This is a genomic window from Leifsonia sp. RCC_180 (genome assembly GCF_058138205.1).
Genome location: NZ_CP200340.1, coordinates 840,448 through 955,440, shown reverse-complemented (window position 1 = coordinate 955,440; position 114,993 = coordinate 840,448). Strand labels below are relative to the sequence as shown.

The following is a 114,993-nucleotide window of genomic DNA, read 5'->3' as shown; positions in this document are numbered from 1 at the left end:
GGACGCGATGACCGTCGCGGCCTACCAGGGCGTCGGGTCGCTGAGCGACGCGATGGCGCTCGGCGAGCGGAACGGGAAGGGCCTGTTCGTCTTGGCCGCCACGTCCAACCCCGAGGCAGCGGCCATACAGCAGGCGACCGTACAGAGCGGCCCGTGGGCAGGACGGTCCGTCGCTCGTGCGATCATCGAAGACGTGCATGCATTCAATCAGGAGCAGGCCGGGCGAGCGCCGTTCGGGTCGGTCGGGCTGGTGCTCGGCGCGACCGTCGACCTCGCCGACTACGGCATCGACGTCTCGACGGCGGGGGAGCGGACTCCCGCCCTCCCGGTGCTTGCGCCCGGATTCGGGCACCAAGGCGCCCGCGTGGAGGACGCCGCGCGGCTGTTCGGGTCGCTGGCCACCGGTGTGATCGTCAGCGAGTCCCGTGGTCTGCTCGTCGCAGGCCCGCGCGGTCTCGCGGACGCCGTCGAGCGCCGAGCCGACGAGGTGCGGGCCGCGCATGTCTGACGCTGCGTCCGCATCCACCGGGTCTGCCTCCGCCGGGTCCGCATCCACCGGGTCCGTATCCACCCGGCCGGGCCCCCCAGAGGTCGACCGTCAGGCCGCCTCGCAGGCCGCCGTCGCCGCCCGCCGGGCGCGCGCCGCGGTGAAGGCGTCGATCGCCGGCCGCGAGGTTTCGCCGCTGACCGTGCTCGACCACGCCACCGCCGATCCAGACGGTGTGGAGGGCAGGCTGCGGGTGACCGAGTTCCTGCTCAGCGTGCCCGCGATCGGGACGACCAAGATGCAGGATGCGCTGGAGCGCCTGGCCATCTCACCCGCCAAGCGCCTGGGCGGGCTGGGCCGCCACCAGCGTCTTCGGCTCCGGCAGTTCCTCATCGAGCGGGAGAGCCGGAGCGAACGCCAGCGCAACCGTCTGCTCGTCCTCGCCGGCCCGACCGCCGTCGGCAAGGGCACTGTCTCCACCTACATCCGCGAGAACTACCCCGACGTGCTGCTGTCGGTGTCTGCGACGACCCGGGCGCCGCGCCCCGGCGAGGTCGACGGCGTCAACTACTACTTCGTGGACGACGCCGAGTTCGACCGGATGATCGCCGCGGGCGAGCTGCTGGAGCACGCGACCGTGCACAACGCCTACCGCTACGGGACGCCGCGCGCGCCGATCGAGCAGGCGTTGGCCGCCGGCCGCAGCGTCCTGCTCGAGATCGACCTCCAGGGCGCGCGCCAGGTGCGCGAGTCGATGCCGGAGGCGCGCCTGATCTTCCTGCTCCCGCCCACCTGGGAGGAGCTGGTGCGCCGCCTGATCGGTCGCGGCACCGAGGATGCGGCCGAACAGCAGCGCCGATTGGAGACGGCGAAGGTCGAACTGGCCGCCCAGGACGAGTTCGACTACAAGGTCGTCAACCACGACGTCGCCGAGGCGGCTCGCGAGGTCGTAGACTTGATGAAGGTCCGCGCGGCGCCGACGCGTCCGTGAGACCTCTCTCCGCGCCCTCGCCGGCGCGCCCACCGTCCCCGGTCGCGCGACGCGACCGTCCGATCCGGGTCACGCGCCCGATCGCCCAGAGCAAGGAGCACCTCGCATGGCCACCAGCAACAACGGCATCATCGACCCGCCCATCGACGAGCTGCTGTCGCGCGTCGAGTCCAAGTACGCGCTCGTGATCTTCGCCTCGAAGCGCGCACGCCAGATCAACGACTACTACGCCGACCTCCACGAGGGCAGCCTGTTCGACAACGTCGGCCCGCTGGTCGACTCCTCCGTCGACGACAAGCCGCTGTCGGTCGCGCTGCACGAGATCAACGAGGACAAGCTCGTCGTGAAGCCCATCGCCGCCTCCGAGTAGGAGCGCAGCAGTAGCAGCAACGCAGCAGTACACCCGCAGGACGACCGCAGCCGGGAGCGCCCGGCCGAGGAGAGGTGCCGCCGTTGAGCCCACGATTGACCATCGTCGTCGGAGTGACCGGCGGCATCGCCGCGTATAAGGCCGTCGGTGTCATCCGGTCCCTGGTCCTCGAGGGTCATTCGGTCCACGTCGTCGCCACAGAGAACGCCCTGCGCTTCGTCGGCCGGCCGACCCTGGAGGCGATCAGCCGCAACCCGGTCGCGACCGATCTGTACGAGGGTGTGGCCGAGGTGCGGCACGTCGCCATCGGGCAGTCCGCTGACCTCATCGTCATCGCCCCCGCGACGGCGAACACCATCGCGAAGCTCGCCGCGGGGCTTGCCGACGACCTCCTCGGCAACACGGTCCTCGCGTCCACCGCGCCGCTGGTGATCGCGCCCGCGATGCACACCGAGATGTGGCGCAACCCCGCCACGGTCGCGAACATCGCGACGCTCCGCAGCCGCGGGGTGACCGTCATCGGCCCGGCGAGCGGGCAGCTGACCGGTGCCGACTCCGGTCCCGGACGGATGGAGGAGCCGGAGGTCATCGTCCGTGCCGCGCTCCGTGCGGCCGGGGCGGCCCCTCGCGCTGTCGAACCGCCGGCGCCCGCCGCTCTCCCCGTGGGAGCATCCTCCCTCAACGACGTCGTGGTGCTCTCCGAGCGCCGTCGCGCCAACGAGGCCGCCCGCAGGCCGCGCGGGGGCGTCGACCTCGCAGGCAAGCGCGTCGTCGTGACCGCGGGCGGGACGCGCGAGCCGCTCGACCCCGTGCGGTACCTCGGCAACCGGTCCAGCGGCCGTCAGGGCGTCGCCATCGCGAGCGCCGCGCAGGCCCGCGGCGCCGACGTGGTACTGATCGCCGCGCACCTCGAAGTGGAGCCGCCGGAGGGCGTCGAGCTGATCGAGGTGCAGACCGCCCTGGAGCTGCAGGAGGCCGTGCAGGAGGCTGCCCGCGCCGCGGACATCGTGGTGATGACCGCAGCGGTCGCCGACTACCGTCCCGCGGAGACCCGCGACGCGAAGATCAAGAAGTCGGACCACGGCGAGACGCTCACGCTCGAGCTGGTCGTCAATCCCGACATCCTCGCCGGCCTCGCAGCCCACAAGCGCGACGACCAGGTGGTCGTCGGCTTCGCCGCGGAGACCGAGCCCGACCCACAGGCCCTCATCGAGCTCGGCCGCACGAAGCTCGCCGCCAAGGGCAGCGACTTCCTGGTGCTCAACCAGGTGGGCTGGACGCACGGCTTCGCAACGGAGAGCAATGAGGTCGTGGTCCTGCGGAAGGGCGGCGATATAGTGATGGAGGCCTCGGGCAGCAAGCTGTCGGTGGCCGACCGTATCCTCGACGTCATCGCTTAGCGCGGTGGAGCTCGGGGAAGCGTGAAGCGGTTCTGCGACCCCAGCGCCGAGGGAGCCCGCGACCGCGGTCACATCCACCACCCAGGGAGAACAATGGCAGATCTGCGTCTCTTCACGTCCGAGTCCGTCACCGAGGGTCACCCGGACAAGATCTGCGACCAGATCTCCGACAGCATCCTGGATGCTCTGCTCACCGTCGACCCGCACAGCCGGGCCGCGGTCGAGACGCTGGTGACCACAGGCCTCGTGCACGTCGCCGGCGAGGTGACGTCGAACGGGTACGTCGAGATCCCGGCCCTCGTGCGCAACAAGCTGGTCGAGATCGGATACGACTCGTCCGACGTCAGCTTCGACGGCACACAGTGCGGCGTCTCGGTGTCGATCGGTGCGCAGTCGCCCGACATCGCACAGGGCGTCGACAACGCCCTCGAGACGCGCGCCGAGCAGAGCCACGACGACCTCGACCGCCAGGGCGCGGGCGACCAGGGCATCATGTTCGGCTACGCCACGACCGAGACGCCGCAATACATGCCGCTACCGATCTGGCTGGCGCACCGGCTCGCCGAGCGTCTCGCGGAGGTCCGTAAGGACGGCACGCTCGACTACCTCCGTCCCGACGGCAAGACTCAGGTCACCATCGGCTACGAGGGTGCGGTGCCGAAGTCGGTGCAGACGGTGGTGCTGTCGACGCAGCATGCGCCGCACGTGAGCAACGAGCAGCTTCAGGCCGAGATCGTGGAAGAGGTCATCAACCCGGTGCTCCACACCGCGGGCCTCGAGACCTCGCACATCCGCACGCTCATCAACCCCACCGGGCGGTTCGAGATCGGCGGGCCGAAGGGCGACGCAGGGCTGACCGGCCGCAAGATCATCGTCGACACCTACGGCGGGGCATCCCGGCACGGCGGCGGCGCGTTCTCGGGCAAGGACCCGTCGAAGGTCGACCGCTCGGCCGCGTACGCCATGCGCTGGGTCGCGAAGAACGCCGTCGCGGCGGGCTTCGCCGACCGACTCGAGGTGCAGATCGCGTACGCGATCGGCAAGGCCGCGCCCGTCGGACTGTACGTCGAGACGTTCGGCACCGCGAAGGTGCCCGAGGAGCGCATCATCGGCGCGATCCGCGACGTCTTCGACCTGCGTCCGGCCGCGATCATCCGCGACCTCGACCTGCTGCGGCCGATCTACGCCAGCACCGCCACCTACGGTCACTTCGGCCGCGAGCTCCCCGACTTCACCTGGGAGCGGCTCGACCGCGTCGACGACCTGCGCTCGGCCGCGGGGATCTAGCGATGGCGGCGGCCGTTCGGGTCGCCCGGGTGGTCCTGGATTCACCGCTCCCGCAGCTCGATCACCTCTTCGACTACAGCATCCCGGAGCACTTGGCGGCGGAGGCCGTGCCGGGCGTGCGCGTGCGCGTGCCGCTCCGGTCGGCGGGCCGGGTGGCGGACGGCTACCTCATAGAGGTGGGCGAACCGGACGACGGGTACGAGGGCACGCTGAGCCCGTTGGAGTCAGTCGTCTCGCCCGCTCGGGTGCTCACCCCGGGGGTGTGGCGGCTCGCGCGGCGGCTTGCGGACCGCAGCGCCGGGACGGCCAGCGACATCGTGCGCCTGGCGGTGCCGGGACGGATGGTGCGCGTCGAGAAGGCGTGGCTGGCGGCGCGGGCCGCGGCGGCCGCTGCGCCGCCCGCGTCGGGTGGTGAGTCGTCGTCGGAATCTCCGGCGAGTGGCGACGAGATGTCGCAACTCGCCGGGACGCGCGCGTTCTCGGTCCGCGGGTACGGCGAGCGGGTGCTCGAGGATGCGGTCGCCCGCGATGAGCGGATCGCGCTGCGCGCCATCCCGAGGCTCGTCCCGCTGCCCGACGGAACCTGGGTCGGGGAGTGGGCCGTCACCCTGGCGACGCTCGCGGCGGAATGCTGGCGCGGCGGCCGCACCGCCATCGTCGCCGTGCCCGACCACCGCGACCTGGAGCAGCTGACGGCGGCCCTGGCATCCATCGCGCCCGCCGAAGCCGTGGTCCGCGCCGACGCCGGCCAGACCAATCCCGAGCGCTACCGCGGGTTCCTGGATGCGCTGTCCGGCCCGCGCATCGTCATCGGCAACCGGTCGGTCGTCTACGCGCCCGCCGAGCGACTGGGCCTCCTCGTCGTGTGGGAGGACAGCGACCCGCTGCACGCCGAGCCGCTGAGCCCGTATGTGCACACGCGGGATGCGGCGCTCGTCCGCCAGGAGCTCGAAGGCTGCGCGCTGGTGGTGAGCGGCAATATCCGGAGCGTGGAGGCGCAGCGCCTCGTCGAGCTGGGCTGGCTGCGCGACATCGGCCCGGAGCGGGTGCAGACGCCGAAGGTCGTGCTCACCGCCAACATGCAGGCACCCGAACCGATGGCGCGCGCCGCGCGCATCCCATCGACGGCGTGGCGGACCGCTCGGGAGGCACTCGACGGCACGAGCGGCCGGCCGCGCGGCCCGGTGCTGGTGCAGGTCGCCCGTCCGGGATACGCACCCGTGATCGCGTGCGCCAAGTGCGGGCAGGCGGCGCGGTGCACGACCTGCAAGGGGCCGCTGCATCAGTCGCGGGCCGGCGCTCCGCCCTCGTGCACGGTGTGCGGGCGCCTCGCGACGGACTGGCAGTGCGAGCACTGCGAGCACCGGCGCATCCGGCTGGTCACTGTCGGCTCGGGCCGCACCGCTGAGGAGCTGGGACGCGCCTTCCCGGGGACCCGCGTCATCCTCGCCGATGGCGACCATCCCGTCCAGCGTGTCGGGCCGGCCCCTGCGCTAGTCGTCGCGACGCGGGGCGCGGAGCCGATCGCCGAGGGCGGCTACCAGGGGGTGCTGCTGCTCGACGGTGAGCGGATGCTGGCCCGCGAGAGCCTGCACGTCGCCGAGGACTGCCTGCGCTGGTGGCAGAGCGCAGCGGGGCTCGCCGCCCCGGGCGCTCCGACGGTGCTCGTCGGCGTCGGGGGACCGCTCGCTCGCGACTTCGCGACCGGGCGGCTGGTGGACTTCGCCCACGAGGAGCTGGCCGATCGCCGCCAGCTGCGCTTCCCGCCGGCGGTGCGGCTCGCATCCGTCACCGGAGCCGAGGCGACCGTCGCCGAAGTGCTGGCGGCGGTCGATCCCGAGGCCCTGATCGACGTGCTGGGTCCTGCGCCCGTGGAGGTGGAGGCGAACGCGTCGCGCGGTGCAGCGGCCCGACCGGATCAGGTACGCGCCGTGCTCCGCTTCGAGTACGCGCAGGGTGCCGAGGTCGCGTCCGCCGTGCGTGCGGCGGTGGTGAAGAACGCGACCCGCCGCCGCCGCGCCCCGGCGGGCAAGGCGGGATACCGTCCGGCGCCGACGCTCCGCGTCCGCTTCGACGACCCCGAGATCCTCTGACCGGCGGGCCAGACCGGCGGAGTAGGCTTGATGGCCGTCCCCACCGAAAGAACCTTCACCCATGCGCATCGTCTTCGCAGGCACCCCCGCTGTGGCCATCCCGTCCCTTGAGGCGGTCGCCGCGCGCCACGAGGTGGTCGCCGTCGTCACCCGGGAGGATGCGCCGCTCGGCCGCAAGCGCATCCTCACGCCCTCGCCCGTCGCCGAGGCCGCCGACCGTCTCGGTCTGCAGGTCGTCAAGGCGAATCGTCTGGGGGAGGACGTCACCGCGCCGCTCGCTGCCCTGCAGCCGGACCTCGGCGTGGTCGTCGCCTACGGCGGCCTGGTGCGCGAGCCGCTGCTGTCGCTGCCCCGGCTCGGCTGGGTCAACCTCCACTTCTCGCTGCTGCCGCGCTGGCGTGGGGCCGCTCCCGTGCAGCGCGCGCTGATCGCGGGCGACGCCGAGACGGGCGCAGCCGTGTTCCACCTGGTGCCCGAGCTTGATGCGGGCGACGTGTACGCCGAGCTGCGGCGACCGATCGGGCCGGATGAGACGGCCGGCGACCTGCTCACCGCCCTCGCCGCCGACGGCGCGACGCTGCTGGCGGACACGACGGACGCGCTCGCGGCCGGCACCGCGGTCGCCACACCGCAGACCGGCGAGGTCGTCCTCGCGCCGAAACTGAGCCTCGACGACGCACGCCTCGACCTCGCACAGCCCCTCGAGGTGGTCTACGCCCGTCTGCGCGGAGTGACCCCCGAGCCCGGCGCCTTCGTGCTGCTGGGGGAGGAGCGGTTCAAGATCCACGAAGCACGTGCTGCGGTCGGCGAAGCGCCGCTTCCGGCGGGGGTGGTGGAGGCGCGCGACCGCCGAATCCTCGTCGGCACCGGTTCGCACCCGCTGGAGCTGCTCACCGTGCAGCCTGCCGGGAAGCGGGCCATGCCCGCCGCCGACTGGCTGCGCGGCGTAGCAGGATCAGCTTCCGACGCCACGGTGGTGTTCTCGTGAGCGGCGCACGCAACGGCGGCCGCGGAGGCGCCAACCGCGCCCAGGGCCGCTCGCAGGGACGACCCGCGGGCCGCTCCAACCGCCCGCCGGAGACCGCGGTGCAGCCCGCCCGCCAGGTGGCGCTGGATGTGCTCCTCGCGGTCCGCGAGTCCGACGCGTACGCCAACCTTCTCCTCCCGACCCGCATCTCGCGCGCCGCCCTGAGCCCGGCGGATGCCGCGCTCGCGACCGAACTCACCTACGGCACCCTGCGCATGCAGGGCTACTACGACCGGGTGATCGCGATCGCCGCCGGGCGCCCGGTCGACCAGATCGACGCCCCGCTGCTCGACGTGCTGCGGCTGGGCGCGCATCAGCTCCTGAACACCCGGGTCGCTCCGCACGCCGCGGTGAACGAGTCGGTGGGGCTCGCCCGGACGGTCGGAAGCCGGTCGGGCACGGGCTTCGTGAACGGCGTGCTCCGCGAGATCGGCCGGCACACCCCCGACGAGTGGCGCGAGGAGGTGGCATCGCGGGCGAAGAACGAGGACGACCGCCTCGGCGCGCTGTACTCGCATCCGGTCTGGGTGGTCCGCGCGTTCCGCCGGTCGCTGGATGCCGAGGGCCGCGTCGACGAACTGGAGGCGCTGCTGGAGGCCGACGACGTGGCCCCGCGCGTCAACCTGATCGCGCTCCCGGGTCTCGCCGACCTGCCCGACGACGCGCGTCCCGACAGGTTCTCGCCTCCCGGCTTCACGGCAGCGGGCGGCGATCCGCAGGCGATGGTCGAGGAGGCCGACGGGCGCATCCGCGTGCAGGACGAAGGATCGCAACTGGCCGCCCTCGCGCTGACCCGGGCGCAGCCGGTGATCGCGGGCGAGCGCTGGCTCGACCTGTGCGCGGGCCCCGGCGGCAAAGCCGCGTTGCTGGCGGCCGAGGCGCTCGCGGGCGGAGCGTCGCTCGTCGCGAACGAACTGGTGCCCGCGCGCGCCGAGCTGGTGCGCCGTGCGCTGGCACCCGTCCCGCTCGATGTGCCGGTCTGGGAGCAGGACGGCACGGTCATCGGCGACGAACACCCCGAAGCCTTCGACCGCATCCTGCTCGACGCTCCCTGCACGGGCCTCGGCGCCCTGCGCCGGCGTCCGGAGGCCCGCTGGCGAAAGACACCGCGCGACGTCGCCGAGCTCACCCGGCTGCAGACCGCCCTGCTCGACTCGGCGATCGCGGCGCTGAAGCCCGGCGGCGTGCTCGCGTACGTGACCTGCTCGCCGCACCTGGCCGAGACGAAGGGGATCGTCGTGGATGCGCTGGAGCGTCACGGGGACGTGCTGGAGGCGCAGCCGACGGCTGAGACGGTGCAGGCCTTCACCTCCGAGCGGCTCGATCTCGCCGGCAATCCGGACACGGTCCAGCTGTGGCCGCACCGCCACCTGACCGACGCCATGTTCATCGCGCTGCTGCGCAAGCGATCCGCCTAGGCTGGAACCATGGCATCGACCCCCTCCGCCGACCGGATCGACTCACGCGCCCGTATCAACCCGAGCATCCTGGCGGCCGACTTCGTCAACATGCAGAGCGAGTTGGAGCGCATCGCGACCGCCGACCTGGTCCACGTGGATGTGATGGACAACCACTTCGTGCCCAACCTGACCTTCGGGCCGCAGATGGTGGGCCGCATCCAGGATGTGAGTCCCATCCCGCTGGATGTGCACCTGATGATCGACGACCCCGACCGCTGGGCGCTGGGCTACGCCGAGCTGGGGGCGTACTCGGTGACCTTCCATGCCGAGGCCGCGCATGACCCGGTGTCGCTCGCGCGGCGCCTGCGGGCGATCGGCGCGCGGGCGGGCATCGCCCTGAAGCCGGGAACGGGCGTCGGGCGCTACCTGGAGCTCCTGGACGAGTTCGACCAGGTGCTCGTGATGACCGTCGAGCCCGGCTTCGGCGGCCAGTCGTTCATGGCCGAGATGATGCCGAAGCTGCAGCTGCTCCGCGAGGCGGTGGAGGCGCGCGGCCTCGACGTGTGGCTGCAGGTGGATGGCGGCGTCACCGAGGAGACGATCGTCACGGCGGCAGCGGCCGGCGCCGACACCTTCGTCGCCGGGTCGAGCGTCTTCCGCGGCGAACCTGCCGAGCGCATCGCCGCGCTGCGCGACGCCGCACTCGCCCACGCCCACTGACCCGGACCGCTACGCTAGAACGGTGAAAACCTTCGACGACCTCTTCGCCGAACTCCAGCAGAAGGCGGAGTCCCGTCCGGAGGGCTCCGGCACCGTCCGCGAGCTCGACGCCGGCGTGCACGCCATCGGCAAGAAGATCGTCGAGGAGGCCGCCGAGGTGTGGATGGCCGCCGAGTACGAGTCCGACGAGGCGATGGCCGAAGAGGTCTCGCAGCTGCTCTACCACCTCCAGGTGCTGCTGCTGGCGAAGGGTCTCACCCTGGCCGACGTGTACCGACATCTGTGATGGCTCGACCCCATCCACTTGTCCGATCACGTCACGAAAGACTCCTCCATGCTGAAGATCGCCGTTCCCAATAAGGGCTCCCTGTCCGAGACCGCGGCGCAGATGCTCCACGAGGCCGGCTACGTCGGTCGCCGCGACCCGAAGGAGCTGATCGTCACCGATCAGCGCAACGGGGTCGAGTTCTTCTACCTGCGCCCGCGCGACATCGCCACCTACGTCGGCTCGGGCGCGCTGGACGTCGGCATCACCGGCCGCGACCTGCTCCTCGACTCCGGCTCATCCGCCGCCGAAATCACCGCGCTCGACTTCGCCGCCTCCACGTTCCGGTTCGCCGGGCCCGCCGGGCTGTTCACCGACCTCGCAGAGCTCGAAGGGAAGCGCGTCGCGACGAGCTACCCGGGGCTCGTCGGCGCGTTCCTGGCCGACAAGGGTGTCAGCACCTCCCTGATCAAGCTGGATGGCGCGGTCGAGTCCGCGGTCCGGCTCGGCGTCGCGGACGCGGTCGCCGACGTCGTCGAGACCGGCTCGACGCTCCGCAAGCAGGGGCTGGAGATCTTCGGCCCGGTGATCCTGGAGTCGGAGGCCGTCCTCATCTCCTCCGCTTCGCCCGCCGCCGGGGTGGACACCCTGGTGCGGCGCCTGCAGGGCGTCATGGTCGCGCGGCAGTACGTGCTGATCGACTACAACCTGCCCGTCGCGCTGCTGGAGAAGGCGGTCGCGCTCACGCCGGGCGTCGAGTCGCCGACGGTGTCGCCGCTGGGCGAGCCGGACTGGGTGGCCGTCCGCGTGATGATCAAGCGCGAGCAGACCAACCACATCATGGACGACCTGTACGAGCTGGGCGCCCGCGCCATCCTGGTCACTTCCATTCACGCGGCGCGGATCTGATGGGCGTCGCGGTCCGGGTCATCCCCTGTCTCGACGTGGCCGCGGGCCGCGTCGTGAAGGGCGTGAACTTTCAGAACCTGCGCGACCAGGGCGACCCGGTCGAGCTTGCCCGACGGTACTTCGAGCAGGGCGCCGACGAATTGACTTTCCTGGATGTGACGGCAACGGTCGACGACCGCGCCACCACCTACGACGTGGTGCGAGCGACGGCCGAGCAGGTCTTCATCCCGCTGACGGTCGGCGGCGGCGTGCGCAGCCCGGAGGATGTGGCGAAGCTGCTCGGCCACGGCGCCGACAAGGTGGGCGTCAACTCCGCCGCGATCGCACGGCCCGAACTGATCGCCGAGATCGCCGCGCGTTTCGGCGCACAGGTGCTGGTGCTGTCGCTGGATGTGAAGCGGTCGGCGGCGACCTCGTCCGGCTTCGTCGTCACCACGCACGGCGGCCGCACCGAGACCGACCTCGACGCCCTGGAGTGGGCGACCCGCGCCATCGAGCTGGGCGCAGGGGAGCTGCTGGTGAATTCGATCGACGCCGACGGCACCAAGGAGGGCTTCGACCTGGAACTCATCCGCGAGATGCGCGCGCTCAGCAGCGTCCCGGTGATCGCCTCGGGAGGCGCCGGCGCGCTGGAGCACTTCGTGCCGGCGATCCAGGCGGGAGCGGATGCCGTGCTCGCGGCGAGCGTGTTCCACCAGGGTGAGCTGACGATCGAGCAGGTGAAGGACGAACTGGCTGCGGCCGGGATGGAGGTCCGCCGATGAACACGGCAGCGAGCGATGTGGTCCTGGAGCGCATCCGCTTCACCGATGCGGGCCTCGTGCCGGCGATCATCCAGCAGTGGGACACCCGCGAGGTGCTGATGATGGGCTGGATGGATGCGGAGGCGTTCCGCCGCACCATGAGCGAGGGCCGGGTCACCTTCTGGTCGCGCTCCCGCAAGGAGTACTGGCGCAAGGGCGACACCTCTGGTCACGTGCAGTACGTGAAGGGCGCAGCGCTCGACTGCGACGGCGACACGCTCCTGATCACGGTCGATCAGATCGGCGCGGCCTGCCACACCGGCACACGCACCTGCTTCGACGCGGATGTGCTGGAGCCGGCCGTCGGCGCGAGCCCGGAGATCGAGGCGGGCGACCTGTGATCGATACGGCCGCAGGCACGACCTCCCGTCCGGATTTCGACGCGCTGGTCGTCGACCACCGCGTGGTTCCGGTGATCCGGGAGCTGTTCGCCGACGGGGAGACGCCTGTGGGCATCTACCGGAAGCTCGCCGCGGGTCGCCCGGGAACCTTCCTTTTGGAGTCGGCGGAGCAGGGCGGCATCTGGTCGCGCTTCTCGTTCGTCGGCGCGGCCTCCTTCGGCGTGCTGACCCAGCAGGGCGACGAGGTGCGCTGGCTCGACTACGGCCTGCCGGCCGAGCGCGCGCTCGGCACCGCCGCATCCCTCCGCCCGCTGCAGGCCCTCGCGGCGCTGCACGCCCGCTGGCAGAGCCCACGCATCCCGGGCCTCCCGCCGCTGACCGGTGGTCTCGTCGGCTTCATCGGGTGGGAGGCGATCCGCCAGATCGAGCGGCTGCCCGACGCGCCACCGGCCGATGTGGATGTGCCCGGCCAGGCGCTGGCCTTCGCAGCCGACCTCGTGGTCATCGACCACCGGTCGGGCACGGTGAAGCTGATCGCGAACGCACTGGCCGACGGCACGGACGACGCGGACGCGCTGTGGGCGGATGCCCAGCAGCGCCTCGATGCGATGCAGGACCGCCTCGCACAGCCGTCCGAGGCCTGGCTTGAGGAGGTCGACCTCGCCACTCAGGCGGAGCCGGTCTCGCACACGCGCCGCGACGACTTCCTCGGCGCGGTGGTCACGGCGAAGGAACGCATCGTCGACGGCGACATCTTCCAGGTCGTCATCTCGCAGCGGTTCGAGCTCGAATGCACCGCGCCGGCGCTCGACGTCTACCGGGTGCTCCGCGCGCTCAACCCCAGCCCCTACATGTACCTGCTGTCGCTGGAGAAGCCGGACGGTGAGGCGTACCAGATCGTCGGCTCCTCGCCGGAGGCGCTGGTGAAGGTGCAGGAGGGACGCGCGTTCACGCATCCCATCGCCGGCTCCCGCCCGCGCGGGGCGAACCCGGAGCAGGACCTCGATCTGGAGGCGTCGCTGCTCGCCGACGACAAGGAGCGCGCCGAGCACCTGATGCTCGTCGACCTGGCCCGCAACGATCTGCTCAAGGTGTGCGAGGCGGGCACGGTCGAGGTGACGGAGTTCATGCGCATCGAGCGGTTCAGCCACATCATGCACATCGTCTCCTCGGTCGAGGGCGACCTGCTCCCGGACGCGACGGCGATCGACGTGTTCCGGGCGACGTTCCCGGCCGGGACGCTGTCGGGCGCGCCGAAGCCGATGGCGCTGCGGATCATCGACGAGCTGGAGCCGGTGCAGCGTGGCGTCTACGGAGGGGTGATCGGCTACTTCGACTTCGCCGGCGACGCCGATCTCGCCATCGCCATCCGCACCGCCACGATCATGGGCGGTGTCGCGCGCGTGCAGGCGGGCGGGGGACTGGTCGCCGACTCGGTGCCCGAGAGCGAGTTCCAGGAGTCTCAGAACAAGGCGGCGGCGCCGCTGCGGGCGGTCGCCGTCGCGAACGCGATGAAGCGGGTGCCCCGTGGCCGCTGAGAGCGGGATCGGCCGGAGGGTCAAGTACCTCACGATGCTGCTGCTCCTCGTGGGCAGCGGGCTCGCGCTCCTCGCCGCGACGCAGCCGTGGTTCGCCATCCGGCTGACCGACACGGCGAATCACGCCAGCACGATCACGGTCGCAGGCTCCGTGGCGGCACCAGCACTGACGGCGCTGTCGCTCGCCGGTCTCGCCTTGACGGCGGCGCTGGCGATCGCCGGTCCGGTGTTCCGCATCGTGCTCGCGCTGCTCGGCGTGCTGCTGGGCGTCTCGGTGATGATCTCGGCGATCACCGCGGTGTCGGATGCTGTGGGCGCGTCGTCCGCGGCGATCACCACGGCGACGGGTGTAGCCGGTGGGGCGTCGGTGCGGCGGCTCGTGCAGTCGGTCGAGACCGAGGTCTGGCCGTGGCTGGCGATCGTGGCTGCGGTGCTGATCATTCTCGCCAGCGCCGCTGTGGTGGTGTTCTCGCGCCTGTGGCCGGGCCCGTCGCGCAAGTACCAGACCCGCTTCGCGGGCGAGGACGGCCGCCCGGCTGACGAGGTACTGGGCGAGGCGACGGACGACGGGGCGGACGACACGCCCGACGACGGGCCCGACGCCGCTCCCGCGACGGACGACGACGAAGCGCGCGCCGCCGCGGAGTCGCCGGAGGCCGACCGCCCGGGTGGTCCCGATCGCGACACCGCGATCGACAGCTGGGACGAACTCACCCGCGGCGAAGACCCCACCCGCTGAGCGAGCCCCGGGACGCGACGACCTCCCACTAGACTGGATGCGTTCCAATTCCCGTGCGCGCAGGCAACGAGCGCGCACCCGACGTGCAGGAGTCCCATGAGCAGCGAGTCAGTCGAGCCAGGTCACGGTCACTCGCCGGCGGCGTGGACCGCCGTGATCATCATGCTGGTGGCGTTCACCATCGGTGCGATCGCGTTCTTCTACGACGCTCCCATCATCGTCTGGGCCGCCGCGGGACTCGCGGTGATCGGCCTCATCGTCGGCGGCGTCATGAAGCGCGCGGGCTACGGAGTGGGCGGGTCCAAGTACACCCCGAAGGGTCACTGATCCGTGCTGGCCGACCTCGTCGCCGGCGCGCTCGAGGACGCTGACCGGCGACGGAGCGAGCGTCCGCTCGCCCAGGTGGAGGCCGCAGCGCTGGCCCGCCCTGAGGCGCTGGACGCCCTCGCGGCGCTCGCTCCCGCCGAGCGCGTCAAGATCATCGCCGAGGTGAAGCGCGCGAGCCCGTCCCGCGGGTCGCTCGCCGCCATCCCGGACCCGGCCGCCCTCGCCGTCTCGTACGAGACCGGTGGTGCGAGCGCTATCAGCGTGCTGACCGAGGAGCGGAAGTTCCGCGGTTCGCTGGCCGACCTGGAGGCGGTGCGTGAGGCCGTGTCCATCCCGGTGCTGCGCAAGGAGTTCGTCAGCGATCCGTACCAGGTGTTCGAGGCCCGCGCGGCCGGGGCCGACCTGGTGCTGCTGATCGTGGCGGCGCTCGACCAGAAGCGCCTCGTCGAGTTGCACGAGCTGATCACCCAGCTGGGCATGACCTCGCTGGTGGAGGCGCACTCGGCCGACGAGCTGAGCCGGGCGCTTGACACCGGCGCCGGGCTCGTGGGCGTGAACGCCCGCGACCTCACGACGTTCGAGCTGGATCGGGATCTGTTCGGCCGCCTGGCCGGAAGCATCCCGTCCGGCGTGATCCGCGTGGCGGAGTCGGCCGTGAAGTCGGCCGACGATGTCGCGCACTACCGGGCGGCGGGCGCCGATGTGGTGCTCGTCGGCGAGGCGCTCGTGACGAGCGACCCCGTCGCCACGCTCGAAGAGTTCTTGGGAGTCTGATGTCCCTCCGCACTGAGCAGGGTCCGTATTTCGGCGACTTCGGCGGGCGGTTCGTCCCCGAGTCGCTGGTCGCAGCGCTCGACGAGCTGTCGGCGGCGTGGGAGGAGGCGAAGGCCGATCCCGCGTTCCACGCCGAGCTGGATGAGCTGCACCGCAGCTACACCGGCCGCCCGTCGATCATCACCGAGGTGCCGCGCTTCGCGGAGCACGCGGGCGGCGCGCGCATCATCCTGAAGCGCGAAGACCTCAACCACACCGGGTCGCACAAGATCAATAACGTGCTCGGCCAGGCCATCCTCACCAAGCGCATCGGCAAGACTCGCGTCATCGCCGAGACCGGCGCCGGTCAGCACGGCGTCGCCACCGCGACCGCAGCCGCGCTGTTCGGCCTGGAGTGCACCATCTACATGGGCGAGGTCGACACCGAGCGCCAGGCGCTGAACGTCGCCCGGATGCGCCTGCTCGGCGCCGAGGTCGTGGCCGTCAAGACTGGCTCGCGCACCCTCAAGGACGCGATCAACGACGCGATGCGCGACTGGGTGACCAACGTCGAGCACACCAACTACATCTTCGGCACCGTCGCGGGCCCGCACCCGTTCCCCGCGATGGTCCGCGACCTCCAGAAGATCATCGGCGAAGAGGCGCGCGAGCAGGTGCACGAGCTCACCGGCCGCCTGCCCGACGCCGTCGTCGCCTGCGTCGGCGGCGGGTCGAACGCGATGGGCATCTTCCACGCGTTCCTCGACGACGAAGACGTGCGCCTGATCGGCTACGAGGCCGGCGGCGAGGGGGCTGACACCCCGCGCCACGCGGCCACGATCACGAAGGGCCGCCCGGGCGTTCTGCACGGCGCCCGCTCGATGCTGCTGCAGGACGAGGACGGCCAGACGATCGAGTCGCATTCGATCTCCGCCGGGCTCGACTACCCCGGGGTCGGGCCGGAGCACGCCTGGCTCGCGAAGATCGGCCGCGCCGAGTACCTGCCGGTGTCGGACGCCGAGGCGATGGCGGCGCTGCGTCTGCTCAGCAGGACCGAGGGCATCATCCCGGCGATCGAGTCGTCGCACGCCCTCGCCGGCGCGCTGGCTCTCGGGCGCGAGCTGGGGCCGGAGGGTCTCATCCTGGTCAACCTCAGCGGCCGCGGCGACAAGGACATGGAGACCGCCGCCCACTACTTCGACCTCCTCGACGCTGGCGCGGTGCAGTCGTGAGCGCGGCAACGGCCAGCCGCGTTGCCGACACCATCGCCCGGCGGAACGCGGACGCTGCCGGCGCCCTCATCGGGTACCTGCCCGCGGGCTTCCCCGACCTCGTCACCAGTGTGGATGCGGCGGTCGCGCTCGCCCAGAACGGCGTGGACGTCATCGAGCTGGGCCTGCCGTACTCCGACCCGGTGATGGACGGCACCGTCATCCAGGCGGCCACGCAGCAGGCGTTGAGCACGGGCTTCCGCCTGCGCGACGGCTTCACCGCCGTGCGCGAGATCACCGCGCAGGTCGACATCCCCGTCCTCGTCATGACCTATTGGAACCCGGTGCTGCAGTACGGCGTCGAGCGCTTCGCCGACGACCTGGCGGAGGCCGGGGGAGCGGGCCTCATCACGCCCGACCTCATCCCGGACGAGGGCGCCGACTGGCTCGCCGCCTCCGACCGCGTGGGCCTCGACCGCGTGTTCCTCGCCGCTCCCAGCTCGACCGACGCCCGCCTGCGGCAGGCGGTCGAGGCAAGCCGAGGCTTCGTCTACGCCGTCTCGACCATGGGAATCACGGGTGCACGCACCGACGTGGATGCGGCAGCGCGCACCCTCGTCGGCCGCCTCCGCGAGGCGGGCGCCACGAGCGCCTGCGTCGGCCTCGGCATCTCCTCGGCGGCCCAGGTGGCCGAGGTGCTGGAGTATGCCGACGGAGCGATCGTCGGTTCTGCGCTCGTCAAGGCACTCGGCGACGGCGGCGTGGCGGAAGCGGGTCGAGTGGCGGCCGCCCTCGCCGGTGGCACGAGCAGGTCCTGACCGCGTCCTAAACTAAGGGGGCAGTTCGCGACTCACGCGTCGCCTCCCCATGATCGAAAGGTAGTCATCCGGTGGCCCTCACCATGAGCAGCTGGCTCACCAGCATCCCGAGCCCCGGGCCCGAGTGGCAGCAGATCCCGATCGATATCTTCGGTCTGCACTGGCGCATCCAGACGTACGCGATCATGATCCTGATCGGTATCGTCGTCGCCTCCCTCTGGACCTCGCGCCGTTTGACGAGGCGGGGCGCGGAGCCGGGCGTGCTGCTCGACGTGCTGATCCCGGTGATCGTCCTCGGCATCGTCGGCGCGCGGCTGTACCACGTCGTGACCCACCCGGGCGACTACTTCTACGACGGTGCGCCGCTGTGGAAAGTCTTCGCGATCTGGGAGGGCGGCAACGCCATCTTCGGCTCGCTCATCGGGGGTGCCGTCGGCGCCTGGATCGGCTGCCGCTGGACGGGCCTGCGCTTCTGGACCTTCGCCGACGCGCTGGCCCCCGCACTGCTGCTGGCGCAGGCGATCGGCCGCCTCGGCAACTGGTTCAACCAGGAGCTCTTCGGCCTGCCCACCGACGTTCCGTGGGGACTGCAGATCGACTCCACCAACAAGGCGATCCCGGTCGGGCTACCGGACAACACGCTCTTCCAGCCGCTGTTCCTGTACGAGATCATCTGGAACGTGATCGGCGTCGTGCTGCTCGTGCTGCTGGAGCGGAAGTTCCGCCTGCAGTGGGGCAAGGTCCTCGCGCTGTACCTGATCTGGTACGGCCTCGGCCGCTCGTACCTGGAGTCGATCCGCATCGACCCGAGCGAGTTCTCGTTCCTCGGCATCCCGACCAACGTCTGGGCAGCCTTCGTCGCGGTCGTCCTGGGTGTCATCATCTTCATCGTCCAGTCGCGCAGGCACACCGGCCTCGAGCCGAGCCCCTACCGGCCGGGCCGTGAATGGGTCCGTCCGGATGCTGAGGTAGACTCTGACGACACGGACCTGGACGACGAGGGCACCGCCGACGACGACGGTGTGCCTGCCGGGTCCGCTTCGGCCAAGGCCACAAGCCCCACGAACGGATGATTCCGGACGATCCGAAGCCACATGAGCGGCGGTAGACAAACCGTCGAGGCGATCATCCCTTCTACCTGACCGCACCGAGAGACCGGGCCGCACACAGCCCGGTGGATGCGGCGGGCCTCCTCCCAAGCATCGGGCCGATGGCGTCCCCGCACCCCAACATCCCCACATCCACGACACTGTGAGGACGGTCGACAGATGGCGCTCAAGCCTCCCCATTCCCGCTTCGGGACCGTGCCTGGCCCGCAGGGCCTGTACGACCCTGCCCACGAGAAGGACGCCTGTGGCCTCGCCATGGTGGCGACGCTGCGTGGCACGGCCGGGCACGACATCATCGATGCGGCACTCGAGGCGCTGCGCCACCTGGAGCACCGCGGCGCGGTCGGCTCCGACGCCGGTACCGGCGACGGCGCCGGCATCATCACCCAGGTTCCGGACGCGTTCCTGCGAGCCGTCGCCGGGTTCGACCTCCCGGCCGCGGGACGCTACGCCGTCGGCAACGCCTTCCTGCCGAGCAGCGCGGACGAGCGCGCCGAGATCAAGGCCGCGCTCGAGGGCATCGCCGCCGAGCACCAGCTGACGGTCCTCGGCTGGCGCGAGGTGCCCGTGCGCCCCGAGGAACTGGGCACGCTGGCCCGCCAGGCGATGCCGGTGATCGAGCAGCTGTACGTCGCATCCACCCGCGCCGGGGAGGACGGCGAGCAGGCGTCGGGGATCGAGCTCGACCGCCAGACCTTCTTCCTGCGCAAGCGCGCGGAGCGCGAGCTCGACCTGTACTTCTCGTCGCTGTCGAGCCGCACCCTCGTCTACAAGGGCATGGTGACGACCCTCCAGCTGGAGCCGTTCTACCCGGACCTGTCGGACGAGCGCTTCGCCTCCAAGCTCGCGCTGGTGCACTCCCGCTACTCGACGAACACGTTCCCGTCGTGGCCGCTCGCACAGCCGTTCCGCATGATCGCGCACAACGGCGAGATCAACACCGTGCAGGGCAACCGCAACTGGATGCGCGCGCGGCAGTCGCAGCTCGAGAGCGAGCTGCTCGGCGACCTGCGTCCCATCTTCCCGGTGGTCACGCCGGGCGCGAGCGACTCGGCCTCCTTCGACGAGGTCGTCGAGCTGATCTCGCTGAGCGGTCGCCCGCTCCCGCACGCCGTCATGATGATGGTGCCGGAGGCCTGGGAGAACCAGACCGAGATCGACCCGGTCCGCCGCGCCTTTTACGAGTACCACTCGATGCTCATGGAGCCGTGGGACGGGCCGGCCGCGATCGTCTTCACCGATGGCTCGCTCGTCGGTGCGACCCTCGACCGCAACGGGCTGCGCCCGGGCCGCTACGTCGTCACCAACGACGGCCTGGTGGTGCTCGCGTCCGAGATCGGCGTGCTCGACTTCGACCCCAGCCGCGTCGTGCGGAAGGGCCGGCTGCGGCCGGGCCGGATGTTCCTGGTGGACACGGTCGCGGGCCGTCTCATCGAGGACGAGGAGATCAAGTCGGAACTCGCCGCCGGCGCGCCCTACGGCGAGTGGCTGGACGAGGGCCGGATCAACCTGAAGGACCTCCCGGAGCGCGAGCACATCGTCCACACCCCGGCGTCGATCGTGCGCCGCCAGCGGACGTTCGGCTACACCGAGGAGGAGGTCCGCGTCCTCCTGAAGCCGATGGCGACGACCGCGGCCGAGCCGCTCGGCGCCATGGGATCGGACACGCCCGTCGCGGTGCTCTCCGAGCGCCCGCGCCTGCTGTTCGACTACTTCACGCAGCAGTTCGCGCAGGTCACCAACCCGCCGCTCGACTCCATCCGCGAGGAGGTCGTCACCTCCCTGAAGCTGGGCCTAGGGCCCGAGCGCAACCTCCTCGACGCCGGTCCGGAGCACGCCAAGCAGGTCGTGCTCGACTTCCCGGTGATCGACAACGACGAGCTGGCGAAGATCCAGCACATCGACCCGCGGCCGGGCAGCACGCTGACCACCACGGTCCGCGGTCTGTACCGCTCGGACGCCGGCCCGGACGCGCTGGAGCGCCGCCTGGCCGAGATGTGCGACGAGGTGGATGAGGCGATCGCCGCCGGCGCGAAGTTCATCGTCCTGAGCGACCGCGACTCCACGAAGGACCTCGCGCCCATCCCGTCGCTGCTCATGCTGGCCGCGGTGCACCACCACCTCATCCGCTCGGAGACCCGCATGAAGGTGGGCCTGATCGTGGAGGCGGGCGACGTCCGCGAGGTTCACCATGTCGCGCTGCTCATCGGCTACGGCGCTTCGGCGATCAACCCGTACCTGGCGATGGAGACCTGCGAGGAGCTCGTCCGCAGCGGGATGATCACCGGCGTGACCCCGGAGAAGGCGGTCAAGAACGTCATCAAGGCGCTCGGCAAGGGCGTGCTGAAGATCATGTCCAAGATGGGCATCTCGACGGTCTCCTCCTACGCCGGCGCTCAGGCGTTCGAGGCGGTCGGCCTCAGCCAGGCGTTCGTCGACCAGTACTTCACCGGCACGACCAGCAAGCTCGGCGGCGTCGGGATCGACGTCATCGCCGCAGAGAACCTGGCGCGGCACGAGAGCGCCTACCCCGCCGAGGGTGCGGCCCTCGCGCACGAGCGCCTGGCGACCGGTGGCGAGTACCAGTGGCGCCGCGACGGCTCGCCGCACTTGTTCAACCCGGAGACGGTGTTCCGCCTGCAGCACTCGACGCGCACTCGGCGGTACGACGTGTTCCGCGAGTACACGAAGCTCGTCGACGACCAGTCCGAGTCGCTGATGACCCTCCGCGGGATGTTCTCGCTGAAGGAGGGGGAGCGGCCGCCCGTGCCGCTCGAGGAGGTCGAGTCCGTCGCCTCGATCGTCAAGCGCTTCTCCACCGGCGCGATGAGCTACGGCTCCATCTCGAAGGAGGCGCACGAGACCCTCGCGATCGCCATGAACCGGCTCGGCGCCAAGTCGAACACGGGTGAGGGCGGCGAAGACCTCGACCGTCTGCTCGACCCCGAGCGCCGCAGCGCGATCAAGCAGGTCGCCTCCGGCCGGTTCGGTGTGACGTCGATGTACCTGACGCACGCCGACGACATCCAGATCAAGCTCGCTCAGGGTGCGAAGCCCGGTGAGGGCGGCCAGCTGCCGCCGACCAAGGTGTACCCGTGGGTCGCGCGCACCCGGCATGCGACCGCCGGAGTCGGCCTGATCTCGCCGCCGCCGCACCACGACATCTACTCGATCGAAGACCTCAAGCAGTTGATCTTCGACCTGAAGCGCGCCAACCCGGGCGCCCGCGTCCACGTCAAGCTGGTGTCCGAGTCGGGCATCGGCGCGGTCGCTGCGGGAACGGCTAAAGCGCTGGCCGACGTCATCCTGGTCTCCGGCCACGACGGCGGCACGGGCGCCTCCCCGGTCAACTCGCTGAAGCACGCGGGCACACCATGGGAGCTCGGCCTGGCGGAGACGCAGCAGACCCTCATGCTGAACGGGATGCGCGAGCGCGTCGTCGTGCAGGTCGACGGTCAGCTGAAGACCGGGCGCGACGTCATCGTCGGCGCGCTGCTCGGCGCCGAGGAGTTCGGCTTCGCGACCGCGCCCCTGGTCGTGTCCGGCTGCGTCATGATGCGCGTCTGCCACCTCGACACCTGCCCGGTCGGCGTCGCCACGCAGAACCCGGAGCTGCGCGCGCGGTTCTCGGGCAAGCCGGAGTTCGTCGTCAACTTCTTCGAGTTCATCGCCGAGGAGGTGCGCGAGTACCTCGCCGCACTCGGCTTCCGGAGCCTGGAGGAGGCCATCGGCCACGCCGAGCTTCTGGATGTGGACCGCGCGATCGACCACTGGAAGGCGTCGGGCCTCGACCTCGCGCCCATCCTGCACGGTCCGGCGTTCGGACCGGAGGCGCCGCGGCGCAACGGCCGCGCCCAGGACCACGAGCTCGAGAAGCACTTCGACGTCCAGCTCATCGATGCCGCCCGCGACGTGCTGGAGCGGGGCGGACGGATCGAGCTCGATCTGCCGATCCGCAACACCGAGCGCGCCGTCGGCACGATGCTCGGGCACGAGGTGACCGTCCGCCACGGCGAGAACGGCCTGCCCGCCGGCTCGATCGATATCACCCTCACCGGTTCGGCCGGTCAGTCGCTCGGAGCCTTCCTCCCGTCGGGCATCACGCTGCGGCTGGAGGGCGACTCCAACGACTACGTCGGCAAGGGGCTGTCGGGCGGCCAGATCGTCGTGCGGCCGCCGCGCGACAGCGTCTTCGCCGCCGAGCGCAACGTGATCGCGGGCAACGTGATCGGCTACGGCGCGACGCAGGGCAGCATGTTCATCCGTGGAATCGTCGGTGAGCGGTTCCTGGTGCGCAACTCCGGCGCGACCGCGGTCGTCGAGGGTGTGGGCGACCACGCGCTCGAGTACATGACCGGTGGCCTCGCGGTGATCCTCGGGAGCACTGGACGCAACCTCGGCGCGGGCATGTCCGGCGGCACAGCGTACGTGTACGACCTGAAGCGCGAGCGCGTCAACCGCGATGCGCTCGCGACCGGTGAGTTGGAGGTGCTGCCGCTCGGCAGCGCCGACATCGAGATCGTCCGCGACCTGCTCGAGCAGCACGTCGCCGAGACCGGATCGACGCTCGCCGCTCAGTTGCTCGACGACTTCGACGCGACCGTCGCGAAGTTCGTAAAGGTGCTTCCCCGCGACTACGCCGCGGTGCTGCAGATGCGGCAGGAAGCCGTCGACGAGGGGCTCGACCCCGACGGCGACATCGTGTGGAACCGAATCTTGGAGGTGACTGGCGGATGATGCTGTCTGATCCTAAAGGCTCCGTCGAACTGGAGGTGACTGGTGGCTGACCCTAAGGGCTTTTTGAAGACCACGGAGCGGGAGCTCCCGAAGCGGCGGCCGGTCTCCGTCCGGCTGATGGACTGGAAAGAGGTCTACGAGAACCAGGATGCCGCGCAGCTGCGCCGGCAGGCGGGCCGCTGCATGGACTGCGGCATCCCGTTCTGCCACTCCGGCTGCCCGCTCGGCAACCTGATCCCGGAGTGGAACGACCTGATGTGGCGCGGGGAAGGCCGCCAGGCGATCGACCGCCTGCACGCGACCAACAACTTCCCCGAGTTCACCGGGCGTCTCTGCCCGGCGCCGTGCGAGTCGTCGTGCGTGCTCGGCATCAACCAGCCGGCCGTCACGATCAAGCAGGTCGAGGTCTCGATCATCGACCAGGCCTGGCAGAACGGCTGGGTGCAGCCGCACCCGCCGGAGCGCCTGACCGGCAAGACCGTCGCCGTCGTGGGCTCCGGCCCCGCCGGCCTCGCCGCCGCCCAGCAGCTCACGCGCGCGGGTCACACCGTCGCCGTGTACGAGCGGGACGACCGCATCGGCGGTCTGCTCCGCTACGGCATCCCCGACTTCAAGATGGAGAAGAAGCACCTCGAGGCGCGCCTCAACCAGATGATGGCCGAGGGCACCCGCTTCCGTGCGGGCGTCAACATCGGCGTCGACATCACCTGGGACGACCTGCGCGCGCGCTACGACGCTGTCGTGGTCGCCACTGGCGCTCTGGTGCCGCGCGACCTGCCCATCCCGGGCCGCGACCTCGCCGGCGTCCACTTCGCCATGGAGTACCTGGTGCAGCAGAACAAGGCGGGCGCCGGCGACGGCATCGCCGACCAGATCACGGCGGACGGCAAGCATGTCGTCGTGCTCGGCGGCGGCGACACCGGTGCGGACTGCATCGGCACCGCCCACCGCCAGGGCGCGGCCAGCGTCACCAACCTCGCTATCGGCAAGCAGCCGCCGTCGGAGCGTCCGGGCCACCAGCCGTGGCCGATGACCCCGACCCTGTTCGAGGTGTCGTCGGCGCACGAGGAGGGCGGCCAGCGCGAGTTCCTCGCGTCGACCGTCGAGTTCCTCTCCAACGAGTTCGGCGAGGTCCGCGCGCTTCGCGTGGCAGAGACCGAGTTCCTGGACGGCCGGCGCGTGCCGAAGGCAGGAACCGAGCGCGAGATCCCGGCCGACCTGGTGCTGCTGGCCCTCGGTTTCACCGGCCCTGAGCAGCAGGACCTCTCCGGCCAGCTGGGGCTGCCGTTCGACGAGCGCGGCAACGTCGCGCGCGACGGCGAGTACCAGACCTCGCAGGAGGGCGTCTTCGTCGCCGGCGACGCCGGCCGCGGTCAGTCGCTCATCGTGTGGGCTATCGCAGAGGGCCGGGCAGCGGCCGCGGCCGTTGACCGGTATCTTGAAGGGGAGACGCAGTTGCCGTCTCCGATCCGTCCCACCGACCGCGGCATCCTCGTCTGAACGAGGAGATGCCCGCACGACCGGGCGCAACCACCGAACCACGCGCCGTCGGCGCAGAACAACGGAGCGAACAGAAAAGCATGAGAAGGGCGAAAATCGTCGCGACCCTCGGGCCCGCGACCTCAAGCTATGACAACATCCGCGCGATCATCGACGCGGGTGTGGATGTGGCCCGGATGAACCTGAGCCACGGCAGCTACGAGGTGCACGAGGGGGTCTACGCCAACGTGCGCAAGGCTGCCGACGACGCCGGCAAGCCGGTCGCGGTCCTCGTCGACCTCCAGGGCCCGAAGATCCGCCTCGGCAAGTTCGAGGCCGGCCCCTACGACCTCGCCGAGGGCGACATCTTCAAGATCACCACCGAAGACATCATCGGCACCAAGGAGATCTCCTCCACGACGTTCAAGGGCCTCCCGAACGACGTGAAGCCGGGCGACTTCCTGCTGATCGACGACGGCAAGGTCCGCGTCCGGGTCGTCGAGGTGGAGGGCCCCGTGGTCACCACCGAGGTGATCGTCGCCGGTCCGGTCTCGAACAACAAGGGCATCAACCTGCCGGGTGTCGCGGTGAACGTGCCGGCCCTGTCCGACAAGGACGAGGCCGACCTGCGCTGGGGTCTGAAGCTCGGCGCCGACCTGATCGCCCTGTCGTTCGTCCGCAACGCCAAGGACATCGAGCGCGTGCACGAGATCATGGCGGAGGAGGGCCGCAAGGTCCCCGTCGTCGCGAAGATCGAGAAGCCGCAGGCCGTGGATGCGCTCGAGGAGATCATCGAGGCGTTCGACGCCATCATGGTCGCCCGCGGCGACCTGGGCGTCGAGCTGCCGCTCGAGGCCGTCCCGATCGTGCAGAAGCGCGCGGTCGAGCTGGCCCGCCGTGCGGCGAAGCCGGTCATCGTGGCCACGCAGATGCTGGAGTCGATGATCTCCAGCCCCGTCCCGACCCGCGCAGAGACCTCCGACGTCGCGAACGCCGTGCTCGACGGGGCGGACGCGGTCATGCTCTCGGGCGAGACCAGCGTCGGCGAGTACCCGACCGTCACGGTGCAGACCATGGCGAAGATCGTGACCTCCACCGAGGAGCACGGCCTGGAGCGCATCCTGCCGCTCGGCACCCGCCCGCGCACCCAGTCCGGTGCCATCACGCTGGCCGCCGTCGAGGTCGCCGACTTCGTCGAGGCGAAGTACCTCTGCGTCTTCACCGAGTCGGGCGAGTCCGCACGTCGCATGTCCCGTCTGCGCAGCCGCATCCCGATCCTGGCCTTCACGCCGGAGGAGTCGACGCGCCGCCGCATGTCGCTGTTCTGGGGCGTCGAGTCGTTCGTCGTCGGTCGCGTCACCCACACCGACCAGATGGTCGCGCAGGTGGATGAGGCCCTCAAGTCGACCGGCCGTGCCGTCGACGGCGACAAGGTGATCATCATCTCGGGTTCCCCTCCCGGAATCCCCGGAACCACCAACGACATCCGCGTGCACCGGGTCGGCGACGTCCTGTAGCACCGGCGAGAAGGGCCCCGCTCCGGCGGGGCCCTTTTGGCGTCCTCCCGGGGTATGACGCCGCGTCAGACCACCGGATGATCTCCGGTTTTCCCATGCAACCCGGAGGGTCGGATGGGGTGCCGCGCGCGTATCCTCAGGCTATGGAACACCGTTGGATGCGCTGGGCGCCCGCCGTCGTCGTCCCGGTCGCGATCGCGGCCGCTGTGATCGTCACGCCACTGGCTGCCGGTGCGAGCGACCTGCCCGTGAAGTCGCCGGCCGACGTGCTCCGGCTGGTCGCGGCCAGCCACACCGAATCGTTCTCGGGCACTGTCGAACAGAATTCGGAGCTCGGGCTGCCGAGCCTGCCCGTGACCACCTCGAAGGGCATGGACGACGGCAGCGCCGCCGATGTGCTGGAGCTGGCCCTCGCCGATCACACCGCCAAGGTCTGGGTCGACGGCCCGTCGCGCCTGCGGGTGGAGGTGCTCGACAACCTGGCCGAACGGGATGCGATCCGCGACGGCTCCGACCTGTGGCTGTACCAGTCCTCGGGCAAGATGGTGGCGCACGCCACCATCCCGGCCCGTCTGAAGGAGTCGCCCGCTCCCGACGCGACCTCGCTCACCCCGTCTCAGCTCGCCCAGCGGTTCCTCGCCGCGGTCGACCCGACGACGAAGGTCTCGCTCGGTGACGACACGTCGGTCGCCGGACGCGATGCCTACGATCTCGTCCTCACGCCCAAGGCCGACACGACCCTGATCGGGACGGTGTCCATCGCGGTCGACGGCAAGACGGGCATCCCGTTGAAGGTCTCCGTGACCGCGCGCGGCGCGAGCAGCCCGGCGTTCGAGGCCGGCTTCACCGCCTTCAGCGACCAGAAGCCGGACGCGTCCATATTCTCGTTCACCCCGCCGAAGGGCGCGACCGTCACCGAGCAGAAGCTGCCGACGGGCGACCAGGTACGGGATGCGGCGGGCTCGCACCCGAAGCCGACGGTGTCCGGCACGGGCTGGGCGACCATCGTCGCACTGCCTGCGGGCTCTGCTCCGAGCGCCGTGGCCGACGATCCGCTGTTCGGGCAGCTGACGCAGCCGGTCGACGGCGGGCGTGCGCTCAGCTCCTCCATCGTGTCGGTGCTCGTGACGGCCGACGGCCGGGTGCTCGCGGGCTCGGTGCCGGTCTCGGCCCTGCAGGCGGCGGCGCAAGCGACCGGCCGGTGAGCGAACCGGCGATCGCGACCAGCGGCCTCACCAAGCGCTTCCGGTCGCGGGCGGTCGTCGACGGCCTCGAGCTGAACGTGCCCCGCGGATCCGTGTTCGGATTCCTCGGCCCGAACGGTTCGGGCAAGACCACGACCATTCGGATGCTGCTGGGCCTGGTGTCGCCGTCGGCCGGGTCCATCCAGGTGCTCGGGGAGGCCATGCCCGACCGCGGAGCTCGCGTGCTCCCGCGGATCGGCGCCCTCGTCGAGGGACCCGCGTTCGCGCCCTACCTCTCCGGCACCGCCAACCTCCTGCGCCGCGACACCGCCGACCGTTACGCGCCGGGCGCGACCCGGCGTGCGCGGGTCGGCGCGGCACTCGAGCGCGTCGGCCTCTCGCACGCGGCGAGCAAGCACGTGCGCGCCTACTCGCTGGGCATGAAGCAGCGGCTCGGGATCGCCGGGGCGCTGCTCACCGACCGTGACCTCCTGGTGCTCGACGAGCCGACCAATGGGCTCGACCCGCAAGGGACGCGCGAGGTGCGCTCGCTCGTGCGGTCGCTGGCCGACGAAGGCAGGACCGTGTTCCTGTCGAGTCACCTGCTGGCCGAGATCGAGCAGGTCTGCACGCACGCGGCGATCATGCGCACGGGCCGTCTGGTGGCTCAGGGGTCGCTCGACGAGCTGCGCCAGGCGTCCGGCCCGCGGCTCGCGGTCGAGACTCCGGATTCGTCGCTCGCTGTCTCCGTGCTCGCTCGCTTCGGTCTCGAGGCCGTCGTCACCGGCTCGGGCGTGGAGGCGGCCCTCGGTGAGAGTGCGCCGCCGCCCGAGGAGCTCGCTGCGGCTCTAGTGCGAGACGACGTCCGCCTCCGCGGCTTTGCAGTGCGCGCATCCAGCCTGGAGGAGCGCTTCGTGGAGCTCACCGGGGAGGGCTTCGATGTCGAGCAGTGAGCTGACGGTCGACCCCGACCGCGTGGATCCCGCAGCGTCGGCCGCCGCGCGCCGGGAACGCCCGTCCGGCGGCTGGGCGCTCCTCGGGTCCGAGATCTCGGTGATGTTCCGTCGCTGGCGCACTTGGGCGATGCTCGCCGCGCTGGCCGCCATCCCGATCCTGATCGCCGTCGCCGTGCGGCTGACCGGGGGCAGTTCGCGCGGTCCGGCCTTCCTCAGCGAGATCACCTCGAACGGCCTGTTCGTGGCGTTCACCGCCCTCGTCGTGTGCGTCCCGCTGTTCCTCCCGCTGACGATCGGCGTGGTCGCGGGCGACACGATCGCGGGCGAGGCGAGCCACGGCACCCTCCGCTACCTGGTGATCGCCCCGGCCGGACGGCTGCGCCTGTTGGCGGTGAAGTACGCGGGATGCGCGGTGTTCTGCATCGCTGCAGCGCTGGTCGTGGGGATCGCCGGCGCACTGATCGGAATGCTGCTGTTCCCGATCGGTCCAGTGACCCTGCTGTCGGGCGTCGAGGTGAGCCCGGGGGAGGCGTACGTCCGGCTGCTCCTGATCGCCCTCTACATCGTGGTGTCGCTGCTGGGACTGTGCGCGATCGGGCTGTTCCTCTCGACCCTCACCGACGTCCCGGTCGGGGCGATGGCGGCGACGGCCGTGCTGGCCGTCGTCTCGCAAGTGCTCGACCAGCTGCCGCAGCTGGAGGGGCTGCACCCGTGGCTGTTCAGCCACTACTGGCTGGGGTTCGGCGACCTGCTCCGCGACCCGATCTCGTGGGATTCGTTCGGCGACAACGCGCTCCTGCAGCTCGGCTACATCGCCGTCTTCGGCGCGCTGGCCATCGGCCGGTTCACGTCCAAAGACATCCTGTCCTGATCGGTCACCTCGATCACGGCACCGATTCGGCCGTCTGCTCCAGCTCCGACCGCGGGTGGTCGCGCTGCGTCGCGATGGTGACCCCGGCGGCCGCGCACACGATGAGGATGCCGATCAGCTGCACGAGGGTGAAGTGCTCCCCGAGCACGAGCACGCCGAAGACGGTCGCGACGACCGGACCGAAGCTCGTGATGACGGCGTAGAGGCGCGGCGTGATCCGGCGCAGGATGAACGTGTCCAGGCTGTACGGGACGGCGGACGACAGCACGCCGAGGGCCAGCAGCAGGAGCAGCACGCGCGCGTCGATCCGGCTGTAGTCGACGACGATGAGGGCCAGCGGCACCGTCAGGACGGTGGAGACGATGCTCGCCACGCTGAGACCCTCGAGGCCCGGCAGCCGGGTCGCGACCTGGCGGGTCAGCAGGATGTACGCCGCCCACGCAGCCGCCGCGGTGAGCGCCAGTGCCACGCCGAACGGATCGACACTGCCCTCGGTCGCCGTCAGGAGCAGGACGCCCGCGGCGGCGGCAACGGCGCATCCCGCGTCGAGAAGTCGCCGGGAGCCGGCGAGTGCGAGCGCGAACGGCCCGAGAAACTCGATGGTGGCCGCCATGCCGAGCCCGAGCCGGCCGACCGACGCGTAGAAGCTGAGGTTCATCACCGCGAGCACCACGCCGAGCGCGAGAGCGGGCCACAGCCGGCGCCAGGTCAGCTCGGAGCGCCGCGGACGGTAGAACGGCAGCACCGCGACCGCGGTGACGACCTGCCTCGCGGCGACGACGACGATCGATCCGACGACCGGGATCAGCAGGCCGGCCAGCGCCGAGCCGTAGTTGATGCTGATCTCCGTCGCGACCTGGGTGCTCGCGCCGACGAGGCGGTCGCGACGGGTGGAACTCACCCGATCGAGCTTACCGGCGCCCGATCATGCGTTGCGTCACACTGCCCGGCGCATGATCGCGCGCGTGGCGCTCGGCCTCCGCACCACCTCGAAGCCGCCATCCCGGAACAACGCGACGGTGCCGTGGTACCGCTCGGCCGCAGAGAGCGAGGGCCGCACCTCCGGGTCCACCGGGTACCCTTCGACAAGCTCCGCGCCCTGAGCCCTGGCGTGCTCGACGGCCCCGTCGAGCAGCACCCGCGCGACGCCCTGCTTCCGGAACTCAGCACGCACGACGAAGCATGTCACCGCCCACGGATCGGCCGGATCGTCGGCGAGCCGCTTCGTGATGGGGGAGCGGGCCAGGGTCGGATACGCGGTGTACGGCTCGACGGCCGCCCATCCGGCGGGCTGTCCGTCGATCCAGGCGAGGACCCCGGGCGAGCCGGAGCGCACCTGATCGTGGAGCAGTTCCCGGCGTTCCACGTTCGAGAGCTGGTCGTTCTGCGCGCGCGGCACCTTGAACCACTGGCACCAGCATCCCGAAGGGTCTCCCGGCGTGCTGAACACGGTCTCCAGATCGCCCCAGATCGCATCGTCGACCGGGCGGACCACTGTGTCGCTCATGCTCCGACGCTAGCGTCCCGCCCCGTGGTCGGCCAAGAGGTATCCACCCCGAGACAGAGTGACGCCACCAGCGAGGGATGCTCGACGTGAGCGAAGTGGCCGGTCGCGGGCACGACGAGAGTGCGGATGCCGGGCACCGCGGCCGCGAGCCGGGCGTCGTCGGCCCGAGGAACGAAGACGTCGCGGTCGCCGTGCAGCGCGAGCACCGGGCAGCGGATGCCGCCCCAGCGCTCCGCCGCAGGGTAGCGGCGGGCGCACGCCACGGCCCGGACGAAGGCCGCCGGCCGCAGGTCGCGCGCGAGCTCGTGAACCACCCCGGCGACCGGCCGGCGGAACAACGGGGCGGCCAGGAGGTCGAGCAGGCGCGATCGGTCAAGAGCGTGCACGAGCACAGCGGCGAAGGGTCCGAGCGTCGCGAGCAGGCGCATTCCCTGCAGCAGCAGCATGAGCGGCGCGTAGGCCCGGAACAGGGCCGCCGTGCCGAGCCGGTCCGCCCGCCCACCGAAGGTCGTCGCCGAGACGAGGACGACCGACTCGGTGGCCGACGGCTCCAGCACGGCCAGCTCCAGTCCGACGAACCCGCCCAGCGAATGTCCGACGACGCGCCACCGTTCGTACCCGAGTGCGCGGGCGGCCGTGGCGGCGGCGGCAGCGAGCACATCCACATCCAACCGGGACGTCGATGCGGGGGAGTCACCCCAGCCTGGGAGGTCCGGCACGATCAGGTCCGGCACTTCGCCGCCACGCTCGGACGCGGCCGCCGCCATCAACGGCTGCCAGCTCGTCCACGACCCCGCCGCGCCGTGCAGCAGCAGCGTCGCCACCCCGGATTCACGCGCGGTATAGCGCACGGCCATCGGACCGGCACCGCTGTCCACCATCGTCTGTTCCACGCCTGTTCTTCGGAGCGGACCCGCCGTAGGATGCGCGGCACACCCACCTGGCGCCGGGCCTGCCCGCGCACGGGACCCGTCAGCGAGGAGAGAGCACCGATGACCGAGACCAGCACGGCGTCCGCGCAGCACGAACTGACTGAGGAGATGCTCGACCGCATCGACGCCTGGTGGCGGGCGGCGAACTACCTTTCGGTCGGCCAGATCTATCTGCTCGACAACCCGTTGCTGCGGCGCCCGCTGTCGCGAGACGACATCAAGCCCCGACTGCTGGGGCACTGGGGCACGACGCCCGGGCTCAACTTCATCTACGCGCACCTCAACCGCGCCATCCGTGAGCGCGACCTGAACACACTCTTCGTCGCCGGACCCGGTCACGGCGGACCGGGCGTGGTGGCGAGCGCCTATCTCGATGGCACCTACAGCGAGCTGTACAGCGTGATCGACCAGAGCGAGGACGGCCTGCGGCGACTGTTCCGCCAGTACTCGTTCCCCGGCGGCATCCCGAGCCACGCGGCACCGCAGACGCCCGGGTCGATCCATGAGGGCGGCGAGCTCGGCTACGCGCTCTCGCACGCCTTCGGCGCCGCCTTCGACAACCCCGACCTGCTGGTCGCGGCGGTGGTCGGCGACGGGGAGGCGGAGACCGGTCCGCTGGCGACCGCCTGGCATTCGAACAAGTTCCTGAACCCGCAGCAGGATGGGGTGGTCCTGCCGATTCTGCACCTGAACGGCTACAAGATCGCCAACCCGACCGTGCTGGCGCGCATCCCCGAGTCAGAGCTCCTCGACCTCATGCGCGGCTACGGTTACGCGCCGTACATCGTCTCCGGTGGTTTCGACGGCGAGGACCCCCGCGCGGTGCACAAGCGGATGGCCGCGACGCTCGACGAGATCCTCGACCGGATCGCCGAGATCAAGCGGAGCGCGGACGCGGGCGAGCTGGATGCGCGTCCCGCGTGGCCCATGCTCATCCTGCGCACCCCGAAGGGCTGGACCTGCCCGGCAGAGATCGACGGGCACCCGACCGAGAACAACTGGCGGTCCCACCAGGTGCCGCTCGCGAACGCGCGCGACACGGAGGCGCACACGCGGCTGCTGGAGAACTGGCTGGCCTCCTACCGGCCGGAGGAGCTGTTCGACGAGCAGGGACGACCGGTCGAGTTGATCCGGAGCCTGGCCCCCGAGGGCGAGCGCCGGATGAGCGCCAATCCGGTCGCGAACGGCGGGCTGCTGCGGCGCGACCTCCGGCTGCCCGACTTCCGCGAGTACGCGGTCGATGTCCCGGCTCCCGGCGAGACGGTCGCCGAGGCGACACGGGTGCTCGGCGATTGGATCCGGGATGTGATGATCGCCAACCCGCACGACTTCCGCCTGTTCGGCCCGGACGAGATCGCCTCCAATCGCCTGCAGGCCGTGTTCGAGGACACCAGCAAGCAGTGGAACGCCGAGTACCTCCCGATCGACGACGACAACCATCTCGCCCCGCAAGGCCGGGCGATGGAGGTGCTCAGCGAGCACCAGTGCCAGGGCTGGTTGGAGGGGTACCTGCTGACGGGCCGGCACGGCGTCTTCACGTCGTACGAGGCGTTCATCCACATCGTCGACTCCATGTTCAACCAGCACGCCAAGTGGCTGAAGTCGGCGAGCGAGGTGTCTTGGCGGCGGCCCGTCGCGTCCCTCAACTACCTGCTCAGCTCGCACGTGTGGCGGCAGGACCACAATGGCGCCTCCCACCAGGACCCCGGCTTCATCGACCACGTCGTCAACAAGAAGGCCGACGTCGTGCGCGTCTACCTGCCGTTCGACGCGAACACCCTGCTGTCGACCTACGACCACTGCCTGCGCTCGGTCGACTACGTGAACGTCGTCGTCGCCGGCAAGCAGCCCGCACCCAACTGGCTGACGATGGAGGAGGCGATCGCGCACTGCACGCGCGGCATCGGCATCTTCCCGTGGGCGGGCACCGAGAAGGAGGGCGAAGAGCCGGATGTGGTGCTCGGCTGCGCGGGTGACATCCCGACCTTGGAAGTGCTGGCGGCCGCCGACATCCTGCGCCGCCGACTGCCGGACCTCAAGGTGCGCGTGGTCAATGTGGTCGACCTGATGCGGCTGCAAAGCGAGGGCGAGCATCCGCACGGGCTCAACGACCGCGAGTACGACGCGCTCTTCACCGCCGACAAGCCGGTCATCTTCGCGTACCACGGCTACCCGTGGCTCATCCATCGGCTCACCTACCGCCGCAACGGCCACAGCAACCTGCACGTCCGCGGCTACCGTGAGGAGGGCACCACGACGACGCCGTTCGACATGGTGATGCTCAACGACCTCGACCGTTACCGCCTGGTGATCGACGTCATCGACCGGGTGCCGGGGCTCGCCTCGCGCCAGGCCGAACTGCGCCAGGAGATGCAGGATGCGCGCCTGCGCGCCCGCCAGTACACGCGCGAGCACGGGGAGGACATCCCCGAGGTCGCCGAGTGGACGTGGGGCGGAGGCGAGCACACGACCCGCTTCGACACCACCGGGGGCGACAACGACTGACGGCGTCGCGCTTAGAGCGGGTGCGCCGATTCCGGGTCGACGACGGTCAGTTCCGCGATCTTCGCGGCTCGGCCGTCGCCGGAGGAGCGGCCGGTGAGCCGGCGTCCGACCCACGGGAGCACGAAGCGGCGGTAGTAGTCGGCGGTGCGGCGATTCCGCTCGCCGGGTGGCGCGGCCGCCACCTCCGCGACGCCCCACTCCTCGGGCACCGGGACACCGAGCGCCGTCAGCACGTTGCTCGCGACGCGCGCGTGCCCGAGCGGACCGAGGTGGAGACGGTCCTCCGACCAGTAGCGGAAGTCCTCCAGCCCTTCGTCGGCCCAGTTGTCGACGAAGGTGATGCCGTCGCGCGGCAGCATCGCGCGCACGGCCACCGCGAGCTCCTCGCCGCGCCGCCGTATCAGGCCGCCGAGCGGCAGGTGAGCGCTCGGGTTCGCCCCGCTGAGGAGCAGCATGTGGCTGCCGGAGGCGACCACCCGGTCGGCCGCATCCATCAGGGTCCTGGCGACGCCCTCGATGGAGACGCGGGGGCGCATGATGTCGTTCCCGCCGCCGTTCAGGCTGACGAGGTCGGGATGCTGCGCGATCGCCGGCTCCACCTGCTCGGCCACGATCGGGCCGAGCTTGCGCCCGCGCACCGCGAGGTTCGCATAGCGGAACGGGGCGTCCGAGGCCGCGGCCATCCCGAGCGCGACGAAGTCGGCCCAGCCGCGGACGCGGCCGTCGGGGAGATCGTCGCCGACGCCCTCCGTGAAGCTGTCCCCGATGGCGATGTAGCTGCTGAATGCGGTGCTCGACACGGGTGCAACGCTACCGCTCCCGGCTACCATGGGCGGCATCGACCGCGTCCGACGGAGGGCGCGGGGAGGGGGCTCCCATGCAGAAGGTCACGACGTTCCTCTGGTACGCCGAGGGGGTGGAGGAGGCGGCGGAGCTGTACACGTCGCTCATCCCGGACTCGCGCATCCTGAACGTGCAGCGGTTCGGCGAGGGGATGCCGGACGGCCTCGTCGTCGTGCAGTTCACCCTCGGCGGCGTCGAGTATCAGGCGATGAACGGCGGCCCGGCCGCGAACTTCACCGAGGCGATCTCGCTGTCGGTGATCTGCGACGACCAGGCTGAGGTCGATCGGCTGTGGGATGCGCTCACCGCCGACGGAGGCGAGGAGAGCCAGTGCGGGTGGCTGAAAGACCGCTGGGGCGTCAGCTGGCAGATCGTGCCGCGCCGCTTGCTCAAGCTGCAGGCCGATCCGGACCCGGTGCGCGCCAGCCGCGCGAACCAGGCGATGCTGACCATGCGCAAGCTCGACATCGCGGCCCTCGAGGCCGCAGCCGACGGCCGCTGAGGCGTCGAGGCGCTCGCGCCGCGACCGCGCCCTCGCGTCACACGCGCGCCTGCGCGCGCAGCAGCGCTCGTAACGCCGGGGTGCGTTCGCGCGGCGTCGAGAGCGCGCTGCTCAGCGGGCGAGGAGGTCCTGCCAGGCCAGCAGGTGCTCGACGGTCACTCCGCCGTAGCCGCGGAGGCCGGAGAGTTGCGTGCGTACCGCCGCCGTCTCCGACTCCAGCAGGGCCGCGCTGTCGTCGCCGAAGGTGGCGCCGGGTCCGCCGGCGACCTCCGGCGTGTCCGTCTCCACCCCGATGGTGAACGGGATGCGCTTGGCGGCCGCCGCTTGCGCCGCGGGCTTCGCGAACGCGACGATCCCGTCCGTCCCGGCCGCGTGGTCGCTGAACGCGACGATCGCCACCGACTTCAGGTGGGGGAGCAGGGCGTCGAACGCGGTGCCGCCGCCCGGCTGCGGCTTGGCGGCCAGCCACCACGGCAGGTCGGCGCCGACCGGCGTCGTACCGGCCGCCGCACGGGCCCGGTCGTACATCGTCTGCAGCTTGGTGACCACGGCGGGAAGCTCGGAATCCGAGGAGACGACCCACGGCTCCACGTCGAACTGCACCGCGTCGAACGGAGCCGCCCGCAGGGCTGCGGTCGTCCAGGTGGCGGCGAGCGACGGGTCGTCGGCCCAGGCCGGGTCGCCTCCGAGGGCGGCGACCTTCGTGACTCCGGCTGCGTGCAGTGCGTTCACTGCGTCGGTCAGCCAGACGACGAAGGGACCCTCGTCGGCCGCCCACGGCACGGACAGGAAGACGGTGCGCAGGTGGTGCGCCGCCGCGAAGTCGGCCAGCGCCTGCGGCTCGAACTGTGCACGTCCTTCGCCGCGCGCATCCACTGCCGGGTCGATCGGGTTGCCCCAGGCCCACATCCCGGTGATCGCCGACGAAGCAGGGCCGCTGTCGATCCGGGCGGTCACGGCCGCCGCCGGTGCCGCGGCGAGCACGGGCGCTGCCAGCGCCGAGCCGCCGATCGCCACAGCCATGGCCGTGGCGGTGACGACGGAGCGGAGACGCGGAGCTCGCATGGCACACCCTTCGAACGCGGAACGGAACAGTCACCGCAGATTCGGGTGTGCGGTACGTCCATCATGTCAGTCTCCGCGCTGGCGTCTATGCCGCGTTCGGGGTACACGCGCCGGCCTCCGCTGTACCCCGCTCAGCCCCGGCTCAGTCCCGCCAGCCGAGGGCGGGCGCGATCTGCGTGACGATGGTCTCCAGAAGGTGCGCGTTGTACTCCACGCCGAGCTGGTTCGGGACGGTGACGAGCAGAGTGTCGGCATCGGCGACGGCGGCGTCCTCGCGCAACTCCTCGACGATCTGCTCCGGCTCTCCGACGTAGCTCTTGCCGAACCGCGCGAGGCCGCCGTCGAGGTGCCCGACCTGGTCGTGGCGTTCGGCGAGGGCGGACGCGCCGAAGTAGCGGCGGTCGAGGTCGGTGGTGATCGGCAGGATGCTGCGGCTGACGGACACGCGCGGCTCCCGGTCCCACCCGGCCGCTGTCCACGCATCCCGGTACTGCTGCAACTGCTCCGCCTGGAGGTCGGAGAACGCCACGCCGGTGTCTTCGGTGAGCAGGGTCGAACTCATCAGGTTCATGCCCTGCTCGGCCGCCCACACGGCGGTCGCTCGCGTTCCCGCGCCCCACCAGATCCGGTCCGGGAGGCCGGGTGACTGCGGTTCGATGGCGAGGCCACCGCGCTGCCCTCCCGTCATCGCCGGGTTCGCCTCGGCGACCCCCGCTCCGGCGATGGCGGCCCGGAACAGTTCCGTGTGCCGGCGGGCCATGTCCGCATCCGTCTCGCCCTCGGCGGGCACGTAGCCGAACGACTCGGAGCCGCGCAGCGCCGTCTCGGGTGACCCCCGGCTCACGCCGAGCTGCAGCCGCCCGTCGGAGATCAGGTCGGCCGCCGCCGCATCCTCGGCCATGTAGAGGGGATTCTCGTAGCGCATGTCGATGACGGCCGTGCCGATCTCGATGCGCGAGGTGCGCGCGCCGATGGCCGCGAGCAGCGGGAACGGCGAGGCGAGCTGCGGCGCGAAGTGGTGGACGCGAAAGAACGCGCCGTCGGCGCCCAGCTCCTCCGCGGCCACGGCCAGGTCTATCGCCTGGTGGAGGGCGTCCGCCGCGGTGCGCGAGACGGAACCTGGGATGGGCTGGTAGTGCCCGAAGCTGAGGAACCCGATGCGTTTCACATCCACTCCAATCGGTCCTCGTCGCAGCCTATTCCGTCGCGCTAGAGTCCGGGATGTGGCGGAGTGGCTGTGCGCGGCGTGCGCTGTGGAGTTCGGGGACGGGGAGCACCCGCCCATATCGTGCCCGATCTGCGAGGATGAGCGGCAGTACGTCCCGCCGACGGGCCAGGAGTGGACGACACTCCAGCGCCTGCAGCGCGAGGGCGAACGCGTCGTGGTCACCGAGCTCGAGCCCGACCTGTACGGGCTGCGCAGCGAGCCGAGGGTCGGCATCGGCCAGCAGAGCATCCTGCTGCGCACGCCCGAAGGCAACCTGCTCTGGGACCCGACCGGGTACGTCGACGAAGCGGCGGTTGCCGCGGTGCAGGACCTCGGCGGCGCCGCGATCATCGCGACCAGCCACCCGCACATGTTCGGCGCGCAGGTGACGTGGTCCCGGATGCTCGGCGACCCTCCGGTGCTCGTCAACGCCGCAGACCGCCACTGGGTGCAGCGGGAGGACCCGGCCATCCAATCCTGGACCGGGGAGGTGGAGGTGCTGCCCGGGGTGACCCTGCGGACGATCGGCGGGCACTTCCCGGGCAGCGCGGTGGTCCACTGGGATCGCGGCGTCGTGCTCAGCGGCGACACCGTGTTCCCGGGGCCGTCGCAGCGATGGGTGACGTTCCAGCGCAGTTTCCCGAACGACATCCCGCTCTCCGCCGCTGTGGTGCGCCGCGTTGCCGACACAGTGTGCGACCGGCCCTTCGAGCGGATGTACGGCAACCTGGGCAACGTCATCCCGCGGGATGCGCGCGCGGCGGTGCTGCGCTCAGCCGACCGCTACATCGGCTGGGTCAGCGGGGCGTTCGACCACCTGACCTGAACTCAGCCGACCTGAATACAGGTCCCTGAATTCAGGAGCCGCTCATAGGAACGGCGCCAGCTCCAGCTCCATGGCGGGCTTCGGCTTCGCGCCGATGATCGTCTTCACCACTTCGCCGTCGCGGAACACCTTCATCACCGGCAGCGCGAGCGCCTTGTAGGCGACGGTGCTCTCCATGTTCTCGTCGGCGTTGATCTTGACGATACGGATGCGGTCGGCGTGCTCTTCCTGCAACTGCTGCAGGATGGGGCTGAGGGCCCGGCACGGACCGCACCATTCCGCCCAGAACTCGACGACGGTGGTGCCCGGGGCGGCGAGCACATCCTCCTGGAAGCTGGCGTCCGTGACGCTCTCGATCGTGGTCATGCGAGCACGCTAAGCCCTGACCACGGGGGCAGGGTCAAGCGGTGACACGCCGATCCTGTGCGAGCATGGGAGGAGGAGGTGCGCATGGAGATCCTGAGTCCGCAGCAGATCCGCGAGTCGTTCGTCAACTGCTCCCGCAGCGAAGCCGAAGAGCTTCCGCTTCCACCGGGACTGCACGAGGTGGATTGGTCCCGCCGCGAGTACCTCGGCTGGCGCGACCCGAAGCTGCCTCAGCGCGGCTACGTCGTCATCCCGACGGCGGATGGCCCCGTCGGCATCGTTCTGAGGGCCTCCGAAGCGTCGATGCGGTCGAACGTGCCGTCGATGTGCGGATGGTGCCAGGATGTGCACCTCACCAACGATGTCTGGTTCTGGTCGGCCCGACGGGCAGGTCAGGCTGGCCGCAATGGCGACACCGTCGGAACGCTGGTCTGCGGGGCCTTCGAGTGCAGCGCCAATGTGCGGCGCACCCCTCCGCCGTCGTACGTCGGATTCGACGTCGACCGGGTCGTGGAAGACCGGATCGCCGGTCTTGCCGAGCGCGCCAGGCGCTTCGCCGCGACGATCGTCGGCGCCCGGATCTGAGGTCGTGCCGCTGGTGGGATTCGAACCCACACGCCCTTTCGGACAAAGCATTTTGAGTGCTCCGCGTCTGCCATTCCGCCACAGCGGCGCACAACAACCCCTGAAGAATACCGTAGGCTTTTGACCGTGACTGACCAGGAGACCTCTTCCACCGCACCCCGCCGCGTCGTCGTGGCGGAGGACGAATCGCTCATCCGCCTCGACATCGTCGAGATCCTGCGCGACAACGGTTTCGAGGTCGTCGGCGAGGCCGGAGACGGCGAGACGGCTGTCGCGCTGGCCACCGAGCTGCGGCCCGACCTGGTGATCATGGACGTCAAGATGCCCCAGCTCGACGGCATCTCGGCGGCCGAGCGGCTGTCCAAGGACCACATCGCGCCCGTCGTGCTGCTGACCGCCTTCAGCCAGAAGGAGCTCGTCGAGCGTGCGACCGAGGCCGGCGCCCTGGCCTACGTCGTGAAGCCGTTCACGCCGAACGACCTGCTGCCCGCGATCGAGATCGCGCTGGCGCGCTACCAGCAGATCATCGCGCTGGAGGCCGAGGTCTCCGACATGGTGCAGCGCTTCGAGACCCGCAAGCTCGTCGACCGCGCGAAGGGCCTCCTCAACGAGAAGATGGGCCTGTCCGAGCCGGAGGCATTCCGCTGGATCCAGAAGGCGTCGATGGACCGCCGCCTCACCATGCACGACGTCGCCCAGGCGATCATCGACCAGCTCGCGCCGAAGAAGTAGCGCGTCCCCAGCGTCCCCAGCCAACAGCTCCTGAGTTTTTCGACCTCGCCGCGGCGATTCGGCTGAAGAACTCAGGAGCTGTTGGCGCGTTACAGGTCCTTGATCAGGTTCGTGATGCGGATCGTCGAGCAGCGGCGGCCCTGGTCGTCGGTCACGGCGATCTCGTGCGTGGTCAGCGTCCGTCCCAGGTGGATGGGCGTGCAGACCCCGGTCACGTAGCCGCTCGTCGCCGAGCGGGTGTGCGAGGCGTTGATCTCGATCCCGACCGCCAGGCGTCCCTCGCCGGCGTAGAGGTTTGCCGACATCGAGCCCAGGGACTCGCCCAGGACGACGTAGGCGCCGCCGTGGAGCAGGTCGGCGGGCTGGGTGTTCCCCTCCACCGGCATGCGTGCGACGGCCCGCTCCACGGTGAACTCGAGCATCTCGATGCCCATCTTCTCGGCCAGACGGCCGAGACCTCTCTCCTGCACGAACGCGAGCGCGTCTCCGGTCATCCTCGGCCTCTCTGAGCGTCGTCTGCGGTGTCACCGGCCCCTTGTAGGCTTGCCTGGTGTCAGACTCCGAAAAGCCTACCCTCCTCGTGATCGACGGCCATTCGCTCGCTTTCCGGGCCTTCTACGCACTTCCGGTGGACAGCTTCGTGAATCGCGAGGGTCAGCACACGAATGCGATCCACGGCTTCATCGCCATGTTCATCAACCTGCTCCAGCAGCAGAAGCCGACGCACTTGGCTGTCGCGTTCGACATCTCCCGCTACTCGTTCCGCACCCGCGAGTACCCGGAGTACAAGGGCACCCGCGGTGAGACGCCGTCGGAGTTCGCCGGCCAGGTGCCGCTGCTCGAGGAGGCGCTGCACGCGATGAACGTCACCACCATCGCCAAGGAGGACTACGAGGCCGATGACATCCTTGCCACCCTTGCCAAGCGCGGTGTGGACGAGGGCTACAAGGTGCTGCTGGTGTCGGGTGACCGCGACACCATCCAGCTCGTCAATGACGACGTCACGCTGCTCTACCCGAACGTCCGCGGCGTCTCCGAGCTCAAGGTGTACGACCCCGCGGCCGTGCGCGAGAAGTACGGAATTGATCCGCACCAGTACCCGGAGATCGCGGCCCTCGTCGGTGAGACCAGCGACAACCTGATCGGCATCGACAAGGTCGGCGAGAAGACCGCCGTGAAGTGGGTGCAGCAGTACGGCACGGTCGAGAACATCGTGGCGCACGCCGACGAGATCAAGGGAGTCGTCGGTCAGAACCTGCGCGACCAGAAGGAGAACGCCCTCCGCAACCGGCGGCTCAACCAGCTTCTGGACGACGTCGAGCTGCCGATCGCCCTCGACGACCTCGAACGCAAGCCGCTCAACGAGAATGCGGTGCGCGACATCTTCGCGCGGTTGCAGTTCAAGACCCTGCTCGACCGCCTGATGAAGACGGCGGCGGAAGAGGGGATGCTCGACGGCGTCCTGAGTGTCGCCGAGGTGGGCGACGCGGGAGCCGTCAGCGCCCCCGCCGTGCGCACGATGGTCGACGAAGAGCTCGCCTACTGGCTGTCGAAAGCGTCTGCCGACGGTGCGGCCGTCGCCGTCCAGCTGGAGGTCGGCCCGGCCGGGATCACCGGGTTCGGCCTGGCCACGGGCGATGACACCGTGTACGTGCCCTGGGTGGCGGGTCGCAAAGACTACGAGGCCCTGGAGGAGTGGCTCGCAAGCAGCGCGCCGAAGTACTTCTTCCACGCCAAGCCGCAGTTCAAATCCCTCAGCCGCGCCGGTTTCGTGGTCGACGGCCTCGCCTTCGACACGCGGATCGCCTCGTGGCTCGTCAAGCCCGGCGCCGCCCCGCAGTCGCTCGCGGAGCAGGTGTACGAGGTGCTGGGGGAGACTTTGCCGGTCTCCGACCCGAACCAGCTCGTCCCGATCAACGACGCCGTGAGCCCCGCGACCGAGGCCTGGTACATCCGCCGCGTCGCCGAGGGCCAGATGATCGCGCTCGACGAAGGCACACGCGCGGTGCTCGACGACATAGAGCTGCCGCTGGTGGCGGTGCTCGCCGAGATGGAGCTGAACGGCGTCTCGATGGATGCGGAGGTGCTGGCACGGCTCCGCGGACAGCTCACCGACAAGGCGAACGACTACGCGGCCCAGGCGTACGCGCAGATCGGTCACGAGATCAACCTCGGTTCACCGAAGCAGCTGCAGCAGGTGCTCTTCGAGGAGCTCGGGATGCCGAAGACCCGCGCCACGAAGACCGGGTACTCCACCGACGCCGGCTCGCTCGCCGACCTGCAGGAGAAGAACCCGCATCCGTTCCTCGGGCTGCTGCTGCAGCACCGCGACGCGACCAAGCTGAAGCAGATCATCGAGACGCTGGAGCGCTCGGTCGAGACGGATGGGCGCATCCACACGACCTATGACCAGACCGGTACGAGCACGGGCCGCATCTCCTCGAACGACCCGAACCTGCAGAACATCCCGATCCGCACCGAGGAGGGCCGCGAGATCCGCTCCGCGTTCCGGCACGGCGAGGGATTCGAGACGCTCCTCACAGCCGACTATTCGCAGATCGAGATGCGGATCATGGCTCACCTGTCCGAGGACCCTGGGCTGATCGAGGCGTTCAACGCGGGGGAGGACCTCCACCGGTTCGTCGGCTCCCGCGTGTTCGGCGTCGACCCCGCCGAGGTCACCTCCGCCATGCGCACCAAGGTCAAGGCGATGTCGTACGGGCTCGCCTACGGCCTGAGTGCGTTCGGACTGTCGAAGCAGCTGCGCATCGAAACGTCCGAGGCGCGGCAGCTGATGACCGACTACTTCGAGCGGTTCGGCGCGGTGCGCGACTACCTGCGGAACGTCGTCGAGCAGGCGCGCGTGGACGGCTTCACGGAGACCATCTTCGGCCGTCGGCGTCCGTTCGCCGACCTGACGTCGACCAACCGTGTCCTGCGCGAGAACGCGGAGCGGCAGGCGCTCAACGCGCCCATCCAGGGGTCGGCGGCCGACATCATGAAGGTCGCGATGCTCGGGATCGCCGGCGACATCATCGACCAGCGACTCGAGTCGCGGATGCTGCTCCAGGTGCACGACGAGCTCATCTTCGAGGTGGCGCCCGGCGAGTGGGATGCGCTGGAGTCCATCGTGCGTGCACGCATGGCGGGCGCTGCCGACCTCCGCGTGCCGCTCGATGTGCAGGTGGGCCGCGGCTCGAACTGGGACGCGGCCGCGCACTGACCTGCGCACAGCCGCGCTTCCGCCGAGGTTCTCCACAGCTGCATTTCGATCGTGTGCCGCCGACGCGTTGGTCGATAGGGTCGAAGCATGACCAACGATCAGAAGCGCGAACCCACTCCGGTCGACACGATCGCCGACGAGTGGGTCGACACCCAGCTGGAGCTGTACCCCGAGTACCACGTGTGGCTCGGCCGACCGGGGCGTGAGGGCGAATACGCCGACTACTCGCCGGCCGGTGCCGAGAACGCGACGGCCAAGGTGAAGGAGACGCTCAGTCGCATCGAAGCGGCCGAGCCGGTCGACGAGATCGATCGCATCACCAAAATGGACCTCGCTCGTGAGCTTCAGCTCCACATCGAGAAGCACGAGGCCGGGTTCGCGCAGCGAGACCTCAACGTGATCGCGTCGCCCCCGCAGGAGCTGCGCGACATCTTCGACCTGGTGCCGACGGACACCGAAGACGACTGGGCCAACGTCGCCAAGCGCCTTCACAACCTGCCCGCGGCGATGAACGGATACATCGAGACGCTACGCAGCGGGATCGCGGCCGGCAACGTCCCCGCGATCCGCCAGGTGCGGGAAGTGCTCGCCCAGGCGCGCAAGCAGGTCGCCGACACAGGCTTCTTCTTCGAGTTCACGCAGGAGGCGCGGCCGCTGAACGGCGAGCTGCCGGCGTCGCTGAAGAGCGACCTCGCGAACGGAGCGCAGGAGTCCGCCCAGGCGTACGCGACGTTGGCCGAGTTCTTCGAGAACGAACTGGCTCCGCAGGCGCCGGAGAAGGATGCGGTCGGCCGGGAGCTCTACGCCCTGGCGTCCCGCAGCTTCCTGGGCGCGACCGTCGACCTCGACGAGACGTACGAGTGGGGAATCGAAGAGCTCGCCCGCATGCGTGCGGAGCAGGAGTCCATCGCACGCGAGATCAAGCCGGGCGCGAGCGTTCTGGAGGCGATCGAGTTCCTCGACGGCGACCCCAGCCGCAAGCTGCACGGCACCGACGCCCTCCAGCGGTGGATGCAGGAGACCAGCGACCGCGCGATCGAAGAGCTCGGCAAGTCGCACTTCGACATCCCCGCCGAGATCCGTCGCCTCGAGTGCATGATCGCCCCGACGCAGGAGGGCGGCATCTACTACACCGGCCCGAGCGACGACTTCTCGCGCGCAGGCCGTATGTGGTGGAGCGTCCCCGAGGGCGTGACGGAGTTCGACACCTGGCGCGAGCTGACCACCGTCTACCACGAGGGCGTGCCCGGCCACCACCTGCAGATCGCCCAGGCCACCTACAACAAGGCTCAGCTCAACTCGTGGCGCCGGATCGCCGGCACCTCCGGTCACGCCGAAGGGTGGGCGCTGTACGCCGAACGCCTCATGGAGCAGCTCGGTTACCTCGACGATCCGGCCGACCGGCTCGGGATGCTCGACGGTCAGCGCATGCGCGCCGCGCGTGTGGTGCTCGACATCGGCGTGCACCTGGAGAAGCCGCTGCCGGACGGCTCGCGGCCGTGGACGGGGGAGGACGCCTTCCCATTCCTGCGCGAGAACGTCAACATGAACGACCAGTTCGTCCGCTTCGAGGTGAACCGCTACCTCGGCTGGCCGGGTCAGGCGCCGTCGTACAAGATCGGCCAGCGCATCTGGGAGCAGCTGCGCGACGAGTACGCCCGCCGGGAAGGTGCCGCCTTCGACATCAAGGCGTTCCACAAGAAGGCGCTCGACATCGGCGGCGTCGGCCTCGACACGCTCAAGGCGGCGCTGCTCGACTGAGCAACGCAGCGCATTCCTCGGTGACCTCCCCTTACCGCGCCGTGCTGGGCGCGGCGTTCGACGAGCTGCATCCGCGACTGCGGGCGTATTTCGACGCCATCCCGGCCGGCGCGGTGGGGCGCGGCGCAGGCGTGTTCGACACCGTCGGCACGCCGCGGCGGTGGCTCTGGCCCGTGCTTGCGGTGTTCGCACGCTCGCACGTGATGTTCCCGGTGTGGGAGCGGCAGGTTCCGTTCACCGTGGAGAACCGTCCCGGAAGCCGCCCGGACGGGTCGCCTGTGGTGCACGCGACGCGGGTGTTCGACCTCCGTGGCCGCACCGCGATGATGGTGGATGCGATCGGGGTGGACTCAGCCCGCATCGACGGTCCTCACCTGGTCGACCGCCTCGGCGGCCCGGTGAGGACGGAGGCCCGGTTCGCCGCGAGCGTGCTGGACGGTGGGCTGCGGCTCCGATCCACGGCCGTGTGGTGGGTCGTGACAGGCAAGCGGGTGCGCATCCCGCGTCCGCTCGCTCCCGTCGTCGTGCTGACGGAGGGCTGGGACGGGGAGTCCGGGCAGCAGCGGGTCTCCATCACGGTGACGGCGCCCATCGTCGGCCGTGTCTACCAGTACGCGGGCCGGTTCCGTTACGAGATCATCAACGAACACGAGGAGCAGTCGGAGTGAGCGAGCGCATCGTCATCGCGGGGGCGTCCGGTTTCGTCGGCCAGTACCTTGAGCAGCATTACCGCAGCGTCGGCGCGGAGGTCGTCGTCGTCGGCCGGCACGGGCCCGGCGCGCGCTGGGACGACGCCACCGGACTCCGAGAGGCCGTCACCGGCGCCGATGCCGTCATCAACCTCGCCGGCAAGAGCGTCAACTGCCGGTACGGCGACGCCAACCGGGCCGAGATCTTCCGATCGCGGCTCACGACGACCCGCGCGGTGCGCGAGGCGATCGCATCGAGCGACGCTCCGCCGCCCGTCTGGTTCAACGCATCCACGGCGACGATCTACCGTCACGCGGAAGACCGGCCCATGACCGAGTCCACCGGCGAGCTCGGCACCGGATTCTCGGTGGAGGTGGCCAAGACGTGGGAGCGCGAGCTGTTCGAGGGCGAGCTGCCGGACACCCGGCGCGTCGCTCTGCGCATGGCGATCGTCCTCGGCGACGGCAGCGCCCTCACCCCGCTGGTGAACCTCGTGCGATTCGGGCTCGGCGGCCCGCAGGTCGACGGACGCTGGTTCGCCACGGCGGCCCGCCGCAACGCCGGGACCTTCCACGAGTTCCGGGCGCGCGGCGGCACGCAGCGGTTCAGCTGGGTGCACATCGCCGACGTCCTCGGGTCGATCGAGTTCCTGCGGACGCGTCCAGACCTCGATGGTCCGGTGAACGTGGCGGCGCCGCATCCCACTGACAACCGCACACTCATGGCTGAGCTGCGGCGACTCCTGGGCCGCCCGGTCGGTCTCCCGGCCCACCGGTGGATGCTCGAGCTCGGCTCGATCGCCATCCGCACGGAGACAGAGCTGGTGCTGAAGAGCCGCTGGGTCGTCCCCGAGCAGCTGCTCGACGCGGGTTACGAATTCGCCTTCCCCGAGCTCGCGCCAGCCCTCCGCGACATCCTCGCCGACCGCGGCTTGCTGACCGCGTCCGCAGCCCGGTAGACTAGAACGTCACTTGTGTGACATCCCTATCCGCCTGCCGTTCGCGGAAAACTACATGATCATCATCGCGACCGGCCTGATTCCTGTCCATTACGGAGCACCCACTACATGACAACCGCAACGACCGACAAGGCACCCAAGCAGGTCGCCGTCAACGACATCGGATCTGCTGAGGACTTTCTTGCCGCGGTCGAAAAGACGCTGAAGTTCTTCAACGACGGAGACCTCATCGAAGGCACCGTCGTCAAGATCGACCGGGACGAGGTCCTCCTCGACGTCGGTTACAAGACGGAGGGCGTCATCCCCTCCCGCGAACTTTCCATCAAGCACGACGTCGACCCCAGCGAGGTCGTCGAGGTCGGCGACACCGTCGAGGCCCTCGTTCTCCAGAAGGAGGACAAGGAAGGCCGCCTGATCCTGTCCAAGAAGCGTGCGCAGTACGAGCGCGCGTGGGGCGACGTGGAGAAGATCAAGGAAGCCGACGGCGTGGTCACCGGTACGGTGATCGAGGTCGTCAAGGGCGGCCTGATCGTCGACATCGGCCTCCGCGGCTTCCTGCCGGCTTCGCTCATCGAGCTGCGCCGCGTCCGCGACCTCACCCCGTACCTGGGTCAGGAGATCGAGGCCAAGATCCTCGAGCTCGACAAGAACCGCAACAACGTGGTGCTCTCGCGCCGCGCGCTGCTGGAGCAGACCCAGTCGGAGTCCCGCACCACGTTCCTCAACAACCTGCACAAGGGCCAGGTCCGCAAGGGCGTCGTCTCGTCGATCGTCAACTTCGGTGCGTTCGTCGACCTCGGCGGCGTCGACGGTCTCGTCCACGTGTCGGAGCTCTCCTGGAAGCACATCGAGCACGCCTCCGAGGTCGTCGAGGTGGGCCAGGAGGTCACCGTCGAGATCCTCGAGGTCGACCTCGACCGCGAGCGCGTCTCGCTGTCGCTCAAGGCGACGCAGGAGGACCCGTGGCAGGTCTTCGCCCGCACCCACGCGATCGGTCAGGTCGCACCGGGCAAGGTCACGAAGCTGGTTCCGTTCGGTGCGTTCGTCCGCGTCGCGGACGGCATCGAGGGTCTCGTCCACATCTCCGAGCTGTCCGGCAAGCACGTCGAGCTGGCCGAGCAGGTCGTCTCGGTGGGCGACGAGGTGTTCGTCAAGGTCATCGACATCGACCTCGAGCGTCGCCGCATCTCCCTCTCGCTGAAGCAGGCGAACGAGGGCGTCGACCCCGAGGGCACCGAGTTCGACCCGGCGCTCTACGGCATGGTCACCGAGTACGACGACCAGGGCAACTACAAGTACCCTGAGGGCTTCGACCCGGAGACCAACGAGTGGAAGGAAGGCTTCGAGACGCAGCGCGACGAGTGGGAGCAGCAGTACGCTGCCGCCCAGGCGCGCTGGGAGGCGCACAAGCGCCAGGTCGCGAAGGGCCTCGAGGAGGCTGCTGCCGACAGCGGTACCTCGACCTACACCTCCGACTCGGCTGGTGGCGGAACGCTCGCCGACGACGAGTCGCTCGCGGCTCTGCGCGAGAAGCTCAGCTCCAACTCCTGAGCATCCTCTCTCTGAGACGGCCGGTCCTTCGGGGCCGGCCGTTTCGGCGTTTCCGGGCGGAATCGCGTCGTGGCTAGGCTGGTGGGGTGCAGCTGATCGGACTCACGGGCGGGATCGCCTCCGGTAAATCGACCATCGCCTCCCGGCTCGCCTCGCACGGCGCCGTCGTCGTGGATGCCGACCGCATCGCCCGCGAGGTCGTGGAGCCGGGCACACCGGCGCTCGCCCAGATCGCCGAACGGTTCGGCGACGGGGTGATCGCGGCCGACGGCAGCCTCGACCGCCCGGCACTCGGGGCGATCGTCTTCGGCGACGCGGAGGCGCTGAAGGCACTGAACGGGATCACGCATCCGGCCGTCCTCGCCGCGTCGACCGCACGGTTCCGCGCCGCTGCCGAGGCCGACCCCGGGGCGATCGTCGTCTACGACGTGCCGCTGCTGGTCGAATCGGCCAACGAGTATCCGTTCGACCGCGTGGTCGTCGCCCACGCCGACGAGCGGACGCGCATCGACCGGCTGGTACGCCTCCGCGGGATGGACCCGGCCGAGGCCGAGCGCCGCATCCGCTCGCAGGCGACCGACGAGGAGCGGCTCGCGGTGGCCGACGTCGTGATCGACACCGGCGGCACTCTGGAGCAGACGGATGCGCAGGTCGACGCCCTCTGGGACGAGCTGCGCGCCGGGGCCTGACGCCGAGCGTTCCGCTGTGAGCGAGAGCCGGATCGAGTGTCGGTGGTCGTTCCTAGACTAGAAGCATGCTTCCCACGCGCGCCGTCCGTCCCTTCGAGGTCGTCAGCGAATACAGCCCCAGCGGTGACCAGCCGCAGGCGATCGCAGAACTCGCGGGCCGCATCAACGCAGGCGAGACGGATGTGGTCCTCCTGGGCGCGACCGGTACCGGCAAGTCGGCGACCACGGCATGGCTCATCGAGCAAGTGCAGCGGCCCACGCTGGTGCTGGCGCACAACAAGACCCTCGCGGCTCAGCTCGCCAACGAGTTCCGTGAGCTGTTGCCCAACAACGCGGTCGAGTACTTCGTCTCGTACTACGACTACTACCAGCCCGAGGCGTACGTCCCGCAGACCGACACCTTCATCGAGAAGGACTCGTCGATCAACTCCGAGGTCGAGAGGCTGCGCCACTCGACCACGAACTCCCTGCTGAGCCGTCGTGACGTCGTCGTGGTGTCCACCGTGTCCTGCATCTACGGTCTCGGTGCGGCGGAGGAGTACCTCGAGGCGATGGTCGCGCTGCAGGTGGGCCAGAACGTGGGGCGCGATGCGCTCATCCGTCGTTTCGTCGGCATGCAGTACGAGCGCAATGACGTCGACTTCTCGCGCGGCAAGTTCCGCGTGCGGGGCGACACGATCGAGATCATCCCGATGTACGAGGAGCACGCGGTCCGGATCGAGTTGTTCGGCGACGAGATCGAGGCGCTGTACTCGCTGCACCCGTTGACGGGCGACGTGCTGCAGACGATGGATGCGGTGTCGGTGTTCCCTGCGACCCACTACGCCGCGAGCCCGGCGACGATGCAGCGTGCGATCGTCACCATCCAGGAGGAGCTGCACGAGCGACTGCAGGAGCTGGAGCGCGAAGGCAAGCTGCTCGAAGCACAGCGCCTCCGCATGCGCACCCAGTTCGACCTGGAGATGATGGAGCAGATCGGCTTCTGCTCCGGTATCGAGAACTACTCGCGGCACATCGACGGCCGCCAGCCGGGCGAGGCGCCGAACTGCCTGCTCGATTACTTCCCGGACGACTTCCTGGTGGTCATCGACGAGTCGCACGTCACTGTGCCGCAGATCGGGGCGATGTACGAGGGCGACGCGTCGCGTAAGCGCACTCTGGTGGAGCACGGATTCCGTCTGCCGAGCGCGCTCGACAACCGGCCGCTGAAGTGGAACGAGTTCAAGGATCGCGTCGGCCAGACGGTGTACCTGTCCGCGACCCCCGGCAAATACGAGCTCGGGATCGCCGACGGTGTGGTCGAGCAGATCATCCGCCCGACCGGCCTCATCGATCCCGAGATCGTCGTCAAGCCGACAAAGGGCCAGATCGACGACCTGCTCGAAGAGATCCGGGTCCGCGTCGAGCGCGACGAGCGCATCCTGGTCACCACCCTGACCAAGAAGATGGCCGAGGAGCTCACCGACTTCCTCGCGGAGGCGGGGGTGAAGGTCCGGTACCTGCACTCGGATGTCGACACGCTCCGCCGCGTCGAACTGCTCACCGAACTGCGCGCGGGCGTCTACGACGTCCTGGTCGGCATCAACCTGCTGCGAGAAGGACTCGACCTTCCGGAGGTGTCGCTGGTCGCGATCCTCGACGCCGATAAGGAGGGCTTCCTGCGGTCGTCGACGTCGCTCATCCAGACCATCGGACGAGCGGCTCGTAACGTCTCGGGTGCCGTGCACATGTACGCCGACGTGCTCACCGACTCGATGAAGAACGCGATCGAAGAGACGGATCGCCGGCGCGAGAAGCAGGTCGAGTACAACCGTGTGAACGGCATCGATCCGCAGCCGCTCCGGAAGCGGATCGCCGACATCACCGATGTGCTGGCGCGTGAAGAGGCCGACACCGCGCGGATTCTTGCCGGTCGTGACCAGAGGCGCAAGAGCCCGACACCGAACCTGCGCAATGGCGGCATCGCCGCGCAGGGGGCCGCTGAGCTCGAGGGACTCATCGCCGATCTCAACCAGCAGATGCTGGCCGCGGCCGGTGAGCTGAAGTTCGAGCTGGCGGCTCGGCTGCGCGACGAGCTCTCCGACCTGAAGCGCGACCTGCGTCAGATGGAGAAGGCCGGGCACCTGGGCTGACACGACCGGGTTCTCCGTGCCGGACAGAGGCCCGAGTCGGACTACGGTGGCAGAGTGGCAGCGAAGGCGACGGGACCGCGGCGGTGGACGCTCGCCGTGTGCGTCGCACTGGTCGGGGCGGCGCTGATCGCGGTGGCATTCCAGGGCGCACCGCAGTTCAGCGGGCCCCGCGTGTTCCTGCCGCCTGGGCCCGTCCGCACCGGCGAGCCGGGTCAGCAGACCACGGGCACGCCGGAACCGCAGCGGACCATCCACGAGGTGCGACTGGACCTCTCGTGGATCCTCGTGGCCCTGATCGTTCTCGCCGTGATCATCGCGTTGGCGGTGATCTGGCGACTGCGCCGCCGCAGGAGTGCGCCGCCCACGCTCCCGCCGCTGGGGGTCGTCACCGGAGTCGAGGCGTCAAGCGCGCCGTCGGCGTCCGACCCGGATCCGGAACCTGAGCCGGAGCAGGTCCGGCGCGGACTCGACCGCGCGGCGGAGGTGCTCGCAGAGCCCCGTGAGCCGCGCGACGCGGTCGAACGCGCCTGGGTGGGGCTCGAAGAGGGTGCCGCTGACTCCGGGGTCCGCCGTCTCCCGGCCGAGACACCCGCCGAATTCGCCGCCAGGGTCGTCGCTCGCGTCGCCGCAGACCGGGATGCGGCCGGGCGCCTTCTCGCGCTGTACCAGCGAGCGCGCTTCAGTAGCGCGCCGGTCACACCGGGCGACGTCGAGTCCGCGCGCGAGGCTGTGGACGCGCTCCGCGCCTCCTGGAACGCCGGCGGCCGTGCGAGCTCCGCGCGGGGAGCGGGCAGCGAGCCGCGCGGGGGTCACCGATGACCGGCCGCCGGCTGCCGCCCGGCATGCTGCGCCGCCTCATCCTCAGCGCCGTGCTCGGCATCGCGCTCGGCGCTGTGGCCTGGTACGTCGGGATGGACGCCCCGCACGCGATCGGGCTGGGAGCGGTCGTCTTCGCTTTCTCGGCCTGCCTCTCCGCTCTCGGGGAGGCGGTCGACCTGAGCTGGCCGCTTCCGCCACCCCCGCTGCGGCCGGGTGCCAGAAGGGATGTCGTCCAGCTGGGCTGGTCCTTGAGCTCGCGCGGTGGCCGCGCATCGCCGGAAGGGATCCGCGCCCTCCGCCTGGTCGCCGAACGCGCCCTGCAGCTGCGCGGGCTCGATCTGGAGGACCGCTCCGCCGACGCGCACCTGGAGGCGATCCTCGGCGCCGACCTGCTCGCGCTGCTACGGCGCGGATCAGCCGTCCAGCCGCCGCGCACGGCGCAGGTAGCTGCGGCCCTCGACCGTCTGGAGGCGTTCGTCCGCGACGACGACGCGCCGACCCGCGCGACGGTACCGAACCGCCCCCCAGCACCGCCCCATCCAACCGCCCCGACCCCTGAGGAGACGCCCCGTGCCCGCTGACCCCCGCACCGCATCCGCACCGCCCCTTCCGCTCGCGGACGTGGCGCGCCTCGGCGCCGACGTCCTCGACCGGGTGGGGAGCGTCGTCGTGGGGATGCGCGAACCGCTGCGGATCGCGTTCGCGACCATCCTCGCGGGCGGGCACGTGCTTTTCGAGGACGTCCCCGGTCTCGGCAAGACGCTCGCAGCACGCAGCATCGCCGCGGCCGTCGGCCTTGACTTCCGCCGCCTGCAGTGCACGCCCGACCTGCTCCCGTCGGACATCACGGGTTCGTTCGTGTACGTGCCGAGCACCTCCGACTTCGAGTTCCGGCCGGGGCCGGTTTTCACGGGGCTGTTCCTCGCGGACGAGATCAACCGCACCTCGCCGAAGACCCAGTCGGCGCTGCTGGAGGCGATGGCGGAGGGGCAGGTGTCGGTCGAGGGCCGCAGCTTCCCGCTGCCGTCGCCCTTCCACGTCGTCGCGACGGCGAACCCGATCGAGTCAGAGGGCACGTACGCGCTGCCGGAGGCCCAGCTCGACCGGTTCATGGTCCGGCTGAGCGTCGGCTACCCCGACGAGGCAGGGGAGGCGCGGGTGCTGCTGGCGCGCGTGGCCCGGCGGCACGAGGTGGCGACGGTGGAGCCGGTGATCGACGCCGAGACGCTGGCCGCCATGCAGGCTGGTGTGGAGGCCGTGGATGTCGATCCCGACATCGCCGAGTACTGCGTCCGGCTGGCTGCGGCCACCCGACGGCACAAATCGGTCGACGTGGGCGCGTCCCCCCGCGGTTCCCAGGGGCTGCTCCTGGTCGCGCGGGCGCTGGCCGTGCTCGCCGGGCGCGACTTCGTCATCCCCGACGACATCAAGGCGGTCGCCGTCCCGGTGCTGGCGCACCGCCTCACGCTGACCGTGCAGGCGTGGACCAGCGGGGTGCGCGCCGAGGAGATCGTCACCGAGGTGGTCAACACGGTGCCAGGACCGCCCGCCGTCGGGGCGGCGCAGCGTGCCGGCGACGAGACGGCCGCCCGATGAACCAGCGGTCGGTGAGGCGGCAACCGGTGAGCCTGCAACCGGCGCACCAGGCACGACGATGACACTCCGCACGAGCACGACGACGCGGACCGCGTGGATGCTCAGCCCGGCTCTCGCCGCGGCCGTCGTGGTCGGCGCCATCGGAGTCGTCGCGGGGTTCGTGATGTCGCGGCTGGAGCCGGCCCTCGTCGGCGCGCCGCTGCTCCTCGCGGCCGCCCTGGCGTGGGATCGCCGACCAGGCCGTGACCGCGAAGATCCCGCGGCGGGCGACGCGGTCGCGGTGGCTGCCGAGGTGGCCTCCGACGGCGCCGTGCACAGCGACCGCGGTGTCGACGCGCTGACGGTCGCGGTGGCTGCCGAGGTGGCCTCCGACGGCGCCGTGCACAGCGACCGCGGTGTCGACGCGCTGACGGTCGAGGTGCGGGCGACCGCGACACAGCATCCCGACGCCCTGCAGGTGCGGCTGACGCTCGGGACGGCCGCCCCGGTGGATGCGGTGCTCACGCCGCGCGCAGCGGCGAAACTCGCCAGCGAGGTCCCGGTGGTGCACTCCGGCCGGCAGCGGGTCGCCGCCGTCGAGGTGCGGGCGGTTGGCGCGGATGCCGTCTGGGCCGGAGAGCCGGGGGAGGAGGCGGCGGTGGAGCGCGTGGTGCGCCCGGGAACCGTGCCGATCCGGAGCATCCCCCTCCCGAGCCGTCTGCTCGGTCTGACCGGTCAGCACGTCTCGACGCGACCGGGCGAGGGCGGCGAGTTCCGCGACATCGACGAGTTCCATCCCGGTGACCGGCTGCGTCGCATCGACTGGCGGGCGACCGCGCGCGCCGGGCGGGCGGGGGAGCTGTACGTGCGCCGCACCACCGCGACGTCGGACGCCGCCGTGCACCTCGTCGTCGACGCCCGCGACGATCTCAGCGCTGTCGTGGCCGACTGGTCCCGCGCCTACCCGCGGCCGGCGGTCTCTTCGCTCGACCTGGCGCGCGAGGCGGCGTCCTCGCTCGCCGTGGCGTATGCGGCGGCCGGCGACCGGGTGGGGTTCGACGATCTGGGGCAGTCGAGGCGCGTCCTCCCTCCGCGTGCGGGCGCTCGTCATCGGGAGCGCGTGCTCCGGGCGATCGAGCTGACCGCAGCGGACAACAGGGCATATCACCGAGTCCGGGCGCCGCGGCTTTCGCCGGGTTCTCTCGCCGTGATGCTCTCGACCTTCCTCGACGACCAGGCGCTGACGCTCGCGCTCACCTGGCGGGCGGCGGGGCACCGCGTGATCGCCGTGGACGTCCTCCCTGCTCGCGATGCGCGCGACCTGCCCAGGCGCGACCTCCTGGCGCTGAGGACCATAGAGCTGGAGCGGCGCCTCCGGCTCGACCAGCTGCAGGCCGGGGGAGTGGAGCTGCTCGCGTGGGATGATGCGGCCGCTCGGCAGGGCGCCCTGCGGGCGCTGGCCTCGGCGCCGGCCCGGGCCTCGGCGAGGGCGCGGCGATGAGCGCGCGGCCGGAGTTCGGGGGACCGCCCGTCCTCGACGTCGTCACCGTTCCGGGCTGGTCGCTGCGCGTTCTCTTCGTCGCGATCGCCCTTCCGCTGGTCCTGGTGGGGGTTCCGGGGGGCCCGTGGACGGCGATCGCGGCGCTCCTCGTCGGCGTGGCCGTCTGGCGACCGCGGTGGCTCACCGCCTGGGTGCTGCTCGGCGTGCTGGTGCTGTCGTCCCTGATCGAACCGGGCACGGCGAGTCCGCGGCTGCTCGCGCTGATCGCTGGGGCGCACGCCCTGCACCTCGTCGCCGCGTGGACGCTGGTGGTTCCGGCTGCGGCTCGGCTGCAACCCGCGGTGCTCCTGCCGTCGCTGCGCCGTTTCGTGCTCATCCAGGTGCCCGTTCAGGGGGCCGCCGTCCTGCTTCTGATATTCGGTGGCGGGACGGGCGAGCCGGTCTTCGCGGTCGTGTCGGGACTTGCGCTCGTGGCGCTGGTGGGAATGCTCCTCCCGGCGCTGCTCCGGCGGTCACCACGGTGACGGGGTTCGAATGTCGGTGGTCGAGCCTAGACTCGCGGCTGCATGGGTGAACCGTGTCCATCCGGTAGAATCGAACACACGTTCGATCTAGTGGACGAGGTGCGCGGTGGGCGAACAGCCCCGATTTCCCAGCACGGATGGCGGAGAATAGAGCGAGTGAGCAGCGGGCGAGTGAACAGCGAGACGGGAAACATCAGCAGAGTGACGGGGTCGCACCTCAGCGTGCGCGGAGCACGCGTGCACAACCTCCACAACGTCGACCTCGAGATCCCGCGCGACTCGATGGTCGTCTTCACCGGCCTGTCCGGATCGGGCAAGTCGTCGCTCGCGTTCGACACGATCTTCGCCGAGGGGCAGCGGCGCTACGTCGAGTCCCTCTCGGCGTATGCGCGCCAGTTCCTCGGCCAGGTCGACCGGCCGGATGTGGACTTCATCGAGGGCCTGAGCCCCGCCGTCTCGATCGACCAGAAGTCCACCAACCGCAACCCGCGGTCGACCGTGGGCACGATCACCGAGATCTACGACTACATGCGACTGCTGTGGGCCCGCATCGGGGTTCCGCACTGTCCTATCTGCGGTGAGCGCATCCAGCGCCAGACGGTGCAGCAGATCGCGGACCAGCTTATGGAGCTGGAGCCGGGCACCCGGTACATGGTCGTGAGCCCCGTGGTCTCGCAGAAGAAGGGCGAGTTCGTCGACCTCTTCAAGGAGCTCGCCGCGAGCGGCTACTCGCGTGCGCTCGTCGACGGTGAGCAGATCCAGCTCGCCGACCCGCCCACCCTGAAGAAGCAGTACAAGCACGACATCTCGGTCGTCGTCGACCGTCTCGTCGCCGGTCCCGACATCCTCGGCCGCCTCACCGACTCCCTCGAGACCGCGCTCCGGCTCACCGACGGCCTCGTCCAGGTCAACTACGTCGACCGCGAGGGCACCGCGGCGTGGCAGAACTTCAGCGAGAAGCTCTCCTGCCCGAACGGCCACCCGATCCAGCTGACCGAGATCGAGCCGCGGACCTTCTCGTTCAACGCGCCGTTCGGCGCCTGCCCGGAGTGCTCGGGCCTCGGCACCCGCATGTCGGTGGATGACGAACTCCTGCTCGGCGACGACACGCTCAGCATCGCCGAAGGTGTCATCGTGCCGTGGACCACCCAGGGCAAGGGACTCTTCAACTACTACGAGAAGCTGCTCGACGGCCTCGCGCGCGACCTGAAGTTCTCGCTGAAGACGCCGTGGAAGAAGCTGCCGGACAACGTCAAGGACGCGGTGCTCCACGGCGACAACTTCGAAGTCAAGGTGAAGTGGAAGAACCGCTACGGCCGTGAGATGTCGTACACCTCCGGCTTCGAGGGCGTTGTGCCGTACATCGAGCGCCAGTACCTCCAGGCCGAGACCGACACGCAGCGCGCCCGCTGGGCCGAGTACCTGCGCGAGGTGCCCTGCCCGGTCTGCGGTGGCAAGCGGCTCAAGCCCGAGGTGCTCGCGGTGCTCGTGCACGGCAAGAGCATCGCGGACGCGTCGCAGCTGAGCCTCAGCGACGCCCGCACGTTCATGGAGAAGCTGCACCTGACCGAGCGCGAGCAGAAGATCGGCGCGCAGGTGCTGCGCGAGATCAAGATCCGCCTCGACTTCCTCATCCAGGTAGGCCTCAGCTACCTCGACCTGGCCCGCGCGGCCGGCACCCTGTCCGGCGGCGAGGCGCAGCGCATCCGCTTGGCGACGCAGATCGGTTCGGGCCTCACCGGAGTGCTCTACGTGCTCGACGAGCCGAGCATCGGCCTGCACCAGCGCGACAACCGCCGGCTCATCGACACGCTCGTCGCCCTCCGCGACCTCGGCAACACGCTGATCGTCGTCGAGCACGACGAGGACACCATCCGCACCGCCGACTGGATCGTCGACATCGGCCCGGGCGCAGGAGTCAACGGCGGGCATGTCGTCCACTCGGGCTCGTACGACGACCTGCTCACGAATACCGATTCGCTGACCGGCGACTACCTGGCCGGCCGTCGCGAGATCGCGCTCCCCACCAAGCGGCGCAAGGTCGACAAGAAGCGAATGATCCGCGTCGTGGATGCGGAGGCCAACAACCTGAAGAAGGTCACGGTCGACTTCCCCCTCGGCACGTTCGTCGCGGTCACCGGCGTCTCCGGCTCCGGCAAGTCGTCGCTCGTGAACGACATCCTGTACCGGGTGATGGCGAACAAGCTCAACGGCGCCCGGAAGGTGCCCGGAAAGCACCGCACCGTGACCGGACTCGAGAACCTGGACAAGGTCGTGCACGTCGACCAGGCCCCGATCGGGCGGACGCCCCGGTCGAACCCTGCGACCTACACGGGCGTGTTCGATCGCATCCGCAACCTGTTCGCCGAGACGCTGGAGGCGAAGGCTCGCGGATACCTCCCCGGCCGGTTCAGCTTCAACGTCAAGGGCGGGCGCTGCGAGGCGTGCTCGGGTGACGGCACGATCAAGATCGAGATGAACTTCCTGCCCGACGTGTACGTCGCGTGTGAGGTGTGCGGGGGAGCGCGGTACAACCGCGACACCCTTTCCGTGCACTACAAGGGCAAGAACATCGCCGAGGTGCTCGACATGCCGATCAGCGAGGCGGCGGAGTTCTTCCGGCCGATCTCGGCCATCCACCGCTACCTGCAGACGCTGGTGGATGTGGGGCTCGGCTACGTCCGGCTCGGCCAGAGTGCGACCACCCTCTCGGGTGGGGAGGCCCAGCGCGTGAAGCTCGCGACCGAGCTGCAGCGCCGGTCCAACGGCCGCAGCGTCTACGTGCTCGACGAGCCGACCACCGGTCTGCACTTCGAGGATGTCCGCAAGCTCCTGCTGGTCCTCAACGGATTGCTCGACAAGGGCAACACGGTGATCGTCATCGAGCACAACCTCGACGTCATCAAGTCGGCCGACTGGATCATCGACATGGGTCCGGAGGGCGGCGCCGGCGGCGGCGAAGTCATCGCGACCGGGACTCCGGAGAAGGTCGCCGAGACACCGGGCAGCCACACCGGCTTCTTCCTCAAGGAGATGCTCCAGGGCGAGTCGGCTCGGGGCGCCGCGTAAGACGCGCCGTGGCAGACACCGTCAGCTACCGGCCGAAGGCCGGCGAGATCCCGACGCAGCCGGGCGTGTACCGGTTCCGCGACAAGAACCGGCGCGTGCTCTACGTCGGCAAGGCGAAGAACCTCCGCGCCCGGCTGAGCAACTACTTCCAGCCGCTGCGGAGCCTCCACGAGCGCACCCGCCGCATGGTCACGACCGCGTCGAGCGTCGAGTGGACGGTGGTCGGCACCGAGTACGAGGCGCTCCAGCTCGAGTACACCTGGATCAAAGAGTTCAATCCGCCGTTCAACGTCAAGTTCCGCGACGACAAGACGTACCCGTACCTCGCGGTGACCCTCGGCGACCGCATCCCGCGGGTCATGATCACGCGTAACCGCAACCTGAAGGACGCGCGCTACTTCGGCCCGTACACGAAGGTGTGGGCCATTCGCGAGACCGTCGACCTGATGCTGAAGGCGTTCCCGATGCGCAGCTGCTCGGACGGCGTCTACAAGCGCGCGGAGCAGACCGGCCGCCCCTGCCTGCTGGGCGACATCGGCAAGTGCGCGGCGCCGTGCGTCGGCCGCATCTCGCCGGAGGATCACAAATCGCTCGCCATCGACTTCGCCTCGTTCATGGCCGGCAACGACACCGGCTACCTCCGCGATCTGAACGAGAAGATGAAGCAGGCCGCCAGCACGATGGACTACGAGTCCGCAGCGCGGCACCGGGATGCCATCCAGGCACTGGAGGGCGCGCTCGGCAAGAGCGCGGTCGTCCTGACCGAGAACATCGACGCGGACGTGTTCGGCATCGCCCACGACGAGCTCGCTGCGGCCGTGCAGCAGTTCATCGTGCGCGGCGGCCGCGTCCGCGGTGTCCGCAGCTGGGTGGTCGACAAGGAGCTCGACATGGAGCTCGGCGAGCTGGTCGAGACGGTCGTCCAGAACGCCTACGACGGCCCCGACGCCCCGCCGCGCGAGATCCTCGTCCCCGAGCTGCCGGAAGACACGGCGGAGCTGGAGCAGTGGCTCACGCAGCGGCGCCGCGAGACGCCCGATCCGTCCGCCCCGCGTGGCCGGCACACCGGCCGGGTCGAATTGCGGACAGCGCAGCGCGGCGAGAAGGCCGCGCTCGCGCAGACCGTCTCGATGAACGCAAAGAACGCGCTCATCCTGTACAAGACCCGCCGCAGTTCCGACTTCGTGGCGCGCTCCCAGGCGCTGAACGACATCCAGGACGCCCTCGGGATGCCGGACGCGCCCCTGCGGATGGAGTGCTACGACGTCTCCCACCTGAGCGGCACGAACATCGTCGCGTCGATGGTCGTCTTCGAGGACGGCCTGCCCCGCAAGGACCAGTACCGCCGCTTCAGCATCCCGGAGTCCACGGACGACACGGAGTCGATCTACCAGGTGATCTCGCGCCGGCTGGCGTACCTGAAGGACGACTCGTCGCCGGATGCCGCGACCGACGCCGCGGCGGACATGGCTGCGGAGGACACCGCGCTGGACGCCGAGGGCGCCGCAGGCGCCGACGAGGTGGTGGAGGCGGCGGCCGAACGCCGTCGCCGCAAGTTCTCGTACCCGCCGAACCTTCTGCTCGTCGACGGTGGCCAGCCGCAGGTCGCCGCCGCGAAGCGGGCGCTCGACGAGTCGGGCGTGACCGGAATCCAGCTCGCCGGCATCGCGAAGCGCCTCGAGGAGATCTGGCTGCCCGACTCCGACTTCCCGGTGATCCTGCCGCGCAACAGCGACGCGCTGTTCCTCATCCAGCGCCTCCGCGATGAGGCGCACCGCTTCGCCATCACGTACCAGCGTGCGCGCCGGAAGCGCGACATCGGCACGGTGCTGGGCGAGATCCCGGGCCTCGGCCCGTCGCGGGTGAAGGTGCTGCTCAAGCACTTCGGATCGGTGGCCCAACTGCGAAAGGCGACTCCTGAGGAGATCGCCGAGGTGCGCGGGGTCGGCCCGACCCTCGCCACGGCCATCTTCGAGCGGCTGGCGGAGGGTGTCGGGAGAGACAGCGCAACGGACAGAGCAACCGACAGCGCAGGTGAGCAGAGCGGCCAGGCGTCCGGGGTCAGTCGCTAGGCTGGACGTACACCGACACGGAGGAGACCGGACGATGGCCACCGACGACGACACTGTCGCAAGCGGGGAGCAACAGGAAGTACTCATCGTCACCGGGATGTCGGGCGCCGGCCGTTCGACGGTCGCCAACGCGCTGGAGGACCTCGACTGGTACGTGGTCGACAACCTCCCGCCGCAGATGCTGCGCCCGCTGATCGAGCTCGCCAACCGGGCGGAGTCCGGGCTGCCGCGCATCGCGGCGGTGGTCGACGTGCGGGGCCGCAACTTCTTCGTCGACCTGCGCGACATGATCCAGAGCCTCCGTGAGGGCACCAAAGTGCGGGTGCTCTTCCTGGAGGCGTCGGATGCGGTGCTCGTGCGCCGCTTCGAGCAGGTGCGCCGGCCGCACCCTCTGCAGGGCGACGGGACGATCCTCGACGGGATCTCCGCCGAGCGCACCCGCCTCCGGGAGATCCGCGAGGCGAGCGACATCATCGTCGACACGACCGATCTGAACATCCACCAGCTGGCGACGAACATCACCGACACGTTCGCGGCGGAGGATGCGGCAGACGTCCAGGTCACGGTGATGAGCTTCGGTTTCAAGTACGGTCTGCCTGCCGACGCGGACCTGGTCGCCGACGCGCGGTTCCTCCCGAACCCGTTCTGGAACCCCGAATTGCGGCCGCACACGGGTCTCGAAGAGGTCGTGCGCGACTACGTCCTGGCGCAGGACGGCGCCGCCGAGTTCATCCAGGGGTACATCGCGGCGCTGCGCCCGATCATGACCGGCTACCAGCGCGAGAACAAACGGCACGCCATGATCGCGATAGGCTGCACTGGCGGAAAACACCGGTCCGTCGCGATTGCGGAAGAGCTCGCGGCGCGGTTGCGCAGTTTCCCCGGTCTTGCGGTCAACACCAAGCACCGCGACCTCGGCCGTGAATGATCACGGCCTTTCCCTCCACGGCACCACCCCCGCCTTGAGACAGTAAGGAATCCGATTGGCTCTCACCTCCGACGTCAAGGACGAGCTCACGAAGGTCGAGGTCAGCAAGACCACGGTCCGAGCAGCAGAGCTGGCGACCATCCTCCGGTTCTCGGGCGGCCTGCACCTCATCGGCGGCCGGATCGCGGTGGAGAGCGAGCTCGACACCCCGGAGCTCGCACGCCGGGTCCGGAAGGACCTGGCAGAGCTCTACGGCGTCCGGTCCGAGGTGTCCGTCATCTCCGCTTCCGGCCTGCGCCGCAGCAGCCAGTATCTGGTTCGCGTGCTCGACGGCGGCGAGACGCTCGCCCGGCAGACCGGCCTTCTGGATGCGCGCCGCCGGCCGATCCGCGGCCTCCCGAACCGGCTCACCACGGGTTCGCGCGACGAGCTCGCCGCCGTCTGGCGCGGAGCGTTCCTCGCGCACGGATCGCTGACCGATCCCGGGCGATCCGCGGCGCTCGAGATCACCTGCCCCGGCAATGAGGCCGCGATGGCCCTGGTCGGTGCGGCCGGCCGGATCGGCATCTCCGCGAAGGCCCGCGAGGTCCGCGGCGTGCACCGCGTCGTCATCCGGGATGGCGAGGCGATCAGCGCGATGCTCGTGGCCATGGGCGCCCTCCAGACCGTCACGAACTGGGAAGAGCTCCGTCAGCGCCGCGAAGTGCGCGCCAACGCCAACCGCCTGGTCAACTTCGACGACGCCAACCTGCGCCGGTCCGCCCAGGCCGCCGTCGCCGCCTGCGCCCGCGTCGAGCGCGCCCTCGAGATCCTCGGCCCCGATGTGCCGAAGCACCTGCGCTACGCGGGTGAGCTGCGGCTCGCGCACCGCGACTCCAGCCTCGACGAGCTCGGACATCACGCCGACCCGCCCATGACGAAGGATGCCGTGGCCGGCCGCATCCGCCGGCTCCTGGCCATGGCGGACAAGCGGGCGAGCGACCTGGGCATCCCCGGCACAGAGGCGAGCCTCCCCGCGGATCTGGACGAGGTGTAGCTTTCCCGGTGTACGTTCGACACGGGACTTGAGGCCGTCAGGAAGCATCCGACGGCCGCTCGGGTTGCTCTCAGTAGACTCGAGAAGTCGCTCGAATCACAACAACAGTGGAGATGAGTAATGGCTGACTACACGCTGCCGGACCTTCCGTACGACTACTCGGCCCTGGAGCCGAACATCAGCGGCCGGATCATGGAACTGCACCACGACAAGCACCACAAGACGTATGTGGACGGGGCCAACACCGCTCTCGCGAAGCTGGCCGAGGCCCGCGACGCCGACGACCTGACCTACGTCAACAAGCTCGAGAAGGACCTGGCGTTCAACCTCGCCGGTCACGTCAACCACACCGTGTTCTGGAACAACCTCTCCCCGGACGGCGGCGACAAGCCGGTCGGTGAGCTGGCCGCCGCGATCGACGAGTTCTTCGGCTCGTTCGACAAGTTCCGCGCCCACTTCACGGCGTCGGCTCTCGGCATCCAGGGCTCCGGCTGGTCGATCCTCGCGTGGGATTCGCTCGGCCAGAAGCTCATCATCGAGCAGCTCTACGACCACCAGGGCAACCTCGCCGCGGCGACCGTGCCGCTCCTCATGCTCGACATGTGGGAGCACGCCTTCTACCTCGACTACGTCAACGTCAAGGCCGACTACGTCAAGGCGTTCTGGAACATCACGAACTGGTCCGACGTCAATGACCGCTTCATCCGGACGCGCGAGAAGACCGCGGGTCTGCTGCTACTGTCGTAGGCGGGCTGGCGTCCCGGGAGGGAGCCTCCCGGGACGCCGCCGTCCGCACACAACACCTGACAAAGCGCGCCCTTCGGCGCCCATCGAGTAACTGGAGACATCTGTGTCCGTAAAGATCGGAATCAACGGGTTCGGTCGCATTGGTCGTAACTACCTGCGCGCGGCCCTTGCGAAGGGCAGCGAGCTCGAGATCGTCGCGGTGAACGACCTCACCGACAACAAGACGCTCGCGCACCTGCTCAAGTACGACTCCATCACGGGCCGTCTCGACGCCACCGTCGAGCTGGATGGCGACAATATCGTCGTCAACGGCAAGCCCATCAAGGTGCTCGCCGAGCGCGACCCCGCCAACCTCGGCTGGGGCGACCTGGGCGTCGACATCGTCATCGAGTCCACCGGTCGCTTCACCAAGGCCGACGACGCGCGCAAGCACATCGCGGCAGGCGCCAAGAAGGTCATCATCTCGGCTCCGGCGACCGGCGAGGACGCCACGTTCGTCATGGGCGTGAACGAGCACCTGTACGACCCCGCGTCGCACAACATCATCTCGAACGCTTCCTGCACGACGAACTGCCTCGCGCCGCTCGCCAAGGTGTTCAACGACGAGTTCGGCATCGAGCGCGGTCTGATGACCACGGTCCACGCCTACACCGCCGATCAGAATCTGCAGGACGGCCCGCACTCCGACCTCCGTCGTGCCCGCGCTGCCGCGATCAACATCGTCCCGACCTCCACCGGCGCCGCGAAGGCCATCGGCCTCGTGCTCCCGGAGCTCAAGGGCAAGCTCGACGGCTTCGCGCTGCGCGTCCCGGTGCCCACCGGCTCGATCACCGACCTCACGGTCACCGCCTCGCGCCCGGTCACGGTCGACGAGGTCAAGGCGGCCTACAAGAAGGCGGCCGAGGGCCCCCTCAAGGGCATCCTGAAGTACACCGAGGACGAGATCGTCTCCAGCGACATCGTCTCCGACCCGCACTCCTCGATCTTCGACTCCGGTCTGCTGCGCATCCTCGGCGACCAGGTGAAGCTCTCGAGCTGGTACGACAACGAGTGGGGCTACTCCAACCGTCTCGTCGACCTGACCGAGTACGTCGCCGAGCGTCTCTGACCCCGGGGAACCGACGTGACGCTCCGCACTCTCGACTCACTCGGTTCGCTCGCCGGCAAGCGTGTCGTCGTCCGCTGTGATCTCAACGTGCCCCTTGAGGGCTCGAAGATCACGGACGACGGACGCGTGCGGGCGTCGATCCCGACCCTCAACGCCCTGATCAATCAGGGTGCGAAGGTGGTCGTCGTCTCACACCTGGGTCGCCCTGACGGCGCACCCGACGCCAAGTACAGCTTGGCGCCGGTCGCGCAGCGGCTCTCCGAGCTCCTCGGCGCGCCGGTGACCTTCGCCAAGGACACCGTCGGCGGCGGCGCGAAGGAGGCCGTGGACGGCCTGAAGGACGGCGACGTGGCGCTCCTGGAGAACCTCCGGTTCAACCCGGGGGAGACCTCCAAGGACGACGCGGAGCGGAAGGCGTTCGCCGAGAAGCTCGCGGCGTTCGGTGACGCGTTCGTGTCCGACGGCTTCGGCGTCGTGCACCGCAAGCAGGCGAGCGTCTACGAGCTCGCGCAGCTGCTGCCGAGCGCGGCGGGCACACTGATCCAGGCCGAGCTCGAGGTGCTCGACCGGTTGACCGAGAACCCGGAGCGGCCGTACGCGGTCGTCCTCGGCGGATCGAAGGTCTCCGACAAGCTGGGCGTCATCGGGCACCTGCTGCCGAAGGTCAACTCGCTGCTCATCGGCGGCGGGATGCTGTTCACCTTCCTCGCGGCGAAGGGCCTGAAGGTCGGCTCTAGCCTGCTCGAGGCCGACCAGATCGAGACCGTGAAAGGCTACCTCGCCACGGCGGAGGAGCTCGGGGTCGAGATCGTGCTTCCCCGTGATGTCGTGGTGGCCTCGAAGTTCGGCGCCGACGCGGAGCACGCCGTGCGGCCGATCGACGCCATCGAGGACACCGACTGGGGCGACAAGGGTCTCGGCCTCGACATCGGCCCGGAGACCGCTGAACTCTTCTCGGAGTACGTCCGGGGCGCGCGCACCGTCTTCTGGAACGGCCCGATGGGCGTGTTCGAGCTGGCGCCGTTCGCCGCCGGCACGAAGGCGGTCGCGCAGGCGCTGACCGAGGTCGACGGCCTGAGCGTCGTCGGCGGAGGCGACTCCGCCGCGGCCGTCCGCGCGCTCGGCTTCCGTGACGACCAGTTCGGTCACATCTCGACGGGCGGAGGCGCCAGCCTCGAGTTCCTCGAAGGCAAGCGTCTCCCCGGTCTGGAGGTCCTCGGATGGCAGCAGTGAGCCCCTCGGTGCGGCGTGTGCCGCTCATCGCCGGCAACTGGAAGATGAACCTGGACCACCTCCAGGCGATCGCTTTCGTGCAGAAGCTGGCGTGGACGTTGAAGGACGCCGGGCACGACTACTCCGCGGTCGAGGTGGCGGTCTTCCCGCCGTTCACCGACCTGCGCAGCGTCCAGACGCTGATCTCGGCCGACAAGCTCCCGCTCGCCTTCGGCGGGCAGGACGTGTCGGAGCACGAGTCCGGCGCCTACACCGGCGAGATCTCGGCCGCGTTCCTCGAGGCGCTGGAGTCGCGCTACGTGATCATCGGGCACTCGGAGCGGCGCACGCTGCACGGCGAGACCGACGAGCAGGTGGCCGGCAAGGTGGCGGCTTCTCTGAAGCACAACATCGCGCCCATCATCTGCGTCGGAGAGACGGCGGAAGACCTGGAGACCCACGGCGCGAGCGCCGTGCCGGTCGCGCAGCTGCGTGCCGCGCTCTCGAAGGTCGACTCCGCGGCCGACTTCGTCGTCGCGTACGAGCCGGTCTGGGCCATCGGCTCCGGCCAGGCCGCGACTCCCGAGCAGGCCGAGCAGGTCGCTGCTGCGCTGCGCGCGGTGATCGTGGAGCTGCTCGGCGAGGACGTGGCGGCGAAGACGCGCATCCTCTACGGCGGGTCGGTGAAGTCGGGCAACATCGCCTCCTTCATGCGCGAGCCCAACGTGGACGGCGCCCTGGTCGGCGGAGCGAGCTTGGATGTGAACGAGTTCGCCGCGATCGTCCGCTATCAGAAGCACGTCGGTCTCTGACCGGGTCGCAAGTTATACTGGACGTTGGTCTTACCCGGGCGGAGCCCGGACGCTTCCCGAAAGGTACCCCGTGCTGATTCTCCAGGTCGTCCTGCAGGTGCTGCTGGGCATCACCAGCCTGCTGCTGACGCTGCTCATCCTGCTGCACAAGGGCCGTGGTGGCGGCCTGTCCGACATGTTCGGCGGCGGAGTCACCTCCAATCTCGGTGCGTCCGGTGTGGCCGAGCGCAACCTCAACCGCATCACGGTGATCCTCGGGCTGATCTGGATCACCTGCATCGTGGTGCTCGGTCTGATCACCAAGTTCAGCGCGTAAGCGCACACTGAAGAAGGAGAGACTGCATGGCTTCCGGAGGCAGTGCAATTCGTGGCTCGCGCGTCGGCGCGGGCCCCATGGGCGAGCAGGACCGCGGATTCCACGCGGACCGCGTCGCGGTGTCTTACTGGGACGCTCTCGGCAACGAGACCGTGCGGTACTTCGCGGCGAATCTTCCTGAGGAAGAGATCCCCGACATCATCGACTCGCCGTCGTCCGGCCTTCCCGCCGGCCGCGACAAGGAGAACCCGCCGTCGGTCGCCAAGACGGAGCCCTACAAGACGCACCTCGCGTACGTGAAGGAGCGCCGCAGCGAGGAGGAGGCCGAGCAGCTGCTCGACGACGCCCTCAACCAGCTGCGCGCGCGCAGGGGCCGACCCACCACCAACTGACGCGTCGCGTCGAACAGGCCGTCCACCTCTCCGGGTGGGCGGCCTTTTCGCGCGGCTGCCGGGCTACACTGCGTCCCAGACGAGAGGGGCCAGCGATGCGCGGGTCGCCACAGGAACCACAAGGCTTTCCAGGAGCGCTCGGAGAGACGGTCACCCGGGTGAGCCTGCTCGCCCTCCTCGAGGAAGCGGTGGTCGCCGCTGACCGCGCGGAACAGGTTCTCACCCGGGCCGAAGACGGCGCGCCGCCCACGGCCGCCGACGCACGCCTCGCCCTTCACCTGCGCATCCGATTCGCCGAACTGCAGCGCTGGGTCGACGATCTGGAGCTCTCGGGCCGTGACGCGGAGGTCCGGGACGAGACGGCGCGGTTGCTGGCGTTCTACCTGCACTTGCTGACGCATGCGTTCGACCGCCGCATCGCCGAAGCAGGGCGCGACCGGCTGGCGATCCGCAGTCGCGGACCACTCACCGGCGCGCCCTGCGCGCGCCTGACGACGCTTCGGGAGCGGGTCAGTAGCTGGGTGCGATGAGGTTCTCGGGCACGTCGACCGAGGCTTCCTTGTCCACGAAGAACACGGTGCGCTTGCGGCCCTTGGCGCCTGCCACCGGAACCTCGGTGAAGCTCGCGCCGGCGAGGGCGAGCCCGAGAGCGCTCGCCTTGTCGCTGCCCGCCAGCACGAGCCAGATCCGGTCGGATGCGTTCAGCACCGGGCGGGTGAGGCTCAGGCGCGCCGGCGGAGGCTTGGGCGACTCACGCTCGGCGATCACCGTCTTCTCCGTCTCGCGGATGCCGGCGCGGTCCGGGAACAGCGAGGCGATGTGTCCGTCCGGTCCCACGCCGAGGAAGGTGATGTCGAACTTCGGGAACGGCGCGCCGTCGGTGCCGAACGCCTCCAGCTCGGCCGCGTACAGGCGAGCGGCCCCGTCGATGTCCGAGACCTCGTCCGACGACGGGAACGGGTGGATGTTCTCCGGAGGAACCGCGATGTGGTCGAGCAGGGCCTCCCGGGCCTGGCGCTCGTTGCGGTCCGGGTCGTCCCGCGGCACGAACCGCTCGTCGCCCCACCAGAAATGCACCCTCGACCAGTCGATGGTGTCGCGGGCGGGGGAGGAGTTGACCGCCTCCAGCACCGCGATGCCCATCGTGCCCCCGGTCAGCGCGATGTTGGCGCGGCCGAGATCGTCGAGGATGTCGATCGTCTTGGTGAGGAAGCGCGCGGCGACCGACGCCGTCAGGGCCTCCTTGTCCGGGTGGACGAGCACCCGCCGTTCGTTCGTCATGCCCTGGCGCCTGCTCCTTCGTCAGAGGTCTCCAGCAGTGCGAGACCCTTCGTGATCACCTCACCGTAGAGGTCGTCCGGGTCCAGCCTACGCAGTTCCTCGGCCAGGCAGTCCCGCAGGTTGCGGCGTGGCAGGGAGAGGTCGTGGGTGGGCTGGCCCGGCTGCGACAAGCGGGCGACGTTGGGGATCTCGCGCTGGAGCTCGATGTCGCCGGTGGCGCGCGACATCTTGACGCCGTGGATGCCGCCGGAGCCGATCGCGCGCGAGGCGAGGTCGTACTGCACGGGCACCTGCAGCTGCAGACGCAGCCACGCGGCGAGGAGCAGGGTCGAGGGGGAGTCGGATGCGCCGGCCACGTCGACGGCCGTGATCGGCTCGTACGGCGGCTGGTCGAGCACGGCGGCGAGCTGCGCCCGCCACAGGGTGAGCCGCGTCCAGGCGAAGTCCGTATCGCCGGGGGCGTACGTCTTCCCCAGGTGGAACAGGAACTCCTGCGGGTTCAGCTGAGCCGAGGCGTCCGTGATCCGCCGGGTCGCGATGCGACCCAGGGGAGAGGCGGACGCCTTCTCAGGCGCGATCCCCGGCCACCAGACGACGACGGGAGCGTCGGGCAGGAGCAGGCCGGTGACCAGTCCCTCCTCGTCGCTCGCCGTCTCGCCGTAGGCGCGGAGGACGATGACCTCGCTCGCGCCGGCATCGCCGCCGACCCGGATCTGGGCGTCGAGGCGGGCCTCGCCGCCCTTGTGCTCGCGGTCCTCCTCGGTGGACACCACGATGACGCGCATCGGGTGCTCGCGGGAGGCGTCGTTGGCGGCCTCGATGGCCTCCTCCTCCTGCCCGAGGTGGGTAGCGATGATCAGCGTGAGCACGCGCCCGAGGGCGACGGCGCCGCCCTCTTCGCGGATCTTGACCAGCGCCTTCGAGATGTTGCTGACGGTCGTCGCGGGAAGGTCGACGATCATGGACGCCTCCAGACCCGGCCGTCGCGCTCAAGGAGCTCGTCGGCCGATTTCGGGCCCCAGGTTCCGGGGCGGTACTGCTCGGGCTGGCCCTGCGTGGCCCAGAAGTCCTCGATCGGGTCGAGGATCTTCCAGGAGAGCTCGACCTCCTCGTGGCGGGGGAACAGCGGCGGGTCGCCGAGCAGCACATCCAGGATGAGCCGCTCGTACGCCTCGGGGCTCGCCTCGGTGAAGGCGTGCCCGTAGCCGAAGTCCATGCTCACGTCGCGCACCTGCATGCCGGCGCCCGGGACCTTCGAGCCGAAGCGGATGGTCACACCCTCGTCGGGCTGCACGCGGATGACGAGCGCGTTCTGGCCGAGCGCGCTGGTCTGCGACTCCGCGAAGAGCTGCTGCGGCGCGCGCTTGAAGACGACGGCGATCTCGGTGACGCGTCGGCCGAGGCGCTTGCCCGCGCGGAGATAGAACGGGACGCCGGCCCAGCGGCGGGTGCCGATCTCCAGCTTGATCGCGGCGTAGGTCTCGGTGGTGGACTGGGGATTCATCCCGTCCTCCTCGAGGAAGCCGACGACCTTCTCGCCGCCCTGCCAGCCGCTGCCGTACTGTCCGCGGGCCGTCGACTTCGCGAGGTCCTTGGGCAGGCGGACGGCGGCGAGCACCTTCTCCTTCTCGGCGCGCAGGTCTGCGGCGTTGAACGAGATGGGCTCCTCCATCGCGGTGAGGGCGAGGAGCTGCAGCAGGTGGTTCTGGATGACGTCGCGCGCCGCTCCGATGCCGTCGTAGTAGCCGGCACGGCCGCCCACTCCGATGTCCTCGGCCATGGTGATCTGCACGTGGTCGACGTAGTTGGCGTTCCAGATCGGCTCGTACAGCTCGTTGGCGAAGCGCAGCGCCAGGATGTTCTGGACCGTCTCTTTGCCGAGGTAGTGGTCGATGCGGAACACCGAGTCCGGCGGGAAGACCGTCTCGACCACGGCGTTCAGCTCGCGCGCCGACTGCAGGTCGTGACCGAACGGCTTCTCGATGACGACGCGCCGCCAGCCCTCGCCGGACTGGTCGGCGAGACCGGACCGCTTGAGCTGCTCGGTGACGATCGGGAACGCCTTCGGCGGGATCGACAGGTAGAACGCGTGGTTCCCCATCGTGCCGCGTTCGGCATCCAGGTCTTCGACCGTCTGCTTCAGGCGCTGGAACGCGTCGTCGTCGTCGAACTCCCCGGGAACGAAGCGGATGCCCTGCGCGAGCTGCTGCCACACGTCATCGTCGAACGGCGTGCGTGCGTACTGCTTGACCGCGTCGTAGACGACCTTCTCGAAGTCCTGGTCCTCCCAGTCCCGTCGAGCGAACCCGACGAGGGAGAACCCGGGCGGCAGGAGGCCGCGGTTCGCGAGGTCGTACACCGCGGGCATCAGCTTCTTGCGGGACAGGTCGCCCGTCACTCCGAAGATGATGAGGCTGCTGGGCCCCGCGATGCGATTGAGACGACGGTCGGAGGGCAACCGCAACGGGTTGAACTCCGGGGTGATCTCCACCGGTGACAAGTGACTGTTCTCCTTTATCGACGGCTTCAGTTGACGGTCTCGAACAGCGAGACGACATCCGCCTCGGGGTTCGTGAGGGTCAACGTGAGCACCGGGCGGCCGTGCTCGCCGAGGACGCTGGCGTCGCCGGCGGCCTGAGCCTGGATGAGCTGCCCGAAGGTGAAGGGACGGCCGGGGATCTCGAGGTCCTCCGAAGGCGTCGCGGTGAGCTGCAGGAACACGCCCACAGCCGGGCCGCCCTTGTGGAACTGACCGGTGGAGTGCAGGAACCGCGGACCCCAGCCGAAGGTGACCGGACGGCCGGCCTTCGCGGCCAGCAGGTCGCGGATGCCCGCGAGCTGGGGGAGGGCGAGCCGGTCGACGTAGGCCTGCACCGCGACGTAGCCGTCGGGGCCGAGCTGCGCGAGGAGCGCGTCCACGGCCGCGTCGAGCGTGGTCGCCGCACCGAGGAACGAACCGGTCGTGCGCACCTCGATGCCGCCCGCGGTGAACGCGGGGGCGACGGGCTCCGGACGGTTGTCCAGCAGCGAGCGGGCGGCGACCTTGGCGGCCTCCACGTCGGGCTGGTCGAACGGGTTGATGCCGAGCAGGCGACCAGCGACCGCGACGGCGTACTCCCACACGATGAGCTGCGCGCCGAGGCTGCCCGAGACGAGGATCTCGCCCTCGTGGCGGTCCGCCGGGAACAGATGGTGGGCCTCGGCGTTGGCGACGAGACGCACGACCTGCAGGTCGGCCGGCTTCGACTCGAGCTCGGGGGCGAGCTTGTCGAGCACGACGGGGAGGAGCCCCGTGCCGTTCTTTCCGGTGGACTCGGCGATCAGCTGCTCGGCCCAGTCGGCGAAGCCGACGATGTGCGTCCCGTCGGCGACGATGCCCAGCTTGTCCTTCAGCGGGCTCGTGCCGGCGATGGCGGCGCCGAGCACGAGGCCCGGGTTCTGCTCGTTGTCGACCGCGAGCTCGATCTGCGTGGCGTCCGCCTCGTCGAGCAGAGCGTCGAGGTCGACTCCGGCGAGACCGGAGGGGACCAGGCCGAACGCGGTCAGCGCCGAGTAGCGTCCGCCGACGTTCGGGTCGGCGTTGAAGACGCGATAGCCGGCCTCGCGCGCCGACTGGTCAAGCGGCGAGCCCGGGTCGGTGACGACGACGATGCGCTCGCGCGGGTCGATGCCGGCATCCTGGAACCACTTCTCGTATACCCGGCGCTGGCTGTCCGTCTCGAGCGTCGAGCCCGACTTGGAGGAGACGACCAGCGCAGTGGCCTGCAGACGGTCGCGGAGCGCCGAGAGCACCTGGCCCGGGTCGGTCGAGTCGAGCACGGTCAGCTCGGCCTCGTCCGTCCGGGTGATGACCTCCGGCGCGAGCGACGAGCCGCCCATGCCTGCAAGGGCGATGTGGTTCACGCCCTTGGCGCGGAGCTCGTCGCGCAGGGCGACGATCTCCGGAACCAGGGGACGGGAGATGGCGACCGCTTCGGTCCAGCCGAGGCGCTTGCTCGCCTCGGGCTCGGCCTCCGGACCCCAGAGGGCCGGCTCCTGCGCCGCGATACCGGACGCCACCCTGTCGGCGACGAGCTGCGGAACGACGGTGCGGACGGCCTCGGCGGCCGGGCCCGTGACGTGGATGCGGAACGTCACTTGGCTGCTCCCTCGAGGGCGTTCTTCACGGTCTCGACGAGCTCGCCCCACGACACGACGAACTTGTCGACGCCCTCGCGCTCGAGGGTCTCGGTGACATCGTCGTAGGAGATGCCGAGGTCGGCCAGCTTGTTGAGCACGTCGTTCGACTCGGCGTAGGTGCCGGTGACCGTGTCGCCGGTGATGTTGCCGTGGTCGAAGGTCGCGTCGAGCGTCTTCTCGGGCATGGTGTTGACCACGTTCGGGGCGACGAGCGCCTCGACGTAGAGGGTGTCGGGCAGGCTCGGGTCCTTCACACCGGTGGAGGCCCACAGCGGGCGCTGCTCGTTCGCTCCGGCCTCGACCAGGAGCTTGGCGCGCTCGGTGGCGAACTGCTGCTCGTACACCTCGTAGGCGAGGCGTGCGTTGGCGATGCCGGCCTTGCTCTTGAGGCCCTCGGCCTCGTCGGTGCCGATGGCGCTGAGGCGCTTGTCCACCTCGGTGTCGACGCGGGAGACGAAGAACGAGGCGACCGAGTGGATGCCGGACAGGTCGATGCCCGCCTCCTTGGCCTTCTCGAGACCCGTGAGGTACGCGTTGATGACCTCGCGGTAGCGCTCCAGGCTGAAGATCAGGGTCACGTTGACGCTGATGCCGGCGGCGATCGTCTCGGTGATCGCCTCCAGGCCCTCGGCGGTCGCGGGGATCTTGATCATGACGTTGGGCTTCTGGATCTTGTCCGAGAGCTTCTTGGCCGCCTCGATGGTGGCCTTGGTGTCGCGGGCGAGCCCCGGGGCGACCTCGATGGACACGCGACCGTCGACGCCGTTCGAGCGCTCGAAGACCTCGTGGAAGATGTCGCTTGCGTTGGCGACGTCGTCGGTGGTGATCTCGAAGATCGCGTCGTCCACGCTCACGCCGGCGGCGGCGAGCTGGCGGACCTGCTCGTCGTACGCCTCGCCCTTGGAGAGGGCGGCCGCGAAGATCGTCGGGTTGGTGGTCACGCCGACCACGTTCTTCTGGGCGATGAGGTCGACCAGGCTCCCGGAGTTGATGCGCTCACGCGAGAGGTCGTCCAGCCAGATGCTGACGCCGGCAGCCGACAGGGCTGCGGTGGGGGTGTCGGTGGTGGAAGTGGTGTCGGTCATTTTCTCTTATCTCCTCTTGTGCTCAGCGGTCAGAGCGACGCGAGCGATTCCTTGGCGGCGGACACGGCGTGCTCGGTGGTCATACCGAACTCGCGGAACAGCGTCTTGTAGTCGGCCGACGCACCGAAGTGCTCGATCGACACGCTGCGGCCGTGGTCGCCGACGATCTTGTCCCAGGCGAGCGCCAGGCCGGCCTCGATGGAGACGCGGGCCTTGATGTCGCTGGGGAGCACCTTCTCGCGGTACTCGGCGGGCTGCTCGGCGAACCATTCGAGGCTCGGAGCGGAGACGACGCGGGCGTTGATTCCTTCGCCGCGCAGCTCCTCGCGGGCTTCGAGGGCGATCTGCACCTCGGAGCCGGTGGCGATGAAGATCACGTCGGGCGTGCCGCCCGGCGCCTCGGCCAGGATGTACGCGCCCTTCGACACGTTCTTGGCCGACGCGAGGGTGTCGCCCTCGGCGTCGCCCTCGCCGCGCTCGAACACCGGGATGTTCTGGCGGGTCAGCGCGATGCCGGCCGGGCCGTTGCGGCGCTCGAGGATGGTCTTCCAGGCATAGGCGACCTCGTTGGCATCGCCCGGGCGGACGACCGCGAGGTTCGGGATGGCGCGGAGCGTCGAGAGCTGCTCGATCGGCTGGTGCGTCGGGCCGTCCTCACCGAGGGCGACCGAGTCGTGCGTCCAGACGAAGATCGACGGCACCTGCATGAGAGAGGCGAGACGGATCGCGGGGCGCTGGTAGTCGCTGAAGATCAGGAAGGTGCCGCCGAACGGACGCGTCGGTCCGTGAAGCACGATTCCGTTGAGGATCGCGGCCATCGCGTGCTCGCGGATGCCGAAGTGCAGCACTCGGCCGTACGGGTTGCCGGTCCACTCGTGCGTCGACCGCTCGGCCGGCACGAAGGAGGCGGCGCCCTCGATGGTGGTGTTGTTCGACTCGGCCAGGTCGGCGGAGCCACCCCACAGCTCGGGCATGACGCCGGCGATCGCGTTGATCACCTTGCCGCTCGCGGCGCGGGTGGAGACGTCCTTGCCGGGCTCGAACACCGGGAGCGCACTCTCGAGCTCCTCCGGGACCGCGCCCGAGAGCAGACGGTCGAGCAGCTGCTTGCGCTCGGGGTTCGCCTCGGCCCAGGCGTCGAAGCCCTTCTGCCATTCGGCGTGCTCCTCGGCACCCCGCTCGATCGCCTTGCGGGTGTGCTCGATGACCTCGTCGGCGACCTCGAAGGTCTGGTCGGGGTCGAAGCCGAGCACCTCCTTGACGGCGCGCAGCTCGTCGGCGCCGAGGGCCGATCCGTGGATCTTGCCGGTGTTCTGCTTCTTCGGCGACGGCCAGCCGATGATCGTCTTCAGGACGATGAGCGACGGCTTGTCGGTCACCTCCTGGGCGTTGACGATGGCCTGGTGCAGCTCCTGCACGTCCTCCTCGTAGACGCCCGTCTTCTTCCAGTCGACGACCTGGACGTGCCAGTGGTACGCCTCGTAGCGCGCCTTGACGTCCTCCGTGAAGGCGATGTCGGTGTCGTCCTCGATGGAGATCTGGTTGCTGTCATAGATCGCGATCAGGTTGCCGAGTTCCTGGTGGCCGGCGAGCGACGACGCCTCGGAGCTGATGCCCTCCTCGAGGTCGCCGTCGGAGGCGATCACGTACACGTGGTGGTCGAACGGGCTGGTGCCGGGAGCGGCATCCGGGTCGAAGAGCCCGCGCTCGAAACGCTGCGCATATGCAAAACCGACGGCGGAGGAGATGCCCTGACCGAGTGGTCCGGTGGTGATCTCCACGCCGTCGGTGTGTCCGAACTCCGGGTGGCCGGGGGTGAGGGAGCCCCAGGTGCGGAGCGCCTTGAGGTCGTCGAGCTCGAGCCCGTAGCCGCCCAGATACAGCTGGACGTACTGGGTCAGCGAGGAGTGGCCCGCCGAGAGGATGAAGCGGTCGCGCCCCAGCCAGTGCTGGTCGCGCGGGTCGCGGCGCATCACCTTCTGGAAGAGCAGGTAGGCGGCGGGGGCGAGGCTCATGGCGGTGCCGGGATGCCCGTTGCCCACCTTCTCCACCGCGTCGGCCGCGAGGACGCGAGCCGTGTCTACTGCCTTGTTGTCAATGGGATCCCACTGCAGTGCTGCCACGTGAAAACTGACCCTTCGTAGAAATGGTGAGGGTCGTCGTAGGGAACCCGCACCGGTTGAGGTAGTGCGCGCCGTGGACGTCATCGGCGCCGGGCCCCACGGGGCCTCGGCTGGCGAGCATCTCCAAGTATAGGTAACACGCACGAAACGTGGGGTGTTCCCCCAGACGGTTGTGCCAGAGGCGTACACGGCGTATCCGCCCGGCGGCACCTCTACGTGTCGTAGACTTGCCCGGGGTCCCGCACCCATCCGCCGAGCACACACGAGGAGCAATGGACGTCGCTGTAGAGAGCCGTGTCGCACCGGGCCGCATCGGCGCCGCTCGCAAGGTGAGGGCGTACTTCTCGCTCACGAAACCGCGTGTCGTCGAGCTGCTGCTGGTCACCACGGTCCCGACGATGATCCTCGCCGCGCACGGCATCCCGAATCTCTGGCTGGTGCTCGCGACCGTGGTCGGCGGCTACATGAGTGCCGGGTCCGCCGGCGCGTTCAACTGCTACATCGACCGCGACATCGACCGCGTGATGCGCCGCACCAAGAACCGGCCGCTCGTGACGGGCGAACTCTCCGACCGCGAGGCCCTCGTGTTCGCGTGGGCGCTCGGCATCGCGTCCGTGCTGGTGCTCGGCTTCTTCACGAACTGGCTCGCGGCGGCGCTGTCGGTCGCGGCCATCCTGCTCTACGTCGTCTTCTACACGCTCATCCTCAAGCGCCGCACGCCGCAGAACATCGTCTGGGGCGGCGTCGCCGGCTGCATGCCCGTGCTGATCGGTTGGGCGGCCGTGACCGGCTCGCTCGACTGGGCGCCGTTCATCCTGTTCGGGATCATCTTCCTCTGGACGCCGCCGCACTACTGGCCGCTGTCGATGAAGTACCGCTCCGACTACCAGGAGGCGGGCGTGCCGATGCTCGCCGTCGTGCGCGGCCGTGCCGTCGTCGGCCTGCAGGTCATCCTGTACGCCTGGGCGATGGTCGCCTGCTCGCTGCTGCTCATCCCGGTGGCACACATGGGGCTGGTCTACACAGCGGTCTCGCTGGTCGCCGGCGGCTGGTTCATCTACGAGTCGCACCGGCTCTACAACCTGGCCATCCGCCACGAGACGGTGTCGCCGATGCGCGTGTTCCACGGTTCGATCGCCTACCTGACGCTGATCTTCCTCGCGGTCGCGATCGACCCGCTGCTGCCGTTCTAGGCTCCGGCCGCTGGAACGTAGGAGAAAGGGCCGCAAGAAAGCCGTGCCGGCACAGCCGCCCGGCCTCTAGCATGTGCGCATGACAGCGCAGTTGCTGACGACGCGGCTGGTGACGTCGCGCCTGGTGCTCGACGCGCCGACCGACGACGACATCCCGGACGTGCTCGAGGCCTGCCAGGACGCGGAGACCCAGCGCTGGGTGCCTCTTCCTGCGCCATACACCCGGGAGAGCGCGGAGTTCTTCGTCCGCAGCTACTGCCCGCACGGCGTCGCCAGCAGGCGGTACACCGTGTGGGCGCTGCACCGCCGGGGCGGTGGCCGGCTGCTCGGCGCGCTGGAGGTGCGCAAGGACGAACGCGCCGGTTCCGCCTCACTCGGCTGCTGGTCCGGCCCGTGGGCGCGCGGCCGCGGCTACATGCGGGAGGCGCTCGGCGCGGTGACGCGTTACGCGCTCGACCCCGCCGGTCTCGGCTTCGATCGGCTGAACTGGGAGTACGTGCCCGGCAACGACGCCAGCAGGAGGCTCGGCGAGTCGGCCGGGTTCGACTTCAGCGATGACCTACGGACGATCGTGAGCCTGCACGGCGAGGCGCTCGAGGCGCGCGTCGGTTACCTACGCCGCGACGACGTCGGCGGCTGAGTCCGCGTCCACAGCCGCAGCGACCGGCTCGTACAGCGCGAGCACGACCGCGGTCATCGTGCTCGCGAGCAGCGCGGCCAGGGTCATGTGGATGCCGACGAGCACCCCGGGCAGCCCGGTGTTCGCCTGGATCAGACCGACGACGATCTGGAGCAGCTCGACGGCGAGCAGGTACTGCGTGAAGCGGCGCAACGCCGGCCCGCCGACCCGGAACGCGCCGACGACGAGCAGGATGGTCAGCGCGAAGGTGACGTACGCCGGGATGGCGTGCACGTGCTGCAGGATCTCCGGGTTCAGGCCACTGCGGGGCGTGTTCTGATCGCCCGCGTGCGGACCTGCGCCGGTCGTGACGATGCCCACCAGGATGGTGACCAGGACGACGACGCTCGTCAGGTAAGCGACCCCCGCGTACCAGCCGGGGACCGCCCGGTAGCGCGCGCCGGGGACTGCGTAGAGCCGGACGAGGTACGACGTGGTGAGGGCGACCAGCACGATCGAGGTCACGAAGTGGATGCCGACGACCCACCAGGTGAGCCCGGTGAGCACCGTGATCCCGCCAAGGATCGCCTGGAAGGGGACACCGAGCCCGGCGATGAGCGTCAGCCAGAACAGGTCCGAACGCGATCGGTAGAGCTTCACGACCTGCAGGAACGCGATGATCGCGAGCACTGCGAGTACGCCGCCCAGCATCCGGTTGCCGAACTCGATCACCCCGTGGATGCCCATCTCGGGCGTGTTCACCAGGGAGTCGGCCGTGCACTTCGGCCAGGTCGGGCATCCCAGTCCGCTGCCGGTCAGCCGCACCGCCCCGCCCGTCGCGACCAGCAGGATCTGCGCGGCCAGGTAGATCCATGCGACGACCCGTGTACGCCTGTCGATGCGGTCCGGCAGCCAGGCGATGATGCGCTTCATGGTTCGGGGGCTTCCTCGGGTCTGTTCGGCGGTTCCGGATGCGGATACTCGGGCAATGCGCAGGCGCGCCTCTACTAATACCGCGCCGCACCTGTAGAATTGGTGGGTTCGAGGAACGCGCCTTGCAGCGCGTGCGCGCGGTCGGATTCTCCGGCCGTGGCCGGGGCATCGTGGCCCGTCTCCACGGACAGTTTAGGTACGCACGTGTTGGTACGCACACCGCCACCCGCGCAATCAGGACTCTCCAGTCGACCGGCATGAGCCGTGCGTCTGGGGAGGGAATGAGCCGGACTGATATCCGGTTACGAGTGGAAGGAAACGAGGTAGATATGTCAGACATCCTGATCGATCGGCCAGAGCTCGCCTCTTTGGGGCAGTACGAGTTCGGCTGGGCCGATTCCGACGCGGCGGGCTCGTCCGCGCGTCGCGGGCTCTCACCGCAGGTGGTGAAAGACATCTCCGCACTGAAGAACGAGCCCGAGTGGATGCTGCAGCGTCGCCTCAAGGCCCTCCAGCTCTTCGAGCGGAAGCCGATGCCCACCTGGGGTGCCGACCTGTCGGAGATCGACTTCGACAACATCAAGTACTTCGTCCGCTCCACCGAGAAGCAGGCGCAGAGCTGGGAAGACCTCCCGGAGGACATCCGCAACACGTACGAGAAGCTCGGCATCCCGGAGGCGGAGCGTCAGCGCCTCGTGGCCGGCGTCGCCGCGCAGTACGAGTCCGAGGTCGTCTACCACCAGATTCGCGAAGACCTTGAGCAGCAGGGCGTCATCTTCCTCGACACCGACACCGCGCTCCGTGAGCACCCGGAGATCTTCGAGGAGTACTTCGGCACGGTCATCCCCTCCGGCGACAACAAGTTCGCCGCGCTGAACACGGCCGTCTGGTCGGGCGGCTCGTTCGTCTACGTGCCGAAGGGCGTGCACGTGGAGATCCCGCTGCAGGCCTACTTCCGCATCAACACCGAGAACATGGGCCAGTTCGAGCGCACGCTGATCATCGCCGACGAGGGCAGCTACGTGCACTACATCGAGGGCTGCACGGCGCCGATCTACAAGTCGGACTCGCTGCACTCCGCGGTCGTCGAGATCATCGTCAAGAAGAACGCCCGGGTGCGCTACACGACCATCCAGAACTGGTCGAACAACGTCTACAACCTTGTGACCAAGCGGGCGACCGCGGCCGAGGGCGCCACCATGGAGTGGATCGACGGCAACATCGGCTCCAAGGTGACGATGAAGTACCCGTCGATCTACCTGATGGGGGAGCACGCCAAGGGCGAGACCCTGTCCGTCGCGTTCGCCGGCCCCGGCCAGCACCAGGACGCCGGCGCGAAGATGATCCACATGGCTCCGTACACGCAGTCGTCGATCGTCTCCAAGTCGATCGCCCGTGGCGGCGGCCGAGCCGGTTACCGCGGAGAGGTGCGGGTGGATGCGGCAGCGCACCACTCCGCGAACACCGTGCGTTGCGACGCGCTGCTGGTCGACACCATCTCGCGCTCCGACACGTATCCGGCGATCGACATCCGGGTGGACGACGTGCAGCTCGGCCACGAGGCGACCGTGTCGCGCGTGAGCGAGGAGCAGCTGTTCTATCTGATGTCGCGTGGACTCCCGGAGGACGAGGCCATGGCCATGATCGTCCGCGGCTTCATCGAGCCGATCGCCCGTGAGCTCCCCATGGAGTACGCACTCGAACTCAACAAGCTCATCGAGATGGGCATGGAAGGCTCTGTCGGATGACGCAGATCGAGACGACGACGACCGACCCGGCCGCCCCCGCCCCGAAGCACCTGCGCGCGCCCGTCCCCGTCCAGAGCCGCGCCGAGCGGTTCACCTCGACGGAGGTCTCGGACTTCCCCGCGGTGACCGGTCGGGAGCCGATGTGGAAGTACACGCCGGTGGCCCGCATCCAGGAGCTCATCGCGGGCGACCTGGACGGCTCGCCCTACGTGTACGACGTGACCACGGCGCCCGGTGTGACGACCGCATGGCTCGGGCGCGACGACGCCCGTATCGGCACGGCAGGCATCCCGGAGGACCGCGCGTCCGCGAACGCGTGGACCGCGTTCGAGCAGGCGCTGCTGGTCAGCATCGGTGAGAACCTCAGTGGTGACCACCGCGAGGTGACCCTCACCCGTTCCGCCCTCGGCGGCGCCGCCCGCGCGGCGCACACCGTGGTGGAGGTCGCCCCGGCTGCCGTCGCCACGCTGATCCTTCAGAACACCGGAGCCGCGCACCTGACCGAGAACGTCGAGTTCCTGCTCGGTGCCGACTCCGACCTCACGGTCGTCTCGCTGCAGGAGTGGGACGACGACGCCATCCACGTGGCCGCCCACTTCGCCGAGATCGGCGAGGGCGCGCGCCTCAAGCACGTCGCAGTCACCCTCGGCGGCGGCGTCGTGCGCCTCAACCCGTCCGCGCACCTCTCCGGTGCTCGCGCCGACGCCGAACTCCTCGGTGCCTACTTCGCCGACGCGTCGCAGCACCTCGAGCAGCAGGTCTACGTCCACCACGACGGCCCCGAGACCCGCAGCCGCGTGACCTACAAGGGCGCGCTGCAGGGCCAGGGCGCCCGGACGGTGTGGATCGGGGATGTGCTGATCGGCCCGAAGGCCGTCGGCACCGACACCTACGAGCAGAACCGCAACCTTGTGCTCACCGACGGTGCCCGCGCCGACTCGGTGCCGAACCTCGAGATCGAGACCGGCGACATCGTCGGCGCCGGCCACGCCAGCGCCACCGGCCGGTTCGACGACGAGCAGCTGTTCTACCTGCAGTCGCGCGGCATCCCGGAGGAGGAGGCGCGTCGCCTCGTCGTCCGCGGGTTCCTCTCCGAGATCGTGCAGCAGATCGGGTCGCCGGCGCTCCAGGAGCGCCTGCAGGCGAAGATCGAGGACGAGCTCCAGTCGTCGACGGTCACAGCGTCCTCCTCCGCCGTGTCGGCTCCGTCCTCAACGCCGACCCCGTCCACCGGGGCCGAGCGCTGATGGCGGGGCAGCGCGTCGCCGCCGTCGCGGAACTGGTCGAGAACCAGGCCACCCGCGTGGTGGTCGACGGTGTCCCCATCGCCGTCGTCAAGGACTCCGCGGGCGCCATCCACGCGATCGGCGACACCTGCACCCACGGCGAGATCTCGCTGTCCGAGGGCTTCGTCGAGGACGAGACGCTCGAGTGCTGGGCCCACGGGTCGCAGTTCTCGCTGGTCACCGGCAAGCCCCTCAACCTCCCGGCCTACGAGCCGGTCCCCGTCTTTCCCGTCGAGATCATCGATGGAGACGTCTACATCGACTCCAGCGTTACGAAAGTGAACCAGTAATCATGTCAGTCCTCGAGATCCGCGACCTCCACGTCACCGTCGAGACGGACCAGGGCGTCAAGCCCATCCTGAACGGCGTCGACCTCACCATCAACGAGGGTGAGATCCACGCGATCATGGGCCCGAACGGCTCCGGCAAGTCGACCCTCGCGTACACGATCGCCGGGCACCCGAAGTACACCGTCACCCAGGGCACCATCACGCTCGACGGTGAGGACGTGCTCGCCATGACCGTCGACCAGCGTGCTCGCGCCGGGCTCTTCCTCGCGATGCAGTACCCGGTCGAGATCCCCGGTGTGACCAATACGAACTTCCTCCGCACCGCGAAGACCGCGATCGAGGGCGAGGCGCCGTCCATCCGCACCTGGGTGAAGGATGTCCGCGAGTCGATGAACGCGCTGCGCATGGACTCCTCGTTCGCCGAGCGCAACGTCAACGAGGGCTTCTCCGGTGGCGAGAAGAAGCGCAACGAGATCCTCCAGCTCGAGCTGCTGAAGCCGAAGTTCGCCGTGCTCGACGAGACCGACTCCGGCCTCGACGTGGATGCGCTCAAGGTCGTGTCCGAGGGCGTCAACCGCGCCAAGACCAACACCGGCCTCGGCATCCTGCTCATCACGCACTACACGCGCATCCTGCGCTACATCAAGCCGGACTTCGTGCACGTCTTCGTCGCCGGCCGGGTCGCCGAGCAGGGTGGCCCCGAGCTCGCCGACCGCCTGGAGGAGGAGGGCTACGACCGTTACGTCGACGCCCCCGAGCCCGCGTCCGCTTCGGCAGCCGAGCTGGCCGAGGCCTGAGGACCGAGAGGTACAATCGCATCATGCCCGCCACGCTGAGCCCGGCGCTCTTCGACCAGGTCGAGGAGGCGCTGAAGAACGTCATGGATCCCGAACTCGGGATCAACGTCGTCGACCTGGGCCTGATCTACGACCTCGCCTTCGATGAGGAGAACAACGCCCTCATCATCTCGATGACGCTGACCAGCGCCGGCTGCCCGCTCACCGATGTGCTCGAGGAGCAGACCGCTGAGAGCCTGGACGGCATTGTGGAAGCCTTCCGCATCAACTGGGTGTGGATGCCGCCGTGGGGTCCCGAGCGGATCACCGACGACGGGCGCGACATGATGCGCGCCCTCGGCTTCGCAATCTAAGACATCCCTCTCCAACAGTTCCGGACTTTTTCGACCGCGCCGTGGCGTGTCGGGCCGAAAAAGTCCGGAACTGTTTGCTGAGAACCAAGAGAAATGGAATCACTGTGCTTGCCGTGCAGGGTCTTGAACTGCGCGTAGGCGCGCGCCTCCTGATGGAGGACGTGAGCTTCCGTGTCGCCGACGGCGACAAGATCGGGCTCGTCGGGCGCAACGGCGCCGGGAAGACGACGCTCACCAGGGTGCTCGCCGGCGACCTGCTGCCGAACGCCGGCAAGGTGGACCGCTCGGGCGACCTCGGCTACCTGCCGCAGGACCCGCGATCCGGGAACCTCGACGACCTGGCGCGCACGCGCATCCTCGACGCCCGCGGCCTCGGCTCGATCGTGCTGCAGATGCAGCAGGCGACGCACGACATGGCGAGCACCGACGAGGCCGTCTCCGCGGCCGCGATGAAGAAGTACGGGCGCCTGGAGGAGCAGTTCCACCTGCACGGCGGTTACGCGGCCGAGGCGGAGGCCGCCTCCATCGCGTCGAACCTGAACCTGCCGGACCGCATCCTGGATCAGCCGCTCAAGACGCTCTCGGGCGGTCAGCGGCGTCGCATCGAGCTGGCCCGCATCCTCTTCTCGGATGCCCGCACGATGATCCTCGACGAGCCGACCAACCACCTCGACGCCGACTCGGTGATCTGGCTGCGCGAGTTCCTGAAGAACTACACCGGCGGGTTCATCGTCATCTCCCACGACGTGGAGCTGGTCGGCGAGACGGTCAACCGCGTCTTCTATCTGGATGCGAACCGTCAGGTCATCGACATCTACAACATGGGCTGGAAGCACTACCAGCGCCAGCGCGCCGCCGACGAGGAGCGCCGGAAGAAGGAGCGCGCGAACGCCGAGAAGAAGGCCGGCGCCCTGCAACTGCAGGCGGCCAAGTTCGGCGCGAAGGCGACGAAGGCGGCCGCGGCCCACCAGATGGTCGCGCGCGCTGAGAAGCTGCTCGCGGGTCTCGAGGACGTCCGCCAGGCCGACCGCGTGGCCAAGCTGCGCTTCCCGACGCCGGCCCCCTGCGGCCGGACCCCGCTGCAGGCGAGCGACCTGTCCAAGAGCTACGGGTCCCTCGAGATCTTCACGGCCGTCGACCTCGCGATCGACCGCGGCTCGAAGGTCGTCGTGCTCGGGCTCAACGGCGCCGGCAAGACCACGCTGCTGCGCATGCTCGCGGGCGTCGACCGCCCGGACACCGGACAGGTCGAGCCCGGCCATGGCCTGCGCGTCGGGTACTACGCGCAGGAGCACGAGACGATCGACGTCGAGCGCAGCGTGCTGCAGAACATGGTGTCGTCGTCACCGTCGCTCACCGAGACCGAGGCCCGCAAGGTGCTGGGCTCCTTCCTGTTCACCGGGGATGACGCGCACAAGCCGGCGGGCGTCCTGTCCGGCGGCGAGAAGACGCGTCTCGCGCTGGCGATGATTGTCGTCTCGGGCGCCAACGTCCTGCTGCTCGACGAGCCGACCAACAACCTCGACCCGGCGAGCCGCGAGGAGATCCTGGATGCGCTCGCGCACTACGAGGGCGCAGTCGTGCTGGTCAGCCACGACGAGGGCGCCGTGGAGGCCCTGAACCCGGAGCGCGTGCTCATCCTGCCCGACGGCGTCGAGGACCACTGGAACCGCGACTACCTCGACCTGATCTCGCTGGCGTAGCGCTCGGGAGCCCGGCTCAGCGGGCTGCGTCGAGCAGCTCGTCCTCGACGTCGGCATCGGTGCGCTTCGCGCGGCGCCGACGCTCGCGCTCGGCCGCGCGCGCCCGCTCGGCGGGGTCGTCGGAGTTGCGCTTGCGGTACTCGGTGACCAGCGCGTAGCCGAGCCCGAAGAACCCGATCAGCGCGAAGATGATCCACTGGATCATGTACGACCAATGCAGTCCCTCATCCTGTGTCGGGGGAGAGGTGACGGTGGGCGTCGGAGCGGTCGCGGGCGCCGGGTCCTCGCTGTCGAGCAGTCCGTACGCGCCGGTGTAGACGTCCGCGCCGCCGAGCTTCTGCTGGACGACGGAGAGCTGGATGGTGCCCACCTGCGAGCCCGTCGCCGTGCGCCCCGGGATCGCCGGTTCGCTGGCCTTCAGCCGTGCCACCACGGTGACCGTGCCCGCTGGGGCGGCCGGCACGTGGTCGGGCGTGTCGGTGGTGTTGCCAGTCGGAACCCATCCCCGGTCGACGATGAACAGCGCACCGTCCGCCGTGCGCAGCGGCGTGAGCACCTCGAAGCCGGGGCTGCCGTTGAAGGGCCGGTTGCGCACCAGCAACTGCTTGTCACGCTCGTACGTTCCGGTGACGGTGACGCGCCTCCACTCCTGCTTCGGCGAGTAGGCGGACAGGCCCGGCAGTTCCTCGGTCAGCGGAACCGGCTTCGAGTCGAAGTTCTCGGTGACGAGCGCATTGGCTGCCGCCGCCTCCTTGCTCCGGGCGAGCTGCCAGTTGCTGAGGAATCCGCACGCGATGGCGAACACGATGGCGAACGCCAGGTAGCCGAACCACCGCCGGGAGATCGCGAAGCGCCACCCCTCGGGCTGACGCGCGCTCACGCGGTCGGCCTCTCGGGTTCGACCTCGGCCCCGGCGACCTCGGCCTCCTCCACGGAGACAACCCGCAGCGGGAAGTCGCGGGCGGCGAGGAATCCGCGCAGGAACTCTTCGTGCTCGTCGCACGCCAGCCACACCTTCACACGGTCCTCGGCGTGGATGCGCGGGTTGCGCCATTCGATGCGCCAGGACGCCGTCTCGCGGCATCCCGCACGGGAGCACGTCAACGGCGCAGGCGCGTCCGATCCGAGCCCGATCACTGGTCCTCCCGAGGGTCCTGGCGCGGCCCCGGTGGCGGGGGCGCCACTGGAAGGATATTGCCTGGTCGCTGAACTTCCTCTCGGCGCGGGTCCACCGACACGTTCGCGATGACCACGGCGAAGTACGGCAGGAAGATCGCGCCGATCAGGGGAACCGCCGCCCACCATCCCGGGACGATCACGGCGACGATCAGGCAGACCACACGAATGCCCATGGCGACCGAATACTTGATCATCCGGTGCCGACGTTCCTCGTCGGGGGAGAGGGGCAGGCTCGTGATCGACGGAGCTGTGGGCTTCTTCATGTGCGTTGAGTCCAGCGTACGTCCATAAACTAGGTGGCGGTCCGTTCACGGACATCTTGCAGAAAGCTGTACTCCTTGAAGGGAACCGCATGACCACGCCACGCACCGTCCTCGTCACCGGAGGCAACCGGGGGATCGGCTTCGCCATCGCCGAGGAGTTCGTCGCCCAGGGCCACCGGGTCGCGGTCACCGCGCGTTCGGGCGAGGGCCCGCAGGGCGCGCTGACGGTGCGGGCGGATGTCACGGACGCCGCCTCGGTCGACGCAGCGTTCACCGAGGTGGAGCAGAAGCTCGGCCCGGTGGAGGTCGTGGTCGCGAACGCGGGCATCACCAAGGACACCCTCCTGATGCGGATGACGGACGAGGAGTTCGACTCGGTGATCGAGACGAACCTCGGTGGCGCGTTCCGTGTCGTCAAGCGCGCGAACAAGGGGATGCTGAAGGCCCGATTCGGCCGCATCGTCCTCATCTCCAGCGTGGTGGGCCTCTTCGGCGGTGCCGGCCAGGTCAACTACGCCTCGTCGAAAGCCGGACTTGTCGGCATGGCCCGCTCGATCACGCGCGAGCTGGGCGCCCGCGGCATCACGGCGAACGTCGTGGCACCCGGCTTCATCGAGACCGACATGACCGCCGAGCTGCCGGAGGCGCAGCAGGCTGAGTATAAGAAGAGCATCCCCGCGGGCCGCTTCGCCTCGCCGACCGAGGTCGCGAAGGTCGTGACCTGGATCGCGGGCGACGACGCCGGGTACATCTCCGGTGCGGTCATCCCGGTCGACGGCGGCCTCGGGATGGGCCACTAGCGGCAGCTCAGTCGTAGGTCAGCCGCGCAGGCCGAGCAGGGGGAGCACCTGCGAGAGGTCCGGCCGGTCGATGACCACGTCTGCTTCGGCGCGCACCTTCGGCTTGGCGTTGAACGCCACGGCGAGGCCGGCTTCGGCCATCATCCGGAGGTCGTTGGCGCCGTCGCCGATCGCGACCGTCTGCGAGAGGTGCACGCCCGCAGCGGCGGCCCAGAACAGCAGGGCCTGCGCCTTGGCGGCCGCATCGACGACCGGTCCGTCGACCTCGCCGGTGAGCACGCCGTCCTCGACGACGAGCCGGTTGGCGCGCCAGTGATCGAGGCCCAACCGCTCGCCGATCGGGTCGAGGAGCTCGTGGAAGCCGCCGGAGACGACGCCGACCACCCCACCCGCCTCGTGGACTCCCGCCACCAGCTCCGGCACGCCCTCCGTCACCCGGATGCGCTCACCCACGTGCTGGAAGACGGCTGCGGGGAGGCCGGCGAGCGTGCGGACACGCTCCCGCAGACTGGCTTCGAAGTCGAGTTCGCCGCGCATCGCGCGCTCGGTGATCTCAGCGACCTCGGTGCGCGAGCCCGCCTCCTCGGCGAGCAGCTCGATGACCTCGTCCTGCAGGAGGGTCGAATCGGCATCGAGGACGACCAGGACGGACGCTGTGCTGTGCTCAGGCGTCATGGAACGACGTGGACGCCCTTGCCGACCACGGTGATCCCCGAGTCGGTCACGGTGAACCCACGAGCGCGGTCGCGGTCGGGGTCGACCCCGATCTGGGCGCCCTCGGCGACCACCACATCCTTGTCGAGGATGGCGCGGCCGACGAACGCGTTCGGCTCGATGATCGCGCGCTCGAAGACGACCGAGTCGATCACCTTCGCGCCGGAGTCGACCTTCGCCCACGGGCCCAGCACGCTGCGCTCCAGGTGGGCGCCCGAGATGACCGAACCGAGCGAGACGATGGAGTCGATCGTCGTGCCGAGCGCTCCGCGCCCATCCCGCACGATCTTCGCCGGCGGGGAGTTGAGCACCTGGCTGAAGATGGGCCAGCGGTTGTTGTACAGGTTGAAGATCGGCAGGGCCGAGATGAGGTCTTGGTGGGCCTCGAAGAAGGAGTCGATCGTTCCGACATCCCGCCAGTAGTAGCGGTCGCGGTCGGTCGAGCCCGGCACGTCGTTGTTGTTGAAGTCGTAGACGGCCGCCTCGCCGCGCGCCACGAAGTCGGGGATGATGTCGCCGCCCATGTCGTGGTTGGAGTCGGGGCGGTCGCCGTCGCGGATCACCGCGTCGATGAGCGCATCCGCGTCGAAGACGTAGTTGCCCATCGAGGCCAGCACCTCGTTCGGGGAGTCGGGCAGACCGATCGGGTCGCGCGGCTTCTCGCGGAAGGCGCCGATGCGGTCGGGGCGCTCCGGCTCGACCTCGATGACGCCGAACTGGTCGGCGAGCCCGATCGGCTGACGGATTGCGGCAACGCTCGCGGGGGCACCGGATGCGATGTGCGCGTCGATCATCTGGCCGAAGTCCATGCGGTAGACGTGGTCGGCGCCGACGACGACCACGATGTCCGGCTTCTCGTCGCGCAGCAGGTTGAGGCTCTGCAGGATGGCGTCGGCCGACCCGCTGAACCAGCGCTTCCCGAGGCGCTGCTGCGCGGGCACGGAGGCGATGTAGGAGCTCGTGATGCCGTCGAGCCGCCAGGTCTGCGAGACGTGGCGGTCGAGGCTGTGCGACTTGTACTGCGTGAGCACGACGATCTGGCGCAGCTGCGAGTTGATCAGGTTCGACAGGGCGAAGTCGATCAGGCGGTACTGCCCGCCGAACGGGACGGCGGGCTTTGCCCGGTCCGCCGTCAACGGCATCAGCCGCTTTCCCTCGCCGCCCGCGAGGACGATGCCGAAAATCTTCTTGCCTGGTGCCATGCCCTCAACAGTAGAGGCGAAGTGTTCGCTGTACTAGCGTTTTGGTCATGCGCGTTGATCTTCTGACCCGGGAGTACCCGCCGGACATCTACGGCGGCGCCGGGGTGCACGTCACCGAGCTCGTGAGGGCTCTGCGAGTGGACACCGAGGTGATCGTGCGCGCCTTCGGGGAGCCGCGGGAAGAGCCGGATACCGCGTCGTACCGCGTGCCCGCCGAGCTCGCGGATGCGAATGGCGCCATCGCCACGCTGGGCGTCGACCTGCAGATGGCGCAGGACTGCGGGGGAACGGACATCGTCCATTCGCACACCTGGTATGCGAACGGCGCCGGCCATTTGGCGAAGCTGCTGCACGGGGTGCCGCACGTCGTCACCGCGCACAGCCTCGAGCCGCTGCGGCCGTGGAAGGCGGAGCAGCTCGGCGGCGGCTACCGCGTCTCGAGCTGGATCGAGAAGACCGCGTTCGAGTCCGCCGACACCGTCATCGCGGTGAGCGACGGGATGCGGCGCGACATCCTGGCCGCGTATCCCGAGCTCGACCCCACCAAGGTCGTCACGATCTACAACGGCATCGACCTGGAGCGCTGGCAGCCGCTGCGCGACGACGAGCGCGCACGGGCGCTGGGCATCGACCCGGACCGCCCGGCCGTCATCTTCGTCGGCCGGATCACCCGGCAGAAGGGGCTGCCGTACCTGCTGCGGGCGGTGCGGCTGCTGCCGCCGGAGGTGCAGGTCATCCTGTGCGCCGGCGCGCCCGACACACCCGAGATCCTCGCCGAGGTGAGCGGTCTGGTCGAGCAGCTGCAGCAGGAGCGGGGCGGGGTGGTCTGGATCGACCGGCTGCTCCCGAACGACGAGCTGCGGATCGCCCTCACCGCCTCCACCGTGTTCGTGTGCCCGTCGATCTACGAGCCGCTCGGCATCGTGAACCTCGAGGCCATGGCCTGCGGGCTGCCGGTCGTCGGAACGGCGACCGGCGGCATCCCCGAGGTGATCGTCGACGGAGTGACCGGACGCCTCGTCCCCATCGACCAGCTGCAGGACGGCACCGGCACCCCGACCGACCCCGAACGCTTCGTGTCGGACCTCGCGGCCGCTCTCACAGAGGTCGTGAGCGACCCCGCGCGGGCCGCCGAAATGGGCCGTGTCGGGCGCGAGCGGGCCGAGACCTCGTTCAGCTGGACGGCGATCGCGGAGCAGACCCGCGACGTGTACCGATCGCTCTCCGGCCGTCACTGATGCGCTTCGGGCGACGGTAGGCTGGATGGCATGGCCGACAGCGTTCTCCAGCTTTCCGACGTGTCCGTTGTACGGGACGGCAACCCCGTCCTGAAGGGAATCGACTGGGCGGTCGAGCCGGACGAGCGGTGGGTCATCCTGGGCCGGAACGGCGCCGGGAAGACGACCCTCCTGCAGATCGCGGCGGCCGCGCTGCACCCGAGCTCCGGCGAGGCCACGGTGCTCGGCGAATCGGTCGGCCACACCGACCTCGCGGAGCTCCGCCCGCTGCTCGGGTTCGCGTCCAGCGCGGTGGCCCGGCGAATCCCGCGGAACGAGCGGGTGCTGGATGTCGTGATGACCGCCGCGTACGCGGTCACCGGCCGCTGGAACGAGCTGTACGAAGAGATCGACGAGCGCCGCGCCCACCGAGTGCTCTCCGAGTGGCACCTCGACCACCTGGCCGAGCGCACGTTCGGGAGCTTGTCGGACGGAGAACAGAAGCGCGTGCAGATCGCGCGCTCGGTGATGACGGACCCGGAGATCCTGCTGCTCGACGAGCCGGCCGCGAGCCTCGACCTCGGCGGGCGCGAGGAGCTGTTGCAGCTTCTCGGCGGCTACGCCAGCGATCCGAAGTCACCCGCGATCGTCATGGTCACCCACCACGTCGAGGAGATCCCGCAGGCCTTCAACCGCGCGCTGCTGCTCAAGGACGGCGAGGTCATGGCCCAGGGCCCGATCGGCGAGGTGCTGACGAGCGAGAACCTGAGCACGACCTTCGACATCGACATCGAGATCAGCGAGTCCGACGGCCGCTACACGGCCCGGGCGCGTCAGGGCGTCGAAGGCTGAGCACCGCGACCCGATCTGCTAGACTCGATAGCTGGCTCCCGAACCGTTCGCACCGTCTTGGCTGCGTGCGCTCTCCGAGGGCCTGAAGCTTCCCGTCCACGCGGTCTGCGCGGACACGACCGAACCGACTACTAGCTGCAACAAGGAAGTCCTGATGAAGACTGGCATCCACCCCGACTACGCCCCCGTGGTTTTCCGCGACCTGGCCTCGGGTGCGACGTTCCTCACCCGTTCCACCGTCTCGAGCGACAAGACGATCGAGTGGGAGGACGGCAACACCTACCCGGTGATCGACGTCGAAATCTCGTCGGAGTCGCACCCGTTCTACACGGGCAAGCAGCGCATCCTCGACTCGGCCGGCCGCGTCGAGAAGTTCAACTCGCGCTACAAGAGCTTCGGCAAGTAAGCCGCACGTACGAAGGCCCCCGTCCTGTGGACGGGGGCCTTCGTCGTTCCCGGGGTCGCGTCCCTCGGTAGTGCGGGCGCCATCGAAGGAGATTCGGCGCTGTAGCCCTCGAATCTCCTTCACCACTGCCTTGTGAAGGAGATTCGGGGGCTTTTCTCCTTCGATACCGGCGGGCTAGTTGCTCTGGTAGTAGACGGCGGAGTTGGCGGCGGCGACGACCACGATGATCGTGACGATGATGCCGAGGGCGAGCGCCACGAAGCCGATGATGATGGCCGCGAGTGCGAGGCCGCGGCCCTGCTCGCCGGTGCGCTTGATCTGGGACAGGGCGATGAAGCCCAGGATGATGCCCAGGATGCTGATGAAGAACGTCGCGACGAACGCGACGATGGACATGGTGTTCCAGCCGGGCTGGCCGGAGCCGTAGGGCTGCGCGTATTGCGGCTGCTGCTGCGGCGGGAGGGGCTGCGGGTTCAGGTTCGAGTCGCTCATGGCGCTGAGACTAGCGGGAGAGGCGGACGCGCGAGTAGACCCCAGGTGGAGGGCGAGCGGCCGGGCGGTCCGGCGGGCGACTCAGCGCAGTGGCCAGGCCCCGGAGGTCGTGAACTGCGGGTCGCGCTCGCGCCGCATGTACTCCTGGAAGTCGGCCGCCTGCTCCTTGCACCAATCCACCTGGCGGCGGTGCAGCTCGGCCGCCTCCAGCGCGAGAGCTTCGGCGTGGATGCGCGCGAGCGCCTGGGCCACGCGCCCGGCGGCGATCGCATCCGCTCCCGCATCGTGGGCGGCGATCAGGTCGACGCCGTAGTGGGTCGCTGTCATCGTGAGAGTGCGCTTGCCCCGGCGGAACTTGTCCACCGCCTTGTCGATGACAAGCGGGTCGACGATGGGGCCGGGGGAGGCGAGCGGCGCGACGTCGTAGCGGCGAGCCTCCCGGTCGAGCAGGGTGAAGTCGTACGGAGCGTTGTAGGCGACCACGGGAATGCCGCGGTCGAACAGGCTCCGCAGCTGCGCGACGATCGCGGCGACGGCGCGTGCCGGATCCATCCCGTCGGCCCGCGCCTGCTCGGTGGTGATGCCGTGGACGGCGGTCGCCTCCGACGGGATCTCGACCCCCGGATCCACCAGCCAGTCGCGGCGGTGCAGCACCTCACCGGTCTCGTCGAGCAGCCCGACGTGCGCGGTCACGATCCTGGCCGTCTCGACGTCGATGCCGGTGGTCTCGAGGTCGAAGACGCCCAATCGGTGATGCCATGTGCTCGTTCCCATGCCCCAACGCTAAGCACCACCACCGTCATCCCCGCGGAACGGCACGCCGAACGGTGAGGTCAGTCGCGGCGCGGCTCGATGTGCAGCCAGTAGAAGTTCTGCGTGCCGAGGGTGAGCGTGAAGCGGCCGTCGTCGGCGACCGTCGGGAACTCGGCTCCGCCGAACAGGTCGTACAGGGTGGCCCCGGCGAACTCCGTCGCCTCCAGCGAGACCGAGACGGGATTGTGCGCGAACGAGAACACGCACAGCACGTCCTCCGGCTGGTCGCCGAAGTGCGAGCCGCTGCCCGCGTACGAGCGTACGAACGCCAGCACCGACTCGTGGTCGGTGGGAAGCACTCGGATGTCACCGAGCCCGAACACGGGATGCGCCTTGCGCACGTGGATGACGTTGCGGATCCAGTGCAGGAGCGACCGGGACTGCGCGAGCTGCGCCTCCACGTTCACCTGGTTGTAGTGGAACACCAGCGACTGGACGATCGGCAGGAACAGCTTGCCGGGGTCGGCGCTGGAGAAGCCGGCGTTGCGGTCCGGCGTCCACTGCATCGGCGTGCGGGAGCTGTCGCGGTCGGGCAGCCAGATGTTGTCGCCCATCCCGATCTCGTCCCCGTAGTAGAGGAACGGGCTGCCGGGCAGCGAGAACAGCAGGGCGTGGGCCAACTCCAGCTCGGCTCGGGAGTTGTCCAGCAGGGGAGCAAGGCGGCGGCGGATGCCGATGTTGGCGCGCATCCGGGGGTCGTAGGCGTACCAGCCGTACATCGCCTGCCGGTACTCCTCGCTCACCATCTCCAGCGTCAGCTCATCGTGGTTGCGGAGGAACACGCCCCACGCGGCGCCGTCGGGCACGTCGGTCGTCTCGGACAGCACACGGACGAGCTCGCCGGCCTGCTGGGAGCGCAGCGCGTAGAAGATGCGCGGCATGACGGGGAAGTCGAAGGCCATGTGGCACTCCGGCTCCTCCTCGCTGCCGAAGAACGCCGCGACCTCGCGGGGCCACTGGTTCGCCTCGGCGATCATGATGCGGCCGGGGTACTCGCGGTCGACCCACTCGCGCAGCTTGATGATGAATTCGTGGGTCTTCGGCTCGCCCTCGCCGTTGCCCTCGTCGGACTCGTACAGGTAGGGGATGGCGTCGAGCCGGAAGCCGTCGACGCCGAGGTCGAGCCAGAACTTGACGATGTCGTACATCGCCTCGTGGACGGCCGGGTTCTCGAAGTTGAGGTCCGGCTGGTGCGAGAAGAAGCGGTGGAAGTAGAACTGGCGCCGCGCCTCGTCGAACGCCCAGTTGGAGTCCTCGGTATCGACGAAGATGATGCGGATGTCCGGCCACTTGTCGTCCGTGTCGTTCCACACGTAGAAGTCGCCGTAGGGGCCTTCCGGGTCCGAACGCGACTGCTGGAACCACTCGTGCTGGTCGGAGGTGTGGTTGATCGGCAGGTCGATGATGATGCGCATGTTGCGCTCGTGGGCCTTGGTGACGAGCTCGCGGAACTCGTCGATCGTCCCGAACTCGGGAAGGATCGACTTGAAGTCGGCGACGTCGTAGCCGCCGTCGCGCAGCGGCGACTGGAAGAACGGCGGGAGCCAGAGCGCGTCGATGCCCAGCCACTGCAGGTAGTCGAGCTTGGAGGTGAGGCCGGCGATGTCGCCGGAGCCGTCACCGTTGCTGTCGACGAACGACCGCACCATGACCTCGTAGAAGACCGACCGGCGATACCACTGCGGGTCGAGGGCCAGGCCGGGCAGCGTGATGGGCGCGGTGAAGCTCACGGTTCTCCTTCTGCGCGGCGGGCCGCGGACGGGTGCGGGGAGGTGGGGCAGTGCGGGGGGCGATGCGGGTGGTGGCGGGGGAGCGCGAGGTGCTGCAAGCGATTGCAACCAGAGAAGTCTAGGACGTGCGGACGGTGCGCTGTCCAGTCCCTGCCTAGACTGGAGGACGATGACTGTGACCTCACCCTACGCCGCCGCTCTCGGGCGGGTGCCCGTGCGCGAGGGGGCGACCATCGTGCTCGGCTCGACGACCCGGTTCTGGGACTACGGCGACCCGGATGCGGCCACCACTCTGGTGCTCGTCCACGGGTTCCGCGGCGACCACCACGGGCTCGAGCCCGTGGTGGCGCAGCTGGAAGGCATCCGGCTGGTCTCGCCCGATCTGCCCGGGTTCGGCGCGTCGACGCCGCTGACCGAGGCGGCGCACGACATCGACGGGTACGGCTCCTGGCTGAGGGGGTTCGTCGCCTCGCTCGAGCTGAGCGGACGCGTGGTGCTGCTCGGCCACTCGTTCGGGTCGATCGTGGTTGCAGCGTCGCTGGCGACGGTGGACGCAGCAGATTCCGGCGACCGTCCCGACGCCGTCGTGCTGGTCAACCCGATCGGTCAGCCCGCTCTCGAAGGTCCGCGCGGGATCTTCACGCGGCTCGCGATCTTCTACTACTGGCTCGCCTCGGTCCTCCCCGAGCGGCTCGGCTTTGCCCTGCTCCGCAACCGGCTGATCGTGCGAGTGATGAGCGTGACAATGGCAAAGACAAAGAACCGGACGCTGCTCCGCTGGATCCACGACCAGCACGACCGCTACTTCTCGGCATTCAGCGACCGGACGGTGGTGCTGGATGCGTTCCGCGCGTCCGTATCGCACGACGTCAGCGAGTTCGCGGCGCGCATCCCCGAGCGGACGCTGCTGGTGGCGGCGGAGAAGGACGACATCACGCCGATCGCTGCCGAGTACCGGCTGCAGACGCTGTTCCCGGAGGCGGAGCTGGTGGTCATCCCAGAGGTCGGCCACCTCATCCACTACGAGACGCCCGTCGCCGCGGCCCGTGCCATCCAGCGGTTCCTGGAGGAGCCGTCGTGAGGATCCTCTTCGACTGCCGCTACACCCGGATCGGGCGTCATGACGGCATCAGCCGCTACACCGCCGGGCTCGTCACCGCGCTGGCGAAGCGTCACCCGGTCACGATGCTGATCAGCGACCACCGCCAGCTGGAGCTGCTTCCCGAGCTGCCGTGGGAGCTCATCCCGTCGCCGACCTCGCCGGGGGAGCCCTGGGTGGCTCGCACGGTGAACCGCCTGAAGCCGGACATCGTCTTCACACCCATGCAGACGATGGGCGGTTTCGGGCGGAAGTACCGCCTGGTGCTGACCGTCCACGACCTCATCTACTACCGGCACCCCACCCCGCCGCGCGACCTTCCGGCGTTCGTACGCGGGCTGTGGCGGCTGTACCACCTGGCCTGGTGGCCGCAGCGGCTTCTGCTCAACCGCTCCGACGCTGTCGTCACAGTCTCCGAGACGACCAAGGGGTTGATCGCCGAGCACCGGCTGACCAAGAGGCCGGTGCATGTCGTGCCGAACGCCGCCGACATGCCGGAGCTCGCTCCGGGCCGCGCCGAGCGAACGGCGCCGGAAACCAAGAGCCTGGTCTACATGGGCTCCTTCATGCCGTACAAGAACGTGGACACGCTGGTACGCGCGGTAGCGCTGCTGCCCGGGTACGCGCTCCATCTGATGAGCCGGGTGTCGGAGTCCGAGAGGCAGCGGCTGAGCGAGTTGGCGCCGGGCGCGGAGCTCGTCTTCCACGACGGCGCGAGCGACGAGGAGTACGCGGAGACGCTCGCCGCAGCCACCGCGTTGGTGTCTGCATCGCACGACGAAGGGTTCGGCATCCCGCTGGTGGAGGCGATGACGGTCGGCACGCCGGTGGTGGTCAGCGACATCCCCATCTTCCGGGAGATCGGCGGGGAGGCGGCGCTGTTCTTCGAGGCGGACTCGCCGGAGCAGGTGGCCACGCGGGTGCGTCACCTGGAGCAGGACGGCGTGTGGGCCGCGCGCTCGGCGGCCGGTCACGCGCAGGCACAGCGGTACACGTGGGAGGCGTCGGCCGAGAGGCTGCTGACGGTGCTCACCGCGACGGCGTCGCGTCGCAAACGCTGACGCAGTCGACTGGGCGCCGCGCGCGTCACATGACGGAGGCGGTGAAGAGGTCGCGGTCCTCCGGGCCGAGATTGAAGCGGTCGAGCGTGAGGTCGCCGTCCAGGTAGCGGAAGCGGTGCACGGAGCCGTTCGGGATGAGTTCGCCCGGGCCCGGCAGCGCGTGGTCGGTGACGTGCCGGACGAGCGACGAGATGACGCCGCCATGGCTGACCACGATCACGTTCTCGCCGGGATGCTGTTCTCCGAGCTCCTGCAGCGCGGGCAGGGCCCGGGCGACCACCTGGTCGCGCGTCTCGCGGCCGGGAACCGGCGTCCCATCCGGCCAGCGCGCGAGGATCTGCTCGCCGGTGAGGCCCTCGGCCTCGCCGTACTGACGCTCCGCCACCGCTGCCAGGCGGCCCGGCTCGCTGAGGCCGACGTGGCCGGCGATGATGCGGGCGGTGTCGAGGGCACGAGACAGCGGGCTCGCGTAGATGGCATCGAACCGCCCGCCGGCGAGCGCGCGGCCGGTCGTCTCCGCCTGCGCGCGTCCCGTCGCGTTCAGCGGGATGTCGCTGGATCCCTGGATGCGCTTGGCGAGATTCCAGTCGGTCTGGCCGTGCCGCACCAGCGAGATGAAGGTCACACGCGTCCTTTCGTCGCCGGGACGCGGGTGAGGAGGTCGGTGGTCAGCCCAGCCGCTCGGCGAGCTCGACCAGTGTCTCGGTCGTCCCGCCATCCAGCTTAATGGTCGCCCGGCCGTCGCCCTTCGTCTGGCCGCGGTTGACGATGACGATCGGCAGGCGGCGGCGCCGCGCTTCCTCGAGCAGCCGGATGCCGGAATTGACCACCAGTGACGACCCGGCGATGACGAGCGCATCGGCCGAGCGCACCAAAGCGCTCGCTTCGCGGTACTTCTCCGCGGGGACGAATTCGCCGAAGAAGACCACGTCGGGCTTCAGGTGCCCGCCGCAGACCGTGCAGTCGGGAACGACGAAAGCGTCGATGTCGGTCACGATCGCATCGCCGTCGGGGGCGATCTCCACGGCACCCTCGGTGTCGAGCCACGGGTTGGCGGAGTCGATCCGGGCGGTAATCGCCTCGCGGGCGAAGATCTGGCCGCATACCAGGCACAGGACGCGGTCCATCGCGCCGTGCAGGTCGACGACCTTGCGCGATCCCGCCTGCTTGTGGAGCCCGTCCACGTTCTGGGTGATGACGCCGTTGGCCGCGCCCGCGGCTTCGAGGCGTGCGAGAGCGCGGTGGCCGTCGTTGGGATGGGCGGCCGCGAACCGCCGGTAGCCCAGGTGGCTGCCTGCCCAGTAGCGCTTGCGGAAGCGGTCGTCGGCGAGGAACTGCTGGAACGTCATCGGCGTGCGCTGGGGAGCGCCCTCGCCGCGGTAGTCCGGGATGCCGGAGTCGGTGGACACGCCCGCGCCGGTCAGCACCGCGAAGCTTCGGCCCTGCAGCAGGTCGACGGTCTGGTCGATGCCGCGGGCGAGCTCCGGCGGAAGCGTCGTCGTCAGCGTGGTCACATCCACCTCCCGATCCTTCTGTGAGTCTAAACACCCCAGTTTTCCGATTTGTTTCGTCGGGCTGGCAATGTTGACGCATGCTCCTGCACCGCATCGACGATCTGGAGGCCGACGGCCTCGCCGACTACTCCCGCCTCACCGACGTCGCGCTGCGCCGGGTGACGGAGCCGGCGGGCGGGCTGTACATCGCGGAGTCGACCAAGGTGATCACGCGCGCGCTGGCCGCAGGGCACATCCCGCGATCCGTGCTGCTGCAGGAGCAGTGGCTGCCCGACGTGGAGCCGTTGCTGGAGCCGTTCCCCGACGTCCCCGTGTTCGTCGGTGACCCGGCTGTTCTCGAACGCCTCACCGGGTATCACCTGCACCGGGGCGCGCTGGCGGCGATGCACCGGCCCGAGCTGCCCGATCCCGCCGACCTGCTGAGGGATGCGCGGCGCGTGGTCGTGCTGGAGGACATCGTCGACCACACCAATGTCGGGGCGATCTTCCGCGCCGTCGCCGGCCTAGGCGCCGACGCAGTGCTCGTCACGCCGCGCTGCGCGGACCCGCTGTACCGCCGCAGCGTCCGCGTCTCGATGGGCACGGTGCTGCAGGTGCCGTGGACGCGCCTGCCCGAGTGGGATGCGGCGGTGCCGCTCCTGCACGACGCCGGGTTCGACATCGCGGCGCTCGCCCTCGCGGATGACGCGGTCACCCTCGATGCGTATGCCGCCGACCCGCCGGAGCGCGTCGCCCTGGTGTTCGGCGCGGAGGGGGACGGCTTGAGCAGGCGCGCGCTGGCGGCGGCGGACACGGTGGTCACCATCCCGATGCTGCACGGCGTGGACTCGCTCAACGTCGCGTCCGCTTCGGCCGTCGCACTGTGGGCGTTGCGGGCGCGTTCTCAGCCCTCGCATGAGTAGCCCCCGCTAAAATCGTGCCAATGTCCCAGCAAGCCCTCGCCGATCCGCCGCGCCGTCTCTCGCGGAAGGTCTACCGTCGACGCCGCATCGTCGTCTTCGGTCTTGTGATCGCCGTGCTGGTGGCGTTCGTCTACGTCGTCGGATCGCTGGTGGCGCCCGTCCCCGCAACCGCTGCCGCCGTCTCGCACGAGAAGGCGCTGGTGCAGCCCGCCGTGCAGCTGGCGTGGCCCGGCTACGGGTCGTCCGCGATCGTCGCACCCGACTATCCCGGAGCCTCCGCCTCGCACGGCACCGAGGCGAGCGTGCCGATCGCGAGCGTCACGAAGACCATCACCGCTCTCGTCGTGCTCGAGAAGAAGCCGCTGAACGGTGACGAGCAAGGGCCCGACATCGCGTTCACGCAGCGCGACGTCGACATCTGGAACGAGGTCGTCGGCGAGGGAGGCTCCTGGGCGCCGGTCGTCGCCGGTACGTCGCTGACCGAGAAGCAGGCGCTCGAGGCGATGCTGCTTCCGTCGGCCAACAACTATGCGATCTCGCTCACGAACTGGGCCTTCGGATCGACCGGCGCGTACGTGAAGGCGGCCAACGACTGGCTCGCCCAGAAGGGTTTCACCGGCACCAAGATCGTCACGCCCGACGGCCTCGATCCCGGCAACGTCAGCACGACGAAGGATCTGATCGGGATCGGGAAGCTCGTGCTCGCGTCGCCCGCGCTGACCTCCATCGTCTCGCAGAAGAACGTCAACCTGCCCGGCGCAGGGTCGCAGGACAACACCAACACGCTGCTCGGATTCGAGGGGATGGACGGGATCAAGACCGGCAACACCGACGAAGCGGGCAACTGCCTGCTCTTCTCGGCGCAGGTGCCGGTCGGATCGACGAAGGTCCGGGTCATCGGGGCCGTGCTGGGCGCGCCCACCCATGACGACCTCTGGGCGGGAGTGCAGGCCCTGCTGACCAGCATGAAGGCGGGCTTCCACACCGTCACGGCCGTCGAGAAGGGCCAGGTGTTCGGGACCTACACCACGGCCTGGGGCGCGCGTTCGAAGCTGATCGCCACGGAGACCAAGACGTTCGTGGTGTGGTCGGACACGCCCATCACGGTCGATCTTCAGACGCGTCCACTGTCGTCCGGCTTCACGGGCGACATCCTCGGGCAGGGGACGTTCACCCTCAACGGGAAGACCGCGACGGTTCCGCTCGCGCTGGCGAGCGATGTGCCGGACCCCGGGTTCGGCTGGCGGTTGGCGCACCCGGGCGGTCTGGGGACCTAACGGCCCGGGCACCGTCAGGTGGCGCGGTCTGTCGCGACGCTCAGTCGCCGCTGAGGAGGAACGGGCCCGCCTCCGGGCGCTTCGCAGAGATGTGATCCCCGGACGACTGGTGCCGGATGCGCCGGACCACCCACGGCACCAGATACGCGCGCGCCCACGAGAGGTCCTCCGAGCGGGCCTGCCGCCACGTCCGCAGCGGCAGCGGCTCGGGTTCCAGCGGCTGCAGGTCGTTCTCCACATTCAGCGCGGAGAGCACCATGCGGGCGACGGTGTGGTGTCCGAGCGGCGCGAGGTGGAGGCGGTCGGGCGCCCACATCCGCTGATCCTGGATGTCGGTGAGCGCCCACTGGTCAGCCACGATGCAGTCGTAGCGGGCGGCGATGGCGCGGACGTTCTCGTTGTAGATGGCGACCTTGCCGCGGATGCCCCGGAAAACCGGCGAGAAGCCGACATCGACGCCCGTGAAGACGACGATCGTGGCGCCGTCGACGCTGAGTCGTGAGACCGCCTCGTCGAACAGCAGGGCGATCTGGTCCGGGTCCGTTCCGGGGCGGATCACGTCATTGCCGCCCGCCGAGAGGGTGATGAGGTCGGGCCGCAGGGCGACCGCCGCATCCACTTGCTCGTCGAGGATCTGCTTGATGAGCTTGCCGCGGACGGCGAGGTTCGCGTACGCGAAGTCGTCCGTCTGCCGGCTGAGCACCTCGGCCACCCGGTCCGCCCAGCCGCGGTGCCCGCCGGGGCTGCCGGGTTCCGGATCGCCGATGCCTTCGGTGAACGAGTCACCCAGTGCGACGTAGCGGGACCAGGGATGCAGTGCTTCGGCCATTGCTCCATTCTGCATCGGACCGCGGTGTCGGCGGGCTCGGGTAGATTTGATCCAAGTGGAGACATCAGCATTACCCGAGCCGGACGAGCCTTTCGAGGAGTCCGATCGGCCCGGCGTGCACGCGGGCAGTTTCGCGGCCGAGCATCTCTCGCCCTCCTTCCCGGAGCGCGCCGCCTGGGGGACCGCGGGCAAGCTCCGCGCCTGGCAGGCGGAGGCCCTCGACGCGTACTTCGTGAATGAACCGCGCGACTTCCTGGCCGCTGCGACGCCAGGAGCCGGTAAGACGACGTTCGCACTGCGGCTCGCGACCGAGTTGCTCTCGCGCCGGATCGTCGAGCGCGTGACCGTCGTCGCGCCGACGGAGCACCTCAAGCGCCAGTGGGCAGAAGCAGCGGCACGTGTCGGCCTGAACCTCGACCCGGATTTCAAGAACTCGGACGGCCGCTACGCGCGGCACTACCGCGGCGTCGCGGTGACTTATGCGCAGGTGGCGATGCGGCCGAGCCTGCACAAGGACATCACGGAGTCGTACAAGACCCTGGTGATCCTCGACGAAGTGCACCACGGCGGCGACGCGCTCAGCTGGGGCGACGGCATCCGGGATGCGTTCGAGCGGGCGACCCGCCGACTCTCGCTCACCGGGACGCCGTTCCGCTCCGACACGGCGCCCATCCCGTTCGTGACCTACCTGCCCGACCGGCAGGGCATCCGGACCTCGCTCACCGACTACAACTACGGCTACGGCCGCGCACTGGCGGACGGCGTGGTGCGTCCGGTGATCTTCATGGTCTACGCCGGCCACATGCGGTGGCGCACCAAGACCGGCGACGAGATGGAGGCGCGCCTCGGCGAGGGCAACACGAAGGACATCACCGCGCAGGCGTGGCGTACCGCGCTGGACCCGCGCGGCGAGTGGATCCCATCGGTGTTGGCGGCGGCCGATCGCCGGCTGACCGAGGTACGCAACTCCATCCCGGATGCGGGCGGCCTCGTCATCGCCACTGACCACTACGGCGCGCGCGCCTACGCGGACCTGCTGCAGCAGATCAGCGGCGAGCCAGTGACCGTCGTGCTGTCGGACGAGAAGGAGGCCAGCGACCGCATCGAGGCGTTCTCGAAGGGTGACTCGCGGTGGATGGTCGCGGTGCGGATGGTCTCGGAAGGCGTGGACGTGCCCCGTCTGGCGGTCGGCGTGTACGCGACCAGCGCATCCACACCGCTCTTCTTCGCGCAGGCGATCGGTCGCTTCGTGCGCGCGCGCCGGCGCGGCGAGACGGCGTCGGTGTTCCTGCCGAACGTGCCGACACTCATGGCGCTGGCCAACGCGCTGGAGCTCGAACGCGACCACGCGCTCGACCGGGTGGTCGAGGAGAACGCCGAGGGCGACCTCTGGAACCCCGAGGATGCGATGGTCGCCGAGGCGAACCGCGAGGAGCGGGCGTCGGAGGGGCTCACCGAGGAGTTCGCGTTCGAGGCACTCGGGTCGGAGGCGAACTTCGACCGCGTGCTGTACGACGGCAAGGAGTTCGGGGGATACGCCGTACCCGGTAGCGATGAGGAGCTCGACTTCATCGGACTTCCCGGCATCCTCGAACCGGAGCAGGTGCACGAGCTGCTGCAGCAACGGCAGCAGCGGCAGTCCCGGCGGCACTCGTCGCGGCCGGCAACGGCCGAGGGCCACGCGCCCGCGCCGCTGCACCGGACGCTGAAGGAGCAGCGGCAGCTGCTCAACAGCCTCGTCGGTTTGTACGCGAAGAAGTCGGGGGAGCCGCACGGGCTCGTCCACGCCGAGTTGCGACGCGCGTGCGGCGGTCCGGCGGTCGCACAGGCGAGCGTGACGCAGCTGCAGGCGCGCATCGACTTCCTGCGGAGGCGGCTGGGGAGTCACTAGCCGGGCCCCGGCGGAGTTGAGGTTCGCCGAACCTTCGTGGCGCCGGGATGCGATGCTTCCTAGGCTGAGCGCATGAGCGAGACGATAGGGAACGGCGGGACCGACCCGCAACCGCATCCGGACGAACCCCATCGCGCCGGGCTCGCGCAGCGACTGAATTGGCTGCGCGCGGGCGTACTCGGCGCGAACGACGGGATCGTCTCGGTCGCCGCCGTGGTGGTCGGTGTTGCGGGGGCGACCAGCTCTGTGCCGGCGATCGTGACCGCGGGCCTCGCCGCGCTCGTCGGTGGGGCGATCTCCATGGCGCTGGGGGAGTACGTGTCCGTGAGCAGCCAGCGCGACAGCGAACGGTCGCTGATCGCGAAGGAACGCCGCGAACTGGCGGAGATGCCGGAGGAGGAGCTCGAGGAGTTGACCGGCCTGTACGAGCAGCGCGGGCTCTCGCCTGCGACAGCTCGTCAGGTCGCCGTCGAGCTGACGGCGCACGACGCGCTGGCGGCGCACCTCTCGGCGGAGCTCGGCATCGACCAGGACGACGTGGTCAGTCCCTGGCACGCGGCTCTGGCGTCTGCCGTGGCGTTCACCTGCGGCGCGGTACTGCCGATGCTGACCATCCTGCTGCCGCCGGAGCTGCGAGTCCCGGTCACGTTCGTCGCGGTGCTGATCGCGTTGGCGATCACCGGGTACGTCGCGGCGTGGATCGGGGGAAGCTCTCGCGGACGTGCCATGGTACGAGTGGTGGTGGGTGGCGCACTGGCGCTGGCCGCGACGTTCCTGGTCGGCACGCTCCTCGGCACGGGCGTCGCGGGGTAGCGGGCGCCGGACCGTCGCCGGATCGGGTACGACGAAGGGACACGACGCATGGTGGATGCGGAGAACACGGTAGACACCGCTCCGGCGGTGCCTCCGGAGGCGTCGCTGAAGGATAAGGCGGCGATCGTCCACGACTGGCTGCCGCGTTACACCGGCACGCCGTTGGAGGAGTTCGGCGAGTACGTGCTGCTCACGAACTTCGGCGACTACGTCGAGCGGTTCGCCGAGTGGTACGGCACGGAGGTGCGCGGCCGGGACCGGTCGATGCCGAACGCGACTGCCGACGGCATCACGATGGTCGACTTCGGGATGGGGAGTCCGAACGCGGCTACGATCATGGACCTGCTCTCGGCTGTGTGTCCGAAGGCTGTGCTGTTCCTGGGCAAGTGCGGCGGGGTCAAGCGCAAGAGCCGGCTCGGTGACCTGGTGCTGCCGATCGCTGCGATCCGTGGGGAGGGCACGTCGAACGACTACCTGCCGCCTGAGGTGCCCGCGCTGCCGGCGTTCCAGTTGCAGCGGGCTGTGTCCTCCACCATCCGTGACGTCAAGCAGGATTACTGGACCGGCACGGTCTACACGACCAACCGGCGGGTGTGGGAGCACGACGAGACGTTCAAGGAGTACTTGCGGCGTACCCGGTGCATGGCGGTCGATATGGAGACGGCGACGGTCTTCGCCGCGGGCTTCGCGAACCGGATCCCGAGCGGCGCGCTGCTGCTCGTGTCGGATCAGCCGATGACGCCGGAGGGTGTGAAGACGGCGGAGAGCGATCTCGGGGTCACGCGCGACTTCGTGGAGCAGCACATCCGGATCGGCGTGGAGGCGCTGCGGCTGGTGCGCCGCAACGGCCGCAGTGTCCGGCATCTGCGCTTCGAGGACGACTGACCCGGCACGGCGGATCATCGGAAGTCCCGGGAGACGGTGCGGATGCCGGTGTCGAGCGCCTCGAGCCGGTCGGCGACCACGTTGACGACGCCCTCCTCGCTGCGCTCAAGGATGCCCCGGACGATCATCGCGGGCGCCTGGCGGGCGACCCGGCGGTAGCGGTTCCAGACTCCGACTGGACACACCACGTTGACCATGCCGGTCTCGTCCTCGATGTTGAGGAACGTCACTCCCGCCGCCGTCGCCGGACGCTGCCGGTGTGTGACCACCCCGCCGACCTCGATGCGGCGCCCGGACTCGCCGGCGGCCAGCGTGTCGGCCGGGCGCACGCCCCGCGCAGCGAGCGCCGGCCGGAGGAACCGGATCGGGTGGTCGTCCGTCGAGATCCCGGTCGACCACAGGTCGCTGGCGAGCTGCTCGGCGGGGGAGAGCATCGGCAGCAGGGGCGGCTGCACGGTGATCGCCGTTCCCGCGAGGAATTCGGGGCGCTCCTGGGCGGCGTTGCCGGCCTCCCAGATGGCCTGACGGCGGCTCAGGTCGAAGCCCTCGAACGCACCGGCTGCGGCGAGCGCCTCCAGCTGGCCGGTGTTGAGGCCGGTGCGGCGGGCGAGGTCGCCGAGGTCGCGGAAAGGCCCGAACGCCTCCCGCTCGGCGACGATCCGTTCCGCGAGTTTCTCGCCGATGGAGGTGACGCCCGCGAGCCCCAGCCGTACGGCGTGACCGGCGTCGCGGCGGTGGGCGGCGAAGTCGAGCGGGACAGCGGGGTCGAACGCGGGGATCGCGGGCTGCTCGGTCTCCAGGCACGGGTCGGTTCCAGTGGGGCCGGGCCGGGCCTCATCCAACGGCTCCAGCAGCGGGAACACTCCGGACCGTTGGATGTCCGGCCGGTGCACCACCACGCCGTGGCGTCTCGCGTCGGCGGTCAGCGTGCGCGGTGAGTAGAACCCCATGGGCTGTGCGCGCAGCAGGGCGGCGAGGAACGCGCCGGGGTAGTGCAGCTTCATCCACGAGCTCACGTACACCAGCAGGGCGAAGCTGATCGCGTGGCTTTCGGCGAAGCCGAAGTTCGCGAACGCCTCGATCTTCGCGTAGATGGCGTCGGCGTCGTCCCCGGTGATGCCGTTGTGCGCCATCCCGTCGTATAGCTTGGCCTTGAGCGCTTCTATCTTCTCCACTCCGCGCTTGGAGCCCATGGCGCGCCGGAGCAGGTCGGCGTCCTCCGCGGTGCAGTCGCCGACGGCGACCGCCATCTGCATCAGTTGCTCCTGGAACAGCGGGACGCCCATCGTCCGCTCCAGCACCGGAACGAGCGACGGGTGCAGGTAGGTGACCGGCTCCTTCCCGAGCTTGCGGCGGATGTACGGGTGCACCGCACCGCCCTGGATGGGGCCGGGACGGATGAGCGCGATCTCGATCACGAGGTCGTAGAAGCTGCGCGGCTGAAGCCGCGGCAGCGTCCCGATCTGTGCCCGGCTCTCCACCTGGAACACGCCGATCGAGTCGGCGCGGCAGAGCATGTCGTACACGCCCTGCTCTTCTTTCGGGATGCTGTCGAGCGTCCACCGCTCGCCGAGCGACGCCTCGATGGTGCGCATCGAGTAGTCGAGCGCCGACAGCATTCCGAGGCCGAGCAGGTCGAACTTCACCAGGCCCATCCAGGCGCAGTCGTCTTTGTCCCACTGCAGCACCGTGCGGTTCTCCATGCGAGCGTGCTCGATCGGGCACACCTCGCCGACAGGCCGGTCGGTGAGCACCATGCCGCCGGAGTGGATGCCGAGATGCCGGGGAAACTTCAGCACTTGCTGCGCGAGCCCGACCACGTCGTCCGGGATGTCGTGGTCGTCGCTGGTCTGGACGGTGCCCCACGAGTCGATCTGCTTGCTCCAGGCGTCCTGCTGGCCGGTCGAATAGCCGAGCGCTTTGGCCATGTCGCGCACCGCGTTCTTGGGCCGGTACGTGATGACGTTGGCTACCTGCGCCGCGTTGTGCCTGCCGTACTTGCGGTAGACGTACTGGATGACCTCCTCGCGGCGGTCGGAGTCGAAGTCGACGTCGATGTCGGGTTCCTCTTCGCGCATGCTGGAGAGGAAGCGCTCGAAGGGTAGGCCGTACTTGATGGAGTCGACCGCGGTGATGCCGAGCAGGTAGCAGACCGCCGAGTTGGCGGCGGATCCGCGGCCCTGGCAGAGGATGCCTTGGCTGCGGGCGTACTGGACGATGTCGTGGACGATGAGGAAGTAGCCGGGGAAGTCCTTCGCCTCGATCACATCAAGTTCGCGCTCGATGCGCTCCCGCTTGGCGGGGGTGCGGTCGAGGTCGGGGTAGCGTTCGGCGGCGCCGCGCCAGGTGAGCTCGCGCAGCCAGCTCATGGGGGTGTGGCCTTCCGGCACCTCCTGTTTCGGGAGTCGTGGACGCGCGCTGCGGAGGCGGAACGACAGGTCGTCGGCGATCTCGACCGTGCGCTCGACCGCACCGGGGTAGCGCGAGAAGCGCCTGCTCATCTCTGCGCCGCTGCGCAGGTGGGCGGCGCCCGCGGCGGGCAGCCAGCCGTCGAGCTCGTCGAGGCTGCGCCGGGCGCGGACGGCGGCGACGGCGGTGGCGAGCGGGTACTGGGCCGGACTCGCGTAGTGGACGTTGTTGGTCGCGACCGTGGGGAGCCCGAGCCGGCCGGCGATGCGGGTCAGGATGTCGTTGTCCGTCGAGTCGCGCGGCCCGCCCTGGTCGATCAGCTCCACGAGGACGTTGTCGTGGCCGAACAGCTCGGCGAGCCGGGCGACCTCGTGCTCCGCCGCTCGCTCGCCGCGCTCGGCGAGTGCCAGCCGGACGTCGCCTTTGCGGCAGCCGGTCAGCACCATCCACTCGCCGGCTGCCTGCGCGGCGAGCTCGTCGAGGCGGTAGACCGGGCGTCCCTTCTCTTCGCCCGCGAGCTGCCCCGCGGTGATCGCGGCGGCGAGCCGGTGGTAGCCCTCCTGGCGGCGGGCGAGCACCACCAGGTGGCTGCCCTCAGGGTCAGGCTCGCCGTTCTGCGGCTTGGTGAGCGAGAGGGACAGCTCGGCGCCGAACACGGTCTTCACCCGGTCGTACGCCTCGGCCGCCTCCGCCAGGTGCACGACGCCGTACATGCCGTCGTGGTCGGTGAGGGCGAGCGCGTGCAGATTCAGCCGGGTGGCCTCCTCCAGCAGTTCCTCGGGGGAGGAGGACCCGTCGAGGAAGCTGAAGTTGCTGTGCGCGTGCAGCTCGGCGTAGGGGACGGCCTCGCCCTCCGGGATCTCCGGGATGGGCTGCGGCACGTACTTCTGCCGCTTGCGCGACGATGGCCGCTCGTCCGGCTGTTGTCCGGTGCGGCGCCCGGAGAGCCGGCGCTCGAACTCGGCCCACGGGATCGGCGGGTTGTTCCATCCCATCAGCGCCGCCTCGCCGTCGGGGAACCGCTGCGGTCAGTCATAGCGCGCCTCGGCGAACCAGCCGGACCCAGCCAGTGACAGCAGCCACGCGGTCCCGTCGGCGTCGACCAGCTGGAAACGGTGCATCGCCCGGGTGAGCGAGGCGTCCCACCAGCGCTCCCGGACCGGCCACGGACCCGCCCAGGAGTCGACCGGTCGTGCGTCGCGCGCCTGACCGGTGGGGGAGAAGCGGGCGATCGGCGCGGTCACATCGCCCCGGTCGGTCACCTCGACGGAGGCGCCGTCCTCCGTCAGCACGGCGACGGGACGGGGAACCTCGAACACAGTCGACGGTGCGGGCGCGGGCAGCGACCCCGGCCACGGCCGGTCGGCGCGTGCGACGCCCACCGGACGGTCGCCCCAGGGCACCAGCACCTGCCGCTCACCGGGCGCCCGGCCGCCGCCGATCGTGGCCGTGACCACCGCCTCATGCCCGAGCATGCTCTGCACGCGGGTGAGGCCGTGGTGGATGCGCTCGTCGGCGCCGCCACCCCACAGGCCGTCCTCGTGATGGCCGATGTCGTCGACCGCCTCGGGGTCGAGCACTACGCGGGCGATCGGCGAGGCCAGCCCGGAGTCGATCGCCCCTGCCCCCTGCAGCTGCCAGCGCACCCGGTCGACCACATCGGGTGCCGAGAACAGCCGCGGGTGCAGCCAGGTGCGCTCGCTGACCCGGCCGGATTCGTCGGTCACCTCCACCCGCAGCGAGGTGCAGACGAGCCCCGCCTTGGTGAGGCTGGCGACGAACTGCTCCGCGGTGCCGCGGACCGCGAAGGTCACCTGGTCGACACGGTCGAGCGGTGGCTCGAACTCGATGGCCCTGTCGAGCTGCTTGGGCGGAGTGCGCGGCACCACCGCGGTGCCGTCGAGCCCGCTCGCGAGGGTGTGCGCGTGTTCGCCCCGCTCGCCGAACCGCTCCCGCATGTCGGTGCGAGACAGCGCCGCGATGTCTCCGAGTGTGTGCAGGCCGAGCCGGCGGAGCAGCGGGGTCAGCTCGAGGAGGCCGAGCTGGCTGACCGGCAATGGCGCTAGGAAGGCGGGGGAGTCGCCGACCGGGATGACACGCACCCGCGCCCGCCCGGTGGACCGGGCGGCCTGCTCGGCCGCGAAGGGCCCGTCGGCGATGCCGACCCGCGCATCCGGCACCCCCAGCGCCTCCAGACAGCGCAGCAGCTCGGCGGCCGCCGCCTCCTCGCTGCCGTAGTAGCGTGCCGGCCCGCGCGCCCGCAGCACGCAGGTGCCGGGGCGCACCGGCTGCACACCGGGCGCGATCTCCTCGATCGCCGCGAGCACCGGCTCGAACGTGCGGGCGTCGAGCAGCGGGTCGTACGGCACCACCTCCAGTTGCGGGCAGCGCGCCTGCGCTTCGCGCATTCGCAGCCCTCGCTTCACGCCGTCGGCGCGGGCGGTGGGCGAGCACGCGAACACCAGGCCCTTCTCGACCAGCGCCAGCGGGAGGTCGGCGGCCAGATCGAGCGCCTGCTGCGCCGCGATGACCGGCCAGTCAGGACACCACAGCACGATCGCGCGGGTGACGACCGGCTCGTGTGCTCCGCGCGCCACCTAGCTCACCGCTTCGAGCCGGGTCGGTGCGGAGACGCGGAAGCTCTCATCGACGGCTGGCAGCCACAGCTCGGCGGTGCGCCGCGGGCCGGACCCGCCGCGCGGAGCCGACTCGACCGTCACCCTGCGCGACGAGAGGTAGCCGTTGCCCGTACCGAGCCCCTCCCAGCCGCTGCGTGCGACCGCGAGGGTCGCCTCCACCTGCGGCCAGTCACCGGCGACGATGAGGGTCGCCTCACGCTGCCGCAGACGGGCGCTGAGCCGGGCAATGTCACCGTCCCTCGCGCGGGAGGGAGGAGCCACGACCACCACACTGAGCACGTCGACCACCGCAGCGGTCACGGTCAGCCAGTCGTCGCCAGGATGCGGCACCAGCACGAGTCGCTCGAGGTCGATGCCGAACCGGCCTGCCGCCTCGGCGCCGAAATCGGGCATGCCGACCACGCCGCACCAGGCTCCGGCAGCGCTCGGACCGGCCAGCATGGCCATCAGCAGTGTGGTCGATCCCCGCACCGAGTAGGCGGCGCCGGCTTTCAGCGAACCGCCGGGCAGCAACGGGGAGAGTGCGGGATGCGTCGGAAGTGTGCGGCTCTCGAGTTTGGTGGCCTGCATCTGGCGGATGCGGGTCTGCAACTCGTGCACCTGCGCCCGGTCGGGGACCGGAGCGTCGAGGTGCGGAGCTGCGAGGGACATGCTCCTATTTTCGAACACATGTTCGAATGAAGCAAATAGAATTTCGGGGTTGTGGACAACCGCCCGGCTAGCGCCCCTGTGGCTCCGTGACGAAGTCGATCAACTGCTCGACCCGACCGAGCAGTTCCGGCTCAAGGTCGGAATACGACCGTACCCGACCCAGGATGCGCTTCCACGCCCGCGCGATGTCGGCCTGCGATTCGTGCGGTAGACCGAGCGCGGCGCAGATCCCGTGCTTCCACGGAACCGACCGGGGGATGGTCGGCCACTCCGCAAGACCCACCCGGGCCGGCTTCACCGCTTGCCAGATGTCGACGAACGGATGCCCGACCACGAGCACGTGCGAACCGTACGGCCCGCGCGCCACCTGTTCGGCGATCCTGCTCTCCTTCGAACCGGCGACAAGATGGTCCACCAGAACGCCGATCCGCCGCCCGCGGTCCGGACGGAATTCCTTCACGATCGCGTCCAGATCGTCGACGCCCTCCAGGTACTCGACGACGACCCCTTCGACGCGCAGATCGTCGCCCCAGACGCGTTCGACGAGCTCGGCGTCGTGACGGCCTTCGACGAAGATGCGGCTCGCACGGGCGACCCGCGCTTTCTGGTCGGCCACCGCGAACGAACCAGACGCCGTGCGCGACGGCCCCGAGGGTGCCCGGGACGGCGCGACCAGCCGCACAGGTTCGCCGTCGATGAGGAACGACCCGGTGAGGGGGAACACGCGCTTCTTGCCGAAGTAGTCCTCCAGCTCGATGGTCTGCGCCTCCAGGCGTGTGATCGCGCCGCAGAAGCCCGTCGCGGTCTCCTCGATGACCAGATCTCTGACGGCCTCGACCGTGGGGATCGATTTGCGCCCGGCGTTCCGCCAGTCGGTGGCCAATACATCGGGTCCGTAGCGATCGTCCATCACCCGATGGAGGCTATGCGACCCGATGCGGCAGCCGTGGATGCCACGCTGCGCCCGCGTCGATCACGGCTTCCCCGCTCAGTCGAACACCCGCACTAGCCGCCAACTCCGATCGTCGGCGTCGTGCCGGACGTCGAACACGTGCGCGGCCCCCTTCTCGTCCGTGCCCTGAAAACGCCAGCCGCCGATCTCACGAGGGAGGCTCCCGATGGCGTAACGGTGCTCACCGAAGGGCCGCCACCACCCGCAGACCGCAGCCCAGACGGTCGGGGTGTCGGACACGCGGTAGCGAGTGGATCTCCACACCAGCCGCGTGGGGACCCCGTCGTCGGTCGTCCACACGGCGACCGCTTCGTCGATATCGGTCATGATGCTCACCTCGCTCATCGAACATATGTTCGAATCCGAGTGTAGCCGTGGCCCGCCGACATCGCATCCCGATCATCGGCCGGCCGCGCGAGCTCGGCGGAGTAACTGCCACCCGGCGAGCCCGAGCACTGCGGTCATCAGGCCGCTGCCGGACAATGTCAGCAGGTCCGTACCCAGACCGCCCGTCAGGGGAATGGTCGGAACCGGCAACTGCGTGTTGACGATGTCTGCGAGGGGCACCGTCACGGTTGTCGAGCCGATGGTCACCGCGATCGGCGTCGGATTCAGCACGAACCCCACCGGGGCGCGCGTCTCCACGAGCCGGTAGCTGCCGGGCCCGAGATTCGTCAGGCGGAACAGGCCGCCGAGGGGTTCCGTATCTGCACCCGTGCAGGCGGAGGCCGCTTCGGCCGCGCAGTCGCTCACGACGATGGCGGGGCCGATGGGCGTGCCCGCGGCATCTATCGGTGTCAGTGTCCACTCGGCGCCCGGCAGGACGTTCTTGGCGTCCGTCGCATCCACCTTGTGCCACAGCAGGTCGCTCACCTGCACCGTGATCGTCGTCGTGCAGGCCGGGTCCACCGAACCCTGTGCGCAATTGCTCTGTGGCGAGGTCGAGACCACCGTGTTGACCAGGTGGTGATCGCCGGGGTCGGGGCTGATCACGGTGACGCTGTAGGTGATCGTCGCCGAGGCACCCGCGGGCAGAGGACCGGACCACGAGAGGAATGGCTGCGCGTACGTCAGCGTACCGGTGGTGGCGTGCTGGTCGCCGACGAAGACAGCCTCGGTGAGCACATCGGTGAGGTCGTCCACGAACCGGGCGGCGCCATACGCCTGAGTTCCGGTGTTGCGCACGGTGATTGCGTATTGGAGCCTGTCGCCCGGCCTCGCTGTCTGCACCGGCGATGTCTTCTGGATCGCGAGCGAGCACTGCGACGGATCGGCGCGCTCGGCGAACTGCACCGCACCGGTCGAGTTCCCGCCGGGGGCATCGCTCCCGGCGGCGGAGACTGTGACCGCCTTCGCGGTGTTCGACAGCATCCTCGCCGACGATGCATCGCACGATGCCGGGGGAGCGGTCGTGCGGAAGCACAGCTGTGGCGGGTCGCCCTGCCAACTGATCGAGATCTGCGCCGTTTTGACGCCTGCCGGGTCCTTCACGCCGATGAGCGACACCGTCGCCGAAAGCGAGGTCACCGAGGCAGGGACGGTCGTCAGGCTCAGTGTCGCTCCGGCGGACAGCCGCACGGTGTCGAAGTTCGGTATGACCACGCCGTTCTGATCCCGCAGCGTGACCAGGGCGCTCGTGTAGGCGGTGGTGACGGCGCCGAGGAGGCTGAGTCTGTTCCACCCGCGGAACGATCCGGTGCCTGTACCGCAGTAGTAGGCGCCGGCGTCGACCGCGACGGCCTGTGGGCCGGAGTTGGTGCAACTGCCTCCGCTGAGGGCGTTGAAGAACCGGATCTGACCCACGTCACCGGAGGCCACGAGGCAGTCGACATCGAGCCCCTCCGCCGACCGCACGGTGTAGTTCTTCGGGTTCGGAACGGTGGTGAACCCCGCACAGGCGGGGACGGTCCCCGTTCCCGAGTACGCGCCGAAGTCGCGACACATCACCTGGTCGCCAGTCGAGAGGTAGACCTTCGCCCCAAGCACGAAGGCGTCGCCTGCGGGCCATCCGCCTGCATTGAAGTTGGCGCCCGTGCCGGTGTAGGGGTTAGCGATGACCGTGCCTGCCAGGTTCCAGCAGACCGACGACGTTCCAGCCCCGTTGGTGATGGTGCAGACTCCGATGAGGGCTCCCGCGGTCGAAAGTACCGGCGCGAAGTTGTTGCCCTGCAATGCCGTGCTGGGAGAGCCGTTCGTCGGCCAGAACGTCGGTCCTGTGCACAGAGCGGATGTTTTGACGTTGTAGCAGTATGTCTTCCAGCTACTGGTTGCCGTCTGCTGGATGCTCGCGAAGACGTAGTCACCGAACGTCGCCGCCGTGAAGAGATTCGGACTGGTCACGCCAGCGATCAGGCTGGCCACCCCTGTGCACGCTGCGCCAGCCGGGGTGACGCACATGATGGCGGCCGAGCCGTTGTTGGTTGTCGCGCTGTACCGGTTTCCGTCGGAGGCAGGGATGCCGGTGCCACCCACCTGGGGTGAGATCACCGTGTTGCTCACGACCCTGCCGGTGCGGGGAAGGTACCCGCAGCTGATCGGCGTCGGCGATGAGAGGTCGAGGCAGCCGAGGCCGGCGCTGGACGAGTCCGACGGCCCGGCATACCAGTAGAGCTTGTCGCCCGCGACCCAGGTGCCGTTCGTCTGGGCGGTGCTACCGGCGAATGTCGTTCCAGTGCCGATCGGAGCGCCGGGCGTGGCGGACCAGTACTGGAGGTTGCTGTCCGTCGGCCAGCCGACGCATGTCGTGCCGTCCAATCGCGCGCAGTACACCACCCTTGCGGACCGGTGGTGGTTGAGGGCATAGACCTGGGCCTTGTAGACGACGGCGTTGTAGGCGTCGCCTCCGGCCATGGTGATGGCGGCAGCCGGGGGAGTCACGAAAGGAAGTGAGAGTTGCTGTGTGCCCTGCGGCACAACGGTGCCGGTGAACCCCACCCCGGACGCGCCGGCGGGAGGAGCGCCCGCTGTCCAAGAAGTGCCGCCGTTCGTCGAGTACTGGGGCGACAGGGCACCCACGGGGTTCTGATTCGGAGGGAGTTGCAGCGAGCCGGGGACGTATGTTCCAGCATCGGTCAGGACGTCCGTCAGAGTCACGGAAGCGTTCGCCGCAGTGTTGTTCTGATAGCTCGCCGTCCACTTCAGCGTGTCGCCCGGTTTGGCCGTTCCGCTTTTGGCACCGCCGGGGGCATCGGATGAAGCCGCCGTCGATCCGTTCGTCTCGTTGACGCCGCTCTTGAACGTCGTAGACGCCGTGCTCGTGGTGGCATTGGAGTGGTACTGAGGGAGGACCAGCGCCG

At 69.7% G+C, this 114,993-nt stretch carries 105 protein-coding genes and 1 tRNA gene (2 of these 106 cut by a window edge); 73 read left to right on the top strand and 33 right to left on the bottom strand.

The genetic code is table 11. The features are described 5' to 3' along the window. The 26 genes from pyrF to AB7E03_RS04590 all read left to right on the top strand — a co-directional run. Positions 1 to 508 carry the 3' portion of an orotidine-5'-phosphate decarboxylase gene (gene pyrF, locus AB7E03_RS04715; RefSeq protein WP_489939759.1) on the top strand. 377 nt of this gene lie to the left of the window's left edge, so only the last 508 of its 885 coding nucleotides appear in the window; its start codon lies off the left edge, out of view; it ends in the stop codon at positions 506 to 508. After that, the gene (gene gmk, locus AB7E03_RS04710; protein WP_489939757.1) at positions 501 to 1,478 is read left to right on the top strand and encodes a guanylate kinase; all 978 of its coding nucleotides are present in this window, start codon (positions 501 to 503) and stop codon (positions 1,476 to 1,478) included. Before pyrF ends, gmk begins: the two co-directional genes overlap by 8 nt. A gap of 106 nt (positions 1,479 to 1,584) precedes the next feature. Then, positions 1,585 to 1,848: a DNA-directed RNA polymerase subunit omega gene (gene rpoZ, locus AB7E03_RS04705; RefSeq protein WP_441782061.1), complete on the top strand. Its 264-nt coding sequence runs from the start codon at positions 1,585 to 1,587 to the stop codon at positions 1,846 to 1,848. Between the two features lie 95 nt (positions 1,849 to 1,943). After that, entirely contained in the window at positions 1,944 to 3,248 is a 1,305-nt protein-coding gene (locus AB7E03_RS04700) for a bifunctional phosphopantothenoylcysteine decarboxylase/phosphopantothenate synthase (protein WP_489942858.1), read from the top strand. Between the two features lie 93 nt (positions 3,249 to 3,341). After that, on the top strand, positions 3,342 to 4,535 hold the full coding sequence (gene metK, locus AB7E03_RS04695) for a methionine adenosyltransferase (RefSeq protein ID WP_441782062.1): 1,194 nt from the start codon (positions 3,342 to 3,344) through the stop codon (positions 4,533 to 4,535). A 2-nt stretch (positions 4,536 to 4,537) separates the two neighbouring features. Beyond that, positions 4,538 to 6,628, top strand: a complete 2,091-nt coding sequence (locus AB7E03_RS04690; RefSeq protein ID WP_489939755.1) for a primosomal protein N' family DNA-binding protein — start codon at positions 4,538 to 4,540, stop codon at positions 6,626 to 6,628. Positions 6,629 to 6,689: 61 nt separating this feature from the next. Beyond that, complete coding sequence (fmt, locus tag AB7E03_RS04685) at positions 6,690 to 7,616, top strand: methionyl-tRNA formyltransferase (RefSeq protein WP_489939753.1); 927 nt, start codon at positions 6,690 to 6,692, stop codon at positions 7,614 to 7,616. A gap of 98 nt (positions 7,617 to 7,714) precedes the next feature. Next, positions 7,715 to 9,073, top strand: coding sequence for an RsmB/NOP family class I SAM-dependent RNA methyltransferase (locus AB7E03_RS04680; RefSeq protein WP_489942857.1), 1,359 nt, complete (start codon positions 7,715 to 7,717; stop codon positions 9,071 to 9,073). Between the two features lie 9 nt (positions 9,074 to 9,082). Then, positions 9,083 to 9,775, top strand: a complete 693-nt coding sequence (gene rpe / locus AB7E03_RS04675) for a ribulose-phosphate 3-epimerase (protein ID WP_489939751.1) — start codon at positions 9,083 to 9,085, stop codon at positions 9,773 to 9,775. A 22-nt stretch (positions 9,776 to 9,797) separates the two neighbouring features. Next, complete coding sequence (locus AB7E03_RS04670) at positions 9,798 to 10,061, top strand: phosphoribosyl-ATP diphosphatase (RefSeq protein WP_441782066.1); 264 nt, start codon at positions 9,798 to 9,800, stop codon at positions 10,059 to 10,061. Positions 10,062 to 10,109: 48 nt separating this feature from the next. Continuing rightward, a complete protein-coding gene (gene hisG / locus AB7E03_RS04665; RefSeq protein ID WP_489939749.1) occupies positions 10,110 to 10,949 on the top strand; it encodes an ATP phosphoribosyltransferase in 840 nt (279 codons plus the stop codon). Then, positions 10,949 to 11,713 carry an imidazole glycerol phosphate synthase subunit HisF gene (gene hisF, locus AB7E03_RS04660; RefSeq protein WP_489939747.1) on the top strand — a complete coding sequence of 255 codons (765 nt, stop codon included), beginning with the start codon at positions 10,949 to 10,951 and terminating at the stop codon, positions 11,711 to 11,713. The genes hisG and hisF overlap by 1 nt, the downstream gene beginning before the upstream one ends. Continuing rightward, entirely contained in the window at positions 11,710 to 12,093 is a 384-nt protein-coding gene (gene hisI / locus AB7E03_RS04655; RefSeq protein ID WP_489939745.1) for a phosphoribosyl-AMP cyclohydrolase, read from the top strand. The genes hisF and hisI overlap by 4 nt, the downstream gene beginning before the upstream one ends. Continuing rightward, the gene (locus AB7E03_RS04650) at positions 12,090 to 13,631 is read left to right on the top strand and encodes an anthranilate synthase component I (RefSeq protein ID WP_489939743.1); all 1,542 of its coding nucleotides are present in this window, start codon (positions 12,090 to 12,092) and stop codon (positions 13,629 to 13,631) included. The genes hisI and AB7E03_RS04650 overlap by 4 nt, the downstream gene beginning before the upstream one ends. Then, a complete protein-coding gene (locus AB7E03_RS04645) occupies positions 13,621 to 14,370 on the top strand; it encodes a Trp biosynthesis-associated membrane protein (RefSeq protein WP_489939741.1) in 750 nt (249 codons plus the stop codon). Before AB7E03_RS04650 ends, AB7E03_RS04645 begins: the two co-directional genes overlap by 11 nt. Before the next feature lie 96 nt (positions 14,371 to 14,466). Beyond that, positions 14,467 to 14,697, top strand: coding sequence for a DUF6704 family protein (locus AB7E03_RS04640; RefSeq protein ID WP_441782072.1), 231 nt, complete (start codon positions 14,467 to 14,469; stop codon positions 14,695 to 14,697). Between the two features lie 3 nt (positions 14,698 to 14,700). Beyond that, positions 14,701 to 15,471, top strand: a complete 771-nt coding sequence (gene trpC / locus AB7E03_RS04635) for an indole-3-glycerol phosphate synthase TrpC (protein WP_489939739.1) — start codon at positions 14,701 to 14,703, stop codon at positions 15,469 to 15,471. Further along, positions 15,471 to 16,682, top strand: a complete 1,212-nt coding sequence (gene trpB, locus AB7E03_RS04630) for a tryptophan synthase subunit beta (RefSeq protein ID WP_489939737.1) — start codon at positions 15,471 to 15,473, stop codon at positions 16,680 to 16,682. Before trpC ends, trpB begins: the two co-directional genes overlap by 1 nt. Beyond that, positions 16,679 to 17,479, top strand: coding sequence for a tryptophan synthase subunit alpha (trpA, locus tag AB7E03_RS04625; RefSeq protein ID WP_489939735.1), 801 nt, complete (start codon positions 16,679 to 16,681; stop codon positions 17,477 to 17,479). Before trpB ends, trpA begins: the two co-directional genes overlap by 4 nt. Before the next feature lie 83 nt (positions 17,480 to 17,562). Then, positions 17,563 to 18,552: a prolipoprotein diacylglyceryl transferase gene (lgt, locus tag AB7E03_RS04620; RefSeq protein WP_489939733.1), complete on the top strand. Its 990-nt coding sequence runs from the start codon at positions 17,563 to 17,565 to the stop codon at positions 18,550 to 18,552. A gap of 195 nt (positions 18,553 to 18,747) precedes the next feature. Then, the gene (gltB, locus tag AB7E03_RS04615; RefSeq protein WP_489939731.1) at positions 18,748 to 23,325 is read left to right on the top strand and encodes a glutamate synthase large subunit; all 4,578 of its coding nucleotides are present in this window, start codon (positions 18,748 to 18,750) and stop codon (positions 23,323 to 23,325) included. 42 nt (positions 23,326 to 23,367) lie between these two features. Continuing rightward, entirely contained in the window at positions 23,368 to 24,825 is a 1,458-nt protein-coding gene (locus AB7E03_RS04610; RefSeq protein ID WP_489939729.1) for a glutamate synthase subunit beta, read from the top strand. An 80-nt stretch (positions 24,826 to 24,905) separates the two neighbouring features. Continuing rightward, positions 24,906 to 26,321: a pyruvate kinase gene (gene pyk, locus AB7E03_RS04605; protein ID WP_489939727.1), complete on the top strand. Its 1,416-nt coding sequence runs from the start codon at positions 24,906 to 24,908 to the stop codon at positions 26,319 to 26,321. A gap of 143 nt (positions 26,322 to 26,464) precedes the next feature. Further along, the gene (locus AB7E03_RS04600) at positions 26,465 to 27,526 is read left to right on the top strand and encodes a LolA family protein (RefSeq protein ID WP_489939725.1); all 1,062 of its coding nucleotides are present in this window, start codon (positions 26,465 to 26,467) and stop codon (positions 27,524 to 27,526) included. After that, positions 27,523 to 28,458, top strand: coding sequence for an ABC transporter ATP-binding protein (locus AB7E03_RS04595; protein ID WP_489939723.1), 936 nt, complete (start codon positions 27,523 to 27,525; stop codon positions 28,456 to 28,458). Before AB7E03_RS04600 ends, AB7E03_RS04595 begins: the two co-directional genes overlap by 4 nt. Beyond that, entirely contained in the window at positions 28,445 to 29,332 is an 888-nt protein-coding gene (locus tag AB7E03_RS04590) for an ABC transporter permease (protein WP_489939721.1), read from the top strand. The genes AB7E03_RS04595 and AB7E03_RS04590 overlap by 14 nt, the downstream gene beginning before the upstream one ends. Positions 29,333 to 29,345: 13 nt before the next feature. Here the strand turns inward: AB7E03_RS04590 and AB7E03_RS04585 are convergent, their stop codons facing one another. From AB7E03_RS04585 to AB7E03_RS04575, 3 genes are read right to left on the bottom strand one after another with little or no spacing between them, the layout of a single operon-like run. After that, positions 29,346 to 30,233, bottom strand: coding sequence for an EamA family transporter (locus AB7E03_RS04585; RefSeq protein ID WP_441782083.1), 888 nt, complete (start codon positions 30,231 to 30,233; stop codon positions 29,346 to 29,348). Between the two features lie 36 nt (positions 30,234 to 30,269). Then, positions 30,270 to 30,839: a GNAT family N-acetyltransferase gene (locus tag AB7E03_RS04580; protein WP_489939719.1), complete on the bottom strand. Its 570-nt coding sequence runs from the start codon at positions 30,837 to 30,839 to the stop codon at positions 30,270 to 30,272. After that, positions 30,836 to 31,732, bottom strand: coding sequence for an alpha/beta fold hydrolase (locus tag AB7E03_RS04575; RefSeq protein WP_489939717.1), 897 nt, complete (start codon positions 31,730 to 31,732; stop codon positions 30,836 to 30,838). Before AB7E03_RS04575 ends, AB7E03_RS04580 begins: the two co-directional genes overlap by 4 nt. Before the next feature lie 99 nt (positions 31,733 to 31,831). On the opposite strand from AB7E03_RS04575, the gene AB7E03_RS04570 reads away from it, so the two are divergent. After that, entirely contained in the window at positions 31,832 to 34,276 is a 2,445-nt protein-coding gene (locus tag AB7E03_RS04570) for a phosphoketolase family protein (RefSeq protein ID WP_489939715.1), read from the top strand. Between the two features lie 11 nt (positions 34,277 to 34,287). Here the strand turns inward: AB7E03_RS04570 and AB7E03_RS04565 are convergent, their stop codons facing one another. Continuing rightward, entirely contained in the window at positions 34,288 to 35,076 is a 789-nt protein-coding gene (locus tag AB7E03_RS04565; protein WP_489939713.1) for an SGNH/GDSL hydrolase family protein, read from the bottom strand. A gap of 77 nt (positions 35,077 to 35,153) precedes the next feature. Here AB7E03_RS04565 and AB7E03_RS04560 point away from each other — a divergent pair, with 77 nt between their 5' ends. Continuing rightward, positions 35,154 to 35,621, top strand: a complete 468-nt coding sequence (locus AB7E03_RS04560) for a VOC family protein (protein WP_489939711.1) — start codon at positions 35,154 to 35,156, stop codon at positions 35,619 to 35,621. Between the two features lie 111 nt (positions 35,622 to 35,732). Here AB7E03_RS04560 and AB7E03_RS04555 read toward each other — a convergent pair whose 3' ends face one another. Both AB7E03_RS04555 and AB7E03_RS04550 read right to left on the bottom strand, forming a co-directional pair. Further along, positions 35,733 to 36,686, bottom strand: coding sequence for a hypothetical protein (locus AB7E03_RS04555; protein WP_489939709.1), 954 nt, complete (start codon positions 36,684 to 36,686; stop codon positions 35,733 to 35,735). 142 nt (positions 36,687 to 36,828) lie between these two features. Next, positions 36,829 to 37,860, bottom strand: a complete 1,032-nt coding sequence (locus AB7E03_RS04550; protein WP_489939707.1) for an LLM class flavin-dependent oxidoreductase — start codon at positions 37,858 to 37,860, stop codon at positions 36,829 to 36,831. A gap of 49 nt (positions 37,861 to 37,909) precedes the next feature. Here AB7E03_RS04550 and AB7E03_RS04545 point away from each other — a divergent pair, with 49 nt between their 5' ends. Beyond that, positions 37,910 to 38,719 (top strand): MBL fold metallo-hydrolase, encoded by an 810-nt coding sequence (locus AB7E03_RS04545; protein WP_489939705.1) that lies wholly within the window; start codon positions 37,910 to 37,912, stop codon positions 38,717 to 38,719. Between the two features lie 42 nt (positions 38,720 to 38,761). Here AB7E03_RS04545 and AB7E03_RS04540 read toward each other — a convergent pair whose 3' ends face one another. After that, the gene (locus AB7E03_RS04540; protein WP_489939703.1) at positions 38,762 to 39,085 is read right to left on the bottom strand and encodes a thioredoxin family protein; all 324 of its coding nucleotides are present in this window, start codon (positions 39,083 to 39,085) and stop codon (positions 38,762 to 38,764) included. Between the two features lie 84 nt (positions 39,086 to 39,169). Between AB7E03_RS04540 and AB7E03_RS04535 the strand changes: the two genes are divergently transcribed. Then, positions 39,170 to 39,670, top strand: coding sequence for an FBP domain-containing protein (locus AB7E03_RS04535; protein WP_489939701.1), 501 nt, complete (start codon positions 39,170 to 39,172; stop codon positions 39,668 to 39,670). A 5-nt stretch (positions 39,671 to 39,675) separates the two neighbouring features. Here the strand turns inward: AB7E03_RS04535 and AB7E03_RS04530 are convergent. Continuing rightward, positions 39,676 to 39,758, bottom strand: a tRNA-Leu gene (locus AB7E03_RS04530). 38 nt (positions 39,759 to 39,796) lie between these two features. On the opposite strand from AB7E03_RS04530, the gene AB7E03_RS04525 reads away from it, so the two are divergent. Then, on the top strand, positions 39,797 to 40,402 hold the full coding sequence (locus tag AB7E03_RS04525; protein ID WP_441782094.1) for an ANTAR domain-containing response regulator: 606 nt from the start codon (positions 39,797 to 39,799) through the stop codon (positions 40,400 to 40,402). An 89-nt stretch (positions 40,403 to 40,491) separates the two neighbouring features. On the opposite strand, the gene AB7E03_RS04520 is transcribed toward AB7E03_RS04525, so the two are convergent. Next, positions 40,492 to 40,896, bottom strand: coding sequence for a hotdog fold thioesterase (locus AB7E03_RS04520; RefSeq protein ID WP_441782095.1), 405 nt, complete (start codon positions 40,894 to 40,896; stop codon positions 40,492 to 40,494). Positions 40,897 to 40,952: 56 nt separating this feature from the next. Here AB7E03_RS04520 and polA point away from each other — a divergent pair, with 56 nt between their 5' ends. From polA to AB7E03_RS04405, 23 genes are all read left to right on the top strand, one after another. Beyond that, positions 40,953 to 43,625, top strand: coding sequence for a DNA polymerase I (polA, locus tag AB7E03_RS04515; protein ID WP_489939698.1), 2,673 nt, complete (start codon positions 40,953 to 40,955; stop codon positions 43,623 to 43,625). A gap of 87 nt (positions 43,626 to 43,712) precedes the next feature. Continuing rightward, positions 43,713 to 45,386, top strand: a complete 1,674-nt coding sequence (locus AB7E03_RS04510; RefSeq protein WP_489939696.1) for a DUF885 domain-containing protein — start codon at positions 43,713 to 43,715, stop codon at positions 45,384 to 45,386. Positions 45,387 to 45,406: 20 nt separating this feature from the next. Next, a complete protein-coding gene (locus AB7E03_RS04505) occupies positions 45,407 to 46,054 on the top strand; it encodes a DUF4166 domain-containing protein (protein ID WP_489939694.1) in 648 nt (215 codons plus the stop codon). Next, positions 46,051 to 47,034, top strand: a complete 984-nt coding sequence (locus AB7E03_RS04500; RefSeq protein ID WP_489939692.1) for an epimerase — start codon at positions 46,051 to 46,053, stop codon at positions 47,032 to 47,034. The genes AB7E03_RS04505 and AB7E03_RS04500 overlap by 4 nt, the downstream gene beginning before the upstream one ends. 108 nt (positions 47,035 to 47,142) lie before the next feature. Beyond that, positions 47,143 to 48,585 (top strand): 30S ribosomal protein S1, encoded by a 1,443-nt coding sequence (rpsA, locus tag AB7E03_RS04495; RefSeq protein ID WP_441782100.1) that lies wholly within the window; start codon positions 47,143 to 47,145, stop codon positions 48,583 to 48,585. Positions 48,586 to 48,671: 86 nt separating this feature from the next. Further along, positions 48,672 to 49,274, top strand: a complete 603-nt coding sequence (coaE, locus tag AB7E03_RS04490; protein ID WP_489939690.1) for a dephospho-CoA kinase — start codon at positions 48,672 to 48,674, stop codon at positions 49,272 to 49,274. A 65-nt stretch (positions 49,275 to 49,339) separates the two neighbouring features. Beyond that, complete coding sequence (gene uvrB / locus AB7E03_RS04485) at positions 49,340 to 51,406, top strand: excinuclease ABC subunit UvrB (protein WP_441782102.1); 2,067 nt, start codon at positions 49,340 to 49,342, stop codon at positions 51,404 to 51,406. A gap of 54 nt (positions 51,407 to 51,460) precedes the next feature. Next, on the top strand, positions 51,461 to 52,225 hold the full coding sequence (locus tag AB7E03_RS04480) for a DUF4129 domain-containing protein (RefSeq protein WP_489939688.1): 765 nt from the start codon (positions 51,461 to 51,463) through the stop codon (positions 52,223 to 52,225). Continuing rightward, positions 52,222 to 52,806 (top strand): hypothetical protein, encoded by a 585-nt coding sequence (locus AB7E03_RS04475; RefSeq protein ID WP_489939686.1) that lies wholly within the window; start codon positions 52,222 to 52,224, stop codon positions 52,804 to 52,806. The genes AB7E03_RS04480 and AB7E03_RS04475 overlap by 4 nt, the downstream gene beginning before the upstream one ends. After that, positions 52,796 to 53,821: an AAA family ATPase gene (locus tag AB7E03_RS04470; protein ID WP_489939684.1), complete on the top strand. Its 1,026-nt coding sequence runs from the start codon at positions 52,796 to 52,798 to the stop codon at positions 53,819 to 53,821. The genes AB7E03_RS04475 and AB7E03_RS04470 overlap by 11 nt, the downstream gene beginning before the upstream one ends. Before the next feature lie 58 nt (positions 53,822 to 53,879). Further along, positions 53,880 to 55,301 carry a DUF58 domain-containing protein gene (locus AB7E03_RS04465; protein WP_489939682.1) on the top strand — a complete coding sequence of 474 codons (1,422 nt, stop codon included), beginning with the start codon at positions 53,880 to 53,882 and terminating at the stop codon, positions 55,299 to 55,301. Continuing rightward, the gene (locus tag AB7E03_RS04460; protein ID WP_489939680.1) at positions 55,298 to 55,825 is read left to right on the top strand and encodes a hypothetical protein; all 528 of its coding nucleotides are present in this window, start codon (positions 55,298 to 55,300) and stop codon (positions 55,823 to 55,825) included. The genes AB7E03_RS04465 and AB7E03_RS04460 overlap by 4 nt, the downstream gene beginning before the upstream one ends. A 156-nt stretch (positions 55,826 to 55,981) precedes the next feature. Further along, complete coding sequence (gene uvrA / locus AB7E03_RS04455) at positions 55,982 to 58,894, top strand: excinuclease ABC subunit UvrA (protein WP_489939678.1); 2,913 nt, start codon at positions 55,982 to 55,984, stop codon at positions 58,892 to 58,894. A gap of 8 nt (positions 58,895 to 58,902) precedes the next feature. Continuing rightward, entirely contained in the window at positions 58,903 to 60,966 is a 2,064-nt protein-coding gene (gene uvrC, locus AB7E03_RS04450; RefSeq protein ID WP_489939676.1) for an excinuclease ABC subunit UvrC, read from the top strand. Positions 60,967 to 61,000: 34 nt separating this feature from the next. Next, on the top strand, positions 61,001 to 61,894 hold the full coding sequence (gene rapZ / locus AB7E03_RS04445) for an RNase adapter RapZ (protein ID WP_441782110.1): 894 nt from the start codon (positions 61,001 to 61,003) through the stop codon (positions 61,892 to 61,894). A gap of 55 nt (positions 61,895 to 61,949) precedes the next feature. Further along, positions 61,950 to 62,930: a DNA-binding protein WhiA gene (gene whiA / locus AB7E03_RS04440; protein ID WP_441782111.1), complete on the top strand. Its 981-nt coding sequence runs from the start codon at positions 61,950 to 61,952 to the stop codon at positions 62,928 to 62,930. A gap of 120 nt (positions 62,931 to 63,050) precedes the next feature. Beyond that, on the top strand, positions 63,051 to 63,677 hold the full coding sequence (locus AB7E03_RS04435) for a superoxide dismutase (protein WP_441782112.1): 627 nt from the start codon (positions 63,051 to 63,053) through the stop codon (positions 63,675 to 63,677). Positions 63,678 to 63,780: 103 nt separating this feature from the next. Continuing rightward, positions 63,781 to 64,785: a type I glyceraldehyde-3-phosphate dehydrogenase gene (gene gap / locus AB7E03_RS04430; protein ID WP_489939673.1), complete on the top strand. Its 1,005-nt coding sequence runs from the start codon at positions 63,781 to 63,783 to the stop codon at positions 64,783 to 64,785. A 15-nt stretch (positions 64,786 to 64,800) separates the two neighbouring features. Beyond that, a complete protein-coding gene (locus AB7E03_RS04425) occupies positions 64,801 to 66,018 on the top strand; it encodes a phosphoglycerate kinase (RefSeq protein ID WP_441782114.1) in 1,218 nt (405 codons plus the stop codon). Further along, complete coding sequence (gene tpiA, locus AB7E03_RS04420; RefSeq protein ID WP_489939671.1) at positions 66,006 to 66,809, top strand: triose-phosphate isomerase; 804 nt, start codon at positions 66,006 to 66,008, stop codon at positions 66,807 to 66,809. Before AB7E03_RS04425 ends, tpiA begins: the two co-directional genes overlap by 13 nt. A 70-nt stretch (positions 66,810 to 66,879) precedes the next feature. Further along, positions 66,880 to 67,125, top strand: coding sequence for a preprotein translocase subunit SecG (gene secG, locus AB7E03_RS04415; RefSeq protein ID WP_018191139.1), 246 nt, complete (start codon positions 66,880 to 66,882; stop codon positions 67,123 to 67,125). 26 nt (positions 67,126 to 67,151) lie between these two features. Then, on the top strand, positions 67,152 to 67,517 hold the full coding sequence (locus AB7E03_RS04410) for an RNA polymerase-binding protein RbpA (protein ID WP_441782116.1): 366 nt from the start codon (positions 67,152 to 67,154) through the stop codon (positions 67,515 to 67,517). A 158-nt stretch (positions 67,518 to 67,675) separates the two neighbouring features. After that, a complete protein-coding gene (locus AB7E03_RS04405) occupies positions 67,676 to 68,047 on the top strand; it encodes a hypothetical protein (RefSeq protein ID WP_489939668.1) in 372 nt (123 codons plus the stop codon). On the opposite strand, the gene pgl is transcribed toward AB7E03_RS04405, so the two are convergent. Genes pgl through tkt form a run of 6 tightly spaced genes read right to left on the bottom strand, consistent with a single transcriptional unit; the run spans position 68,028 to position 76,185 of the window. Continuing rightward, positions 68,028 to 68,798 (bottom strand): 6-phosphogluconolactonase, encoded by a 771-nt coding sequence (gene pgl / locus AB7E03_RS04400; RefSeq protein ID WP_489939666.1) that lies wholly within the window; start codon positions 68,796 to 68,798, stop codon positions 68,028 to 68,030. The genes AB7E03_RS04405 and pgl overlap by 20 nt on opposite strands. Beyond that, a complete protein-coding gene (locus tag AB7E03_RS04395) occupies positions 68,795 to 69,760 on the bottom strand; it encodes a glucose-6-phosphate dehydrogenase assembly protein OpcA (protein ID WP_489939664.1) in 966 nt (321 codons plus the stop codon). Before AB7E03_RS04395 ends, pgl begins: the two co-directional genes overlap by 4 nt. Further along, a complete protein-coding gene (gene zwf, locus AB7E03_RS04390; protein ID WP_441782120.1) occupies positions 69,757 to 71,298 on the bottom strand; it encodes a glucose-6-phosphate dehydrogenase in 1,542 nt (513 codons plus the stop codon). Before zwf ends, AB7E03_RS04395 begins: the two co-directional genes overlap by 4 nt. Positions 71,299 to 71,324: 26 nt before the next feature. Continuing rightward, entirely contained in the window at positions 71,325 to 72,935 is a 1,611-nt protein-coding gene (locus AB7E03_RS04385) for a glucose-6-phosphate isomerase (RefSeq protein ID WP_489939662.1), read from the bottom strand. After that, the gene (gene tal, locus AB7E03_RS04380) at positions 72,932 to 74,062 is read right to left on the bottom strand and encodes a transaldolase (RefSeq protein WP_489939660.1); all 1,131 of its coding nucleotides are present in this window, start codon (positions 74,060 to 74,062) and stop codon (positions 72,932 to 72,934) included. Before tal ends, AB7E03_RS04385 begins: the two co-directional genes overlap by 4 nt. 29 nt (positions 74,063 to 74,091) lie before the next feature. After that, the gene (tkt, locus tag AB7E03_RS04375; protein WP_489939658.1) at positions 74,092 to 76,185 is read right to left on the bottom strand and encodes a transketolase; all 2,094 of its coding nucleotides are present in this window, start codon (positions 76,183 to 76,185) and stop codon (positions 74,092 to 74,094) included. 272 nt (positions 76,186 to 76,457) lie between these two features. Here tkt and AB7E03_RS04370 point away from each other — a divergent pair, with 272 nt between their 5' ends. Both AB7E03_RS04370 and AB7E03_RS04365 read left to right on the top strand, forming a co-directional pair. Beyond that, positions 76,458 to 77,378 (top strand): heme o synthase, encoded by a 921-nt coding sequence (locus tag AB7E03_RS04370; RefSeq protein ID WP_489939656.1) that lies wholly within the window; start codon positions 76,458 to 76,460, stop codon positions 77,376 to 77,378. A gap of 79 nt (positions 77,379 to 77,457) precedes the next feature. Next, on the top strand, positions 77,458 to 78,018 hold the full coding sequence (locus tag AB7E03_RS04365; protein ID WP_489939654.1) for a GNAT family N-acetyltransferase: 561 nt from the start codon (positions 77,458 to 77,460) through the stop codon (positions 78,016 to 78,018). Here AB7E03_RS04365 and AB7E03_RS04360 read toward each other — a convergent pair. Continuing rightward, entirely contained in the window at positions 77,992 to 78,930 is a 939-nt protein-coding gene (locus AB7E03_RS04360) for a COX15/CtaA family protein (RefSeq protein ID WP_489939652.1), read from the bottom strand. The genes AB7E03_RS04365 and AB7E03_RS04360 overlap by 27 nt on opposite strands. Positions 78,931 to 79,259: 329 nt before the next feature. On the opposite strand from AB7E03_RS04360, the gene sufB reads away from it, so the two are divergent. The 6 genes from sufB (at position 79,260) to AB7E03_RS04330 (ending at position 85,107) form a co-directional block, all read left to right on the top strand. After that, a complete protein-coding gene (sufB, locus tag AB7E03_RS04355) occupies positions 79,260 to 80,678 on the top strand; it encodes a Fe-S cluster assembly protein SufB (protein WP_441782127.1) in 1,419 nt (472 codons plus the stop codon). Beyond that, a complete protein-coding gene (gene sufD / locus AB7E03_RS04350; RefSeq protein WP_489939650.1) occupies positions 80,675 to 81,925 on the top strand; it encodes a Fe-S cluster assembly protein SufD in 1,251 nt (416 codons plus the stop codon). The genes sufB and sufD overlap by 4 nt, the downstream gene beginning before the upstream one ends. Continuing rightward, positions 81,925 to 82,254 carry a non-heme iron oxygenase ferredoxin subunit gene (locus AB7E03_RS04345; RefSeq protein WP_489939648.1) on the top strand — a complete coding sequence of 110 codons (330 nt, stop codon included), beginning with the start codon at positions 81,925 to 81,927 and terminating at the stop codon, positions 82,252 to 82,254. The genes sufD and AB7E03_RS04345 overlap by 1 nt, the downstream gene beginning before the upstream one ends. 2 nt (positions 82,255 to 82,256) lie before the next feature. Continuing rightward, complete coding sequence (gene sufC / locus AB7E03_RS04340) at positions 82,257 to 83,051, top strand: Fe-S cluster assembly ATPase SufC (RefSeq protein ID WP_441782130.1); 795 nt, start codon at positions 82,257 to 82,259, stop codon at positions 83,049 to 83,051. A 23-nt stretch (positions 83,052 to 83,074) separates the two neighbouring features. Next, positions 83,075 to 83,404 carry a metal-sulfur cluster assembly factor gene (locus AB7E03_RS04335; RefSeq protein WP_285116646.1) on the top strand — a complete coding sequence of 110 codons (330 nt, stop codon included), beginning with the start codon at positions 83,075 to 83,077 and terminating at the stop codon, positions 83,402 to 83,404. Positions 83,405 to 83,508: 104 nt separating this feature from the next. Further along, positions 83,509 to 85,107: an ABC-F family ATP-binding cassette domain-containing protein gene (locus AB7E03_RS04330; RefSeq protein WP_489939645.1), complete on the top strand. Its 1,599-nt coding sequence runs from the start codon at positions 83,509 to 83,511 to the stop codon at positions 85,105 to 85,107. A gap of 16 nt (positions 85,108 to 85,123) precedes the next feature. On the opposite strand, the gene AB7E03_RS04325 is transcribed toward AB7E03_RS04330, so the two are convergent. From AB7E03_RS04325 to AB7E03_RS04315, 3 genes are read right to left on the bottom strand one after another with little or no spacing between them, the layout of a single operon-like run. Continuing rightward, on the bottom strand, positions 85,124 to 85,987 hold the full coding sequence (locus AB7E03_RS04325) for an SURF1 family cytochrome oxidase biogenesis protein (RefSeq protein WP_489939643.1): 864 nt from the start codon (positions 85,985 to 85,987) through the stop codon (positions 85,124 to 85,126). Next, the gene (locus AB7E03_RS04320) at positions 85,984 to 86,244 is read right to left on the bottom strand and encodes a hypothetical protein (RefSeq protein ID WP_489939641.1); all 261 of its coding nucleotides are present in this window, start codon (positions 86,242 to 86,244) and stop codon (positions 85,984 to 85,986) included. The genes AB7E03_RS04325 and AB7E03_RS04320 overlap by 4 nt, the downstream gene beginning before the upstream one ends. Further along, positions 86,241 to 86,549: a DUF3099 domain-containing protein gene (locus AB7E03_RS04315; RefSeq protein ID WP_441782134.1), complete on the bottom strand. Its 309-nt coding sequence runs from the start codon at positions 86,547 to 86,549 to the stop codon at positions 86,241 to 86,243. Before AB7E03_RS04315 ends, AB7E03_RS04320 begins: the two co-directional genes overlap by 4 nt. An 89-nt stretch (positions 86,550 to 86,638) precedes the next feature. Between AB7E03_RS04315 and fabG the strand changes: the two genes are divergently transcribed. Next, entirely contained in the window at positions 86,639 to 87,349 is a 711-nt protein-coding gene (gene fabG / locus AB7E03_RS04310) for a 3-oxoacyl-ACP reductase FabG (RefSeq protein ID WP_489939639.1), read from the top strand. Positions 87,350 to 87,367: 18 nt separating this feature from the next. On the opposite strand, the gene serB is transcribed toward fabG, so the two are convergent. Further along, positions 87,368 to 88,024 carry a phosphoserine phosphatase SerB gene (gene serB / locus AB7E03_RS04305; protein WP_441782136.1) on the bottom strand — a complete coding sequence of 219 codons (657 nt, stop codon included), beginning with the start codon at positions 88,022 to 88,024 and terminating at the stop codon, positions 87,368 to 87,370. After that, on the bottom strand, positions 88,021 to 89,265 hold the full coding sequence (locus AB7E03_RS04300) for a glucose-1-phosphate adenylyltransferase (protein ID WP_441782137.1): 1,245 nt from the start codon (positions 89,263 to 89,265) through the stop codon (positions 88,021 to 88,023). The genes serB and AB7E03_RS04300 overlap by 4 nt, the downstream gene beginning before the upstream one ends. A gap of 47 nt (positions 89,266 to 89,312) precedes the next feature. On the opposite strand from AB7E03_RS04300, the gene glgA reads away from it, so the two are divergent. From glgA to AB7E03_RS04285, 3 genes are all read left to right on the top strand, one after another. Next, positions 89,313 to 90,503: a glycogen synthase gene (gene glgA / locus AB7E03_RS04295; protein WP_489939636.1), complete on the top strand. Its 1,191-nt coding sequence runs from the start codon at positions 89,313 to 89,315 to the stop codon at positions 90,501 to 90,503. 30 nt (positions 90,504 to 90,533) lie between these two features. After that, positions 90,534 to 91,334, top strand: coding sequence for an ABC transporter ATP-binding protein (locus AB7E03_RS04290; protein ID WP_489939634.1), 801 nt, complete (start codon positions 90,534 to 90,536; stop codon positions 91,332 to 91,334). Positions 91,335 to 91,488: 154 nt separating this feature from the next. Further along, positions 91,489 to 91,740: a type B 50S ribosomal protein L31 gene (locus AB7E03_RS04285; protein WP_441782140.1), complete on the top strand. Its 252-nt coding sequence runs from the start codon at positions 91,489 to 91,491 to the stop codon at positions 91,738 to 91,740. A 174-nt stretch (positions 91,741 to 91,914) separates the two neighbouring features. Here the strand turns inward: AB7E03_RS04285 and AB7E03_RS04280 are convergent, their stop codons facing one another. The 3 genes from AB7E03_RS04280 to treS form a co-directional block, all read right to left on the bottom strand. Next, a complete protein-coding gene (locus tag AB7E03_RS04280; protein WP_489939632.1) occupies positions 91,915 to 92,232 on the bottom strand; it encodes a DUF4190 domain-containing protein in 318 nt (105 codons plus the stop codon). A gap of 81 nt (positions 92,233 to 92,313) precedes the next feature. Further along, positions 92,314 to 93,006, bottom strand: a complete 693-nt coding sequence (locus AB7E03_RS04275; protein WP_489939630.1) for an exonuclease domain-containing protein — start codon at positions 93,004 to 93,006, stop codon at positions 92,314 to 92,316. Between the two features lie 59 nt (positions 93,007 to 93,065). Then, on the bottom strand, positions 93,066 to 94,775 hold the full coding sequence (treS, locus tag AB7E03_RS04270; protein WP_441782143.1) for a maltose alpha-D-glucosyltransferase: 1,710 nt from the start codon (positions 94,773 to 94,775) through the stop codon (positions 93,066 to 93,068). A gap of 169 nt (positions 94,776 to 94,944) precedes the next feature. Here treS and AB7E03_RS04265 point away from each other — a divergent pair, with 169 nt between their 5' ends. Both AB7E03_RS04265 and AB7E03_RS04260 read left to right on the top strand, forming a co-directional pair. Next, entirely contained in the window at positions 94,945 to 95,856 is a 912-nt protein-coding gene (locus AB7E03_RS04265; RefSeq protein ID WP_489939627.1) for an alpha/beta fold hydrolase, read from the top strand. Beyond that, on the top strand, positions 95,853 to 96,935 hold the full coding sequence (locus AB7E03_RS04260) for a glycosyltransferase family 4 protein (RefSeq protein WP_489939625.1): 1,083 nt from the start codon (positions 95,853 to 95,855) through the stop codon (positions 96,933 to 96,935). Before AB7E03_RS04265 ends, AB7E03_RS04260 begins: the two co-directional genes overlap by 4 nt. A gap of 25 nt (positions 96,936 to 96,960) precedes the next feature. On the opposite strand, the gene AB7E03_RS04255 is transcribed toward AB7E03_RS04260, so the two are convergent. Together AB7E03_RS04255 and AB7E03_RS04250 are read right to left on the bottom strand one after the other, a co-directional pair. Next, entirely contained in the window at positions 96,961 to 97,560 is a 600-nt protein-coding gene (locus AB7E03_RS04255; RefSeq protein WP_489939623.1) for a histidine phosphatase family protein, read from the bottom strand. 43 nt (positions 97,561 to 97,603) lie between these two features. Beyond that, the gene (locus AB7E03_RS04250) at positions 97,604 to 98,449 is read right to left on the bottom strand and encodes a Sir2 family NAD-dependent protein deacetylase (protein WP_489942856.1); all 846 of its coding nucleotides are present in this window, start codon (positions 98,447 to 98,449) and stop codon (positions 97,604 to 97,606) included. Positions 98,450 to 98,526: 77 nt separating this feature from the next. Here AB7E03_RS04250 and AB7E03_RS04245 point away from each other — a divergent pair, with 77 nt between their 5' ends. Continuing rightward, positions 98,527 to 99,351 (top strand): TrmH family RNA methyltransferase, encoded by an 825-nt coding sequence (locus AB7E03_RS04245; protein ID WP_489939621.1) that lies wholly within the window; start codon positions 98,527 to 98,529, stop codon positions 99,349 to 99,351. Between the two features lie 20 nt (positions 99,352 to 99,371). Continuing rightward, complete coding sequence (locus tag AB7E03_RS04240; RefSeq protein WP_489939619.1) at positions 99,372 to 100,628, top strand: D-alanyl-D-alanine carboxypeptidase family protein; 1,257 nt, start codon at positions 99,372 to 99,374, stop codon at positions 100,626 to 100,628. Positions 100,629 to 100,668: 40 nt separating this feature from the next. On the opposite strand, the gene AB7E03_RS04235 is transcribed toward AB7E03_RS04240, so the two are convergent. Further along, positions 100,669 to 101,457 carry an SGNH/GDSL hydrolase family protein gene (locus AB7E03_RS04235; protein WP_489939617.1) on the bottom strand — a complete coding sequence of 263 codons (789 nt, stop codon included), beginning with the start codon at positions 101,455 to 101,457 and terminating at the stop codon, positions 100,669 to 100,671. Between the two features lie 115 nt (positions 101,458 to 101,572). Between AB7E03_RS04235 and AB7E03_RS04230 the strand changes: the two genes are divergently transcribed. The 3 genes from AB7E03_RS04230 to AB7E03_RS04220 all read left to right on the top strand — a co-directional run bounded on the left by AB7E03_RS04230 (position 101,573) and on the right by AB7E03_RS04220 (position 105,046). Beyond that, entirely contained in the window at positions 101,573 to 103,348 is a 1,776-nt protein-coding gene (locus AB7E03_RS04230; RefSeq protein ID WP_489942855.1) for a DEAD/DEAH box helicase, read from the top strand. 72 nt (positions 103,349 to 103,420) lie between these two features. Continuing rightward, positions 103,421 to 104,161, top strand: coding sequence for a VIT1/CCC1 transporter family protein (locus AB7E03_RS04225; protein WP_489939615.1), 741 nt, complete (start codon positions 103,421 to 103,423; stop codon positions 104,159 to 104,161). A gap of 48 nt (positions 104,162 to 104,209) precedes the next feature. Further along, on the top strand, positions 104,210 to 105,046 hold the full coding sequence (locus AB7E03_RS04220) for an AMP nucleosidase (protein ID WP_489939613.1): 837 nt from the start codon (positions 104,210 to 104,212) through the stop codon (positions 105,044 to 105,046). A gap of 14 nt (positions 105,047 to 105,060) precedes the next feature. Here AB7E03_RS04220 and AB7E03_RS04215 read toward each other — a convergent pair whose 3' ends face one another. The 6 genes from AB7E03_RS04215 to AB7E03_RS04190 all read right to left on the bottom strand — a co-directional run. Then, entirely contained in the window at positions 105,061 to 108,450 is a 3,390-nt protein-coding gene (locus AB7E03_RS04215; protein WP_489939611.1) for an error-prone DNA polymerase, read from the bottom strand. A gap of 33 nt (positions 108,451 to 108,483) precedes the next feature. Beyond that, positions 108,484 to 110,052, bottom strand: coding sequence for a DNA polymerase Y family protein (locus AB7E03_RS04210; protein WP_489939609.1), 1,569 nt, complete (start codon positions 110,050 to 110,052; stop codon positions 108,484 to 108,486). Continuing rightward, a complete protein-coding gene (locus AB7E03_RS04205; RefSeq protein WP_489939607.1) occupies positions 110,053 to 110,745 on the bottom strand; it encodes a hypothetical protein in 693 nt (230 codons plus the stop codon). Positions 110,746 to 110,812: 67 nt separating this feature from the next. Then, positions 110,813 to 111,655, bottom strand: coding sequence for a DUF3097 domain-containing protein (locus tag AB7E03_RS04200; RefSeq protein WP_489939605.1), 843 nt, complete (start codon positions 111,653 to 111,655; stop codon positions 110,813 to 110,815). A 78-nt stretch (positions 111,656 to 111,733) separates the two neighbouring features. Further along, positions 111,734 to 112,024 (bottom strand): DUF6504 family protein, encoded by a 291-nt coding sequence (locus AB7E03_RS04195; protein ID WP_489939603.1) that lies wholly within the window; start codon positions 112,022 to 112,024, stop codon positions 111,734 to 111,736. Positions 112,025 to 112,096: 72 nt separating this feature from the next. Further along, a protein-coding gene (locus AB7E03_RS04190; protein ID WP_489939601.1) for a DUF7927 domain-containing protein crosses the window boundary here: on the bottom strand, positions 112,097 to 114,993 show its 3' portion. It continues 91 nt past the right edge of the window; the window shows 2,897 of its 2,988 coding nt (coding positions 92-2,988); the start codon falls outside the window, past its right edge — the gene reads right to left on this strand; its stop codon occupies positions 112,097 to 112,099.

Bases quoted from the DNA above. Each gene is read 5' to 3' on its own strand.
- AB7E03_RS04265 (WP_489939627.1), top strand. From the start codon at position 94,945: ATGACTGTGACCTCACCCTACGCCGCCGCTCTCGGGCGGGTGCCCGTG.
- metK (WP_441782062.1), top strand. From the start codon at position 3,342: ATGGCAGATCTGCGTCTCTTCACGTCCGAGTCCGTCACCGAGGGTCAC.
- AB7E03_RS04225 (WP_489939615.1), top strand. From the start codon at position 103,421: ATGAGCGAGACGATAGGGAACGGCGGGACCGACCCGCAACCGCATCCG.
- AB7E03_RS04315 (WP_441782134.1), bottom strand. From the start codon at position 86,549: ATGAAGAAGCCCACAGCTCCGTCGATCACGAGCCTGCCCCTCTCCCCC.
- AB7E03_RS04285 (WP_441782140.1), top strand. From the start codon at position 91,489: ATGAAGACTGGCATCCACCCCGACTACGCCCCCGTGGTTTTCCGCGAC.
- AB7E03_RS04275 (WP_489939630.1), bottom strand. From the start codon at position 93,006: ATGGGAACGAGCACATGGCATCACCGATTGGGCGTCTTCGACCTCGAG.
- AB7E03_RS04370 (WP_489939656.1), top strand. From the start codon at position 76,458: ATGGACGTCGCTGTAGAGAGCCGTGTCGCACCGGGCCGCATCGGCGCC.
- AB7E03_RS04220 (WP_489939613.1), top strand. From the start codon at position 104,210: ATGGTGGATGCGGAGAACACGGTAGACACCGCTCCGGCGGTGCCTCCG.
- AB7E03_RS04690 (WP_489939755.1), top strand. From the start codon at position 4,538: ATGGCGGCGGCCGTTCGGGTCGCCCGGGTGGTCCTGGATTCACCGCTC.
- AB7E03_RS04410 (WP_441782116.1), top strand. From the start codon at position 67,152: ATGGCTTCCGGAGGCAGTGCAATTCGTGGCTCGCGCGTCGGCGCGGGC.
- AB7E03_RS04335 (WP_285116646.1), top strand. From the start codon at position 83,075: ATGCCCGCCACGCTGAGCCCGGCGCTCTTCGACCAGGTCGAGGAGGCG.
- rapZ (WP_441782110.1), top strand. From the start codon at position 61,001: ATGGCCACCGACGACGACACTGTCGCAAGCGGGGAGCAACAGGAAGTA.
- AB7E03_RS04560 (WP_489939711.1), top strand. From the start codon at position 35,154: ATGCAGAAGGTCACGACGTTCCTCTGGTACGCCGAGGGGGTGGAGGAG.
- sufB (WP_441782127.1), top strand. From the start codon at position 79,260: ATGTCAGACATCCTGATCGATCGGCCAGAGCTCGCCTCTTTGGGGCAG.
- AB7E03_RS04510 (WP_489939696.1), top strand. From the start codon at position 43,713: ATGACCAACGATCAGAAGCGCGAACCCACTCCGGTCGACACGATCGCC.
- AB7E03_RS04280 (WP_489939632.1), bottom strand. From the start codon at position 92,232: ATGAGCGACTCGAACCTGAACCCGCAGCCCCTCCCGCCGCAGCAGCAG.
- fmt (WP_489939753.1), top strand. From the start codon at position 6,690: ATGCGCATCGTCTTCGCAGGCACCCCCGCTGTGGCCATCCCGTCCCTT.
- rpe (WP_489939751.1), top strand. From the start codon at position 9,083: ATGGCATCGACCCCCTCCGCCGACCGGATCGACTCACGCGCCCGTATC.
- AB7E03_RS04460 (WP_489939680.1), top strand. From the start codon at position 55,298: ATGAGCGCGCGGCCGGAGTTCGGGGGACCGCCCGTCCTCGACGTCGTC.
- AB7E03_RS04365 (WP_489939654.1), top strand. From the start codon at position 77,458: ATGACAGCGCAGTTGCTGACGACGCGGCTGGTGACGTCGCGCCTGGTG.
- AB7E03_RS04240 (WP_489939619.1), top strand. From the start codon at position 99,372: ATGTCCCAGCAAGCCCTCGCCGATCCGCCGCGCCGTCTCTCGCGGAAG.
- lgt (WP_489939733.1), top strand. From the start codon at position 17,563: ATGAGCAGCTGGCTCACCAGCATCCCGAGCCCCGGGCCCGAGTGGCAG.
- sufD (WP_489939650.1), top strand. From the start codon at position 80,675: ATGACGCAGATCGAGACGACGACGACCGACCCGGCCGCCCCCGCCCCG.
- AB7E03_RS04435 (WP_441782112.1), top strand. From the start codon at position 63,051: ATGGCTGACTACACGCTGCCGGACCTTCCGTACGACTACTCGGCCCTG.
- rpsA (WP_441782100.1), top strand. From the start codon at position 47,143: ATGACAACCGCAACGACCGACAAGGCACCCAAGCAGGTCGCCGTCAAC.
- AB7E03_RS04520 (WP_441782095.1), bottom strand. From the start codon at position 40,896: ATGACCGGAGACGCGCTCGCGTTCGTGCAGGAGAGAGGTCTCGGCCGT.
- pyk (WP_489939727.1), top strand. From the start codon at position 24,906: ATGAGAAGGGCGAAAATCGTCGCGACCCTCGGGCCCGCGACCTCAAGC.
- AB7E03_RS04300 (WP_441782137.1), bottom strand. From the start codon at position 89,265: ATGGCACCAGGCAAGAAGATTTTCGGCATCGTCCTCGCGGGCGGCGAG.
- serB (WP_441782136.1), bottom strand. From the start codon at position 88,024: ATGACGCCTGAGCACAGCACAGCGTCCGTCCTGGTCGTCCTCGATGCC.
- glgA (WP_489939636.1), top strand. From the start codon at position 89,313: ATGCGCGTTGATCTTCTGACCCGGGAGTACCCGCCGGACATCTACGGC.
- rpoZ (WP_441782061.1), top strand. From the start codon at position 1,585: ATGGCCACCAGCAACAACGGCATCATCGACCCGCCCATCGACGAGCTG.
- uvrB (WP_441782102.1), top strand. From the start codon at position 49,340: ATGCTTCCCACGCGCGCCGTCCGTCCCTTCGAGGTCGTCAGCGAATAC.
- AB7E03_RS04465 (WP_489939682.1), top strand. From the start codon at position 53,880: ATGACACTCCGCACGAGCACGACGACGCGGACCGCGTGGATGCTCAGC.
- hisF (WP_489939747.1), top strand. From the start codon at position 10,949: ATGGGCGTCGCGGTCCGGGTCATCCCCTGTCTCGACGTGGCCGCGGGC.
- AB7E03_RS04245 (WP_489939621.1), top strand. From the start codon at position 98,527: ATGCTCCTGCACCGCATCGACGATCTGGAGGCCGACGGCCTCGCCGAC.
- AB7E03_RS04195 (WP_489939603.1), bottom strand. From the start codon at position 112,024: ATGACCGATATCGACGAAGCGGTCGCCGTGTGGACGACCGACGACGGG.
- AB7E03_RS04535 (WP_489939701.1), top strand. From the start codon at position 39,170: ATGGAGATCCTGAGTCCGCAGCAGATCCGCGAGTCGTTCGTCAACTGC.
- trpB (WP_489939737.1), top strand. From the start codon at position 15,471: ATGTCCCTCCGCACTGAGCAGGGTCCGTATTTCGGCGACTTCGGCGGG.
- AB7E03_RS04205 (WP_489939607.1), bottom strand. From the start codon at position 110,745: ATGTCCCTCGCAGCTCCGCACCTCGACGCTCCGGTCCCCGACCGGGCG.
- AB7E03_RS04215 (WP_489939611.1), bottom strand. From the start codon at position 108,450: ATGGGATGGAACAACCCGCCGATCCCGTGGGCCGAGTTCGAGCGCCGG.
- AB7E03_RS04475 (WP_489939686.1), top strand. From the start codon at position 52,222: ATGACCGGCCGCCGGCTGCCGCCCGGCATGCTGCGCCGCCTCATCCTC.
- AB7E03_RS04555 (WP_489939709.1), bottom strand. From the start codon at position 36,686: ATGCGAGCTCCGCGTCTCCGCTCCGTCGTCACCGCCACGGCCATGGCT.
- sufC (WP_441782130.1), top strand. From the start codon at position 82,257: ATGTCAGTCCTCGAGATCCGCGACCTCCACGTCACCGTCGAGACGGAC.
- hisG (WP_489939749.1), top strand. From the start codon at position 10,110: ATGCTGAAGATCGCCGTTCCCAATAAGGGCTCCCTGTCCGAGACCGCG.
- AB7E03_RS04235 (WP_489939617.1), bottom strand. From the start codon at position 101,457: ATGGCCGAAGCACTGCATCCCTGGTCCCGCTACGTCGCACTGGGTGAC.
- AB7E03_RS04200 (WP_489939605.1), bottom strand. From the start codon at position 111,655: ATGGACGATCGCTACGGACCCGATGTATTGGCCACCGACTGGCGGAAC.
- gmk (WP_489939757.1), top strand. From the start codon at position 501: ATGTCTGACGCTGCGTCCGCATCCACCGGGTCTGCCTCCGCCGGGTCC.
- gltB (WP_489939731.1), top strand. From the start codon at position 18,748: ATGGCGCTCAAGCCTCCCCATTCCCGCTTCGGGACCGTGCCTGGCCCG.
- AB7E03_RS04345 (WP_489939648.1), top strand. From the start codon at position 81,925: ATGGCGGGGCAGCGCGTCGCCGCCGTCGCGGAACTGGTCGAGAACCAG.
- fabG (WP_489939639.1), top strand. From the start codon at position 86,639: ATGACCACGCCACGCACCGTCCTCGTCACCGGAGGCAACCGGGGGATC.
- hisI (WP_489939745.1), top strand. From the start codon at position 11,710: ATGAACACGGCAGCGAGCGATGTGGTCCTGGAGCGCATCCGCTTCACC.
- AB7E03_RS04570 (WP_489939715.1), top strand. From the start codon at position 31,832: ATGACCGAGACCAGCACGGCGTCCGCGCAGCACGAACTGACTGAGGAG.
- AB7E03_RS04600 (WP_489939725.1), top strand. From the start codon at position 26,465: ATGGAACACCGTTGGATGCGCTGGGCGCCCGCCGTCGTCGTCCCGGTC.
- AB7E03_RS04590 (WP_489939721.1), top strand. From the start codon at position 28,445: ATGTCGAGCAGTGAGCTGACGGTCGACCCCGACCGCGTGGATCCCGCA.
- AB7E03_RS04360 (WP_489939652.1), bottom strand. From the start codon at position 78,930: ATGAAGCGCATCATCGCCTGGCTGCCGGACCGCATCGACAGGCGTACA.
- tal (WP_489939660.1), bottom strand. From the start codon at position 74,062: ATGACCGACACCACTTCCACCACCGACACCCCCACCGCAGCCCTGTCG.
- tpiA (WP_489939671.1), top strand. From the start codon at position 66,006: ATGGCAGCAGTGAGCCCCTCGGTGCGGCGTGTGCCGCTCATCGCCGGC.
- AB7E03_RS04580 (WP_489939719.1), bottom strand. From the start codon at position 30,839: ATGAGCGACACAGTGGTCCGCCCGGTCGACGATGCGATCTGGGGCGAT.
- pgl (WP_489939666.1), bottom strand. From the start codon at position 68,798: ATGACGAACGAACGGCGGGTGCTCGTCCACCCGGACAAGGAGGCCCTG.
- AB7E03_RS04640 (WP_441782072.1), top strand. From the start codon at position 14,467: ATGAGCAGCGAGTCAGTCGAGCCAGGTCACGGTCACTCGCCGGCGGCG.
- AB7E03_RS04540 (WP_489939703.1), bottom strand. From the start codon at position 39,085: ATGACCACGATCGAGAGCGTCACGGACGCCAGCTTCCAGGAGGATGTG.
- AB7E03_RS04290 (WP_489939634.1), top strand. From the start codon at position 90,534: ATGGCCGACAGCGTTCTCCAGCTTTCCGACGTGTCCGTTGTACGGGAC.
- AB7E03_RS04395 (WP_489939664.1), bottom strand. From the start codon at position 69,760: ATGATCGTCGACCTTCCCGCGACGACCGTCAGCAACATCTCGAAGGCG.